This window comes from Testudinibacter aquarius, from assembly GCF_004342725.1.
GTDB classification, from domain to species: Bacteria; Pseudomonadota; Gammaproteobacteria; order Enterobacterales; family Pasteurellaceae; genus Chelonobacter; species Chelonobacter aquarius.
In genome coordinates this window covers 171,144-286,137 of sequence record NZ_SMCP01000002.1, presented here as the reverse complement: position 1 = coordinate 286,137, position 114,994 = coordinate 171,144, and the positions used below count along the sequence as shown (strand labels likewise).

Annotated in this window: 111 protein-coding genes and 1 pseudogene (2 of these 112 only partly in view); 60 read left to right on the top strand and 52 right to left on the bottom strand. The window is 46.6% G+C overall.

From position 1 onward, the window contains the following. Positions 1-1,286, top strand: partial view of a UxaA family hydrolase gene (locus EDC16_RS03120; RefSeq protein ID WP_132965304.1) — the 3' portion only. It extends 202 nt beyond the left edge of the window; 1,286 of the gene's 1,488 nt are visible here — the last part of the coding sequence; its start codon lies beyond the left edge, outside the window; its stop codon occupies positions 1,284-1,286. Between the two features lie 81 nt (positions 1,287-1,367). Here the strand turns inward: EDC16_RS03120 and EDC16_RS03115 are convergent, their stop codons facing one another. The 6 genes and pseudogenes from EDC16_RS03115 to EDC16_RS03090 form a co-directional block, all read right to left on the bottom strand. After that, the gene (locus tag EDC16_RS03115; RefSeq protein WP_132965302.1) at positions 1,368-2,231 is read right to left on the bottom strand and encodes a DMT family transporter; all 864 of its coding nucleotides are present in this window, start codon (positions 2,229-2,231) and stop codon (positions 1,368-1,370) included. Positions 2,232-2,276: 45 nt separating this feature from the next. Next, the gene (uxuA, locus tag EDC16_RS03110) at positions 2,277-3,461 is read right to left on the bottom strand and encodes a mannonate dehydratase (RefSeq protein ID WP_132965300.1); all 1,185 of its coding nucleotides are present in this window, start codon (positions 3,459-3,461) and stop codon (positions 2,277-2,279) included. A gap of 20 nt (positions 3,462-3,481) precedes the next feature. Continuing rightward, the gene (locus EDC16_RS03105) at positions 3,482-4,231 is read right to left on the bottom strand and encodes an FCD domain-containing protein (RefSeq protein WP_416069065.1); all 750 of its coding nucleotides are present in this window, start codon (positions 4,229-4,231) and stop codon (positions 3,482-3,484) included. Between the two features lie 11 nt (positions 4,232-4,242). After that, complete coding sequence (locus EDC16_RS03100; RefSeq protein ID WP_132965296.1) at positions 4,243-6,621, bottom strand: glycoside hydrolase family 31 protein; 2,379 nt, start codon at positions 6,619-6,621, stop codon at positions 4,243-4,245. A 17-nt stretch (positions 6,622-6,638) separates the two neighbouring features. Further along, positions 6,639-7,939, bottom strand: a pseudogene (locus EDC16_RS03095) (TRAP transporter large permease). Between the two features lie 25 nt (positions 7,940-7,964). Continuing rightward, positions 7,965-8,441: a TRAP transporter small permease gene (locus EDC16_RS03090; protein WP_132965294.1), complete on the bottom strand. Its 477-nt coding sequence runs from the start codon at positions 8,439-8,441 to the stop codon at positions 7,965-7,967. A 247-nt stretch (positions 8,442-8,688) separates the two neighbouring features. Between EDC16_RS03090 and EDC16_RS03085 the strand changes: the two genes are divergently transcribed. The 6 genes from EDC16_RS03085 (at position 8,689) to EDC16_RS03060 (ending at position 15,666) form a co-directional block, all read left to right on the top strand. Then, positions 8,689-9,684 (top strand): TRAP transporter substrate-binding protein, encoded by a 996-nt coding sequence (locus EDC16_RS03085; RefSeq protein WP_132965292.1) that lies wholly within the window; start codon positions 8,689-8,691, stop codon positions 9,682-9,684. A 77-nt stretch (positions 9,685-9,761) separates the two neighbouring features. Continuing rightward, positions 9,762-11,210, top strand: a complete 1,449-nt coding sequence (locus EDC16_RS03080) for a mannitol dehydrogenase family protein (RefSeq protein WP_132965290.1) — start codon at positions 9,762-9,764, stop codon at positions 11,208-11,210. A gap of 14 nt (positions 11,211-11,224) precedes the next feature. After that, positions 11,225-12,628, top strand: coding sequence for a glucuronate isomerase (gene uxaC / locus EDC16_RS03075; RefSeq protein WP_132965288.1), 1,404 nt, complete (start codon positions 11,225-11,227; stop codon positions 12,626-12,628). 9 nt (positions 12,629-12,637) lie between these two features. Continuing rightward, positions 12,638-13,564: a 2-dehydro-3-deoxygluconokinase gene (gene kdgK, locus EDC16_RS03070; RefSeq protein ID WP_132965286.1), complete on the top strand. Its 927-nt coding sequence runs from the start codon at positions 12,638-12,640 to the stop codon at positions 13,562-13,564. A gap of 102 nt (positions 13,565-13,666) precedes the next feature. Continuing rightward, on the top strand, positions 13,667-14,620 hold the full coding sequence (locus EDC16_RS03065) for a hypothetical protein (RefSeq protein ID WP_132965284.1): 954 nt from the start codon (positions 13,667-13,669) through the stop codon (positions 14,618-14,620). Between the two features lie 26 nt (positions 14,621-14,646). Continuing rightward, positions 14,647-15,666 (top strand): glycerophosphodiester phosphodiesterase family protein, encoded by a 1,020-nt coding sequence (locus tag EDC16_RS03060; RefSeq protein ID WP_132965282.1) that lies wholly within the window; start codon positions 14,647-14,649, stop codon positions 15,664-15,666. 52 nt (positions 15,667-15,718) lie between these two features. On the opposite strand, the gene ppx is transcribed toward EDC16_RS03060, so the two are convergent. From ppx to EDC16_RS03035, 5 genes are all read right to left on the bottom strand, one after another. Further along, entirely contained in the window at positions 15,719-17,242 is a 1,524-nt protein-coding gene (gene ppx / locus EDC16_RS03055; RefSeq protein ID WP_132965280.1) for an exopolyphosphatase, read from the bottom strand. A gap of 5 nt (positions 17,243-17,247) precedes the next feature. Continuing rightward, a complete protein-coding gene (gene ppk1 / locus EDC16_RS03050; protein WP_132965278.1) occupies positions 17,248-19,338 on the bottom strand; it encodes a polyphosphate kinase 1 in 2,091 nt (696 codons plus the stop codon). 235 nt (positions 19,339-19,573) lie between these two features. Beyond that, positions 19,574-23,533, bottom strand: coding sequence for an autotransporter assembly complex protein TamB (gene tamB, locus EDC16_RS03045; RefSeq protein WP_132965276.1), 3,960 nt, complete (start codon positions 23,531-23,533; stop codon positions 19,574-19,576). Continuing rightward, positions 23,533-25,239, bottom strand: a complete 1,707-nt coding sequence (tamA, locus tag EDC16_RS03040; protein WP_232517211.1) for an autotransporter assembly complex protein TamA — start codon at positions 25,237-25,239, stop codon at positions 23,533-23,535. The genes tamB and tamA overlap by 1 nt, the downstream gene beginning before the upstream one ends. Positions 25,240-25,327: 88 nt before the next feature. Continuing rightward, on the bottom strand, positions 25,328-26,524 hold the full coding sequence (locus tag EDC16_RS03035; RefSeq protein ID WP_132965274.1) for an AAA family ATPase: 1,197 nt from the start codon (positions 26,522-26,524) through the stop codon (positions 25,328-25,330). Between the two features lie 386 nt (positions 26,525-26,910). Here EDC16_RS03035 and EDC16_RS03030 point away from each other — a divergent pair, with 386 nt between their 5' ends. The 4 genes from EDC16_RS03030 (at position 26,911) to EDC16_RS03015 (ending at position 31,164) form a co-directional block, all read left to right on the top strand. Continuing rightward, complete coding sequence (locus tag EDC16_RS03030; RefSeq protein ID WP_132965272.1) at positions 26,911-28,221, top strand: extracellular solute-binding protein; 1,311 nt, start codon at positions 26,911-26,913, stop codon at positions 28,219-28,221. Between the two features lie 76 nt (positions 28,222-28,297). After that, positions 28,298-29,173, top strand: coding sequence for an ABC transporter permease subunit (locus EDC16_RS03025; protein WP_132965271.1), 876 nt, complete (start codon positions 28,298-28,300; stop codon positions 29,171-29,173). Between the two features lie 20 nt (positions 29,174-29,193). Continuing rightward, positions 29,194-30,057, top strand: coding sequence for an ABC transporter permease subunit (locus EDC16_RS03020; protein ID WP_139608062.1), 864 nt, complete (start codon positions 29,194-29,196; stop codon positions 30,055-30,057). 12 nt (positions 30,058-30,069) lie between these two features. Continuing rightward, entirely contained in the window at positions 30,070-31,164 is a 1,095-nt protein-coding gene (locus EDC16_RS03015) for an ABC transporter ATP-binding protein (protein ID WP_132965266.1), read from the top strand. A gap of 384 nt (positions 31,165-31,548) precedes the next feature. On the opposite strand, the gene EDC16_RS03010 is transcribed toward EDC16_RS03015, so the two are convergent. Together EDC16_RS03010 and ilvY are read right to left on the bottom strand one after the other, a co-directional pair. After that, complete coding sequence (locus EDC16_RS03010) at positions 31,549-33,051, bottom strand: helicase HerA-like domain-containing protein (protein WP_132965264.1); 1,503 nt, start codon at positions 33,049-33,051, stop codon at positions 31,549-31,551. Positions 33,052-33,159: 108 nt separating this feature from the next. Beyond that, positions 33,160-34,059, bottom strand: a complete 900-nt coding sequence (ilvY, locus tag EDC16_RS03005) for an HTH-type transcriptional activator IlvY (protein ID WP_132965262.1) — start codon at positions 34,057-34,059, stop codon at positions 33,160-33,162. A 265-nt stretch (positions 34,060-34,324) separates the two neighbouring features. Between ilvY and ilvC the strand changes: the two genes are divergently transcribed. Beyond that, entirely contained in the window at positions 34,325-35,803 is a 1,479-nt protein-coding gene (ilvC, locus tag EDC16_RS03000; RefSeq protein ID WP_132965260.1) for a ketol-acid reductoisomerase, read from the top strand. Between the two features lie 103 nt (positions 35,804-35,906). On the opposite strand, the gene EDC16_RS02995 is transcribed toward ilvC, so the two are convergent. The 3 genes from EDC16_RS02995 to EDC16_RS02985 all read right to left on the bottom strand — a co-directional run bounded on the left by EDC16_RS02995 (position 35,907) and on the right by EDC16_RS02985 (position 37,313). Beyond that, positions 35,907-36,368 carry a hypothetical protein gene (locus tag EDC16_RS02995; protein ID WP_132965258.1) on the bottom strand — a complete coding sequence of 154 codons (462 nt, stop codon included), beginning with the start codon at positions 36,366-36,368 and terminating at the stop codon, positions 35,907-35,909. Positions 36,369-36,370: 2 nt separating this feature from the next. Beyond that, entirely contained in the window at positions 36,371-36,823 is a 453-nt protein-coding gene (locus EDC16_RS02990; RefSeq protein WP_132965256.1) for a hypothetical protein, read from the bottom strand. 259 nt (positions 36,824-37,082) lie between these two features. Beyond that, a complete protein-coding gene (locus EDC16_RS02985) occupies positions 37,083-37,313 on the bottom strand; it encodes a hypothetical protein (protein WP_132965254.1) in 231 nt (76 codons plus the stop codon). A 146-nt stretch (positions 37,314-37,459) separates the two neighbouring features. On the opposite strand from EDC16_RS02985, the gene EDC16_RS02980 reads away from it, so the two are divergent. Next, positions 37,460-37,801, top strand: a complete 342-nt coding sequence (locus tag EDC16_RS02980; RefSeq protein ID WP_132965252.1) for a helix-turn-helix domain-containing protein — start codon at positions 37,460-37,462, stop codon at positions 37,799-37,801. A 79-nt stretch (positions 37,802-37,880) separates the two neighbouring features. On the opposite strand, the gene mutS is transcribed toward EDC16_RS02980, so the two are convergent. Next, on the bottom strand, positions 37,881-40,484 hold the full coding sequence (gene mutS, locus EDC16_RS02975) for a DNA mismatch repair protein MutS (protein ID WP_132965250.1): 2,604 nt from the start codon (positions 40,482-40,484) through the stop codon (positions 37,881-37,883). 278 nt (positions 40,485-40,762) lie between these two features. Between mutS and recA the strand changes: the two genes are divergently transcribed. The 4 genes from recA (at position 40,763) to EDC16_RS02955 (ending at position 44,807) form a co-directional block, all read left to right on the top strand. After that, positions 40,763-41,815 (top strand): recombinase RecA, encoded by a 1,053-nt coding sequence (gene recA, locus EDC16_RS02970; protein WP_132965248.1) that lies wholly within the window; start codon positions 40,763-40,765, stop codon positions 41,813-41,815. A gap of 266 nt (positions 41,816-42,081) precedes the next feature. Beyond that, positions 42,082-42,873: a DeoR/GlpR family transcriptional regulator gene (locus EDC16_RS02965; protein ID WP_132965246.1), complete on the top strand. Its 792-nt coding sequence runs from the start codon at positions 42,082-42,084 to the stop codon at positions 42,871-42,873. Positions 42,874-42,875: 2 nt separating this feature from the next. Continuing rightward, positions 42,876-43,550 carry a DNA-3-methyladenine glycosylase I gene (locus EDC16_RS02960; protein WP_132965244.1) on the top strand — a complete coding sequence of 225 codons (675 nt, stop codon included), beginning with the start codon at positions 42,876-42,878 and terminating at the stop codon, positions 43,548-43,550. A 15-nt stretch (positions 43,551-43,565) separates the two neighbouring features. After that, complete coding sequence (locus EDC16_RS02955; protein ID WP_132965243.1) at positions 43,566-44,807, top strand: chloride channel protein; 1,242 nt, start codon at positions 43,566-43,568, stop codon at positions 44,805-44,807. 46 nt (positions 44,808-44,853) lie between these two features. Here EDC16_RS02955 and ytfE read toward each other — a convergent pair whose 3' ends face one another. Further along, positions 44,854-45,525: an iron-sulfur cluster repair protein YtfE gene (ytfE, locus tag EDC16_RS02950; RefSeq protein WP_132965241.1), complete on the bottom strand. Its 672-nt coding sequence runs from the start codon at positions 45,523-45,525 to the stop codon at positions 44,854-44,856. 184 nt (positions 45,526-45,709) lie between these two features. Beyond that, a complete protein-coding gene (locus tag EDC16_RS02945; RefSeq protein ID WP_132965239.1) occupies positions 45,710-46,459 on the bottom strand; it encodes an SDR family oxidoreductase in 750 nt (249 codons plus the stop codon). 182 nt (positions 46,460-46,641) lie between these two features. On the opposite strand from EDC16_RS02945, the gene asd reads away from it, so the two are divergent. Both asd and EDC16_RS02935 read left to right on the top strand, forming a co-directional pair. Next, on the top strand, positions 46,642-47,751 hold the full coding sequence (asd, locus tag EDC16_RS02940; protein WP_132965237.1) for an aspartate-semialdehyde dehydrogenase: 1,110 nt from the start codon (positions 46,642-46,644) through the stop codon (positions 47,749-47,751). A gap of 161 nt (positions 47,752-47,912) precedes the next feature. Next, positions 47,913-48,857, top strand: a complete 945-nt coding sequence (locus EDC16_RS02935) for an alpha/beta fold hydrolase (protein ID WP_132965235.1) — start codon at positions 47,913-47,915, stop codon at positions 48,855-48,857. 16 nt (positions 48,858-48,873) lie between these two features. Here the strand turns inward: EDC16_RS02935 and EDC16_RS02930 are convergent, their stop codons facing one another. Further along, positions 48,874-49,491, bottom strand: a complete 618-nt coding sequence (locus EDC16_RS02930; RefSeq protein WP_132965234.1) for a LysE family translocator — start codon at positions 49,489-49,491, stop codon at positions 48,874-48,876. Positions 49,492-49,633: 142 nt separating this feature from the next. Here EDC16_RS02930 and EDC16_RS02925 point away from each other — a divergent pair, with 142 nt between their 5' ends. Next, on the top strand, positions 49,634-50,476 hold the full coding sequence (locus EDC16_RS02925) for a LysR substrate-binding domain-containing protein (protein WP_132965231.1): 843 nt from the start codon (positions 49,634-49,636) through the stop codon (positions 50,474-50,476). Positions 50,477-50,741: 265 nt separating this feature from the next. Here EDC16_RS02925 and EDC16_RS02920 read toward each other — a convergent pair whose 3' ends face one another. From EDC16_RS02920 to yidA, 5 genes are all read right to left on the bottom strand, one after another. Then, positions 50,742-51,641, bottom strand: a complete 900-nt coding sequence (locus EDC16_RS02920; RefSeq protein WP_132965229.1) for an SAM hydrolase/SAM-dependent halogenase family protein — start codon at positions 51,639-51,641, stop codon at positions 50,742-50,744. Between the two features lie 123 nt (positions 51,642-51,764). Then, positions 51,765-52,913: a glycerate kinase gene (locus tag EDC16_RS02915; RefSeq protein ID WP_132965227.1), complete on the bottom strand. Its 1,149-nt coding sequence runs from the start codon at positions 52,911-52,913 to the stop codon at positions 51,765-51,767. A gap of 13 nt (positions 52,914-52,926) precedes the next feature. Next, positions 52,927-54,189, bottom strand: a complete 1,263-nt coding sequence (locus EDC16_RS02910) for a GntP family permease (RefSeq protein ID WP_132965226.1) — start codon at positions 54,187-54,189, stop codon at positions 52,927-52,929. Between the two features lie 123 nt (positions 54,190-54,312). Beyond that, positions 54,313-55,413 carry a sugar diacid recognition domain-containing protein gene (locus EDC16_RS02905; RefSeq protein WP_132965457.1) on the bottom strand — a complete coding sequence of 367 codons (1,101 nt, stop codon included), beginning with the start codon at positions 55,411-55,413 and terminating at the stop codon, positions 54,313-54,315. A gap of 19 nt (positions 55,414-55,432) precedes the next feature. Continuing rightward, a complete protein-coding gene (gene yidA, locus EDC16_RS02900) occupies positions 55,433-56,245 on the bottom strand; it encodes a sugar-phosphatase (RefSeq protein WP_132965225.1) in 813 nt (270 codons plus the stop codon). A 204-nt stretch (positions 56,246-56,449) separates the two neighbouring features. Here yidA and EDC16_RS02895 point away from each other — a divergent pair, with 204 nt between their 5' ends. Beyond that, positions 56,450-58,405 (top strand): bifunctional 2',3'-cyclic-nucleotide 2'-phosphodiesterase/3'-nucleotidase, encoded by a 1,956-nt coding sequence (locus tag EDC16_RS02895; protein ID WP_132965223.1) that lies wholly within the window; start codon positions 56,450-56,452, stop codon positions 58,403-58,405. 75 nt (positions 58,406-58,480) lie between these two features. Here the strand turns inward: EDC16_RS02895 and brnQ are convergent, their stop codons facing one another. The 3 genes from brnQ to EDC16_RS02880 all read right to left on the bottom strand — a co-directional run bounded on the left by brnQ (position 58,481) and on the right by EDC16_RS02880 (position 61,878). After that, positions 58,481-59,776 (bottom strand): branched-chain amino acid transport system II carrier protein, encoded by a 1,296-nt coding sequence (gene brnQ / locus EDC16_RS02890; RefSeq protein ID WP_132965221.1) that lies wholly within the window; start codon positions 59,774-59,776, stop codon positions 58,481-58,483. A 200-nt stretch (positions 59,777-59,976) separates the two neighbouring features. Further along, positions 59,977-61,497 (bottom strand): multicopper oxidase family protein, encoded by a 1,521-nt coding sequence (locus EDC16_RS02885; RefSeq protein WP_232517209.1) that lies wholly within the window; start codon positions 61,495-61,497, stop codon positions 59,977-59,979. A gap of 12 nt (positions 61,498-61,509) precedes the next feature. Beyond that, positions 61,510-61,878: a DUF411 domain-containing protein gene (locus tag EDC16_RS02880; protein ID WP_232517210.1), complete on the bottom strand. Its 369-nt coding sequence runs from the start codon at positions 61,876-61,878 to the stop codon at positions 61,510-61,512. A gap of 333 nt (positions 61,879-62,211) precedes the next feature. Between EDC16_RS02880 and EDC16_RS02875 the strand changes: the two genes are divergently transcribed. Continuing rightward, complete coding sequence (locus EDC16_RS02875; RefSeq protein ID WP_132965217.1) at positions 62,212-63,258, top strand: extracellular solute-binding protein; 1,047 nt, start codon at positions 62,212-62,214, stop codon at positions 63,256-63,258. Positions 63,259-63,367: 109 nt separating this feature from the next. Then, on the top strand, positions 63,368-64,126 hold the full coding sequence (gene miaE, locus EDC16_RS02870; protein ID WP_132965215.1) for a tRNA isopentenyl-2-thiomethyl-A-37 hydroxylase MiaE: 759 nt from the start codon (positions 63,368-63,370) through the stop codon (positions 64,124-64,126). Between the two features lie 42 nt (positions 64,127-64,168). Here miaE and EDC16_RS02865 read toward each other — a convergent pair whose 3' ends face one another. Further along, positions 64,169-65,782, bottom strand: a complete 1,614-nt coding sequence (locus EDC16_RS02865; RefSeq protein ID WP_132965213.1) for a DNA recombination protein RmuC — start codon at positions 65,780-65,782, stop codon at positions 64,169-64,171. 88 nt (positions 65,783-65,870) lie between these two features. Between EDC16_RS02865 and EDC16_RS02860 the strand changes: the two genes are divergently transcribed. From EDC16_RS02860 to EDC16_RS02850, 3 genes are read left to right on the top strand one after another with little or no spacing between them, the layout of a single operon-like run. After that, the gene (locus EDC16_RS02860) at positions 65,871-66,482 is read left to right on the top strand and encodes a Maf family protein (RefSeq protein WP_416069068.1); all 612 of its coding nucleotides are present in this window, start codon (positions 65,871-65,873) and stop codon (positions 66,480-66,482) included. Then, the gene (locus tag EDC16_RS02855; protein WP_416069066.1) at positions 66,479-67,483 is read left to right on the top strand and encodes an aminodeoxychorismate synthase component I; all 1,005 of its coding nucleotides are present in this window, start codon (positions 66,479-66,481) and stop codon (positions 67,481-67,483) included. The genes EDC16_RS02860 and EDC16_RS02855 overlap by 4 nt, the downstream gene beginning before the upstream one ends. Further along, on the top strand, positions 67,483-68,049 hold the full coding sequence (locus EDC16_RS02850; RefSeq protein ID WP_132965209.1) for an aminotransferase class IV family protein: 567 nt from the start codon (positions 67,483-67,485) through the stop codon (positions 68,047-68,049). The genes EDC16_RS02855 and EDC16_RS02850 overlap by 1 nt, the downstream gene beginning before the upstream one ends. 159 nt (positions 68,050-68,208) lie before the next feature. On the opposite strand, the gene EDC16_RS02845 is transcribed toward EDC16_RS02850, so the two are convergent. From EDC16_RS02845 to EDC16_RS02835, 3 genes are all read right to left on the bottom strand, one after another. Beyond that, complete coding sequence (locus EDC16_RS02845; RefSeq protein WP_132965207.1) at positions 68,209-69,621, bottom strand: DASS family sodium-coupled anion symporter; 1,413 nt, start codon at positions 69,619-69,621, stop codon at positions 68,209-68,211. A 264-nt stretch (positions 69,622-69,885) separates the two neighbouring features. Continuing rightward, on the bottom strand, positions 69,886-70,401 hold the full coding sequence (gene rraA, locus EDC16_RS02840; protein WP_132965205.1) for a ribonuclease E activity regulator RraA: 516 nt from the start codon (positions 70,399-70,401) through the stop codon (positions 69,886-69,888). Between the two features lie 68 nt (positions 70,402-70,469). After that, positions 70,470-71,390, bottom strand: a complete 921-nt coding sequence (locus tag EDC16_RS02835) for a 1,4-dihydroxy-2-naphthoate polyprenyltransferase (RefSeq protein WP_132965203.1) — start codon at positions 71,388-71,390, stop codon at positions 70,470-70,472. A gap of 194 nt (positions 71,391-71,584) precedes the next feature. Between EDC16_RS02835 and tsaA the strand changes: the two genes are divergently transcribed. Then, the gene (gene tsaA, locus EDC16_RS02830; RefSeq protein WP_132965201.1) at positions 71,585-72,334 is read left to right on the top strand and encodes a tRNA (N6-threonylcarbamoyladenosine(37)-N6)-methyltransferase TrmO; all 750 of its coding nucleotides are present in this window, start codon (positions 71,585-71,587) and stop codon (positions 72,332-72,334) included. 60 nt (positions 72,335-72,394) lie between these two features. Here the strand turns inward: tsaA and EDC16_RS02825 are convergent, their stop codons facing one another. The 6 genes from EDC16_RS02825 to coaBC form a co-directional block, all read right to left on the bottom strand. Continuing rightward, on the bottom strand, positions 72,395-73,156 hold the full coding sequence (locus tag EDC16_RS02825; protein ID WP_132965199.1) for a class I SAM-dependent methyltransferase: 762 nt from the start codon (positions 73,154-73,156) through the stop codon (positions 72,395-72,397). 176 nt (positions 73,157-73,332) lie between these two features. Further along, positions 73,333-73,977: a cAMP-activated global transcriptional regulator CRP gene (gene crp, locus EDC16_RS02820; RefSeq protein ID WP_132965196.1), complete on the bottom strand. Its 645-nt coding sequence runs from the start codon at positions 73,975-73,977 to the stop codon at positions 73,333-73,335. 44 nt (positions 73,978-74,021) lie between these two features. Next, entirely contained in the window at positions 74,022-74,246 is a 225-nt protein-coding gene (locus EDC16_RS02815) for a YheU family protein (protein WP_132965194.1), read from the bottom strand. Between the two features lie 7 nt (positions 74,247-74,253). Beyond that, complete coding sequence (gene slmA / locus EDC16_RS02810) at positions 74,254-74,871, bottom strand: nucleoid occlusion factor SlmA (protein WP_132965192.1); 618 nt, start codon at positions 74,869-74,871, stop codon at positions 74,254-74,256. Positions 74,872-74,877: 6 nt separating this feature from the next. Further along, entirely contained in the window at positions 74,878-75,333 is a 456-nt protein-coding gene (gene dut / locus EDC16_RS02805) for a dUTP diphosphatase (RefSeq protein WP_132965190.1), read from the bottom strand. 29 nt (positions 75,334-75,362) lie between these two features. Beyond that, the gene (coaBC, locus tag EDC16_RS02800) at positions 75,363-76,580 is read right to left on the bottom strand and encodes a bifunctional phosphopantothenoylcysteine decarboxylase/phosphopantothenate--cysteine ligase CoaBC (protein WP_132965188.1); all 1,218 of its coding nucleotides are present in this window, start codon (positions 76,578-76,580) and stop codon (positions 75,363-75,365) included. Between the two features lie 192 nt (positions 76,581-76,772). On the opposite strand from coaBC, the gene radC reads away from it, so the two are divergent. The 8 genes from radC (at position 76,773) to EDC16_RS02760 (ending at position 81,475) form a co-directional block, all read left to right on the top strand. Further along, on the top strand, positions 76,773-77,468 hold the full coding sequence (gene radC / locus EDC16_RS02795; protein ID WP_198362726.1) for a RadC family protein: 696 nt from the start codon (positions 76,773-76,775) through the stop codon (positions 77,466-77,468). 215 nt (positions 77,469-77,683) lie between these two features. Next, positions 77,684-77,920: a 50S ribosomal protein L28 gene (gene rpmB, locus EDC16_RS02790; RefSeq protein WP_034615498.1), complete on the top strand. Its 237-nt coding sequence runs from the start codon at positions 77,684-77,686 to the stop codon at positions 77,918-77,920. 11 nt (positions 77,921-77,931) lie between these two features. Beyond that, on the top strand, positions 77,932-78,102 hold the full coding sequence (gene rpmG / locus EDC16_RS02785; protein WP_132965186.1) for a 50S ribosomal protein L33: 171 nt from the start codon (positions 77,932-77,934) through the stop codon (positions 78,100-78,102). A gap of 121 nt (positions 78,103-78,223) precedes the next feature. Then, on the top strand, positions 78,224-78,475 hold the full coding sequence (locus EDC16_RS02780; protein WP_132965184.1) for an FAD assembly factor SdhE: 252 nt from the start codon (positions 78,224-78,226) through the stop codon (positions 78,473-78,475). Positions 78,476-78,603: 128 nt separating this feature from the next. After that, entirely contained in the window at positions 78,604-79,185 is a 582-nt protein-coding gene (gene rpoE, locus EDC16_RS02775) for an RNA polymerase sigma factor RpoE (protein ID WP_132965182.1), read from the top strand. 68 nt (positions 79,186-79,253) lie between these two features. Further along, entirely contained in the window at positions 79,254-79,841 is a 588-nt protein-coding gene (locus tag EDC16_RS02770) for a sigma-E factor negative regulatory protein (RefSeq protein ID WP_132965180.1), read from the top strand. Positions 79,842-79,991: 150 nt separating this feature from the next. Continuing rightward, positions 79,992-81,008, top strand: coding sequence for a MucB/RseB C-terminal domain-containing protein (locus EDC16_RS02765; RefSeq protein ID WP_132965178.1), 1,017 nt, complete (start codon positions 79,992-79,994; stop codon positions 81,006-81,008). 2 nt (positions 81,009-81,010) lie between these two features. Beyond that, complete coding sequence (locus tag EDC16_RS02760; RefSeq protein ID WP_132965176.1) at positions 81,011-81,475, top strand: SoxR reducing system RseC family protein; 465 nt, start codon at positions 81,011-81,013, stop codon at positions 81,473-81,475. On the opposite strand, the gene greB is transcribed toward EDC16_RS02760, so the two are convergent. Then, positions 81,472-81,951 (bottom strand): transcription elongation factor GreB, encoded by a 480-nt coding sequence (greB, locus tag EDC16_RS02755; RefSeq protein WP_132965174.1) that lies wholly within the window; start codon positions 81,949-81,951, stop codon positions 81,472-81,474. The genes EDC16_RS02760 and greB overlap by 4 nt on opposite strands. Before the next feature lie 99 nt (positions 81,952-82,050). Then, on the bottom strand, positions 82,051-82,743 hold the full coding sequence (gene aqpZ, locus EDC16_RS02750) for an aquaporin Z (RefSeq protein WP_132965173.1): 693 nt from the start codon (positions 82,741-82,743) through the stop codon (positions 82,051-82,053). 299 nt (positions 82,744-83,042) lie between these two features. Between aqpZ and EDC16_RS02745 the strand changes: the two genes are divergently transcribed. After that, complete coding sequence (locus EDC16_RS02745) at positions 83,043-83,864, top strand: carbon-nitrogen hydrolase family protein (RefSeq protein ID WP_132965171.1); 822 nt, start codon at positions 83,043-83,045, stop codon at positions 83,862-83,864. Between the two features lie 177 nt (positions 83,865-84,041). On the opposite strand, the gene EDC16_RS12655 is transcribed toward EDC16_RS02745, so the two are convergent. Beyond that, positions 84,042-84,212: a hypothetical protein gene (locus tag EDC16_RS12655; RefSeq protein ID WP_157330441.1), complete on the bottom strand. Its 171-nt coding sequence runs from the start codon at positions 84,210-84,212 to the stop codon at positions 84,042-84,044. A gap of 339 nt (positions 84,213-84,551) precedes the next feature. Here EDC16_RS12655 and ftsB point away from each other — a divergent pair, with 339 nt between their 5' ends. The 10 genes from ftsB (at position 84,552) to EDC16_RS02695 (ending at position 91,741) form a co-directional block, all read left to right on the top strand. After that, positions 84,552-84,836 carry a cell division protein FtsB gene (ftsB, locus tag EDC16_RS02740; RefSeq protein WP_132965169.1) on the top strand — a complete coding sequence of 95 codons (285 nt, stop codon included), beginning with the start codon at positions 84,552-84,554 and terminating at the stop codon, positions 84,834-84,836. Further along, positions 84,836-85,534, top strand: coding sequence for a 2-C-methyl-D-erythritol 4-phosphate cytidylyltransferase (gene ispD / locus EDC16_RS02735; RefSeq protein ID WP_132965167.1), 699 nt, complete (start codon positions 84,836-84,838; stop codon positions 85,532-85,534). The genes ftsB and ispD overlap by 1 nt, the downstream gene beginning before the upstream one ends. Continuing rightward, on the top strand, positions 85,531-86,010 hold the full coding sequence (ispF, locus tag EDC16_RS02730) for a 2-C-methyl-D-erythritol 2,4-cyclodiphosphate synthase (protein WP_132965165.1): 480 nt from the start codon (positions 85,531-85,533) through the stop codon (positions 86,008-86,010). The genes ispD and ispF overlap by 4 nt, the downstream gene beginning before the upstream one ends. Next, on the top strand, positions 86,010-87,041 hold the full coding sequence (gene truD / locus EDC16_RS02725; RefSeq protein ID WP_132965163.1) for a tRNA pseudouridine(13) synthase TruD: 1,032 nt from the start codon (positions 86,010-86,012) through the stop codon (positions 87,039-87,041). The genes ispF and truD overlap by 1 nt, the downstream gene beginning before the upstream one ends. 14 nt (positions 87,042-87,055) lie before the next feature. Next, positions 87,056-87,796, top strand: a complete 741-nt coding sequence (gene surE / locus EDC16_RS02720; RefSeq protein WP_132965161.1) for a 5'/3'-nucleotidase SurE — start codon at positions 87,056-87,058, stop codon at positions 87,794-87,796. Between the two features lies 1 nt (position 87,797). Continuing rightward, positions 87,798-88,424 carry a protein-L-isoaspartate(D-aspartate) O-methyltransferase gene (locus EDC16_RS02715; protein WP_132965159.1) on the top strand — a complete coding sequence of 209 codons (627 nt, stop codon included), beginning with the start codon at positions 87,798-87,800 and terminating at the stop codon, positions 88,422-88,424. Beyond that, entirely contained in the window at positions 88,421-88,996 is a 576-nt protein-coding gene (locus EDC16_RS02710; protein WP_132965157.1) for a YqaA family protein, read from the top strand. Before EDC16_RS02715 ends, EDC16_RS02710 begins: the two co-directional genes overlap by 4 nt. A 14-nt stretch (positions 88,997-89,010) precedes the next feature. Continuing rightward, on the top strand, positions 89,011-90,261 hold the full coding sequence (gene nlpD / locus EDC16_RS02705; RefSeq protein WP_132965155.1) for a murein hydrolase activator NlpD: 1,251 nt from the start codon (positions 89,011-89,013) through the stop codon (positions 90,259-90,261). Positions 90,262-90,521: 260 nt separating this feature from the next. Continuing rightward, positions 90,522-91,169: a bifunctional 4-hydroxy-2-oxoglutarate aldolase/2-dehydro-3-deoxy-phosphogluconate aldolase gene (locus EDC16_RS02700; RefSeq protein WP_132965153.1), complete on the top strand. Its 648-nt coding sequence runs from the start codon at positions 90,522-90,524 to the stop codon at positions 91,167-91,169. A gap of 356 nt (positions 91,170-91,525) precedes the next feature. Then, positions 91,526-91,741: an HP1242/YdcH family protein gene (locus EDC16_RS02695; protein ID WP_132965151.1), complete on the top strand. Its 216-nt coding sequence runs from the start codon at positions 91,526-91,528 to the stop codon at positions 91,739-91,741. A 74-nt stretch (positions 91,742-91,815) separates the two neighbouring features. Here the strand turns inward: EDC16_RS02695 and udp are convergent, their stop codons facing one another. Together udp and asnC are read right to left on the bottom strand one after the other, a co-directional pair. Beyond that, the gene (gene udp, locus EDC16_RS02690) at positions 91,816-92,571 is read right to left on the bottom strand and encodes a uridine phosphorylase (RefSeq protein ID WP_132965149.1); all 756 of its coding nucleotides are present in this window, start codon (positions 92,569-92,571) and stop codon (positions 91,816-91,818) included. 79 nt (positions 92,572-92,650) lie between these two features. Further along, a complete protein-coding gene (gene asnC, locus EDC16_RS02685) occupies positions 92,651-93,112 on the bottom strand; it encodes a transcriptional regulator AsnC (RefSeq protein WP_132965147.1) in 462 nt (153 codons plus the stop codon). 181 nt (positions 93,113-93,293) lie between these two features. On the opposite strand from asnC, the gene asnA reads away from it, so the two are divergent. From asnA to EDC16_RS02655, 6 genes are all read left to right on the top strand, one after another. Beyond that, a complete protein-coding gene (gene asnA, locus EDC16_RS02680) occupies positions 93,294-94,286 on the top strand; it encodes an aspartate--ammonia ligase (protein WP_132965145.1) in 993 nt (330 codons plus the stop codon). Between the two features lie 134 nt (positions 94,287-94,420). After that, positions 94,421-94,759, top strand: a complete 339-nt coding sequence (locus tag EDC16_RS02675) for a P-II family nitrogen regulator (protein ID WP_132965143.1) — start codon at positions 94,421-94,423, stop codon at positions 94,757-94,759. A 62-nt stretch (positions 94,760-94,821) separates the two neighbouring features. After that, positions 94,822-96,126 carry an ammonium transporter gene (locus EDC16_RS02670; RefSeq protein ID WP_132965141.1) on the top strand — a complete coding sequence of 435 codons (1,305 nt, stop codon included), beginning with the start codon at positions 94,822-94,824 and terminating at the stop codon, positions 96,124-96,126. Between the two features lie 158 nt (positions 96,127-96,284). Continuing rightward, positions 96,285-97,655 carry a bifunctional UDP-N-acetylglucosamine diphosphorylase/glucosamine-1-phosphate N-acetyltransferase GlmU gene (glmU, locus tag EDC16_RS02665; protein WP_132965139.1) on the top strand — a complete coding sequence of 457 codons (1,371 nt, stop codon included), beginning with the start codon at positions 96,285-96,287 and terminating at the stop codon, positions 97,653-97,655. Positions 97,656-97,876: 221 nt separating this feature from the next. Further along, positions 97,877-99,013, top strand: coding sequence for a YjhT family mutarotase (locus EDC16_RS02660; protein ID WP_132965137.1), 1,137 nt, complete (start codon positions 97,877-97,879; stop codon positions 99,011-99,013). A 167-nt stretch (positions 99,014-99,180) separates the two neighbouring features. Beyond that, a complete protein-coding gene (locus EDC16_RS02655) occupies positions 99,181-99,690 on the top strand; it encodes a cytochrome b (protein WP_157330470.1) in 510 nt (169 codons plus the stop codon). 84 nt (positions 99,691-99,774) lie between these two features. Here the strand turns inward: EDC16_RS02655 and glpQ are convergent, their stop codons facing one another. The 4 genes from glpQ to nfuA form a co-directional block, all read right to left on the bottom strand. Further along, complete coding sequence (glpQ, locus tag EDC16_RS02650; RefSeq protein ID WP_132965133.1) at positions 99,775-100,869, bottom strand: glycerophosphodiester phosphodiesterase; 1,095 nt, start codon at positions 100,867-100,869, stop codon at positions 99,775-99,777. Between the two features lie 96 nt (positions 100,870-100,965). Next, positions 100,966-102,423, bottom strand: coding sequence for a glycerol-3-phosphate transporter (gene glpT, locus EDC16_RS02645; RefSeq protein WP_132965131.1), 1,458 nt, complete (start codon positions 102,421-102,423; stop codon positions 100,966-100,968). A 225-nt stretch (positions 102,424-102,648) separates the two neighbouring features. Next, on the bottom strand, positions 102,649-104,967 hold the full coding sequence (locus EDC16_RS02640) for a Tex family protein (RefSeq protein ID WP_132965129.1): 2,319 nt from the start codon (positions 104,965-104,967) through the stop codon (positions 102,649-102,651). Between the two features lie 246 nt (positions 104,968-105,213). Then, positions 105,214-105,795: a Fe-S biogenesis protein NfuA gene (nfuA, locus tag EDC16_RS02635; protein ID WP_132965127.1), complete on the bottom strand. Its 582-nt coding sequence runs from the start codon at positions 105,793-105,795 to the stop codon at positions 105,214-105,216. A 205-nt stretch (positions 105,796-106,000) separates the two neighbouring features. On the opposite strand from nfuA, the gene EDC16_RS02630 reads away from it, so the two are divergent. After that, complete coding sequence (locus tag EDC16_RS02630; RefSeq protein ID WP_132965125.1) at positions 106,001-106,360, top strand: RidA family protein; 360 nt, start codon at positions 106,001-106,003, stop codon at positions 106,358-106,360. Here the strand turns inward: EDC16_RS02630 and vapC are convergent, their stop codons facing one another. The 3 genes from vapC to EDC16_RS02615 form a co-directional block, all read right to left on the bottom strand. Next, on the bottom strand, positions 106,361-106,762 hold the full coding sequence (vapC, locus tag EDC16_RS02625; protein ID WP_132965124.1) for a type II toxin-antitoxin system VapC family toxin: 402 nt from the start codon (positions 106,760-106,762) through the stop codon (positions 106,361-106,363). After that, a complete protein-coding gene (locus tag EDC16_RS02620) occupies positions 106,746-106,955 on the bottom strand; it encodes a type II toxin-antitoxin system VapB family antitoxin (RefSeq protein WP_132965122.1) in 210 nt (69 codons plus the stop codon). Before EDC16_RS02620 ends, vapC begins: the two co-directional genes overlap by 17 nt. A 78-nt stretch (positions 106,956-107,033) precedes the next feature. Beyond that, positions 107,034-107,756 carry a phosphoribosyltransferase family protein gene (locus tag EDC16_RS02615; RefSeq protein WP_132965449.1) on the bottom strand — a complete coding sequence of 241 codons (723 nt, stop codon included), beginning with the start codon at positions 107,754-107,756 and terminating at the stop codon, positions 107,034-107,036. Between the two features lie 136 nt (positions 107,757-107,892). Between EDC16_RS02615 and EDC16_RS02610 the strand changes: the two genes are divergently transcribed. From EDC16_RS02610 to EDC16_RS02590, 5 genes are all read left to right on the top strand, one after another. Beyond that, a complete protein-coding gene (locus EDC16_RS02610; RefSeq protein ID WP_132965120.1) occupies positions 107,893-108,699 on the top strand; it encodes a Cof-type HAD-IIB family hydrolase in 807 nt (268 codons plus the stop codon). Between the two features lie 125 nt (positions 108,700-108,824). Beyond that, entirely contained in the window at positions 108,825-109,772 is a 948-nt protein-coding gene (gene coaA / locus EDC16_RS02605; RefSeq protein ID WP_132965117.1) for a type I pantothenate kinase, read from the top strand. Positions 109,773-109,847: 75 nt separating this feature from the next. After that, positions 109,848-110,048 (top strand): ATP-binding cassette domain-containing protein, encoded by a 201-nt coding sequence (locus tag EDC16_RS02600; RefSeq protein ID WP_132965116.1) that lies wholly within the window; start codon positions 109,848-109,850, stop codon positions 110,046-110,048. Continuing rightward, positions 109,993-110,478 carry an ATP-binding cassette domain-containing protein gene (locus tag EDC16_RS02595; RefSeq protein WP_132965114.1) on the top strand — a complete coding sequence of 162 codons (486 nt, stop codon included), beginning with the start codon at positions 109,993-109,995 and terminating at the stop codon, positions 110,476-110,478. The genes EDC16_RS02600 and EDC16_RS02595 overlap by 56 nt, the downstream gene beginning before the upstream one ends. 3 nt (positions 110,479-110,481) lie before the next feature. Next, a complete protein-coding gene (locus EDC16_RS02590) occupies positions 110,482-111,258 on the top strand; it encodes an ABC transporter permease (protein WP_132965112.1) in 777 nt (258 codons plus the stop codon). On the opposite strand, the gene EDC16_RS02585 is transcribed toward EDC16_RS02590, so the two are convergent. Next, entirely contained in the window at positions 111,248-112,285 is a 1,038-nt protein-coding gene (locus EDC16_RS02585; protein WP_132965110.1) for a nickel/cobalt transporter, read from the bottom strand. The genes EDC16_RS02590 and EDC16_RS02585 overlap by 11 nt on opposite strands. Continuing rightward, entirely contained in the window at positions 112,276-112,908 is a 633-nt protein-coding gene (locus EDC16_RS02580) for a DUF1007 family protein (RefSeq protein ID WP_132965108.1), read from the bottom strand. Before EDC16_RS02580 ends, EDC16_RS02585 begins: the two co-directional genes overlap by 10 nt. 121 nt (positions 112,909-113,029) lie before the next feature. Between EDC16_RS02580 and EDC16_RS02575 the strand changes: the two genes are divergently transcribed. Together EDC16_RS02575 and EDC16_RS02570 are read left to right on the top strand one after the other, a co-directional pair. Beyond that, entirely contained in the window at positions 113,030-114,499 is a 1,470-nt protein-coding gene (locus EDC16_RS02575; protein ID WP_132965106.1) for a glycoside hydrolase family 1 protein, read from the top strand. Between the two features lie 230 nt (positions 114,500-114,729). Next, positions 114,730-114,994 carry the 5' portion of a TRAP transporter substrate-binding protein gene (locus EDC16_RS02570; RefSeq protein WP_132965104.1) on the top strand. The gene runs 737 nt beyond the window's last position, so 265 of the gene's 1,002 nt are visible here — the first part of the coding sequence; the start codon lies at positions 114,730-114,732; its stop codon lies beyond the right edge, outside the window.

Sequence of the window (114,994 nt, the reverse complement as noted above, 5' to 3'; positions counted from 1 at the left end):
AACCGATAGAGCTTGGTGAGCATGTGCATGTGCATAATACCAAAACCAATTTAAGCGACATCAACGACTATCAGTATCAGCCGGTGGCAACCGCACTTGACAGACAAATAGCAGACAAAGAGGTGCAACTGTATCGGCGTACAAATGGCGAAGTCGGCATTCGTAACGAATTGTGGATCGTGCCGACAGTCGGCTGTGTGGTCGGCATTGCGCGTCAAATCCAAAAGCAATTTTTACAAAACCACCCGGAATTGGCGATTGACGGCGTGTATACTTTCAATCATAGCTACGGTTGTTCGCAATTGGGCGATGATCATGAAAACACCAAAATTATTTTGCAGGATATGGTTAAGCACCCGAATGCCGGCGGCGTTTTGGTGATTGGTTTGGGCTGCGAAAATAACCAAGTCGATGTATTTCAACAAACGCTGGGTAATTATGATCCGCAGCGGGTGAAATTTATGGTATCACAGAAAGTGGGGGATGAAGTTGAAGCCGGCGTCGCCTTGCTCGAACAATTGTATCAGCAAATGGTGCTAGACAAACGGCAAGTGGGCAAGTTGAGTGAAGTGAAGTTTGGGCTGGAATGCGGTGGTTCCGACGGTTTTTCCGGCATTACCGCCAACCCGATGCTTGGACTGTTCTCGGATTATCTGACCTCGCACGGCGGCACGACGGTGTTGACCGAAGTACCGGAAATGTTTGGCGCAGAACGCATTCTAATGAGCCACTGTCGAGATGAGCAGACTTTTACTAAAACTGTGGCGATGGTCAATGATTTCAAACAGTATTTTATCCGGCATCAGCAACCGATTTATGAAAATCCGTCGCCGGGCAACAAAGAGGGCGGCATCACCACATTGGAAGATAAGTCCCTTGGTTGCACCCAAAAAGCCGGACATAGCCAAGTGGTTGATGTGCTGAAATATGGTGAGCGTTTAAAAATCTCCGGTTTGAACCTACTGAGCGCGCCCGGCAATGATGCCGTAGCAACCAGTGCATTAGCAGCAGCAGGTTGCCATATCGTGTTGTTTACCACCGGACGCGGAACGCCCTACGGTGGCTTTGTGCCGACACTGAAAATCGCCACCAACAGCGAATTGGCGCAACGTAAAAAACACTGGATAGATTTTAACGCAGGGCAATTATTGGAGGAGGTATCCATGACGCAAATGTTGCAAAATTTCATTGATCTGCTGGTCAATACCGTAAACGGACAACCGACAAAAAATGAGATTAATGATTTCCGCGAACTGGCGATTTTCAAAAGTGGTGTGACTTTATAGCTAGCGAATCTGGGAATTTGATAAGGTTATCCATGTGCCTCATTGCTGTACATGGATAAGAAATTGTATCAACAGACCCTATTATTTTCTGACAATATTCAAACGATAGCTTAGCAAAGCACACAGAATCAATAGACAGCCGAGTAACTTCAGCATCGTTATCGGCTCGTTCATTATCCAAACGCTTAAGATTAACGTCCAAACCGGCTCCAGCACCATAATAATTGCGGCGGTGGTAATATTGCAGTGCTTCTGCCCGAGCGTTTGCACAAAATAACGCAAGTTGCTGGCAATCAGTATACTGGCAAGAAACCACAACCAGGTTTGGCTTGAAATATTGGTCTGCCAAACTTCAAAAGTGAGTGAATAGCCACCGCATAAAATACCTACCATACTGAATTGAATCACTATTAGCGCTACTGAAGGAATATTTTTGGCATACTGGTGGTTCAGCACAAAATAGAGCGCTGCGGACAAGGAGCTGAGCAAAAACAGGATGCTGCCGCTTGAAAAACGCAGTTCGCCATAGCGTCCAATGGCAAGTAAGTACAAACCAACTAGGGCAATCGGCATCGAAAGCCAGAATACCGGCAAAGGGCGGTACTTGAAAATCAACCAAGAGATTAACGGGGCAATCAACATTGACAAACTGACCAGAAAAGCGCCCTCCCCTAAGTCATCACTGTAGGTTATGCCTTGAACCCATAGAAATAGATTGAGGGCTAATGCTATCCCGACCGCACTTGCATTCAGAATTTGTGTTTTAGTCAGATGACATAACGATCGGTAGCCGAAAGGCAAAAAAATTAATGCGGCCAATAAAAAACGCAGTCCCATAAAGCCGACGGAAGGCATTTCTGCAATCGCATTTTTAGATAAAAACCACCCCGATGCACCGATTAGGGTGACAATAAAAATGAGAATCTGTCCAAAATACTGCTGCATGACGATAGCCAATAATAAAGGGGGATAATGTCCCCCGTTTTCATCTTATTGATTAAAATAAACTTTCCTCAACGCCAATTCCAGTCCGCGAAATTCCGCCAAACCTTTCAGACGGCCGATAGCCGAATAACCCGGATTGGTTTTTTTGCGCAGATCGTCCAGCATCTGATGGCCGTGATCGGGGCGCATTGGAATCAAGCGCTGATTACCCGTGGCTTTGCGTTTGTATTCTTCGCTTAGTAAGGCCTTGACCACATTAAACATATCGACATCGCCCTCTAAATGTGCCGCTTCGTGGAAAGTCAGCGGATTTTCCTCGCGGCAAGTGGAGCGCAGGTGGGCGAAATAAATCCGATCGGCAAACTGCTCGGTCATTTGCACCAAATCGTTATCCGACCGTACCCCATAAGAACCGGTGCACATGGTAAAACCATTCGCCGCCAACGGTTGAGTTGCGACAAACCATTGCATATCTTCAATCGTCGAAACAATCCGTGGCAAACCTAAAATTGGGCGTGGTGGATCATCCGGGTGAATCGCCATTTTGATCCCGACTTCTTCCGCCACTGGAATAATTTCTTGCAAAAAGAATGCCAAATGCTGACGGAACTGCTCCTTGCTGATGCCTTGATAGCGATCCAATTGTTGCTGGAACTCGGCAAGGGTATAACCCTCTTCTGCACCCGGTAAGCCAGCGATGATATTATTGGTCAGTTGCTGAACATCTTGTGCGCTCATTTTATCAAAATAGGTTTTTGCCGCTTGCTGTTCGGCGGTGCTGTAAGTTTCGCTTGCACCCGGGCGTTTTAAAATATACAACTCAAAAGCGGCAAACGCATCTTGATCAAAGCGCAACGCTTTTGAACCGTCCGGCAATTGGTATGCCAAATCGGTGCGAGTCCAATCCAACACCGGCATAAAATTATAACAAACGGTATCAATACCGCACTTTGCCAAATTGCGCAGGGTTTGCTGATAGTTTTCAATCCATTGCAGATATTGCCCGGTTTGGGTTTTAATCTCCTCATGCACCGGCACGCTTTCGACAACCGACCAAACCAAGCCGGCTTGTTCGATTTCATGTTTGCGTTTCTCAATTTCCTCAATACTCCACACTTGCCCGTTCGGGATATGATGCAGTGCGGTCACAATCCCCGTCGCCCCTGCCTGGCGGATATCCGCCAATGACACCGGATCTTTCGGTCCGTACCAACGCCATGTTTGTTCCATTTTTTTGCTCCTATGAAAAATTAAATTCCGACGATAACCGGATTAACGCTAAATAAGTAACCATCAAAATTAGGGTCTTCTACATCTGATAATTCGAAAAGTTTTTGTTTCACATTTTCTAAATGTTGCCACATCGCCTTTCTTGCTAAAGCAGGATCTTTACGCTGAATAGCCGTAATGATATTTTCATGATCTTGTAACCATAAATAACGGTAACTTTGATTAGGAATATGGGCATGCAGCCCTTTCCACATTTCACTATCTGTTCGGTATTTCCAAAGATCTTTTTGCATTCTAACTAACACTTCATTTTGTGTTATTTCTGCAATGGTTGAATGAAAATCCTCATCAGCAACATAGTCTTCTTCACCAAGCTGTAAGCTTTTTCGCTCTTGGTTTAAGATTGATTTCAGTTTATCGATATCTTTTTTGGTGGCTTGAATAGCGGCAAATTCTGCGATGCTACTTTCTAATAGCTGCCGTGCCTGTAATAGTTCAAAAGGACCGATATCAGAAAAAATAGCCTCTTTTTCGTCATTTGCAGCAAGCGGAAGTGCGGTTACATAAACCCCGGATCCTTTTTTGATGTCAATAAGATTTTCTAGTTCAAGCATAATCAGTGCTTCCCTGATTACCGTTCGACTGACCCCGAACTCTTCGGCAAAATCACGTTCGGTTGGCAATCTATCGCCAATGTTATATATACCATCGGCAAGTCGTTCTTTTAATAAAAGTCCTATTTTTTTATAGGAGCGAAGTTCATTTTCCATTATTTATACCTTTAACTGGATTTGATATCGGAAATATTGATTTTATTTCCTGGTATCCCATTGATAATTAACTCTCTTTTTTCTCCGAATGGTAATGTTAAGGTTATTTCATTATATTCTGGAATAAAATTACCACTCTTATTAATAGTTAATTCTATAGTATTGTCCGTACATTGCATATTTAGGTTTAGACTAAAATAGTTATCTTTTAAATAATCAAAACTCACACCGTCATCGTCAAACAAGGTGACTGTCGTATGTCCCTTATCTAACAATGGCATAATTAATAATTCGCGTTGATTATCATGTAGCGTATTTTTTAGTTGGGTTTTAGATAGTGGCAAAATACTACCAGCTTTGATAAACAGCGGGATTTTTTCTAGCGGCGTTGCCACGGTAACGGTTTGCTTTCCGGCAAACCATTTGTGGGTATAAAAATCATACCAACCGTGTTGATTATCTGGCAAATAGACTTCGCGGGTTGTTTGCCCCGGCTCGACTACGGAGGCAACTAACAAATCCTGCCCTAAAAGATAATCGTCATTTTCTTTAAAAGTGTTGCTATCCCATTCATGATCTAAAAAAGTCGGGCGCAACATCGGTTCATGTTCGTGGTACGCTTTCCACAGTAAATTGTACAGGTATGGCATCAGACGGTAGCGTAGCTTAATGGCTTCACGGATAATTGGCGTGACTTCAGGGTACATCCATGGTTCATTGACGGTTTTGTCATCATTCCACGAGTGAATGGTAAAGCGTGGGTGCATCACACCGTTTTGTACCCAACGTACAAATAATTCTGGATCCGGTTTATTGCCGGAAAATCCGCCGACATCATGCCCTAAGTTATACAGCCCGGACAGACTCATGCCCAAGCCCATTTTGATATTGTAGCGTAGTGTATTCCAGTTGGTTCGGTTATCGCCTGACCAGGTTTGAACATAGCGGTTCATTCCCGGCGAACCGGAACGGGAAATAAGATACGGGCGGAGATGAGGGGCATATTCCAGTTGCGCCTCATAAGACGCTTTCATCATTAATAGCGGCTGTAGTGGACGAATGAGTTTAATCGGCAAACCATTGCCGAAATAATGGCATTTCGCATTATTATCCCAAACCTCGAATTCGTTATTATCATTCCAGGTGGAATCAATGCCATATTCTAAAAGTTGTTGTTTAACATTAGTTTTCCACCAGTCAATCGTATTGGGATTGGTGAAGTCGAGATGAGAGCCTTCGTCATCCCAAAAAACGGAAATTTCCGGTTTATTGGATTCAGAATCTTGGATAAATAAACCGGCTTGAGCAACTTCATGATATTTAGGGTGATCGTGTAACAGGCAAGGTTTAATATTGGCTGCGAGTTTCATCCCGGCACGATGAAAATAAGCACTCATTTCTTTTGGCTGCGGGACTTTGTCATAATTCCAGTTAAAGACATAACGCTTATTACCGATCGATGTATAACCGGACGATAATTGGAAAGAATCACACGGAATCGCGTGTTGCTCGCATAGATCGACAAATTTTTTCAGTTGTTCCTGAGCATCCGGAGCGTCGGTATAGTGCATGGTTGATCCGCTGTAACCCAGACTCCATTTCGGTCCGAAAATGGTTCCGCCGGTCAGTGCGGTATATTTTTTGGTGACATCAAGGATTTTCGGACCCAGAATCATATAATAATCCAGATCGCCGTCTTCAGCTTGATAGCTACGGTAATAAGTATGGTAGTTATCAATTTCACTGCCTAACCGGAACCAACAAGAAGCCAGATTATCGTAATACAGTCCATAACTCACGTTATCAGTATGCGTAATATAGAACGGAATATGCTTATACAGTGGATCGGTTGTTTCTGCATTATAGCCCATTGCATCAAGATTACGCATTTCAAAACGGCGGCCGTGGCGATTTAAATTTCCCGCTTTTTCTCCCAAGCCATAATACTGATCGGCAACATCACGTTGTAGAAAATGCGAAATTTGTGCATTGGAAATACCGAATAAATAGGCTCCGGTTTTACGATCGGCAACAAATGTCGTCCAAGTGCCGTTATTGTTGTATTGCCACTCTAACCAGAGCGGTTGGTGAACAATCACACGCAGTTGTTCGCTGGCAATAATAATTTGGTTATCTTCTTCGCTAACGGAATATGCCGGCAGGGAGAAATTCGCCAATGACCAGCGATCACGCCCTTGCCAAGCAATATCGGCTTGATTAGGGGTAATTGCCCAAGTTTGCGGTACGCGGAAATGGTTATCTTGACTAAAGGCAACCCTAAAAATATCTTGTTCAAGCACAAAAATATGCAGTTTCCAACTATAATCACACTGTATATCAATACGATTATTTTCTTGATGAATGAATTCCCAATTTTTTAATGTTTTCATGTTGATATCCTGTTTAATCAATAGCCTAAGAAAAAGCGTGGTAGTGCTAAACTTAATTCCGGAACGAATGTCACTAGCATCAACGCAATAACTAATACCGCATAAAAAGGTAATAACGGCTTGATAACTTTATCAATTTTTATACCACCCACTGAGCAACCGATAAACAAGGCACTACCGACTGGTGGGGTGCAGATGCCGATTGATAGGTTAAATGCCATTAAAATACCGAAATGCACAGGATCCATACCTAATTCAGTAACAATTGGGAAGAAAATCGGGGTAAAAATTAACAGTGCCGGGGTCATGTCCATAAATACGCCGACAATCAATAAAATCACATTGATAATTAACAGAATAACAATTGGATTTTCGGATACCGTTAATAAGGCGTCACTGATAGTGTAAGGAATATCGGCATTCGCCATTGCCCATGACATCCCCATGGAAGTGCCGATTAATAACAGCACGATCGAGGTGGTGACAACAGAGTCTAAAATGATTTGTGGTAGCTGTTTGATGGAGACTTCCCGATAAAAGACCACTGCCAGAATTAAGGTATAAACTACCGCAAACGCCGAGGCTTCGGTCGCAGTGAAAATACCTTTCACGATCCCGCCCATGATTACCACGATTAAGCCAAGACTTGGCAAAGCATCTAATGTTTTTTTGATGGCTTCCGATTTCGTTGGTTTAGGCGATACTGGGTAGTTCCTTTTTTTTGCAATAAATCCAATCACCAGCATGATGGATAATCCCATCAGTATGCCGGGAATATAACCGGCCAAGAATAGGGCACCGATAGACGTGCCGCCGGAGATGAGGGAATAAACGATAAAGGTGTTACTCGGTGGAATTAGCAATCCTGTAGGCGATGATGTGATATTGACGGCAGCGGAAAATGCCGGATCATATCCTTCTTTTTTCTGTAACGGCGCCATGGTTCCGCCTACCGCTGCTGCTGATGCCACCGCAGAGCCAGAGATAGACCCAAACATCATATTCGCTAGCACGTTAACGTGAGCTAGGGACCGGGTAAACGGCCTCCGATAACTTTGGCAAATTCAATCAATCTGAGCGCAATTCCGCCACGATTCATAATATTACCAGCCAAAATGAAGAATGGAATTGCTAGTAATGAAAAGCTATCCAATCCCGATGCCATTTTTTGTGATATAACGGTAATTGCTGCATCAAACGGAATCGACAGCATTATAGTGATTAAAGAGGAAAGACCGATAGCAAATGAGATCGGTACACCGAGAAAGAGGAAAAAGAAGAATGTTGAACAAAGTACGATAACGGTTGACCATTCCATATTATTTACCTTTTGTTAACTAGGCTTAATGAGTTAATTCTTTAGAAATATCTCTTAGAAGATAAATCAGCATAAAAGCACCGCTAAGCGGAATGGCGAAGTAAACCCATCCCATTTGAATCCCTAAAACCGGGGATATTTGTCCGGCACTCATCGTATCCAAGACCAACTTTCCGCCGCCGTAACACATGATCAGAATGATGAAAAACAGGCTGATGATATTAATCAGCAGATTTAGAAAATTCTGTTTTTTAGGTGATGATTCTAATTTTGTCAGCAGGAGATCGATTGCAAGATGCTTTTTTTGTCCTAAGGCGTAAGCGGCACCGATTAGTCCCACCCAAATAAATAAAAAACGGGCTATCTCATCTGTATAGGTGCTCGGTTGGTTGAGAACATAGCGGGAGAAAACTTGCCACACAACGCAAATAACCAAAAAAACGCTGAGTGTGACACATAAAGCGGATAACGCTTTATCTATGGTTGAGATGAATTTGGCCATGATATCCCTTAATCATTAAAGTAGAGTTGATGTCTATATTGGCATGCCAAAATATACATCAAACTAAATGTTGAGCAATTATTAATTGTTTGTTTTGTGATCTGGTTCACCAATATGATTATATTGGTTTGATCTCTAGCAAATACCTTGTAAGATTCCAGCCACCACGACCAAAGGGATAAATATTGGGATTGTGGGTAAATCCATCTAACTACACTTTAAGCAGTAACCAAATGGAGACTCTTTTATGTTTATCAAAAAAACGCTTCTTTCATGTGCTTTAACGACGCTTTTATCGGCAGGGATTGCTTTCAGCGCATCTGCGAAAACAACATTGAAATTAAGTCACAACAACGACAAAACTCATCCGGTGCATATCTCGATGCAATATATGGCGGATGAAGTAAAAAAACTAACCGATGGCGAAGTGATTATCCGTATTTACCCTAATAGCCAACTTGGCACACAACGGGAGTCAATGGAATTATTGCAAGCCGGCTCTTTGGACATGGCAAAATCGAACGCCAGTGAATTAGAGACGTTTGAAGCCTCATACGGTGCTTATAACCTGCCGTATTTATTCCGTAATGTCGATCACTACTACCGTGTTTTAGTCGATCAAGAAGTCGGGCAAAAAATTTTGGCCTCTTCCCAAGGCAAAGGCTTTATTGGCTTAACCTATTATGATGGTGGAGCACGCAGCTTCTATGCCAATAAACCGATTCGTTCCCCTGCCGATTTAGTCGGGATGAAAATCCGTGTTCAGCCAAGTCCAAGTGCGGTTGAGATGATTAAATTGATGGGCGCTTCGCCGACACCGCTGGCTTATGGCGAGTTATATACCGCTTTACAACAAAAAGTCGTCGATGGCGCCGAAAACAATCCTACGGCACTAACGTTGGCGCGTCACGGAGAAGTGGCGAAATATTACAGTCAAGACGAACATACCATGATTCCTGATGTGCTGGTTATTGGTGAAAAAGCCTGGTCGAAATTGACGCCGGAACAGCAAGTGGCACTGAAAAAAGCGGCTGATGATTCAATGATATACCACAAAGATCTGTGGGTCAAAATGATTGCAGAAAACGTACAAGAAGCAAAGGATAAAATGGGCGTGGAATTTATTGAAGTTGAAAAACAACCATTTATTGACGCTGTAAAAAGTATGCACGATAAAGCGTTAGCCGATCCGACTATTGGCGAATATATTAAAAAAATTGATGCACTCACTCCGGCGAACTAATTAAGCGGGAACAGCAATAAAGAGGATACTGACAGAGGTATCCTCTTTTGATTAAGCAATGAGAGAAAGGAGATACCATGGATACTATTCAACGAACCACCTATGATAAAAACAAACTCATCCCAAAAATCCTCCACCTCGGTTTCGGTGCTTTTCATCGTGCCCATCAGGCGCTTTTTGCCGATCAGCTGGCGCGGATTTCCGATAGTGATTGGGGCTATGCCGAAGTAAATCTTATCGGCGGTGAAGAGCTGATTGAGTTGCTGAAAAAGCAGGATTTGCAATATTGTGTACTGGAAAAGGGCAACGGCAGCAATACGGCGAAAATCATTAATTCAGTTTGCGAAGCGTTGCATGCGAAGGTTGAGGGTGTGGATGCTGTGTTGGAAAAAATGGCAGAACCGCAGATTGCGATTGTATCTTTAACCGTTACCGAAAAAGGCTATTGTACTGATCTGGCGACCGGAAAATTAGATCAAAATAATCCGTTGATTTTAAAAGATTTAGCCAATCCTCAGCAGCCGACGTCGGCTATCGGTTATATTGTCGAGGCGCTCAGACGGCGTAAAGTGCGCAACCTTGCCCCTTTCACCGTGATGTCCTGCGACAATGTGATGGAAAACGGGCATATTGCTAAAAGTGCGGTATTAGGATTGGCATACCAAATTGATCCGGAGCTGGCACAATGGATTGAGCAAAATGTTACTTTCCCATGCACCATGGTGGATCGGATTGTGCCAGCTGCTACGGACGAAACGTTGCAGGAAATCGCCGATATTTTAGGCTATTACGATCCCTGTGCAATTGCTTGCGAAGAGTTTAAACAGTGGGTGATCGAAGATAATTTCGTTGCCGGTCGTCCGCGGTGGGAGTTGGTCGGTGCCGAATTGGTCAAAGATGTTCGTCCGTTTGAACAGATGAAATTGCGCATGTTGAACGGCAGTCACTCTTTCTTGGCTTATCTTGGGTATTTGGGCGGCTATCAGCATATTTCCGACACCATGCAAGATCCACATTACCGCCAAGCGGCATTAAAACTGATGTTAAATGAACAAGCGCCTACGCTATCGATGCCGGACGGAATCGATTTGCCTCGCTATGCCGATTTGCTGATTGAGCGTTTCACCAATCCGAGTTTGAAGCACCGCACTTGGCAAATTGCAATGGACGGCAGTCAAAAACTGCCGCCGCGTATGCTGGAATCGGTGCATTATCACCTGTCAAATCAACATAATTTCTCATTATTGACCTTAGGCATTGCCGCTTGGATGCGTTATGTCAGCGGCGTTGATGAGCAGCAACAGCCGATTGAAGTAAAAGATCCGCTCAGTGAAAAATTCGATGCGATTTATCAAAAGTGCGGTTTGCATGTGCGAGTGGTGGAAGAATTACTGGCCATCGACAGCATTTTTCCATCATCGCTACGTGATAATGCCTATTTTGTCAGCGAAGTAAAACGTGCTTATCAAACGTTATTAGATCTTGGTGCAAAACAAGCTGTTAGTCGCTACTTACAACTTAATTAATCGGAGACAATAAGATGAAACCCTTTATGTGCGAAGACTTTTTGCTCTCGAGTGAAACTGCGCGCCGCTTGTATCACGACTATGCGGCGCAACAGCCAATTTTTGACTATCACTGCCATCTAAATCCAAAAGAGATCGCTGAAAATCGGCAGTTCCAAGATTTAAGCGAAATTTGGCTGGCGGGCGATCACTATAAATGGCGCGCTTTGCGAACAGCCGGTGTGGAAGAGCGTTTGATCACCGGTAATGCTACCAATTATGAAAAATATCAGGCTTGGGCAAGAACGGTACCATTGTGCATCGGTAATCCGATTTATCATTGGACACATCTGGAGCTGCGCCGTCCGTTTGGTATCACAAATACTCTGTTCAATCCGCAAAATGCCGAGCGAATCTGGCGGCAATGTAATGAAATGCTGCAAGACAGCCGTTTTAGCGCCCGTGGCATTATGCAACAAATGAATGTCAAGCTGGTCGGTACCACCGATGATCCGATCGACAGTTTGCAATATCATCAGGCGATTGCCGCTAATCCGATGTTCGATATCGATGTGGTGCCGAGTTTCCGCCCAGATAAAGCGTTCAAAATCGAGCTACCGCACTTTAACGGCTATTTAGCCGAACTGGGTGCGGTCAGTGATATTGAGATTGTCACCTTCGCCGATTTGCAACAGGCGCTGTTGAGCCGTCTGGATCACTTTGATCGGCACGGCTGCAAATCCGCCGACCACGGCATTGAAATTTTGCGTTTTGCGCCGATTCCAGCAGAAAAAGAGTTGGATCGGATTTTACAGTTGCGCAGAAATAATCAGCCACTAAGCGAGTTGCAAATTGCGCAATTCAGCACGGCGGTTTTAGTCTGGCTGGGGCAGCAATATCAACAACGCCAATGGGTGATGCAGCTGCATATCGGCGCACTGCGTAACAATAACAGCCGGATGTTTAAGCTGTTGGGTGCCGATGCCGGTTTTGATTCGATTGCCGACCGCACTTTTGCCGAACCGCTGTCACGCTTGCTCAACTGCATGGATCAAAGCGAAAACTTGCCGAAAACCATTATTTACTGCCTCAATCCGCGTGATAACGAAATGATTGCCAGTATGATTGGCAATTTCCAAGGCGGTGGTGTCGGCGGCAAAATTCAGTTCGGTTCCGGTTGGTGGTTTAACGATCAAAAAGACGGCATGGAGCGCCAGCTACAACAGCTCTCGCAACTCGGTTTATTAAGCCAGTTTGTCGGTATGCTGACTGACTCCCGTAGTTTTCTATCTTATACCCGACATGAGTATTTCCGCCGTATTTTGTGCGAAATGTTAGGACAATGGGTCGAAAAAGGCGAAGCGCCGAACGATTTGGATCTGCTGGGCAATATGGTCAGCAATATCTGTTTCCATAATGCGAAAAACTATTTTAAATAAGGGAGCTACATGAAAAAGATTGCCGTTATCGGCGAGTGCATGATTGAGCTTTTGTTGAAAGAAAATGATCCGAAATTGGCATTCGGCGGCGATACGCTCAATACCGCGGTTTATCTGTCGCGTCTGCTCGATCACCGTCACTTTTCGGTTAGTTATGTGACCGCACTGGGGCAAGATCCGTTCAGTCAGCAGATGTTGGCGCAATGGCAGCAAGAAAAGATTGAGACCGATTTAGTGCAGCAACGTGCCGACAAGCTGCCTGGACTGTATTCGATTGTGACCGATCAGCAGGGCGAACGCAGCTTTTATTACTGGCGCAATGATTCCGCCGCACGTTATTGGCTGCAAGGGGAGCAAAGCGACGTGGTTTTAAGCCGTTTGCAGGCGTTTGATTATTGTTATCTGAGCGGTATTAGCGTGGCGATTTTGGACGGCGCCAGTTTGGAAAAACTCTACGCCCTGCTGCGGCAAATCAAAGCTAATGGCGGCAAGGTAATTTTCGATAATAATTACCGCCCGCGTCTTTGGCAAGATGGCGATGCAGCGCGGCAGGTGTATCAAAAAATCCTTGCTTTCACCGACATTGCCTTTTTAACGCTGGAGGATGAAACCGCACTTTGGCAACAAAGTGCGGTTGAGGCGGTGATTGCACGCACACAAGGCCACGGCGTGGCGGAAATCGTGATTAAACGCGGTGCGGAAAGCTGTATTGTTGCAACAGGGGCAAAGCGTTTTGAGATTGCGGCGAATAAGATTGCTGCTGAAAAGGTGATTGACACTACCGCCGCGGGTGACTCGTTCAGCGCCGGTTATTTGGCGGCGCGTTTGTACGGTGCTGAGGTGGAAAGTGCGGTTCGGCAAGGGCATCGGCTGGCGGGGACGGTGATTCAACACCGCGGTGCGATTATTCCGTTGGCGGAGATGCCACTGAAATAATCATAATATTGTGCGGTTCTGCCATTTTACTGTCATATAGTAACCTTGTAATCAATTTGGATTCATCGGGTTTATTTACAATAATATAAAGTAGGAGTAGCAATGAAAAAATTAATGAGTTTATCATTGGCGTTATTGGCAACTTCTGCCATGGTGTTAGCCAACCCACCAGCTGATAATTTGATTTATGATTATGAGCAGCATCAAACGCTTAAGTCCGGCACAATCGATTATTTTATCCAATCCAAAAATGGCGCCGGAGCCAAAAACAATGCGGTGTGTGAAGATGGTTTGTTTTTCAGCGATCACTATCTGGCCGTCTTTGACGGTGCAACCGATAAATCTGGCAAAAAATATGACGGTAAAAAAGGCGGGCGGGTCGCTCGCGATATTATCCAAGCGGTTTTCCAAGAATTACCGCCTAACACCCCGAAAGAAGAGGTGTTAACCCGTATCAATCAAAAATACCAAGAATTCTATGCCGCCAACAGCGATATGGATTTTGAGAAAAATCCATTGTTCCGCCCAACGGCAACCTTGATTTGGTACAACTTTGACAGTAACGAATTGGTGGCGATTGGTGATTCTAAAGCACGGATTGACGGAGTGCCGTATAACGACGGCGAGAAGTTGGTGGACACCCTCAATAGCGCTTTACGAGTTAAAGTGATTGAGGCGTTGAAATTAAGTGATGAGCAAATCGCTGAAAAAGATTTAGGTCGTGACTACATCATGCCGCTGCTACAACGCCAATCGGAATTTCAAAATAACCCTGATGCACCGGAAGCCTTCCAATTTTGGGCGATTGACGGTTTTAATATTCCGCCTGAGCAGCTTCGGGTGTGGCAATTTGATAAAAAACCGCGTGTGATCGAATTAGTGTCGGACGGCTATGAAGAGTATCCTGCAAATGCCGTGATTGCCGATTATGAAACCGCACTTGAAAGCGCCTTAAAAAATGATCCGATGCGAGTGAAAAATCCATCAACCAAAGGGATCAGCAAAGGCAATTACAGCTTTGATGACCGTGCAGTATTGATTTATCGCGCAAGATAATTGGAATACAACAGGAGATAACTACCATGAAATACACAATAGGAGCATTGGTACTTTTCTTATCCTTGACCGCACTTTCCGCCACAGCTATGGCCCCTACGCACGTTGATGCAATATTGGAACGCTTAAACAACGCCAATGATCACCGAGATCATGTGATGGTGGTGGCGCACCGTGGCTTGTGGAATAAAAACGGGCAAACGATTTATCCCGAAGCCTCGATTTCTTCGGTCAGAAAAGCGATCGAGCTGGAGATTGAAGTGGTCGAGCAGGATATCCGCAAATCGAAAGACGGCGTTTTCTTTGTGCTGCATGATGACGAGTTGGAACGAACTACCACTTGCAGTGGATCGGCAAAAGAGAAAACGATGCAAGAACTGAAACAGTGCAAATTGAAAATCGTCAATCAAGGGCAAGAAACCGCCACTGACGAGCAGATTCCGACCTTGGAGGAACTGTATGTCGAAATCAAAGGGCATATTTTGTTGAATTTGGATAACAAAATCAGCTATGAAGAGTTTCCGGCAATGTTTGAACTGGCGAAAAAACACGGTGTAGAAAAACAGATTCTGGCGTCGGTGAACCAAAATACGCCGGAACAGCGCGAAAGTGCGAAAAAAATCAATGCGGATTTGGCGCAATACGGCGTCAATTTAATGCCAAATATTTATGATAACAACGTCGATTTCACACTATATAAAACTATTTTGGCAGAATATCAACCGAAATTGGTGCAACTGCGCAATGCACATAAAATTGACGGCCCGTTAACCCAAGACGGCGGTATTTTCTTCAGTCCGGAAAGTTTGGAATTGGCTAAAAAATACAACACCCATTACTGGATTAATACGCTGTATGATCCGGGCACAACCCCAGGCTTGAGATCCGGTGGACGCGGTGACGAAATGGCGTTCTATGCTAAATTACCGTCGGAAGTCTATGGCTTCTGGGCGAAAAAAGGCGTAACCATGTTCCAAACTGACGAACCTGAATTCTTGTTGCAGTGGCTGAGCGAAAACGGTTATCGAAAACCGTATAACAATTAATTATTTTAGAGCCAGCATTAACAGGCTCTAAAATATGTTTGCTATGATAAAATCACTTAAACTCCAACTGGGTATTCAAACTGCTGAGAAATGTTTTTTCGTCACTGAGTTCGCTTTGGGTCAGGGGGTTGCGGTCTAGGTAGCCATTTTCGAACTCTAATTCCCACTGTACTAAATCACTGCTGACATCTAGCGTGAATTTATCGGTGAGTTCGGTGGCGCGGCGGGAGCGGTTGATGATCAGGGCAAGGCGCAGCAAGATGATCAAAGCTAATATGTCCTGAACTTCATAACGGTTGTCTTGTGGCGTCAGGTCACTCAGTTTAAACGATTTGATTTGAAAACGGGTGAGGGTAGCCAGCAGGCGTTGTTGGCTGCGGTCGAAACCGGGTAGTTCGCTGTTTTGCAAAATGTAGGCCGAATGTTTTTGTACACCGCTATGGTTGATGGCAATGCCGACTTCGTGCAGTAAGGCGGCGGACAGTAAGATATTTTGCATATCGGCGACCAAATCCGGATTACGCCAACGTGCGTATTTTTGCCCGAGCAGCACGGCAGTGTCAGCGACCCGCAGTGCTTGATCTTGATCGACATTGAAATGCTCCATCAGGCTGTTGACGGTGCGTTCACGAATGTCGTCCACTTGAAAACTGCTTTCTAAGCCGTACATCACCCCCTCGCGCAAGGCACCATCGGAATAGCGCATTTGTTCGATGCGGTAGTTTTCGAATACCGCACTTAGGATTGCTAAGCCGGGCACAAATACGCTGATGCGATCCTCGGTTAGCCCCGCAATTTTGAGTTTATCGAAGCTGTCGAATTTGAGTACCCGTTCGATAAGCTGTTGCAGATTTTCAGCGGTGATAACCCCGTCGTTATTGAAGTTTTCTGCAATAATCTGACTGACGGTTTTGATGGTGCCGGAAGAACCCAGCACAGATTGCCAGCCCAAATGGCGATATTCCCAAGACAGATCTTCAATTTTGGACAGTGCAGCCTGTTTGGCTTGGTTGAAGTTTTTATTGCTGATTTTTCCATCAGCAAAATAGGTCTTACCGAAGCTGACACAGCCCATGTGGCGGCTTTCGGCGATCAGCGGATTAAAGCCCTCGCCGATAATCATTTCAGTCGAGCCGCCGCCAATATCCACCACCAGTTTACGTCCGTTCTCCGGTTGGGTGTGCGACACGCCGGAGTAGATCAATTTAGCTTCTTCGGTGCCGGAGATAATCCGAATCGGGAACGGAAAAACTTGTGCTGCTGCTGTCAAAAACTCCTCGTTGTTGACGGCACGACGCAGCGTATATGTGCCGACTGCTCTGACATTTTCCGTCGGGAAGCCTTGCAACCTTTCGGCAAACAGTGCCAGACAAGCCACCCCGCGTTCAATCGCTTCACGGCTGAGTTGCTGCTTGTCGTCTAGCCCTTGCGCCAGTTGTACTCGTTGCTTTAAGCGGGATAAAACTTGGATCGATCCGTTGACGATGCGCACAATAATCATGTGAAAACTGTTGGAGCCTAAATCAATGGCGGCAAACTCTTTTGTATTTGATTCGGTGGTGGTTTGTTGGTTCATAAGGCTTACTCTTTGATTTTTTTGTTAGATTGGTTCAGTAAATAATCATGGATAGCCAATTGCGAGCGGCAAGGTGGTTGATCGTTACGAACGTATTTGTTTTTTTCTTCCGCATCAATAATACGCGCTTTTATATTATCTGATAACTGAAGATTTAAAATATCGATCACACATTGTTTGGCATCGATGTCCAGCAACGGTGCGCCGACTTCAATGCGGCGATCTAAATTTCGGGTCATCCAGTCGGCGGAGGAGATATACACGTCCGGATCGCCGTCGTTTTCAAAATAATAGACTCGTGGATGTTCCAAGAAACGATCAATGATGCTGATGATCTGGATATTTTCACTTAGTCCGCTGACCCCGGCACGCAACGAGCACATACCGCGTAAAATCATGCGAATTTTTACTCCGGCTTGGCTGGCAGTATATAATAAATCTACAATTTCTTGATCAACCAAATTATTGATTTTTAGAATAATACCGCTCTTTTTTCCGGCTTGAGCATGTTTGATTTCACGATTGATCAACGCAGACAGACGATTTCTGACGTTGATTGGGGAGACCAGTAAATGGCTGAATTTGGTCGGGCTGAATGGCATTTCGATAAAACGGAAGACTCGTTTTACCTCTTCGCTGATCTTGCTGTTTTTGGTTAGCAGAGCAAAGTCGGTATAAATCCGCGCGGTGCTTTCATGAAAGTTGCCGGTGCCGATATGGGCATAATCGACCAGTTGCTCATTTTCACGTCGGGTAATCAAAAATAACTTAGAATGGATTTTAAAACCCGGTGAAGAGAACACTACTTTGATATTGTTGTCGGTCAAGCGTTTTGCCCAGTTGATATTGGCTTCTTCATCAAAACGGGCTTGCAATTCAATAATCACCGTCACTTGTTTGCCGTTGTTGGCAGCGTTCATCAAGGCTTCAATCACGCGCGATTTTTTCGCCACTCGATACAGATTAATCTTAATTGCGGTAACTTTCGGATCAAATGAAGCTTGACGCAACAGCTCACAAATGGTGTCAAAACTGTGGTATGGGTAGTATAGTAAAATATCTTTTTTGCTGATAGCTTCTAAAATCGTGGGCGTATGTTTCAATTGCGGATGCGCAATCACCGACAGCGGTGCATTCACCAACTCTTTATTGCCCAAATCCGGAAATTGCAGCAGGTGTTTAAAACTCAAATAACGGCCGCCAGCCTCCACTGAATCCAAGCTACTGATATTTAAGCGCCGTTTCAGCATTTTCAGCAAGGCTTTCGGCATGGATTTTTCATACAGAAAACGCACAGGCTGTGCAGTCACTCGCTGTTTCAAGCTGGAGGACATCAACTCCAACAGACTATATTCCACTTCAGTGATCAAATCATATTCCGCATCACGGGTCATTTTGATTGAATAGGCACTGATTTCGTCGTAATTAAAAATTTCAGTATCAAAAATATCTTCCAGACAGAAACGCAGCACGTTATCCAACAACACAATCCCTTGATGGCGCTTATACCGCTCTTTCGGCAACACAATAAAGCGTGGAATCGGATCGGAGGGAATGGGCAAAATTGCCAGAGTCTGAATTTTCTTATTTTTCTTTAACTCAATGATTAAGTTGGAGTTATGGGCGCTGAGCGAAGTTAATAAATCGATGTCTTCATTCAGAATAATCGGGAAAATATAGGGTTTTATCTCTTGTTTAAAATAGGTTTTCAGCCAGTTTTGATGATAGGGGGAGAGCTGGGTTTCGTTAATCAAAAAGATTTTATGTTTCGCCAAGCGTAACATTAGCCGACTGTAAATTTCATTAAACTGCTTGTTTAGGGTTTCGGTGCGCTGCTGAATCACCGCCAACTGGCTGCGAATCTGTTTGGCGGGCTGCGATTCCTGCCCACGGATAATCAGCAATTTGTGTTTGAGATTGGCGAACCGCACTTGATAGAATTCGTCCAGATTAGAGGCAAAAATGCCCAGAAAGCGAATCCGTTCCAATAACGGATTGCTTTCATCATAGGCCTCTTGCAGCACTCGCTCATTAAATGCCAACCAGCTCAGCTCCTTCGAGGTGTAGCTGCTTTCATCGATTGCCAGTGATAACATCAGGTTTTTCTCCTTTTGACTATTTTTATAATACAGCGTGTTAGCACGCTCAGACTGCTGACAAAGGTTAAAATACACGATTAATATTGTAAAAGCCCGAACCGCACCTTGTATTTTTCCTTTATTAATTAAGTGCTTATACCGCACTTCGCAAACGGGCGGATGCAATCCGCCCCTACTTTGCCTCATCAAATATCTTTGTCAATAATCTGCAGTGTGTTAGCACGCTTTAGTTTTAAAATTCGAATTGGTACAGCAAATCAAATGCTTGGTTCACCCCTGAAACCGATTGTAAATAGAGTTGTGGTAATATCTTATAACGTAAAGTCAGCTCTGCCAATGGCTGAAACAGGCCGACACCATATTTTACTTGCAAGCGTGGGGTTATATTACCGCTGACCACCACTTGCGAACTGTCGCCGATGCCGGCGGTATCTAAGGATAAATCGCTGATGCCAAAGGCTTCACCGATGCCACCGACCAGTTTTCCACTTTTGGCAAGCCCTAAGCCCAACATGGCGGCGCCAATCGAGGCGCTGGACGCCGAATCGCCGCTACTGCTTAAGCCACGCCCGGTCAAGAGATATGACAATGCTTCGTCTTGCGACATGCCCGGTTCGGAGAACACGACCACATCCGGCTGTTCGGCGATGCCGGTCACTTTGATCCCCGCAACGACTTTGCTGTTTTCCATCGCTTCCGGGTTACGAATGGCTTCGATATTGAGGAACGGTTGTGACGCTAAGCCGGAAAAGCTGATTTGCCCGCGTCGAATCAGTAAATCTTGTCCGAACGAGGCGTAACGCCCATTTTGAATATTCACTTGTCCGTATAGTCCTAGCGTTTTCTCTTGGCGCACGGATAACGTCCCGTTCAGATTGGCTCTCAAGCCGTAGGCGTCCAGCAAGACATCATTGCCGATATTCAGCATAATATTGGAAGAGATCAACATGCCATTTTGTTGCTGAAGGGTTGAGGTTTGCAGCGCTTGACGGATCGTTGCTCGATTTTTGCTATCGACAATCACCAAATCACTGCTGTTGCCGACCGCACTTTCCGGCAGTTCCTCAATTTCAATTCGCGCCCAAGGTACATCAACATTACCAGTCAGGCTTAAGAGCTGCGGTGTGACTTTGGCTTCCACATTCGGGCTGACATCAATTTTGGCAATTCCGGGTAAATCGAGCCGGAAGCGATTGCCTTGTGCCGCAATTTGCGCTTGCCATTGCTCCAGTGAACGCCAAGAGGCAGAGCCGTTCAAATTTAATTGGCTATCCGGCGTTTTTATGATGCCATTGAGGGTTGAATTGGTGCCATTAAACGTCAGGCTAAGCTGTCCGTCGCTGATAGCAAATGGCATGGAATACATTTTGGCGCGCAGCGAATCGAGCTCAAAACGACCATTGAGCAACGGCGTCTGTAAATTGCCACCCAACTTCAAGTTACTGTTAATATTGCCGCTAATCGACTCGCCTTTGGCTAACAATTGGCTGAGCAAGTTTAAATTGAAACGCTGTAATTGGATGTCGCCAGACAACTGACGGCTTGCCGCCAGATCGCCAATCGTCAAATTGGTTACCAATTTTCCTTGTCGATTGATGTCGGTTTGTGCCTTTAAGGTCAGGTTATTGTCCTGAATTTGGCTGTTGATTTTCAAATTATGTAGCGCAATTTGGAAAGTGCGGTAGTCGATTCGCTGTTTAAAGCCCAGTTCGTTGCTGTCGAGTGCCAGTGCCAATTGAAACGGTTTGTCGCTGTACCAAGCGACACTGCCCTTGCCGTTGACAATGCCGGATGCTTGACTGTTCTGTTCTAAAAAACTGTTGACCATTGCCAGATTAATCTGTTTCAGCTCAAATGGAATATCGCCCTGAATGCCCGCCTTGAACGGCTGTGGAAAGCAGAGTTGCGCTTGTTGGTTGACCCAGCAGTGTGCAGAAATATCGGCTTCGGTTTTTGCAGCATTAAAACTGAGTTGCACGTTTTGGTTATTGCGCCAGTCACCGACCGGTGAATTGAGGCGGATCTGACTTAAGGTGCCTTGCCAAAGCGCTTTGGCACGATCAAAGCTGCCGTAAATATTCAACGTGCCGGACACCGGATCACCGCCGGTGCGCAGGTTCAGCTTATGATTTTTTTCGTTGCCTTCGGCAATCAATTTGGTCTGTTGCAGCTTGATGTCGCCATATTGAAATGAGTTCAAATTGAGGTACAGCGCGCCGGCAATCATTTCGTCCATATCAATTTTGCCTTTGACACTCAAATTGCGCAGCTGGAAGTCCTGATAATCAATATTTTTGCTGACCAGATCAATGTCCGCAGACGGTTTCTGCACACTGCCCTGAAGGTTGATGCGGCCGTTTAACGAAGCCGATAATTGTGGTAACAGTCCAGCCAGATTGGGCGCATCAATATCCGCTTGCAGGTTAGATTGTTGGTCAACATGACCGTTCAGCAGAATGGTGTTGTTGCCATAGACTAACTTCAGTTGATCCGCATTCAGCAACTGCTCGTTAGTGCTTTGCAGCTTACCACTCAATTGTAACGGTTGATTATTCAAGCGTCCGTCAATCGCCACCTCGCTCAACTCAACTTGCCACTGCTCGCCGTTGACCGCCCCTTGTGTTTGCAGCCCGCCGTTCAATAGCGCCTTCCATTCCGGCAGATAATTGCGGGTGTCGATGCCGTCCAGTTTGACCGCACTTTGCCACTCGACACCGTTACGCCATGCCAGTTTACCCTGCAAATCCAGCTTGCCTTGCAACGCTTCGAGCAACAGTTGCTGAATCTCCAGATCGGCAATCGTACCCTGTGCATTCAACTGTAGATTGGCTGGTGGAATATCCTGCCCGTCAGCTTGTGAGGATAGTGCAATTTGGTATTGCGCCAAATCGCCGTGCAGCTGTAAATCCAGATTTTGTAACCGCACTTGTGGTGGTGTGTCCGCTGTTTGTTCAGCCGCCGTAAACGGATAGCGGAACAGCGGGCTGGTCAGATGGATTTGAAACGGGTTGTTGGCTTGATTCAGTTGAAATTGCCCATCGAGTTGTAGATCAGCGGCGCCTTGGGTTTCAAGCTGTAATACAGCGGTTTGTTTTAATGCGCCGTCTAAGCGCAGCTTAACCGCACTTTGTGGTAGCAACAACACTTCGTTTTGCAGCAATGGATAAATATCTGCGTCAATTTGGACATTCAGCGGAAAATCCTGTGCCAAAGTGATCGAACCTTGCCCATTGAGGTCGAGCAGATCGCTGTTGATTTTCAGTTGTTGCAGTTGCACTTGCTCACCGCTGGCATCTGCCAACAGATCGACCGTTGGAATGGCGATGTTTAATCCGTTTTCACGCTGCTCTAGATAGTGCCAATCTCGACCATGCAGCCCCAACAGATGAATATCAAACGGCAGAATCACTTGTTGTAATTTGCCCAACAAGGGGTTGGCAAGTTGCTGTTGCAGCGCTTGCCAGTCAATCGGTGCTGTGCTGCCTTCGGCTTGAGTGATTTCAGGTGTTGCTTGTTGCGTTTTGTCTCCTGACATCGTGACCAGCAACTGTTGAATTTCGGTCGGTTGAATGGTCAACCCTTGCTGATTATTTAACGAAAGTGCGGTTTGAAAGCGGTTTAAGACCACGTGCATGTTGTCAACTTGGGTGTTGACCTCAGTCAGGCTGACATTGTTCACTTCAATCTCAAGCGGCAATGTGATACGCCGCATTTCGCCAGAAGCGGACTGGTTTTCGTCGGATGGCGGCAAAAGTGCGGTATCCACCCCCACATTGACCTGGTGCAGGCTGACGTCATCAAGGCACAAACGGCGTTGCCACAGACAAGAAAATTGCAATTGTGCACGTGCTTGCGCCACCGAAACTGAGATGCCTTGACTGTGATATTCCAGATTGTGCAGCAGCAAGCCGTCGCTTAAATTGCCGCTGACTTGTTCGATTTTCAGTTCGTCCAACCAGTTGTCTGCCAGTTTTAACAAGCCACGTTGACCGTAACCGCTGCTCAATAAGGCAATTAATCCCAGCACTAACAGCAACAATAAGCTAAGGGTGGCGCACAGCCACTTGCGCCAACCGCACTTTTTGCGTTTAGTCGGCGCAGTGCTGGCTTCGGCGTGATCGGGGGTTGTTTTTTCTATTGCCTGATCAGCTTGCTGTTCGGGCTGTGGTATCTGATGATTTTTTGTGTTCATTACAACTCTGTTCCTAAACCGATGTAAAATTGGATATTTTTGCTGTTGTCTTTATCACGAATCGGGGTGGCAATATCAAATTTGACCGCACCGATCGGCGATGCCCAACGTACACCGACGCCGGCACCGGAGCGCAATTCGGCGCTGGAAAAATTATCCGCCGCCAATCCGGTATCATAAAATACCGCTGCCCACCAGTCGGAGTAGACTTGATATTGATATTCAAAATTGGCGATCGCCATGCGTGAAGCACCAACCAACTTGCCTGCGTCATCTTTCGGTGACACTTTTTTATAGCCGTAACCACGAATGCTGCGATCGCCACCGGCAAAATAGCGTAATGCGGGTGGAATGCGTTCCAACTCATTGGTATTCAGATAGCCGATTTCAAACCGGGTCAGGAAGCGGTGGTTGGTGTGATAGGTGCGAATCCAGGCGGAGGAGGCGCGAACGCTGAAAAAGTCCACATCTGAGCCCCACATTTTGCGCCCGATATTAAACGTCAGATTCTGTGCATCGCCCCATGTCGGGAACATGCCGCCACGCAACCGAGTGCGGTTGAAACCGACGGTTGGGTACAATAACAGGGTTTTGTGCGAAATATCCGCTTGGGTGAAGTCGTCATAACGAGCCCGCAAACCGGCGAAATATTGCCAGCCACTGCTGTGATTCCAATAGCGCAGACCCGCGAGCGTAATGGTGCTGGATTCGGTGTCATTGTTGTTTTCCCGTTCCATCCCGCCGGAAAACTCGTAATAATAATTCATCGGGTTGGATAGCAATGGAATGCGATAAGTGGCTTCAACCGTTTGTTGTGGTGCCGACAGATACAAGTTGCTGCGGAAGCTGTGACCACGGCTGTTGATCCAAGGTTTGCTCCAGCCGATTTGTAAACGTGGGCCGACATCGGTGGAGTAGCCGATCCCCAATTCAATGCTGTTTTTCTTTTTCGGGCGCAGCAGCACGCCTAAATCAACCTGCTTGGCAGCCGCATCCAAGTGCGGTTCCAACAATACCGAACTAAACCAATTGCTGGCGGTGTAGTTGGCGGTCAAGGTGGAAAGATCATTAATCAGATAAGGCTCACCACGTTCAATCGACAACATGTTACGCAGATAATCTTCACGAATTTGCGAATGGGAAAAATGGATATCGCCGTAGCGGTAGCGTTCACCACTGTTGAACACGATATGCCACACCGCTTTGTGTTCGTCGGGGCTGACGAGTAACTGCGACAACACAAAATCCGCATCAAAATAGCCCCGTTTGGCGGCTAAATTTTGCAGGCCGGATTTGTAGGCGTCATAGCTACCTTGATTCAGCACCGAGCCCACGGCGGGCAAGGTTTGATTCAGTTTGATAAATTCCGGATCCTGTGCGGCATCGCCTAAAATTTGGATTTCCGGTTGTGCATTTTTCACCGGTTTTGCCAAGGTAACGTTGGCAAACAGCAGATCTTTTGCCGGCGCCGGGCGTGGTTGCAGTTGAAACTCAATCTGATTATTGAAATAGCCCAATGCCCGCAACGCATTTTCAATGGTTTGTCGCACTAAATACTGGTAACGCTCTGAACCGTCGGCTTCATCATTACTCAATCGCGATAGATAAACTCGGACATTCTTGCTCAATTCCGGGTTGTCGATGCCTTGCACCCGTAGTAAAACGGTTTGCCCTTGAGCCAGCGCTTTCAGAGGAAGTGTTGGCAGTAATACAGCACAACCGAGCAGTAGCAAACGGGTGATCTTTCCCGTGAATAACAAACGTTGAAATAATTTCACAGCAACTCCAAATTGGTTATATTGTTCTTTGAATAAAATGGTGTTGTACAAAAGTTCGTCTTAAAAAATCGTCAAACAATGGGACAGTAAAATGTAACTCGCCATAAGTCGGACTATAAATCATTCCTTTGTTGATAATACCTTGCCTTACATTACTCAATGCAGAATTTTTTTTGCCGAGAATAGCCGCAATTTCAGGTGTTTTATAAGGACCATTGCCTAATGATGCCATCGCAATCACATAATCTCGTTCAGCATTCGTTAACCGATCCAAACGGACACTAAAAAAACCGTGGTCTAAATGATCAAAAACCTGTTGCGATGCATTAATAACATCAGTTTTTGAGATTGTTGAACCGCTAATGGCATGATCCCAAACTTGTGAACCCCACTCTTGCAGGAAATAAGGATAGCCTTTTGTTTTTTGATAAATCAAAGCTAATGCTTTATCGGAAATGGATTCACCCAAATGTTCAATCGGATTTTTGATCGCTTTAGCGGCTTCGGCTTCGGTTAATGCACCGATAGAAGGGTAACTAAACAGTCGTTCAGCATAAGATTTTGCATCGCCAGACATTGCGGCAACTTGTGGTAGTCCGGCACCAAAGAATAAAATCGGTAGATTTTTTTGATTACATTTGTGTAGTGCAACAATAAACGCCGCTAAATCAGTTTTGTTCAGGTATTGCACTTCATCAATCAGAATAGTCCACGGTTTTTTGCCTTCTTTTGCCAACTCTCCAAGGATGACAAAAAGTTCAGAAAGATCGGATTCCAGTTTGCCGCTATCGGCACTACCTAGTTCTGGTTCGATTTCAATAGAGATCCCGCTAATTTCAAAATTAAAATTCGATAAAAATGATTTAAGCACGGAAAAGCCACGCATGGCTTTGTCTTTAATTGCTTCAATTCGGGATAACTTCTTCAGAACTTGCTGGATTTCAGATTGAAGCACTTCAATTAAATTAATATTTTCATTGGCTTCAATAAAGCTGGTAATGTGCTGGTTTTGTTGTGCAATATCATCTAAATGGTTAAGTAATACCGTTTTCCCTACACCACGCAATCCCAGTAGCATTTGCGATCGGCTTTGATTGCCCAGACTTGCCCGTTTGATACTGACGGTTGCCGTTTCAATAATGACTTCACGTCCCGCAAGTTCTGGCGGTGATGTGCCTGCGCCAGGAACAAAAGGATTTTTGATTGCATCCATAGAATAATCCTGCCTTAAATATTTTAAGGTATGTATTTTAGCTTAATTAATGACCCACGCCATAGTAGCAAAGTATTTAAAGATATTCATTAATATGTATCGATATGCCTGAAGATTTATTGTGATCGGTGAGACATTATCACAAGATATTTTAATATATTTATTAATATGCATTGATATGTATTGATATGTGTTTTTTTCATCTGGTGTTTATCAAAAGATATGTTGCTAGATGTGATGATATGTAACTTTGCCTTAAATTATGCAGATGGTATGCGGTTAGCCAAATTTTGACAGTCATAAAAATGTAACAATTCTTTGTTAGAGTAACCTCGCTCAATGTTGAGTCAACGTTATTTCGCATACCATTCATAAAAGGATTGTTTATGTTAAAAAAATCAATTTTGCTTACCGCACTTGCCAGCGCAACCGTCTCTTTTTCTGCCAGTGCCGCAACCAATGCCACGACTGTCACTTGGTGGCATGCCATGGGCGGACAGCTTGGGGAGACGGTCAATAAGATGGCAGCAGGCTACAATGCTTCACAAAACCAGTGCAAAATCGATCCGATTTATAAAGGCAGCTACGAAGAACTGTTAACCGCTGGCATCGCCGCATTCCGAGCTAAACAAGCACCGAATATCATTCAAGTTTATGATGCTGGTTCAGCGACAATCATCAATGCTAAAGGGGCTTTGATTCCGGTGGCTGATCTGTTTGCTGAAAGCGGCATTGAATTTGATAAAAACGATTATCTGCCGGGCGTGCGCAATTTCTATGCCGACAGTCAGGGCAAAATGATTGGTATGCCGTTCAACTCTTCGGCAGCAATTTTGTATTACAACAAAGCCGCATTGGAAAAAGCCGGGGTACAGCCGCCAAAAACCTGGGAAGCGTTTGAAGCGATTGCCGAGAAGTTAAAACAAGCCGGTTATACCGCACTTTCACAATCCCATTCGCCGTGGATTTTGTTCGAAAGTTTCCATTCGCGTAACAATCTGCCCTTAGCGGATCTGAATAACGGTTTCGACGGTCCGGCAACCAAATTGAATTACAACAGTCCTGAAATGAAAATGCAGTTAAGCAAATTCAAAGAGTGGAAAGACAAAGGCTACTATGGCTACTACGGCGAAGGCTGGGGCGATAACCAAACACCGTTTGAGAAAGGTGAAGTCGCGATGTGGCTAGGCTCCAGCGGCTCTTTCGGCGGAATCAAATCACAAGCGGATTTTGAATTTGGCACGACCTATCTGCCGTATTGGGATTCAATCACCAAAGGTCAGGAATATCACACCTTTATCGGCGGTGCGGCGCTGTTTGCGTTTGCAGGCAAAGCCAAGGCGCAAAATGCTTGTACTACCGATTTCTTTAAATTCCTGAGCTTGCCGCAAACACAGGCGGACTGGCATAAAGAGACCGGTTATGTGCCAATTACCACTGCCGCTTATGAAAAAGTGAAAGCGGAAGGCTATTATCAGCAGGAACCGGCGGCAGAAACCGGTATTTTGCAGTTGAATCTGCCGAGCGGCGAGTGGACCAAAGGCTACCGTTTGGGCTTCTATCCACAAATTCGTGAAGTGATTCGTAGCGAAGTGACCAAAGTGTTCACCGGCACAACCACGGTTGATCAGGCGTTGAGTGTAATAGAAAAAGACGGTAATCAGTTGTTGTCTCGTTTTGCGCAGACGGTGAAATAAGTCGAAGTGCGGTTTTTAGCCTGAGGTAGCGTTGATCAATAAGCTATCTCAGTTTTTCTTATTTTTGGACCAGAATATGAATAAAAGAACCTTTAAACATTCTGCTTTACCCTATTTTTTTATTGCGCCGCAATTACTGATTATCGCCGTATTTTTCGTCTGGCCGGCGTTGCAATCGGTCAATATGAGTTTTTATTTGCAAGATCCGTTCGGATTCAGTTCGACTTTTGTCGGTTTACAAAATTACATTGACGTGCTGAAAAATCCCAATTATTTCAAATCATTCCGCTTTACCTTGCTGTTTTCGGCGTTAGTCACCTTTTTCTCACTAGCGCTTGCTTTGCTGCTGGCGGTGAAAGCCGACCAAGTGATTCGCGCCAAAAACAGTTATAACACCCTGATTATCTGGCCCTATGCGATTGCGCCTGCGGTGGCGGGCTTGCTGGCGGTTTTTCTGTTTGATTCCCATGTCGGGCCACTGTACCAATTGTTTAACCAGATGTGGCATTTTGATCATAAACTGGATTCGTTTGATGCGACGTTGGCATTGGTGCTGGTATCCGTCTGGAAACAGGTGAGCGTCAACTTTGTGTATTTTATTGCCGGTTTACAGGGCATACCGCACTCGGTGAAGGAAGCCGCGGCAATTGATTGTAAAAGTCGTACTAAGCGCTTTTGGACGATCACTTTTCCATTGCTGGCACCGACCACGTTTTTCTTACTGGTGATCAACATTACTTACGCCTTTTTTGAAACCTTTGGCATCATCGACACCTTGACTCGCGGTCGTCCAAGCGGTGAAACCTCAACCTTGGTGTATAAAATCTATCAGGATGGCTTTCTTGGTGCAGATTTAGGCGGCAGTTCGGCACAATCGGTGCTGTTGATGGTATTTGTGATGTTGCTAACGGTAGTGCAATTCCGTTTTTTAGAAAAGAAAATTCACTATTAATCAGGGGTTGAGGAATAATGATGAAAACAAAATTTTTTGATCATCTGATTTTAATCAGTGGGGTGATCTTTTTGATGCTGCCGGTGTGGTTGGCGCTGACGTCGTCCACCCACAGCGCTGAATATTTGGCACGCAACGGAATACAATTTTGGTTCGGTGACGAATTTATCAGCACTTATCGTGATCTGCTGTTCGGTTCCTCCAGTGTCTTTTTAAATGATAGCTCGCTGCAAATCGAAGGTGCCAGCGGTTTGGTGATGCTGAAAAACTCGCTGATTCTGGGCTTGGGTTTTGCGATCGGCAAAATTATCATTTCAATGTTGGCAGCGTATGCGATTGTCTATTTCCGCTTCCCGCTGGGAACATTCCTGTTCTGGATTATCTTCAGTTCGTTGCTGTTGCCGCTGGAAGTGCGGATCATTCCGTCCTACGAAATCGTAGCACAATTGGGCATGGTCAACAGTTACACCGGCTTGATTTTACCGCTGATTGCTTCGGCAACGGCAACATTTTTTTTCCGCCAGTTTTTTCTGTCGATTCCGGACGAGTTGATCGAAGCCGCGAAAATGGATAATGCCGGACCTTGGCGCTTTTTCATCGATATTTTATTGCCGTTATCGAAAGCGATGATTGCTGCGATTTTCATCATCATGTTCGTGGTCGGTTGGAATCAGTATCTATGGCCGATTTTAATGACTACCGATGATAGTTTCAAAACCTTGCTGTTGGGAATTAAAGACATTATCAATGTGTTGGATGATGGCAAAATTCCGGCATATAACCGTGCTTTTGCGTTGGCAGTATTGTCAATTGCACCGCCGGTATTGGTAGTGGTGCTGTTCCAAAAATGGTTTATCAAAGGTTTGGTTGATTCCGATAAGTAAAGAGAGAAAACGATGTCCGCATTAGAAATCAGAAATGTCAGCAAAATTTATCCTAACGGCAAGGTGGCAACACAACGTGCCGATATCAGTATCGAAACCGGCGAGTTTGTGGTATTTGTCGGACCGTCCGGTTGTGGCAAATCTACGCTGCTGCGCATGATCGCCGGTTTGGAGTCGGTTACTTCAGGCGATATTTTGTTGGCAGACGAACGAATTAATGATTTAGAACCGGCAGATCGCAACATTGCGATGGTATTTCAAAACTACGCCTTGTATCCGCATATGACGGTGTTTAACAATCTGGCGTATGGCTTGATTAACCGTAAATATCCAAAAGCGGAAATTCAAAAACGCGTGGAAGCCACTGCAAAAATGTTGCAGTTGAGCGAATATTTGCATAGCAAACCAAAAGAGCTCTCCGGCGGTCAGCGGCAGCGGGTGGCAATGGGACGGGCGATTGTGCGTGAACCGAAACTGTTTTTGTTTGATGAACCGTTGTCTAATTTGGATGCTAAACTGCGTAACACCATGCGGTTGGAAATCAAAGCGCTACAGCGACGTTTGAAAACGACTGCGGTGTATGTCACTCACGATCAGGTGGAAGCGATGACCATGGCGGACAAAATCGTGATTCTCAATCGTGGTACAGTCGAGCAAATCGGCACACCGCAAGCGATCTATCACCGTCCGCAAAATTTGTTTGTGGCAACATTTATGGGCTCACCGGCGATGAATATTTTAGATGCCAGTGTGCAGCAAAATATGTTGCGGCTGCCAAGCGGACACTATTTTAAACCGACATTTGCATTGTCTGAAACTTGGCAGGGAAGAGCGGTCAAAATCGGAATCCGTTCGGAAAAAATCCAATTGTCACGCCAGCCGCCGACGGTGGAAAATCCGTTTTTGCTGGCGGTCAAGGTGGTTGAAGATTTGGGAGCACAACGGGTGATTCACGGCAGTTTAGGTTCGCAACCACTATTGGCAGTGACTGAAATGAGTAATATTACCACCGACGAAACCTTGTATTTCAGCGTTGCCAGCAGCGACATCTACCTGTTTGATGCCGAAAGCGGACAGGCAATTTATCACGATAATATCAATACTTAAGGTGGGGAAGATGATACAGCTAATTACCCGCCTCTATTCTGAATTGCCGCCGGTGTCTGACCACGAACCGATTTTAGCTGATTGGGTTTATCTGAAATAACCTGCCCACAGCACGGAGCGATGCTGGCACAAGTTTGTAACTTGCCTTGCCCTTCGCCCCTTGTGGGAGAAGGACAGATTTTAGCTTCGTTCAGAAGCAAAAATCAGGATGAGGGGGCAGGATGTAGTGCTGTGATCCTATATTTCACCCTCATCCGCCCTTCAGGCACCTTCTCCCATCAAGGGAGAAGGGAATAATGTGCTGGCAATTGAGTTGGTGAAAACGCTGGAACGTAGTTGTTAGAACTCCTTCTCCCATCAAGGGAGAAGGATTAAAGCGATTGCTTATTTCTTCAACGCCCCCAAAATACCACGCACAATTTGGCGGGATATTTGGTTGCGGATATTGCGGCCGACGCTTTTGCTGACGCTGCTGACCAACTGTTCGGTGACCGTCAGTTGCTCGCCACGTTTTTTGGTACCGAAGATCATGCGGCTGAGGCTGCCGAACAGGCTGCTGTCTTCCTGTTGCGCCTGCTCCGCTTGTTTCTGCGCCACCGCTTCCAGATTCTGCTGCTCGGCATTCAGCACTTCAAATGCCGATTCGTTATCGACCTCGTCGCGGTAGAACGGATACAATTCGTCATCCTTCACCCAGGCAGCACGTTGTTCGGCACTGATCGGTTTTAACTGGCTTTTCGGCGGATAAATATAGGCGATTTCCACCGGGGTCGGCATGCCTTTTTCATCGAGGAATGAGACCAGCGCCTCGCCAACACCCAGTGCGGTAATCGCCTCCACCACATTGACATCAGGATTGGTGCGAAAAGTTTCGGCGGCGGATTTAACCGCTTTTTGATCGCGCGGGGTAAAAGCACGCAGCGCATGTTGAATTCGGTTGCCCAATTGCCCCAGTACGCTGTCCGGCAAGTCGAGCGGATTTTGCGTGACAAAATACACCCCGACGCCTTTGGAACGGATCAAGCGCACCACTTGCTCGATTTTCTCAACAAGTGCGGTTGGCGCACCGTCAAACAGCAAATGCGCTTCGTCAAAAAACATCACAAATGTTGGTTTATCCGGATCGCCAACCTCCGGCAGATTTTCAAACAGTTCCGACATCAGCCACAGCAAAAAGGCGCCGTACATGCGGCTGGAGTTGATCAGTTTTTCAGAATTGAGAATATTGATCACTCCTTTGCCGTCACGGGTTTGCAGCCAGTCGTCCAAATTCAACGCCGGTTCGCCGAACAGCTTGGTTGCGCCCTCGTTTTCCAGTGTCAACAGCGAACGCTGAATCGCTCCGACACTGGCGGCGGACACATTGCCATATTCCACCCGATACGCAGCGGCGTTGTCAGCCACGTGTTTTAACATCGCACGCAAATCTTTCAAATCAATCAGCAGCAAGCCTTTGTCGTCTGCTACACGGAACACCAGATTCAGCAAGCCCTCTTGCGTGGCGTTCAGGTTTAACAGACGGGAGAGCAACAACGGTCCCATTTCGGAAATCGTAGTGCGCAGCGGAATGCCACTCTCGCCGAATACGTCCCAAAATGAGACCGGATAACCGCTCAAATAGCTTTCGCCGCCCAAGCCGAACTGCTCGATGCGTTCCGCCACTTTGCCTTGCAGTTCGCCGGCTTGCACCAGCCCTGAGATATCGCCTTTGACATCGACCAGAAACACCGGCACACCGTCGTCACTGAAGGCTTCCGCCAGTTTGCGCAGACTGATGGTTTTGCCGGTGCCGGTTGCCCCGGCAATCAAGCCGTGACGGTTGGCCATTTTGGCGGTTAAAGACAGGGTTTTGCCTTGTTTGGTTTGCGCTAATGCGTATTGGGTCATAGCAGTATCCTTTTGAAATGTTATCTGGTCCGATAAGTGCAGAGATGATAACGGATTTATACAATTGACGGAAGTTTAAACCGCACTTTAATACTGCTTCAACACAGTTTATTTTAGGGATGGGCTGGCATCGGTCAAAACCGACCAAAATGCGGCAATCAACGGCTGCTGCAAGCGTTTTTTCTGTACGCAAACCCCCAGTTCAAAGGCACTGGCGGACAGAGGCAGATCCAGATAAGAAACCTGTCCGTTCATCGGGCTGTTTTTAATCACGATGTCCGGCAGCAGCGCCACGCCACAACCCAGTGCTACCATCGGCACAATGCCCTCATGCCCGCTGACCGACGCATAAATTTTCGGCTGTTTGAATTTCATCTGCTTGAACCACAGATCGATACGCTCACGTACAGGCCCGGCGACCGGTAAAATAAACGGGATCTGTTCCCAATCAATCGGTTGTTGCTGCAATAAGCGGGTTGAAGGGCAAGCGACCCGCGGTGCAATCAATGACAGTTGGATATAATCGATAAAATGAAAGTCGATATTGTCAGGTAATTTCAGCGGTTTGCCGACCAATGCCAAATCGGCCTGTTGTGACCGCACTTGCTCCAGCGCATTGGCGGGGTCGCCGGTGGTTAGTTTGATTTCCACTTTCGGGTATTGGCGGCGAAAGGCTTCCAGAATCGGCGGTAGATGGCTGTAAGCTGCCGTGACCGAACAAAACAGTTTCAACTCACCGCTCAGCTCTTGCTGAACCGGTTGTAACTGAATTTTGATTTGCTGCCAGCGCTGCCACGCCGGTAGCGCAAACTGTAAAAACTGCTCACCGGCTTCGGTCAGGCTGACTTGGCGGTTATCGCGTAAAAACAGCGGTTGTTTCAGCTCTGCTTCCATTTTTTGAATCTGGCGTGAAAGCGTGGACGGGCTCATATGATTTTGTAGTGCCGTTTGGTTGAAATTGCGTTTTTCCACCAAATCCAGAAACAGTTTTATCTCTTGAAAGTTCATCGTGACCGCACTTTTATAAGGAGTTATTTGTGAAATATGATATAAGTACATAATCAATATAAAAAAATGCAAATTGCGTTTCGGGCGGATATGCAATCCGCCCTTACTTTGCTTTATCAACGATCGTTATGCACCTTCTTTATTGCAAAAAATGCAACTATAGATTGTAATAATATCAATTTTCGCAATCAGGATTTTAGACTATACTGACCGCACTTGTCCATTGGGGACAACCTGTTATTTACCCTTAAACTGAGGAAAAACCATGTCTAACTATTTTAATACCCTGAATCTGCGTCAACAGCTGGATCAATTGGGGCGCTGCCGTTTTATGGCACGCGAAGAGTTTGCTGATGAAGCCAACTATTTGAAAGGCAAAAAAATTGTGATTATCGGCTGTGGTGCGCAAGGCTTGAACCAAGGTTTGAATATGCGTGATTCCGGTTTGGATGTCAGCTATGCCTTGCGTCAGCAAGCGATTGATGAAAAACGTGCTTCGTTTACCCGCGCCAGCGAAAACGGTTTTAAAGTCGGCACTTATGAAGATCTGATCCCAACTGCGGATTTAGTGATCAACCTGACGCCGGACAAACAACACTCCGCGGTGGTGCAAGCAGTGATGCCGTTGATGAAACAAGGTGCGGCATTGGGCTACTCACACGGCTTGAATATAGTCGAAGTGGGCGAACAAATCCGCAAAGACATCACAGTAGTGATGGTGGCGCCGAAATGTCCGGGCACTGAAGTGCGTGAAGAGTATAAGCGCGGTTTCGGCGTGCCGACGCTGATCGCCGTTCACCCGGAAAACGATCCGCAAAACGAAGGCTGGGCAATTGCCAAAGCTTGGGCAGCGGCGACCGGGGGTCACCGTGCCGGCTGTTTGACCTCCTCTTTCGTGGCAGAAGTGAAATCTGACTTAATGGGCGAACAAACTATTCTGTGCGGTATGCTGCAAGCCGGTTCTCTGATTTGTTACGATAAATTGGTGGCTGAAGGCAAAGATCCGGCATATGCTGCCAAATTGATTCAATTCGGTTGGGAAACCATCACGGAATCGCTGAAACAGGGCGGGATCACGTTGATGATGGATCGTCTGTCCAATAGCGCCAAAATCCGTGCTTACGAACTGTCCGAGCAAATTAAAGGCTTGTTGCAAACCCTGTTTGAAAAACACATGGACGATATTATCAGCGGCACATTCTCGCGCGTGATGATGGAGGACTGGGCAAATAATGACGTGAATTTGCTGACATGGCGTGAGCAAACCGGGCAAACTGCCTTTGAAAAAGCACCGAAATATGAGGGTAAAATCAGCGAACAAGAGTACTACGACAATGGCGTGGTGATGGTAGCAATGGTTAAAGCCGGCGTAGAATTGGCGTTTGATACCATGGTTGCGAGCGGAATTTTGCAAGAGTCCGCCTATTATGAATCGCTGCATGAATTGCCGTTAATCGCCAATACCATCGCGCGTAAACGCCTGTATGAAATGAATGTGGTGATTTCCGACACCGCCGAATACGGCAACTACCTGTTCTCTTTTGCTGCCGACCCGATTCTGCGTGAAAAACTGGTACCGACGTTGGTGCGCGGTGACTTGGGTGAAAAAGTGGTTTCCGATGAAATCGACAATATCCGCCTGCGTGATGTCAACGAAGCCATCCGCAACCACCCAATCGAAAAAGTCGGTAAAGTGCTGCGTGACTATATGAAAGATATGAAAAAAATCGCTGTAGCCAGCTAAGCTGACCGCACTTTGCGAATCTAGAATCCCTTTGGTATCAGCATAAACCAGAGGGATTTTTTTATTGCCCAAACATCACCAGACCCTATTATACCTAAAAAATTCATTGAGCATCTTTATAAAATGCGATAGCAATCATTGGTATTAAGGCAAAAAAATAAAATGAAAAAACAGCTAACGAAGGCAGTACATAAAAATAATAACTCGTGATAAATTTACCTGCGATTATGATCAAGCCAATATGTATATATAAAATGGTTTTATATACCTTAAACCAAACGTTTTTATCAATAGCATTATACCGTCGGCTTATATGTGAATGTAATATTGGTGTTAAAGTAAACAGAATAAAAATACAAGGTAATGTTAGCAATGTTCCTTTCTCGGTTGATATTTTAAGATTAACTGCAACCCAATAAGCCAACTCATCAAACAACCACATGGAAACCAACCAACTTGTTACTAAAATCGGCAGCCATAATACAAGAAAAATCAAATAATGCTTTTGGCTAATTTTTCCTTCAAACTCAAATAGAAATGACCAAGTTTGTTTGAATTTATTCATTATTAATCCTTGTATTTATTATTAAAATTAGAGCAGGTTTCATGTGTAAGAAAAAAATCATGTAGATGCTCATTATTAGTGTCATATGTCACAACGATGAAATTAATTCCGTTTTCCAATGTATTTTTAATACCCATATGTTTACAATATATAGATTGTTGTTGAAATTCGATCATTATCTGACGGATTTCTTTTTTAGACGAGACTTCTATATTTTTTGTACTATCATAGATATGCGATAATATAACCGAGTCGGCTTGATACAATGGTATTGCCTTATCTAAATACAGAAAACCAGCTTTCTTATTATTCATATTTATCGAGTTAATACTGGATACAACTTCATCAATAAGTGCCTTGTTTGCATAAGTAAGTGAAGATGTTGCAATGATAGCCAAAGTAATGACTATTTTTGAGAATTGAGATAATATCCATATATGTTTAATTCTACTCATTGTAATTCCCTGTCTTAATTAAAAATATTCTGTATAAATTGCAATGGAATTTTGTTAATTTTTTTCTTTTTTGAGAATGAATAGTTTATATTCTGAAGATATGTCTGTTCCATATTCAGCAGTCATCATCTCAACTCGATCAATTTCCCAACCTTTTTATAAGTTTTCGGATAAGTCGTTTTCAAATTTTTTACTGGTATCTTCATCTTTTGATATAGAAAATGGTTGATTGCATCGGATAAATTTATAGTCATACATATTACTCTCTCCATTTTCCAGCCATAGGATCTACTTCAATAGTGAGAGGGCAAAATCCGTCATGAACAATGGTAAATCTATATCCTCCAAGTGTTTTATAAGTGCAACGATGTGCATATAAATTTATATCTGTGGCAGGTGTATCCGATTCGTTATAAGCCGCTTGCCAGTTATCTGCAAACACCATCCCCGAAGTTCCAAACGCTATTGCGGCAACAAGTAATTTTTTCATAAACAAGCTCCTATAAAGGCATAAACAAGCAATTAAGTTTACATAAAGGAATATTTTTCGCTGATATTATCTCTTTATAGCCCTTTATGCAAGCATAAAAATGGCAAAAAATATGCAGTAATAGAATATTTATGTGTGTAAGAGCTATGGCAAAATTTCCACCAACAACCATCGACTACCTAATCGGTCAACGAATCCAGCAAAAGCGTAAAGAAAAAGGCTATACCGCAGAATTGCTTTCAGAACTTGTGGATATTTCTCAACCGCAACTTTCCCGTTACGAACGTGGCACAAACAAAATCAATGTGGCTCATTTAGTTAAAATCGCCAATTTTTTGGAAACACCAATTAGCTATTTTTTTACGGATTGTATGCTGGATAAAGCGTGGAATAACGACAAGCGGGATCGTTATTGGCAAGAATTGAGCAATGCACAAAAAGATATCTTCGTAGCGTTTTTAGATGCGGTACGGCAGATTAAGGCATAGTAGACAAAATGCAAAATGCAAAATGCGGTTCGGGCGGATATATAATCCGCCACTACTTTTACTATCAAAATCGATTATTTTAACCTTTCACCAACGTTTTCAATTGATACAAATAAGTCAGTGCTTGCTTCGGGCTGAGATCGTCGGGATCAAGCTGTTGCAGCATTTGCCACACCGCACTTTTGCCCTCGTCTTCTTCAACTAACGGTAGCTCCGCCTGCATTTGGCTCAGTTCACGCAACTGCTGTAGCTTGTGATCGCCACTTTGTTGCGACAATCGTTCCAGTTGGTTGAGCTTCTGCTTTGCCAGCTTCAACACAGTTTTTGGCACGCCCGCCAATGCCGCCACCGCCAAGCCGTAACTTTTGCTGGCGGCACCGTCTTGTACTGCGTGCATAAATGCAATGCTGTCGTTGTGTTCCAATGCATCCAGATGCACGTTGAATACGCCTTCGAATTGTTGCGGCAATACGGTCAGTTCAAAATAGTGGGTGGCAAACAAAGTCAGCGAACGCAATTTTTTCGCCAACCATTCAGCGCACGCCCACGCCAACGCCAAGCCGTCGTAAGTCGAGGTGCCGCGTCCGATTTCGTCGATCAGCACTAAGCTTTTTTCTCCGGCTTGATGCAGAATATTCGCCATTTCGGTCATTTCCACCATAAACGTAGAACGCCCTGAGGCAAGGTCGTCCGATGCACCGATGCGGGTGAAAATCCGATCAATCGGGCCGATGACCGCACTTTGCGCCGGCACGAAACTGCCGATATACGCCATCAACACGATCAATGCTGTTTGTCGCATATAAGTGCTTTTTCCGCCCATATTCGGACCGGTTACTACCAAAAGATGGCGTTCAGCGTTGAGTTGCAACGGATTGGCAATGAATGGATCACTCATCACCTGCTCGACCACCGGATGACGACCGTTTTCAATCGCGATGCCGATCTGCTCGGAAAATTGCGGACAACTGTAGTTCAAGCTTTGCGCCCGTTCCGCCAAATTGGCAAACACGTCCAATTGTGCCAGCGTTAATGCCGCCAGTTGCAGATCGCCCAAGTGCGGTAGCAGCCGTTCAAACAGCTCGTCGTACAACTGTTTTTCCAACGCCAGCGCAGCGCCTTTGGCTTTCAGTACCTTGTCTTCATAGGTTTTCAGTTCGGGGATAATATAGCGTTCGGCATTTTTCAGGGTTTGACGGCGCACATAATGAATCGGCGCGCGCTCCGCCTGTCCGCGACTGATCTGAATATAGTAGCCGTGCACCGCATTAAAGCCGATTTTCAGGGTGTCAATTCCGGTGGCTTCACGCTCGCGTGCTTCCAGTTCGTCTAAGAATCGGGTGGCGCCGGCAGACAACTCGCGCCATTCATCCAATTCAGCATGATAGCCCGGCGCAATCACACCGCCGTCGCGAATCAACAATGGCGGCATTTCAACCAATGCCTGTTGTAACAGCTCACATAATTCAGCAAAATCGTCGATTAAGCGACAAAGTGCGGTTAGTTGTGGCGAATTGTGCGCATTGAGTTGATTTTTGATCAGCGGAATTTGCTCAAGTGCGGTGCGTAAACGAGTGAGATCGCGCGGTCGTGCCGAACGCAACGCCACCCGCGCCAAAATCCGTTCCATATCGCCCACTTGGCGCAATAGTGGCTGCAAATCAGCAATTAAGTCGTGCTGTAAAATAGCTGCAATCGCTTGCTGCCGTTTTTGCAGCTGCGCAATATCGCAAATCGGCTGATGAATCCAACGCTTCAACAAACGGCTGCCCATCGGGGTGACACAGTGATCCAGCACCCATGCCAAAGTATATTCGCTACTGCCCGACAGATTTTGCGTCAGCTCTAAATTGCGTCGGGTCGCAGCATCCAAAATAATAAAATCACTATTTTGTACCAAACTGATCGCAGTGATATGCGGCAGGGCGGTACGTTGGGTCTCTTTGGCATAATGCAGCAGGCAACCGGCGGCACACAGCCCCAAACTGGCTTTTTCCACGCCAAAAGCTTTCAGATCTTGGGTGCCGAATTGGCGGTTCAACAGTTGAAGTGCGGTATTCAACTCAAATTCCCAAATCGGACGCCGCCGCAAACCGCGGCGCCCCTCCAACAGTCTCATTTCGCTGAACTCTTCATCATATAACAGCTCGGCAATCGATAGCCGTTGCAGCTCCGCTTGTAAACTGGCTCGGTTGTCGTGTTCACTGATTTGAAAACACCCCGAAGTCATGTCTAATGTTGCCAAGGCAAACCGCACTTTATGTTGATACACCGCTGCAATCAGATTATCTTGCCGTTCTGGCAATAGGGCTTCGTCACTGACGGTTCCCGGCGTGACTATCCGCACTACCTGCCGCTCGACGGGTCCTTTGCTGGTCGCCGGATCGCCGATCTGTTCACAAATCGCCACCGATTCGCCTAAGCGGACCAACTTCGCCAAATAGCCTTCCACCGCATGATATGGCACACCCGCCATTGGAATCGGCTGCCCGGCGGAACTACCACGTTTAGTCAGGGAAATATCCAGCAACTGTGCCGCTTTTTTGGCATCGTCATAAAACAATTCATAAAAATCCCCCATCCGGTAAAACAGCAAAATATCCGGATTTTCGGCTTTCAGACGCAGATATTGCTGCATCATTGGGGTGTGGGTAGAAAAACTGTTGTCTAATGACTCTTTCATCGGGGTGCCTTGTCTGTCACGGTGCTATTTGGAATAGTGGTTGCAACGCTGTATAGCGCAATCAAAGAAATATAAAGGGAAAAATAATACTGAATCAGCAATATATTATCAATTGTTTCTCGGTAAAAGTGCGGTTTGTCGAGCAGCAATCGAGTAAATTTTGGAATAAGGATCGAATTCTATTTAAAAAGATCAAAATTTCACTTGATACTGTATAACCATACAGTATAATAAGCAGCAATTCTGATCAGAAAACTTGTTTAAATAGAGGATTTGCTATGGATGATAACAAACAAAAAGCACTGGCTGCCGCATTAGGGCAAATTGAGAAGCAGTTCGGCAAAGGCTCGATTATGCGTCTTGGCGATACGCAAACGCTGGATATTGAGTCAATTTCGACCGGTTCGCTGGGTTTGGATGTGGCGTTGGGTATCGGTGGTTTGCCGATGGGGCGGATCGTTGAGATTTTCGGGCCTGAATCGTCCGGTAAAACCACCTTAACCCTGTCGGTGATTGCCCAAGCGCAAAAAGCCGGTAAAACCTGTGCCTTTATCGATGCCGAACACGCGTTGGATCCGATTTATGCCAGCAAACTGGGTGTTGATGTGAAAGAGTTGTTGGTGTCGCAACCGGACAACGGCGAACAGGCGTTGGAAATTTGTGATGCCTTGGTACGTTCCGGGGCAGTGGAAGTGATTATTGTCGATTCTGTTGCCGCCTTAACCCCGAAAGCCGAGATTGAAGGTGACATGGGCGACTCGCATATGGGCTTGCAGGCGCGTTTGATGTCGCAGGCGTTGCGTAAACTGACCGGACATATCAAAACTGCGAACTGTTTAGTAGTGTTTATCAACCAAATCCGCATGAAAATCGGGGTGATGTTCGGTAATCCGGAAACCACTACCGGCGGTAATGCACTGAAATTCTATGCGTCAGTACGTTTGGATATTCGTCGTACCGGCGCAGTGAAAGACGGTGAAGAAGTGGTTGGTAGCGAAACCCGAGTAAAAGTGGTGAAAAACAAAGTGGCGGCACCGTTCCGTCAAGCTGAATTCCAAATTATGTATGGCGAAGGCATTTCGAAAAACGGTGAATTGATTGAACTGGGTGTTAAACATAAACTGGTGGAAAAATCCGGTGCGTGGTATGCCTACAACGGTGGCAAAATCGGGCAAGGTCGAGCCAATGCGATGAAGTGGCTAGCTGAGCATCCGCAGGAGTGTGCCGAGCTGGAAGAGAAATTGCGAGCTGAATTGTTAGCACACCCGGAACAAGGTTTAACTGCCGATGTTGAGGCTGCTGAAGAAGACAATTTTGAAGGTGAAGTATAATCCAATGTTGGATTTCTGATATTGTCGAATCGTATATTAAACCGTATATATCAAACCGTATATATAAAACCATAGTTGACGTGCGCTCAGATAGGGAGAGAAATAGCCTGCTGATCGCACTTTGCCCTTCTCTGCTGTTGTCGGCAAGTATTGTTCTCAATTACAAGAATTTTTTCTTTTATGATTCTCCAAAAAGTCAAACTTTCAGGTATATTAAGCACCAGCATGATACGAGTGACGTTAGACAATTGACTTAAGGGGGGAAGATGAAACAATCGATACGCCATCAACAAATTGTTGAATTGGTGACACAGCGTGGTTATATCAGCACCGAAGATTTGGTGGCGGTTTTTAATGTGACTTCACAGACGATTCGGCGTGATCTCAACGAACTGGCAGAACAAAATTTAATTCGCCGTCATCACGGTGGTGCCGCCTCTCCCTCCAACAGTGAAAACAGCGATTACGCTGAACGAAAAAGCTTCTTCTCCAAAGAAAAACAAGCGATTGCCCAACAAGTTGCCGGATTGATAAAAAATGGTTCTTCACTGTTTATTGATATTGGCACCACCCCGGAAGCGGTAGCTTATGCGCTGTTAGAACATCAGAACTTGCGCATTGTGACCAATAATCTGAATGCGGCACATATTTTGATGAGAAAAGCGGATTTTGAGATTACGATTGCCGGTGGCAATTTGCGTTCCGATGGCGGGATTATTGGGGAAGCGACCGTTGATTTTATTTCGCAATTCCGTTTGGATTACTGCATCTTGGGGATCAGTGCTATTGATGAAGATGGCGCATTGTTGGATTATGATTTTCATGAAGTGCAGGTAAAACGTGCATTAATGCAAAGCTCGCGCAAAATTCTATTGGTGGCTGATCACTCCAAATTTAGCCGCAAAGCGATTGTACGCTTAGCTGCCATTAGTGAAGTTGATATTTTATTGACTGATGCCCTGCCGCCGGAAAACATCGCGCAATTGCTGCAGCAGCACAATATTAAACTGGAACTGTGTTCGGCGTTAGCTGAAAATCCCGTGCAAAATGTGGAGTAAGCATGATTGTGGAAGCTTTTGATGATATTTACCAACGTGCTTGTCGACAAAAAGGCGGCGAAGTGCGGTTGCAACAGCTGCTTTGTCCGGTGCAATCTTCGCAGGCATTATTGGCAGTACCGGATCATCGTTGGTTGGCGGAATTTACGCGTAAGATTTTTCAGTCGGGTTTTGTTTGGCGGATTGTCGATCAAAAATGGCAGCATTTTGAACGGCTTTTCTGGGGCTTTGATATCGAAAAACTGCTGATGATGCCCGATGAACTCTGGGAAAAGAAAGCGCAAGATCCGAGTATTATCCGCAATTGGTCAAAAGTGGCAACGATTAAGCATAATGCACAAATGATCTATCAAGCCAATTTGGATGGTGGTTTTTCGCGATTAATTGCTGAATGGGATCCACAAAATATTACCGCACTTTGGCGCTATTTGAAGAAAAACGGGCAACGCTTGGGCGGCAATACCGGTGCTTATGCGCTAAGAGCGGTCGGCAAAGACACTTTCTTGCTGACCCACGATGTGGAAGCCTATTTACGCAACCATCAATTAATTGAAGGCGGCATCCAAACCCAGCGTTCGTTTGAAGCGGCACAGCAAATTTTCTCGCAGTGGCAGCAGCAAAGCGGTCTTTCTCTCAGCCATATTAGCCAGATTGTGGCTTTCAGTATGGGGGATTGACGGAGGAGAGTGACTATGCAAATCCGCTTTCGATTTTTTATTTCTTTGTTAATCATTGGAGTGGTTGCCGGTCTGGTCGGCTTTGCGTTGACCGAATTAATGCATTTTGTACAGCATCATGCTTTCGATTATTCATTACACGGGGAAAGCCTGCCGTTTCGTTTGGGCGTGGAACAGGCAGCGCCGAGCCGCCGTTGGTGGGTGCTGCTGCTGTGCGGCGTGTTGGTTGGTTTTGGTTGGTATACGATTCAGCGCTACGGTGCAAAATTAGTCGGGTTTAAAGCGGCAATGGCTGCTCCGCAAGCAGGGATGCCATTTTTCACTACGGTTTCTCATGCGTTGCTACAAATTGTGACCGTTGGTTTGGGGGCGCCATTGGGACGTGAAACCGCGCCACGCGAGATGAGTGCTGCTTTTGCCTCATTATGGATTCGAAAAATAAAATTAAACGATGACGATGCGGCATTGCTGATTGCCTGTGCTGCCGGAGCAGGTTTGGCGGCAGTGTATAACGTTCCACTGGCAGCAACGATTTTTATTTTGGAAACTTTGGTGGTGGCGATTAATGCCAGGGTGGTGTTTGCTGCTTTGCTGACGTCAGTGACTGCGACGATGGTGGTGCGCTATACCTTGGGTGATTTGGTGCAGTATCATTTGTTGAATCCAGAGATTAACCAGCCGCTGCTCTGGTTTGCGTTATTATTCGGTTTGCTTATCACCCCGTTAGTCAAACTGTTCCGTTATACCACCGCACTTGTACCGTTTTTGCCACGTACTGATAAACGGATAGTGCCATTGGCGATGTTGCTATTCAGCCTGATCGGCGCAGTTGCCATTTTTTTCCCCGATGTGTTGGGCAACGGCAAAGCCGGCAATCAATTGGTGTTTGCTGGCTTGCTAAACTGGCATGAGGGATTGGTGTTATTGCTGATGAAATGGTTGGTGGTGCTGTTGGCATTGGCGGCAGGGGCTTACGGCGGCTTGATCACCCCATCGATGATGTTGGGCAGTATCTTGGCATTTTCGTTAGCATTTGGTTGGAATGCCTTTTTACCATCGATTTCAATCGAAAGCGCAGCGTTAATTGGCGCAACCGCATTTCTGGCGATCTCGCTGAAAATGCCCTTGACTGCAATTGTGTTTGCTTTGGAACTGACCCGTAGCTCAGCGGCAATGTTGCTGCCGTTGGCGCTGGCAGTGGCGAGTGCTTGGATGGTGGAAAAATGGTTGTTTGATAAAACCAAGACCGCACTTTAATGGTTTGAAAACGTTTAAAGTGCGGTTGGAGACTAGGGTCTGTTGATTAGGCTTGGCTCAGCACGCGTGGAAACAAAATATTGTTTTCCAAATGGATATGTAACATTAAATCATCGATAAATTCATTAATGCCGGTGTAAAGCGCACGCCAAGTGTTGCAGGCATCCCGTGGCGGTGTCAGGTTATCGGTCAAGGATTTCAACACCTCGACTTGCTGACCGGCATCATCGTGTTCATGCTCCATCACTTGAATCGGCATCTGCGCCATGGCATATTGACCGGCATTGATCATCGGGAATAAAATTTGCTCTTCTTTCTGCATATGTTGGCTTAAATCGGAATGTATCTCTTTTAGCACCGCCGAAACGCCCATCGGGCAGTCTGCACGATCGCCGTGCACATTTTCTACTTTTTCGGCTAAGAAAATCAATTCCGGCAATTGCTCGCGATGGCGCTGGTGAAAGCGTGCGATGATGTGGTTGATAATTTCGGCATAAGAGGCTTGCAGCCAATTTTTTGCTTCGTTCGGCTCTTGTCGTTGCTCCAAGGCTGCCAAGCGTTGCTCAATTTCAGCTAAATTTAAATTTTTTACTTTTGCTGCAAAACTAAGGGTATTGGCGCCGCCACAGCAGAAATCCAGATCGTACTCACGAAATAGTTTGGTGGCGCCCGGAATGGCAATCGCTAATTCGCTTAATTTTTTTTCTTGAAATGACATAGTATCCTCTCGGTATTCGTTAGATAGTAGGTGGTATAAAAGTTGAGTTAAATAGTAAGGTATTTTAATTTTAAAAGCTGTATTTTTAATTCATCTTTTGATCTAAATCAAAAAGAATACCTGATATGAGGTAGGCTAACCGCACTTTCGCCTTGATATTGTCAAAAGTGCGGTGAGTGGTCGGTTATACTTTTTTCTTAACCGTTAAACCAGCAGGCGCTTGCGCGACCGGCATAATTTCTATCCGGTTGATGTTGACGTGTGCCGGGCGTTCGGCGATCCAAACAATGGTTTCGGCAATGTCTTCAGCGCTCAGATAATCCACATTCGAATACAACGCTGCGGCTTTGGTATCATCGCCATGAAAACGCACTTTGGAAAACTCAGTGCCGCCACACAGACCCGGTTCGACATTGCTGACCCGTACTGCGGTGCCGACTAAATCGGCGCGCAAGTTGAGGCTGAATTGCTTCACGAAGGCTTTGGTGGCACCGTAAACATTGCCGCCCGGATAGGGATAGTCGCCGGCGATCGAGCCTAAATTGATGATATGTCCGCGATTGCGCGCGACCATGCCGGGTAAAACCGCATGAGTGATGCTGACCAAGCCGCTGATATTGGTGGCGATCATCTGTTTCCAATCAGCTAGATTGCTGTTTTGTGCGGCGTCGATACCTAGCGCTAATCCGGCGTTATTGACCAGCAGATCAATCTGTTGCCATTCTGGCGGCAGGCTTTGTAAGGCGCTTGATGTCGCCTGTTCATCGCTGATATCAAATGCCAACGCAAAACAATTCGCACCCAGCTCCTGTTGCAAGGCGTGTAACCGTTGCTGGCGGCGGGCGGTGATGATCACACGGTGTCCACGCTGAATCAATAAGCGTGCGGTGGCGGCACCAAATCCGGCACTGGCGCCGGTGATAAGTACTAACATAAGAAATCTCCTTTTTAGGGGCTGTTGATGTTTGTTTATTGCCAATATAACAAAAAGCACAGACGGCGGTAAAAATTTTTGCTAAAAGAGTTGCTTTTATTCAGGTGATGTTGTAATTAATTAGTACACAAAATTTAATAACACAACATTCATAACAACATCAAAATAATTAAGGAAGCAATATGCAAAACGTGGGTTTTATCGGTTGGCGCGGAATGGTGGGTTCGGTCTTAATGGATCGCATGCAGCAGGAACAGGACTTCGCCTATATTAATCCGGTGTTTTTCACCACCTCGCAAGCCGGGCAACCAGCACCGAGTTTTGGTGGCAAAAACAGTGGCGTATTAAAAGATGCGTTTAATATCGACGACTTAAAGGCGTTGGACATTATCGTCACCTGCCAAGGCGGCGATTATACCAACGAAGTCTATCCGAAACTGCGTGCTGCCGGTTGGGATGGCTATTGGATTGATGCAGCTTCGAGCCTGCGGATGGAAAAAGATGCGATTATCGTGTTAGATCCGGTTAATCAACATGTGATCCGCGACGGTTTGGCGAAAGGCGTGAAAACCTATGTCGGCGGTAACTGCACCGTCAGTCTGATGTTGATGGCGTTGGGTGGCTTGTTTGAGCGTGATTTGGTGGAGTGGGTTTCGGTTGCTACTTACCAAGCGGCAAGCGGTGCCGGCGCTAAAAATATGCGTGAACTCCTGGTGCAAATGGGCGAATTGCGCGATGTGGTGCAAACCGATTTGGCGAATCCGGCCTCTTCTATTTTGGAGATTGAAAGAGCGGTCACCGACAAAATGCGTGGCGATTTGCCGATTGAAAATTTTGGTGCACCATTGGCTGGCAGCCTGATTCCGTGGATCGATAAATTGCTCGACAGCGGTCAAACCAAAGAAGAGTGGAAAGGCTTTGCCGAAACCAATAAAATTTTAGGTCTGTCCGATAGCCCGATTCCAATCGACGGCTTGTGTGTGCGTATCGGTGCGTTGCGTTGCCACAGCCAAGCATTCACCATCAAAATGAAACAAGATTTGCCGTTGGCAGAGATCGAACAGATTCTGGCATCGCATAACGAATGGGTGAAAGTGATCCCGAACGACAAAGAGAGTACCTTGCGTGAATTGACACCGACCAAAGTCACCGGCACCTTAAGTGTACCGGTCGGGCGTTTGCGCAAATTAAATATGGGGCCTGAATATCTGGCAGCATTTACCGTCGGCGACCAATTATTGTGGGGCGCTGCGGAACCATTACGCCGGATTTTACGTCTGCTAGTGGCATAAAAGACAAGCGACTTCGATTAGAAGAGTAGCGGCGGATTATATATCCGCCCGATCCGCACTTAGTACGTCTTCATTATAAATTAAATGCTTATATAAACGGGAGGATATTCAATCCTCCCCTACTCTGCCTCATTAATATCTTGCCGATTACAGGTCATTACATGGAACGAGAACCGCACTTTGGGCAGTTTGCGCTGAGAACATTAAAACCGTTTGCCGAACAATTTCCGTTGCAATACCTCGACGGGCAGCGTGGCTGCAAAATCGCCTATCGTTTTTTTGAACACCCAGCGCAGGATTTGGGGGCGCGCAAACTGATGTTGCTGGTCAGTGGTCGAGCAGAAAATGTCTTGAAATGGACGGAAATCGCCTACGATTTTTATCAGCAAGGCTTTGATGTGTTGGCGTTTGATCACCGTGGGCAGGGCTATTCACAGCGGCTGCTACGCGATCCGGAAAAAGGTCATATTGACCGTTTCGATTACTATCTTGATGATCTCGATGCGGTGCTGCACAGCGTCAATCAGCGCTATGCCTACCAACAACAGGTGATGTTGGCGCATTCAATGGGTGGTTTGATTGCTACCTTATATTTAGCCAAATATCCGCATCAATTTGACAAGCTGATCCTGAATGCTCCGCTGTTTGCCTTACCGCTGAAAAATCCGTGGCTGGATCCGATTTTGGTCAGCCTGATGATGCTGTTGGGGCAAGGGCAGCGCTATGTCTTCGGGCACACTGCCTATAAACCGATCAATCCGGAACATAATGATTTGAGTTGCTGCAAAACCCGCATGAAATGGCATAATCGTATCAATCGACGCTTTTCGGAACTGCATCTGGGCGGACCGACTTTTCGCTGGGCACACCTCTTTTTACTGCAGTTTAATAAACTGCCGCGTGCGATTGGTAAAATCCAGCTTCCGGTTCTGCTGCTGCAAGCAGAAAAAGAGGTGGTCGTTTCCAATCGGCAAATTGAAGACTACGCTAAATTATTCCATAATTTACGCCACGAAACAATCCATAATGCCAAACATGAAATTTTGTTTGAACGTGATCCGATTCGGACATTGGCGATGGAAAAAATCAGGTGTTTTTTAGGATAAAATCGTACGGTATCGGTTAACTGCTTACCGATGAAATCAGCAACATCAGCCCTAGCCCACATAAAATCAGCCCAATGATACGATTGACGATACGTTGTTGTTGTAACAAGCGCTGGCGAATCTGTGGCGTGGATAACATGATTGCGACAGCAGCGAACCACAGCAAATGCGCCAGTGACATAAAAGCACCGTAGCCGATTTGTATCAAAATCGGTGTGTCGGGATTCACGATTTGCGTAAAAGTGCTGAGCACAAACAGCGTGGTTTTCGGGTTGAGCGCATTGGTGACAAACCCGTTTTTAAACGCCTGATTATCGCTTAAAACCGCACTTTCTCCGTTCAACTCAAAGGCAACGGGACGATGGCGAAAAGTTGCAATGCCAATATAAATCAAATACATCGCACCGAACGTTTTGACCAGATTGAACAGAACCGGCGATTGTGACAGCAAGGCGCTGACGCCCAACAGCGTGTAGCCGACATGCACCCAAACTGCAGCGGCAATGCCGACGGCAGTCAGAATCCCCGCTCGTTTGCCATACAGATAGCTGTTGCGGGTGGTCATGGCAAAATCGCCACCGGGACTGATCACTGCCAAAATTGTGATAGTAGCGACTGCTAATAATTCTGTCATATTGCTTTTCTCGGTATTTTTTATTAATAAAAACAGTTGAAATAAACGCCTGTTTTTTATATCGTGCCATCGTATTATTAGCTTATTTTGTCCTGTTTTCAGATAAAATAAAATCGAAATTTTGTCATAAGAGTGTGAGATTTTGGAACAGATTAAAGCACTGCCGCTAAATGCCGTCAAATTTTTCTATTTCGTTGCTGAATCCGGCAGCTTAAGTGCTGCCGCCGAGCAGCTGCACGTTACCCATGGCGCAGTCAGTAAACAATTGAAAATCTTGGAGCGTCATCTCGGCGTGCCACTGTTTTTAAAACAGGGACGCAATCTGGTGTTGTCAAACAGCGGTACGATTTTATATCAATGTTGCCGTGAATCGTTTGCCGGATTGGAAAGTGCGGTTCAGCGCATGCAACACCGGCGCCGACAGGAGTTGGTGATTTCGTGCGAGCCGACGCTGGCGATGAAATGGTTGATCCCCAGAATCAGCCGATTTCAGCAACAATATGATTTTAATCCGGTGATTTTGGCTGCTGGTGGCGCGGTGGATTTCCAGCGGCAGGGCATTGATGTGGCAATTCGGCGTAATGACTTTCGTTGGTCACCGCAACTTTACGCCGAAAAAATCAGCGAGGAGCAAATCGGTTTGGTGCAGCGTCCGCACTTAACCCAATTGAAAAAACTGCACACCCATACCCGAGCACAGGCGTGGCAAAACTGGTTGCAGGTCAGTGGGTTGGAGAATTGCCGCTATCAGGGCGATATTTATTTTGAGCACTTTTATCTTTCGATTCAAGCAGCGATTGCCGGCATGGGCGCGGCGATTGCTTCGCGCTTTATGGTGCATGATGAAATCGAACAAGGGATTTTACAGGCGCCGCACGGTTTTATTGCCGACGGTTCGGCGTACTATCTGCTGTCGCAAACGGCGTTTGCAACCTGCCGCAATAAAACCGCATTTTTACACTGGCTGAAAAAAGAGATGGTTTAGGCAAGATCAAAGTGCGGTTGCGAACCGCACTTCAGATTATTGCCAAAGATATTTGATTAGGCTGGGTAGGGGCGGATTATATATCCGCCCGTTTGCGAAGTGTGGTATAAGCGCTTAATCAATAAAGGAAAAATGCAAGGTGCGGTTCGGGCCGATATATAATCGGCCCCTACTTTTACAATATTAATCGTGTATTTTAAACTTTGTCAGCAGTCTAAAGTGCGGTAAGTGCGGTTGTAAACCGCACTTTAACATTGAATAGCAATCAGTTACCGCATTTTTTCACGGCAACATGCCAATCTGCGCCGGATTTCACCTGATTTTTCTCAGAAAAATTCTCCATATTCAGCGCGAAAGAGACATTCAGCAGGCTGTTTAAATATAACAGCGGTTCACCGTCTTTGACATCGCCGAAGCTGCTGACATACGGCATTTTGCCACTGTAGCGCAGTTGTTCGCCCTGTTTGATCTGAACACAGGCGATATCGCCCTTTTGAATGCCGGACTGTTCTAATAACTGATCGCTGATATTGGTCCAAATATTGCCGTATTGAATATCCAAAATCGGAATATTGCCCTTTAATTCGCCGTTTTCCAGCGTGGCTTTTTGGTACGGAATTTCAAAGACTTTCTTCTCTAGCTCCGGCCCGACCTGCTCAAAACTGATTTTCCCTGCTGCCAAGCGTGCACCGGTGTAGGCGTACACATCACGACCATGAAAGGTGTAGGATTTTTCAGAGCCGGAAAGACGGTTGGTTTTTTCATCAATTTCGCGCACGCTGTCAATGCCAAGCGATTCGGCGACGAGGGTCAGTGTGCCGTTATCCGGTGTCACAAAATAGTGGCCGCTTTGGGTTTTCAGCACCACCGATTTGCGATCGGTGCCGACACCGGGATCGACCACACTGACAAACACCGTGCCTTTTTGCCAATAAGGTGCGGTTTGATACAGTCGATAGGCGGCTTGCCAAATGTCGTAAGGCGGAATTTCGTGGGTTAAATTGAAGATTTTCAGATTGTTGTCAACCCCGAAGGCGACCCCTTGCATTGCAGAAACTGCGCCATCTTGTAGACTGAAATCGGTTTGCAGCAACAGTGCATTGTCTGCCAAGGCAACGTTGCCGACAGAAAGTCCTAATATCAAGGTTAAAAGTGGTTTTTTCATCAGATAAATTCCTCCGCTGGTTGATTGTCGCTGTCAACATAACACAGGGCGGAAAAGTGAGGCAATAGCCAACCGCACTTTTGCCAATCTAGGCTGATTTTTGGGCAAAGCACGGTCTGGGATTTAGCGGTTTAAACCATCGCGATTTAAACAATACAACCGAGCAATATTGTGTGCGGTCGAAACCAAATTTTTGTGTCCGTCTGCCAGTGTGTTCGCTAGGCTGCCGAGTTGGCTGATAATCGGGAACACCGCATCAATGCCATGCTGGTAAACGGCATCATAGTCATCGCGCAAGCAGCCGCAAATTGCGATTACCGGCTTGTTAAACTGCTTGGCGGTTTTGGCCACGCCAATCGGGGTTTTGCCGTGCACCGTTTGCCCGTCAATCCGCCCTTCACCGGTGATCACTAAATCAGCATCTTGCAGTTGTTGCGCTAGCTTGGCGGCTTCAATCACGATTTGTACCCCTGGTTTTAACTGTACATTCGGCAGTAACTGCAAGCCACCGCCCATGCCGCCTGCTGCTCCGGCACCGGCAAGCTCAGCGATTTCCAGCCCCAGTTGCTGTTTTGCTAGCTTGGCAAAATGTGCCAAAGCCTGATCTAATTGTTGCACCATTGCCGCCGTTGCGCCCTTTTGCGGGCCGAAAGTGGCGGATGCGCCCTGTTCGCCACAAAGTGGATTATCCACATCGCAAGCCACTTCGATCGTCACTTGCTGCAAACGCGAATCCAGTTTGTCCAATTGAATGCGGGTTAATTCCGCTAATGCCGCGCCGCCAAATGCTAATTCTTGCCCGTAAGCATCTTGAAAACGAGCTCCCAGTGCTTGCAACATACCGACGCCGCCGTCATTGGTAGCACTGCCGCCGATACCGAGAATGATTTTTTCAACCTTGTGATCCAACGCCGCTTTAATTAACTCTCCGGTGCCATAACTGGTGGTCAGCAACGGATTACGTTGGCTCGGCGGCACTAAATGTAAACCTGATGCCGCCGCCATTTCAATCACTGCTGTTTTGCCATCGCCGGACAGCCCGAAAAAAGCCGCTGTTTGATTGCCCAACGGTGCAGTCACGTCCAAATGCAGCAAGCGTCCGCCGGTGGCGTCAATCAACGATTGCACCGTGCCCTCGCCGCCGTCCGCCATCGGTACTTTGAGGTATGTTGCGTGCGGAAACACTTTTTTAAAACCGGTTTCAATCGCATCTGCCGCCTCAAGTGCGGTTAAGCTCTCTTTAAACGAATCGGGGGCAATGACAATTTTCATGATAAATCCTCACTTAAAATAAATTGAATACACCAAAAATAAGGGTTGAAACCAGTGCTAAGGTCAGCCCGACGAAGGTTTCGTATGGAATCAGTTTTAAACGCTCTCTGATATTCATGTTAACACTGCCGCCAGTGGCATGGAAGAAAGAGCCGTGCGGCATATGATCAAATACCGTTGCGCCGGCGTGAATCATGGCAGCGCCTGCCAAACCGCTGATGCCCAATTCGAGCAGAGTGCTGCTGAACACATTCGCAGCAACCACTGTTCCGGCGGTAGTCGATGCCGTTGCCAGCGACATCAGCGCCCCTGAAATCGGTGCCAGCAGATACGACGGCAAACCGGAGGCGGTTAAGCCTTCGATCAGTACGTCTTTTAAGGCTGAATTGGCGATAATGCCGGCTAAGGTGCCGGTACCGAGCAACATAATCGCCACTGGCGCCATTTTGGCTAAACCGCTGATTGCATAGTGATTGATATCATGCCGTTTGCCCATCAGCAAAGCGCCGATCAAGCCGCCGAGCGGCAGGGCGATTAATGGATCAACTGCAATATCTGCCAGCGGACGCAGCGCCAATAAGATAATTGCCACCAGCGGTGCGGAAATGGCGGCGGCAAAGTGCGGTAAGCAGTTGTCGTCGACGATAGCCACTTCCTCGCTGCTAACTTTGCTGCCTTTTGCAATTAATTTTTTGGCAAGAAAATAGGTGATCAGCAAACCGAACAACGCCGGAATAATCCCTGCTGCCATGAGCGAGGTCAACGGAATGTCGAATGCTTCTGCTGCTGCAATGGTATTTGGGTTGGGCGACATAATATTTCCGGCTTTGCCGCCGCCGACCATCGCAAGTAAAATAGCGGGTTTGGATAAGTTGCCACGTTTTGCCAATGCCAAGGCGATAGGAGAAACCGTAATAACTGCTACATCGACAAACACGCCGACGCTGGTCAACAGCCAAGTTGCCAGAATCAATGCCAGCAACGCTCGGGTTTCTCCCAGTTTTTTGACAATGGTTTCGGCAATGCTGCTTGCCGCACCGGATTCAATCAGCACGCCGGCTAAGACACCTGCGGCCAAAATGCGCATAACGGCGGTGGTAATGCCCTGTGCGCCGCCGATCATCAGGGCAATGGTTTCGCTTAAACCGGCTCCGCCGACTAATCCCCCGGTCAATGCGCCGACAATCATGCCGTATGCCGGCGGAACTTTCTTTAAAATCAAGCCGATGGCAATCACTAATGCCACGACCGCACCCCAAGCTGAAACACTCACCATATTTTTTCTCCCACGCCTAACCGTTAAGTGCGGTCATTATGCACATAACAGTTAATTAAAATCGTTGTGTAAAAAGCCAAAAATAAGGCGTAAGAAAAGAGTATTTTTGTTATATTGCACAAATCATGTTTTCAAAAGCGTGGCTAAATAGAGAATGAATTTTTCATCTATCTTATTGAAAGATAACTGGGTTAATTGTTCAATTTTGCTTAAACGGTAACGCAGGGTATTGCTGTGGATAAACAGTTTTTTCGCACTGCGAGCCGGATCACAATTTGATAAAAAATAGGTTTGCAAGGTTTTATACAACACCCGTTTTTCATCGGTGGCATATAGCGGCTGCAAAACGCGGCTGATTTCCACCAATTGCCAGTCGGACAACCCGTCCAGCAGTGCCGGTAACTTATATTCCTGATAGCGGTAAGTCTGTTTTTTGGGGGCGATACGGCACCCGTAATTCAAGGTGGAAAGTGCGGTTCGATAGGAAACGGCAATGCCGTCCAAGCCGCTCATCGGGCAGCCAAAGGCAACTTTTAACTGCTGAGGATTGATGCTAGAAGGCAACAGTTGCGCCGACAAGACGTGCGTGCCACACGCCGCAGATTCAGCGCTTTGCAGTATCACGATTTCATCAAGGGCGCTGACCGCAAGGTGAAGATCCAAACGGGAAAGCTCCAGATAACCGACCAATTCGCGCAACGATTCCATGCTGCTTTTCAGTAGTTTAATGATAACAACAACGTATGGGCGGTTGGCATCGAGGGCGAACAGTGCGGCCTGCTTCACAGCTTGTGCATCGGCCTTGCCCTGAATCAGTTGCAGCAAAAACTCCTCTTTATAACGCCGTTGCCAGCGTTCTTGCTCCAGCAACACGTTTTGTTCGACGATTAATTCCGCTGTCATTTTCACCAGTTCGGCATAACGCCGCACTTCATCCGGCACGCCGGAGATGCCGACTACGCCGAAGGTGTGCCCCAGATAGTGAATCGGTAGGTTAATCCCCGGCTGGGCTTCGTAATTCCACTGTTTTGCCAATAGCGCATCAATCTCAATCGTACGTTTTTCGCGCAATGCCAGCACTGCGCCCGTATGCCGTTGCTGTAAGCGGCTTGGATCGCCGGAGGCAATGATGATGCCGTTTTCGTCCATCACATTGACCGATTTGGCAATGATTTTCATTGTGCGATTGACGATTTGTTGGGCGATGGTTTTGTCCAGTTTCATCGGCTGTTTGACCACATTTTTATGCCAATACGAACTTTTCAATCACCTCGGCGACGCCGGAACTGTTGTTGTCGGCGGCGATGTAGTCGGCGATGGCTTTTATGTCTTCAGTGGCATTGCCCATTGCTACGCCCAAACCGGCATATTGCAGCATATGCAGATCGTTACCGGCGTCGCCGCAGCAGATGATTTGTTCGGGGTTGATATTCAAATGCTGAGCCAGCGCCGCCACACCGGCACCTTTATTGGCTTGCGGGTGAATAAATTCCAGAAAGAACGGTGCGCTGCGCACCACGGTGTAACGTTGGCAAAGTGCGGTCGGCACAGCGGCAGCAAACGGGTCAAGCAGTTCAGGGGGATCGATAATCATGGTTTTGATGATCGGCTCGTGATCGTCCAGCAGTGAAAAATCCAGTAAGCTGAAATCAATGCCGTTGGAATCGGCTTCGTGCTGGGTGTAGTGGTTGGCTTTTGGGGTGATCAACCCACGAGTAGGTGAAAACGCATGCACGTTTAAGCCAACGCGATCGGCATGCTGTGCCACGAATTTGGCGTCCTTGCCTTGCAACATTTTGCTATTGATCACATAACCGTCATGGGCTCGTTCGACAATCGCACCGTTGAAACACAACACATAATCATCATTGCCGGTCATGCCGAGCTGCTGCATATATTGTTGCATGCCGATATAGGGGCGACCGGAGGCCAAAATCACATATACGCCTTGTTGGCGTGCCGCCAAAATAGCGGTTTTATTGCGTTCGCTGATCTTTTTTTCGTTATTGAGCAGAGTGCCGTCCATATCGAGGGCAATGAGTTTATAGGTTTGCATAGCGTTTCCTTATCTTAATTATTTACAGCATAACATTGCCGTTCTGTTCGGGAAAAGGGAATTTTGTGAGCAAGATCGCAAAGTTGTATTCTGATTTCACACAAGCACGGCTTTTTCTGTCATTAACTTTTCAAGCTTTGGCAATTAACATAGAATGAGGAGCGTTATTTCAAAACATATTGATATTTAAAAAGAGGATGTTTTATGTCTTTTAAACCTGCTTTACTGACAACGTTAATCACTGCTGCACTTGCGATACCGAACTTGGCTTCAGCCGCCAATGTAGATTTGCGTATTATCGAAACCACTGATTTGCACGCGAATATGCTGGATTATGATTACTATAAAGATGCTCCATCAGATAAATTGGGCTTGGCACGCACGGCGGATTTAATCGTCAAAGCCCGTGAACAGGTGAAAAACAGCGTGTTGGTCGATAACGGTGATGTGATTCAAGGCAGCCCGATGGGCGATTACATTGCGAGCAAAGGCTTAGCCGCCGGCGAGGTTCACCCGGTTTATAAAGCGATGAATTTGCTGAATTATGATGCAGCGACTGTCGGTAACCATGAATTTAACTATGGCTTAGCGTTTATGGACAAGGCATTGGCGGGCGCCAATTTTCCTTATGTCAGTGCCAATGTAATTGACCTTGCCACCGGCAAGCCGTATTTCACGCCATATTTAATCAAAGATTACCAATTGGTTGATGATAAAGGCGAAAAACAGACAATTAAAATAGGTTATATCGGCTTTGTGCCACCACAAATTCTGACTTGGGACAAAAAACATTTAGACGGCAAATTGGAAGTGAGAGACATCACTGAAACCGCACGCGAGCTGGTGCCGCAGATGAAAGCCGAGGGAGCGGATGTGGTGATTGCTTTAATGCACTCCGGTTTATCAAAAGAGGCATATCAACCGTTGGCAGAAAATGCCGTATCCTATATTTCACAAATTGACGGCATTGATGCCATTGCGTTCGGGCATGCGCACGGTTTGTTCCCAAGTAAATCGTTTGCCGATGTGGCGAATGTGGATTTGGAAAAAGGCACGATCAATGGTGTGCCGGCAGTGATGCCGGGCTATTGGGGCAGCCATTTGGGCATTATCGATCTGAACTTGAACAACGACAGTGGCAAGTGGCTGGTCACGGGAGCGCGTGCGGAAGCCCGCCCGATTTTTGATAATGAAAGTAAAAGTGCGGTAGCAACAGCACATCCGGAGATTGTGAAGGTGCTGAAAGATGATCATGACAGCACTCGTGAGTATGTCAACCAGCCGATTGGTAAAGCTGCTGATAAAATGTACAGCTTCTTAGCCTTGGTGCAAGATGATCCGACGATTCAAATTGTGAATCTGGCGCAACAGGATTATGTGAAAAACTTTATCAAAGGCAATCCGGAGCTGGAAAACCTGCCGGTGCTTTCTGCGGCAGCGCCGTTTAAAACCGGGGGACGTAAAAATGATCCGACCAGCTACACCGAGGTCGAAGCCGGACAGCTCAGTTTCCGCAATGCAGCGGATTTGTATCTGTATCCGAACACCTTAGTCGCGGTGAAAGTCAATGGGGCGCAAGTGAAAGAGTGGTTAGAGTGCTCTGCCGGTCAATTTAAGCAAATTGACCCGAGTAAAACCGAAGCACAGCATCTGATCAATTGGGATGATTTCCGCACCTATAATTTTGATGTGATTGACGGCGTGGATTATCAAGTGGATGTGACCCAAGCAGCACGTTATGATGGTGACTGTAAATTGGTGAATCCGCAAGCAGAACGGATTGTCGAGCTGAAATTTAACGGTAAACCGATTGATCCAAAACAAGAGTTTTTGATTGCTACCAATAACTATCGTGCCTTTGGTAACAAGTTCCCGGGCACCGACGGCAGTCAACTGGCGTTTGCTGCGCCGGATGAAAACCGTACGATTTTAGCCGACTATATTCGCCGGGTCAGCCAAGAGCAGGGCGAGGTGAAACCGCAAGCGGATAACAACTGGCGCTTTAAAGCGATTCCACAAGCGAACTTGAAGATTGTGTTTGAAACCTCACCATCGGAAAAAGCCGCGGAGTTTATTCAACAACATGCGCAATATCCGATGAAGAAAATCGGGCAAGACGAAGTGGGCTTTGCTTTATATCAAGTCGATTTAAGCAAGTAGTGCTAAACAGGCCGCTTTAAATAATTAAGTAAACAGCAAAGATAACCCTCGATAAATTATCGAGGGTTAATTTTTTTAGCTGATTTTTTTCCCAATCGCAATACTCACTAACAGCGCCATAACAGCCGGCACCACCCAGCTTAAGCCAAGCGGGTAAAATGGCACATACGCCAGCAGCTCGTTGGCAAAGTGCGGTAATACGCCGATATTATTCAGACTATCGCACAGGCTAAACAGTGATACGGTGCCGATGGTGAGTTGGTAGCTGAATTTTATTGAAGGTAGTTTATGGCGCAGCAGCTGTAGTGCGACCAGCATAATGGCTATCGGGTAGATCAGTAATAATGCAGGAATGGTCACTCTGAGCAAGGTGTCCAAACCAGCTTCAGAAATGATGATAGTCGCAGCGGTAAAGACGATAACAAAAAACTTATAGGTAAGCCGAGGGTGGAATTTGGAGAAGTAATCGGCACAGGCACTTGTGACACCCACTAAGGTGGTCAAATTTGCCAGCATGACAATGCCACTCATCATCAATACTCCCGTGTTGCCAAACAGTGCCTTGACATAACCGGCAAAAATTTGCCCACCGTTGGTTGCCTCGACAGCGACGCTGTGGCTGGTGGCGCCGAGGTAAAACAGGCAGATGTACAACGTACTGAGCAGCAGCACAGAAATTGCTCCGGCACTTAAGGTGTATTGCAGTATGGTTTTTTTATCCGATACCTGTTTGACTGCCAGCGCTCTGGCGACAATGCCGCCGAAAGCCATTGCAGACAGCACATCCATCGTTTGATAGCCACCCACTAGCCCGGTTGCGACGGCGGAATTTTCAGCATAAGCGTGAGAAGGTAAGACAATCGTGGAAAGTGGATTAGAAATCACCGCAAAGCCGACTACTATCAACAAGACCAGCAACATTGGTGCCATAAATTTACCAATACTGGAGATCATAGTGCTGCGTCCCAACATAAAAAACATTCCAATGAGGTTGAAGGCTAAGGCAAACAGAATATGTTGATACTCGCCATTGAACAGATTCAAAGGCTGCCATGCCATTTCATAGGCGACATTGGTCACCCGTGGCATCGCAAAAGTGGAGCCGATCACTAAGTAGAGGATTGACCAAAATGTTACACCGACCCATTTCGGAAGGTCAAGCGAAAGGGCTTCACCTCGCCCTTTTAGTGTAACGACCACCAAGGTGATAAATGGCATACAGACGCCGGTTAATACAAAGCCAAACGCTGCCCATAACCAGTTTGTACCGGCATGATAACCTTCCATTGGTGGAAAAATAATATTGCCTGCGCCTAAAAATAGCGAAAAAATCATCATGCCTAAAATAAGAATATCTTTACGAGATAGCATAATCTATAACCCTTAATATCAATAATCGGTGGATTATACGTTATTCTTGTGATTTTTCAGCCGATAAATGTATCAATTAGGCATGAGAAGGTGATTTTATTACGATATGGTTGAGTTTTACTAGGTAAAATACACTGGTTAAAAAAGCAGAAAGTCGAGCGTACTTTCTGCTTTTTCTCAAAGCGCCGATGACAAAATCGTTATTTCACCTGTAGCATTGCCATCATACCGAGGGTTTCGTGTTCTAAAATATGGCAATGGAACATTTTTAAGCCTTTCTCGGTTTGGACAAAGCGAATCAGCGCTTTTTCCATCGGTTTTAAATTCAGGATATCGCGTTTGGCACGATAGGGCTCTTGCCGGGTTTCGCCGTTCAACGTGCGGTTGATCAGTTCGAACTGTGTGCCGTGAATATGGAACGGATGATCCATATGTGAAGAATTAAACAGCAGCCACTCTTCGGTTTCACCTTGTTTACCTTCAAAATCAATACGCTTCATGTCAAAAACTTGATCGTTGACCAAAAACATATTTTGCAACATGCCGGCGGTATCACCGTTCATGCCTGACGCCATTCTTTCCCTGAAGACCACCGTGCGTTTTACTGCAACCGGCGGCAGTGCGGCAAAGGTGCGTAGCCGCTGTGGTAATGCGACATCAGTTTGTGTTAGCTCAACCTTGGCAAGGGTTAAGGTGGTTGGTGCTTCACGTACCATCATTTTACGACGGTCATAGTAACGGCTGATTAATGTCGCGGTTCCATTTTGGCTGATCCGAGGAATCACTTCCAGCCGTTGTCCCGGCACTAAAAACAACTCGTCGCCGGCGCTCAACGGCTCTTCCAGCAGACCGCCGTCGGTGCCGACCACAATCCACTCGACATTCGGCAAATGCAAACGGAAATAACGGGCACTGGTGGCGTTCCAAATACGCAGCCGCTGGTTGCCGTTCAAGCTGATTTGTGGCGTGAGTTGGGCGTTAATCAGCACAAACTCGCCCTCGCGACCGTTAATCCAGTCTGAAAGAGTGTTAGGCGGAATGCGTCCATCTTGATCCAAGCGTAGATCAGAAATCAGCCAATGCTGTTCTTGCAAATGGGCGAACGGATCGGTTTTGCTTTTGATGATCAAACTACCTGCCAGCCCCATATAAACCTGCTCGGCGACCAAACCGTGCGGGTGTGGGTGATACCAGTAAGTTCCGGCACTATTTTCAGCAATTTTAAACTCATACAACCGTGTTTGTCCGGGCAGAACCTCATCCTGCGGATTGCCGTCTTGTGCTTCCGGCACGGCTAGTCCGTGCCAATGGATCGTCGTCGGTTGTGACAAGCTGTTTTTAAAGCGAATACGTACTGTATCGCCTTCGTTGACCACAATTTGCGGGCCGGGCAGCTGCCCGTTATACGCCCAGACTTCGGTCTTTTTGCCGCCTGCCAGTTCCATCTCGACCACCTTGGCTTCCAGATCGGCTTCAAAAACCGCACTTTGATCACTTTGGTTTGCCAATTGCACCAGTGGAGAGAGTGGCTGTCCACTCGGCATGGCTGATGGTGGCATCAATGGCAGATCCGCAGCTTGTATCGCACCGATGCCGCCCATATTTGGTGACATCATCTCACCATGGTGCATATGTGGGGTAGCCGCCACCCAGCCATAGTGGGTGGCTAAACCGAGCGCAATGCTGTAGCGCAAAAAATCACGACGTTTGATACTGTTCATAAACTCTCCTCATCAGTAGCTGTTATAAATGACACTACTGCCGTCTTTGAGCAGCAACAGCACATGGTAACGATCTTTTTGTCCGCCATATAGCGGATTGTCCATGCCCGGAGAGCCGATCGGCATGCCCGGCACGGCTAATCCGACAGCATCCGGTTTTTCTGCCAGCAAGCGTTTGATGTCTTCTGCCGGCACATGGCCTTCAATCACATAATCGCCGATTTGCGCGGTATGGCAGGAGGAGTATTGCATATCAATGCCTAATTTTTCGCGTACGCCGATGCGCAGCGATTCGATTACCTCAATCTCAAAGCCGTTGGCTTGCAGATAGTCTACCCATTCGACACAACAGCCGCAGTAAGGATCTTTCCAAACAGTCATTTTTAGGTTTTCCGCTATCACCGGTGTGCTAACGAGCAAACAAAAAAGACTCAAGCTATAGAGCAAATGTGTTTTCAACCTTGAATACATTGGGTTTCTCCTCGTAAAATATCAATGCGCATATTATGCCATGAAGCGTTACAGACAAATATTGATATAACCCCAACAATCGCAAAAGAAGTATAAAAATAGCATGAATTTAGCCGATATCACTATCGGGTGAAAATCGGTTAGATAAATCAGGCTGCTCTTGCTATACTCTGCGCAGTTAATTGACTAACCGCACTTTTTATAGTTGCAGCCTTGCAATGAAGGCTTTGGAGGACTTGAAAATTGAAAAAACTATTGGCTTGCCGCATACTTAAATCCGCTCTGATCGCTACACTCGCCCTTTTCAGCACTTCGCTGTTTGCCCAAAAACTCTATGTGTATAACTGGACCGAATATATTCCGTCCAAATTGCTGGCGGATTTCACCAAAGAGACCGGCATTGAGGTGATTTATTCGACCTTTGAAAGCAATGAAGAGATGTATTCTAAAATGAAGCTGATGAAAAGCAGCGGCTACGATTTGGTGTTTCCGTCCAGTTATTATATCGGCAAAATGGCGCAGGAAAATATGTTGCAGCCGCTGGACAAAAGCAAATTACGCAATTTGAACAACATCAGCCAAGCGTTATTGGACAAACCGTTTGATCCGCAAAACCACTATTCCCTGCCGTATGTTTACGGCTTGACCGGCATCGGCTTGAATGCCGCCGAAATTGAGCCAAGTGCGGTCACCAGTTGGCGGGATTTGTGGCGTCCGGAATATAAAGGCAAAGTGTTGCTGACCGCAGATTCACGCGAAGTTTTTCATATTGCCTTGCTATTATTGGGCTTCTCGCCAAACACCACTGACGAAGCCGAAATTGAACAGGCATACCAATTACTGAAAACATTGATTCCGAATGTGGTTGCGTTTAATTCCGATTCGCCGGAAGTGCCGTATTTACAAGGTGAAGTGGATATCGGCATGATCTGGAACGGTTCCGCTTTTCGCGCCCACCACGAAAATTCAGATATTCGTTTTGTTTACCCCAAAGAGGGCGCCATTTTCTGGATGGATAACTATGCCATCCCGAAAGGCGCTAAAAATCCTGATGCTGCCTACCAATTTATCGACTTTATGCTGCGCCCGCAAAGCGCCAAAGTGGTGATTGAAAGCATGGGCTTCTCAATGCCGAATAACGGGGTCAAAGCATTGCTGAGCGAAGCCGATGCTAACGACCCGACCTTGTTTCCATCGGCGGCCGAAATCGAAAACGGCGTGTTGCAAGCCGATGTGGGCGAAGCGATTGATATTTATGAAAAATATTGGAATTTGCTGAAAGCCCATTAATGTAATATAGGGGCAGATTGTCTCTGCCCTAATCAACGCAAGAGCGGCTGTAAATCGCCCTTACTGCTGAAATACAGCCGAAAAAGACAGAATAAAAAGTGAACTGATTATGTACCAACACCTATTAGCCCCGATTCAGCAATTTCTGCAATGTGAAACCCCCGACGCATGGATTGAGGAAGCCAAAAAGCCGAAAAATCTCAGCATAATTCTGCAAGATCACATGCTATGCGAGCTGAAAGCCGCACAATCGGCGATGTTTTTATTACGCAAATATGCTGCTGACAGCGAAAGCAATCAAAATCTATTGCTATGGATGAAGCCTTACGAAGACTTTGCTTACCGTAAAATCGGCGATCTCAACAGTTTAAAAGGCAAAAGTCAGATCACCAAGAAAATCGAACCACGCAGCGATCAGCCGTATGCGGCAGAGATCATTGATAAAATGGTGCTGTTGATCAAAGAAGAGTTGCACCATTTTTATCAGGTGTTGGAAATTATCGAACAACGTGGTATTGAGCTGGAAAACATCAGCGCCGGGCGTTATGCCAAAGGTTTGATGCGTGAGGTGATTAATCACGAACCGCATACGCTGGTGGACAAACTGATTATCGGCGCATTTATTGAGGCCCGCTCTTGCGAACGCTTCGCCAAACTTGCGCCCTATTTAGATGCGCAATTAGAGAAATTTTATGTTTCTCTGTTGCGTTCGGAAGCACGCCATTACGAAGATTACCTGACCCTCGCCCAGCAGATCGCCGCACAAGACATTAGCGCACGGGTGGCACATTTTGCCCGGGTGGAAGCGGAACTGATTAGCACGCCTGACGATGAATTTAAGTTTCACTCGGGCGTACCAAGCGCATAACAACCACGCAAGTGCGGTTTGACCGCACTTGCTGTCATCGCCTTACTCGCCGGTTATTTGCTCATCAAGCAAAATAACTAAGCGGTCGGTTTCAATATTGCTTTGCAGCGTTTCCACTTCCGGCAAGGTTTTGGTCACTTTTGCCGACAGGGTTTTGAACCGTTCCACTTTGCCGTATAAGCCCTGATTGCCGACCAGTGCGGTAACGGTATTATTGTAGTGGTTATTGGCGGCAGTGAGCGAGCCGCCCAGTTTTTGCAGCCGTTCTGCCAGCAGACTGACTTGGTTATACAGCTCGCCGGCGCGTTCGCTGATTTCACGCGCTTCACTGTTGCCACGTTCAATCCGCCATAAATTCGCCACCGTGCGCAAAATCGGCATTAAGGTGGTGTGCGACACTAAAATCACGTTTTTATTATAGGCATCGTTAAACAACGTGCGGTCGAGTTTCATTGCCTCGATATACGCCGGCTCAATCGGGATAAACATCAACACAAAATTGGGGCTGCGCATGCCGATCAGGTTGCTGTAATCTTTGTTAGACAACTCATTGATGTGATTGCGGATCGCTTTAACATGCTCACTCAGGTAATGCTGTTGCTGCTCCTCTTCTTCGCTGCCGACCGCTCTTTCATAGTCCACCAACGAGACTTTGCTATCAATAATCAGATGTTTGTCGTCAGGCAGTTTGACGATAAAATCCGGTTGTTTGCGCTTGCCGTCACTGTCTTGAAATGAGGCTTGGGTAGCGTAGTGATCACCTGCAACCAAACCGGCCAGTTGCAGGCTGCGTTCCAGTTGCATTTCGCCCCAATTACCGGCGGTTTTTTTGCTGCCTTTCAACGCCGAAGTCAGGTTATTTGCCTCTTGCGACATCGACAGACCAATCTCCAGCACTTTTTTGATCTCCCCCTCAAGTGCGGTATTGCCTTTGATTGCTTCAGAATGCACCTCATTAACCCGTTTTTGAAAACTTTCAATCTGCTCGCGGAACGGCTTCAACAGGCTGTCGATCGAATGTTGGTTGCTTTGGCGAAACGCTTGGCTTTTCTCTTCTAGAATTCGGTTTGCTAGGTTTTGAAACTCAACCGAGAGTTGTTGTTTGCTCTGCTCAAAATTATGCTGTTGCTCGGCAAAATTTTTCTCTTTTTCTGATAGCGTGGTTTTCAGCTCGGTCAACTGTTGTGCCAATTCACTTAATTGTTGGCGTTGTTGTTGTAAACTCTGTTCTTTTTGTTCGACCGCACTTTGGCTGTGCAGCAGCTGCTGTTGCAGGCTCTGTGCTTGTGCCGAAGCACTGCCGTAGCGCTCTTTCAGTTCGGTGATATTGCGGTTAATACTCTCGTTGCGTTGTTGTAATTGATCAAACTCTTGTTGCAAATAACTGATTTTTTCGTCGCGTTCCTCCAAGCGTTGTTGCAACCCTTCGCTGCGGGTTTGCGCTTGAATCATGCGCTGTTGCAGGGTTTCACGCAACTGTTGCACGCTGTCATATTTTTCCAACAATTGATTGAAATCATCAATATTTTTATTCAGATCCTGTTGCAGCTCTTGGCTGTCACGTTTGTACCGTACGGCGATAAAAAACAGCAGTAGGCAAAGTGCGGTCAGCACCGCACAGATCAATAACCATTGGTTTTGGTTTAATTCTGTCATCTGGTCAGTTCCCTCTTTTCTTTGCAGCGATTATAAAGCAAAATATCAGACTTAGCGAAATTGTACCTCTACCTTAAACGGCTATTATATTATGCAAAACACCCTTTATTTAGCGTCGGGCAGTCCGCGCCGTTGGCAATTGCTGCAAGAATTGGGGCTGAATTTAATCAAAGTCAGTGCTGAAATTGATGAAACGCCGTTCGCGGATGAACCAGCGCAATGTTATGTGTTGCGCATGGCGCAGCAGAAAAATCAGCGGGCGTTGCAAGTGTTGGGCAAAACGCCGGAATTTCCACTGTTGACCGCAGATACCACCGTGGCATTGCAGCAGCAGATTATCGGCAAGCCCGAATCAGAGCAAGATGCCGCCGCGATTTTAAAACGGCTTTCCGGCAGCACTCACCAAGTGTTAACGGCGGTTTGTGTGCACTGGCAGGGGCAAACTCACAGCGTGCTGCAAACCAGTGAGGTGACCTTTTCCCAATTAACTGACGAGCAAATTTGGGCGTATATCGCAACCGGTGAGCCGATGGACAAAGCCGGTGCGTTTGCGATTCAGGGTTTCGGCAGTCTGTTTGTACGCCATATCAGCGGCAGTTTCAGCGGAATAATGGGTTTGCCGATTTATGAAACTGGCGAGTTGTTGATCAATAAGTGCGGTTTGACAAACCCACTGCTCGCTGCGCAACACGCCCGATGATGCCAAGACAACACGCTACTCAGACCGCTATTGCGCAAGCCAACCATTTTGGACAAACTCGGCAGCCGTTTCTGTTTTTGATCGATTTTGAGCAGCGCAATCCGTTGGTATTGCCGTTGCGTGAAGCGGCAGCGCAGGGCATTTATTATGACATTAAAGGCGCAACCAATCGTGATTGGCAGTTGGGCAAGCCGAACGAGCCGTTGCAGATGACCCGCCACCCAATCTCTTTCGAGCGCTATCGACAAGGATTTGAGCTCGTGCAGCAGGAACTACAGGCAGGCAATACTTATCTGCTGAATTTAACCTATCCGACCACACTTGATTGCAATTATAGTCTGCGACAAATTTTTCAGTTTAGCCAAGCGCCATTTAAAGTGCTGTGGGACGATCAGTTTGTCTGTTTTTCGCCGGAATCTTTTGTCACCACTGCCGAAAATAAAATCTATTCATATCCGATGAAAGGCACGATTGATGCGGCGCTGGACAATGCCGAACAGCGTTTACTGGCCTCGGAAAAAGAGCAGTGGGAGCACAATACGATCGTCGATTTGATTCGTAATGATCTGTCGATGGTAGCAACGCAAATTGAAGTCAGCCGATTTCGTTATGTTGAGCGGCTGCAAACCGAACGTGGTACCATTTTACAAACCAGCTCGGAAATTTGTGGACAGCTGGCAGCGGATTGGCAACATCAGATTGGCGATCTGTTGTTTAAGTTGCTGCCGGCTGGTTCGATCAGCGGTGCACCGAAAGAGAAAACGCTCGACATTATCCGCCAAGCCGAATTGGACCAACGTGGTTACTACAGCGGCATTTTCGGCATTTTTGATGGCGAAAATCTGCAAAGTGCGGTCTTGATCCGCTATTTGCAGAAACAAGGTGAGCAGCTGCTGTTTCGTAGCGGCGGCGGCATCACTGCACAAAGCGGTTTGCAAGACGAATATCAGGAGATGCTGCAAAAAGTGTATATTCCAATCGTCTGGGATAAGGTAGATTAATGTTGCCGCTAATGGAAACCATTGCCGTCGAAAACGGTCAGTTGCAGAATGTGGCGTATCACCAGCAGCGCTACCAACAGGCATTGCATGAATATTATGCCGATACGGATGTACAAGCATGTGATTTATCCGCAATCATTGTGCCACCGGAATTTCAGCACGGGGTGGTGCGTTGTCGGGTGGATTATAACGCCATGCAGCAGCAAGTGCGGTTTTTCCCTTATCAACGCCGCACGATTCGCCGTTTTCAGCCGGTGATTTGCGATACGATCGACTACCACCTGAAATACAGTGACCGCACTTTACTGGATCAACTTTATGCTCAGCGCGGCAATTGCGATGAAATTTTGATTATCAAACACGGCAAACTGACGGATTGTTCGATCGGCAATTTGGTGTTATTACAAAACGGCGTGTGGTACACCCCGGATACGCCACTGTTGGCAGGAACCCAACGGGCGAAACTGTTGGCAGAAAATAAAATTCAATTGCGCTCGATTACCATCGACACGCTAGCGGATTATGACGAAGTGCGGGTGATTAACGCCCTGAATCCATTGGTTTAATTTGTGATTGCATACAGAAATTGTTGCCGGCAAAGATCAGCAGCCCCTATAACAGTCCGAGCAGATTGTCTCGGTCTTGTATTCATTTTTAAATGGGCAGATGCAATCTGCCCTACATTGACTTATGGAATATCTTTGTCGATTTGTTGCTTATCGCAACTAGAACCAGAACAGATAGGCAATGGTTGCGATGATAAAGGTGGAAAGAATATTCAACCAGAATCCGCCACGTACCATTTCGCTCTGTTTCACCTCACCGGTACCGAATACAATCGCATTTGGCGGAGTGGCAACCGGTAGCATAAAGGCACAAGAAGCCCCTAAACCGATAATTAACGATAAGCCCAGTGGCGGCATGCCTAAAGCTTCGGCAATAGAAATAAAGATCGGTACCAATAATGCCGCACTGGCAGTGTTTGAGGTGAATTCGGTCAAGAAGATGATAAACGCGGCAACCACTAAGCCGATGATATAGAAATGCCCACCTTCAATAATGTTCACGACTTGATCTGCCAATACTTTGCTGGCACCGGAATCACGCAGCACCGCACTTAGGGTCAAACCACCGCCGAATAGCATTAATACGCCCCAATCGGTATTTTTCTGAATATCGTCCCAAGCAGCGACACGGGTGACGCAGATCACCACGGCGGCAACCAGAGCCACCACGCTGTCGAAACTGGCGATATTTTTCTCTAGACCAAACAGGGCAGAGAGGAGTGGATTCAGATGTCCGCTGAACACCCAGCACAGCGCAATCACCACAAAGATACCCAAGGTGACGTACTGTTTTTTGTTCAATGCGTTTTCTTCAAAATTCTTTTCGAAGGCAGCGTTTAAATTAGGTTTAAAAACAATGTAGAGTGTGCCGATCATAATTGGCATCAGCAGCAGCATAGTCGGGAAACCGTATGCCATCCATTGCCCAAAGGTAATATTCAACTGTGAAGCCACAATGGCGTTTGGCGGACTGCCGACCACAGTACCCATGCCGCCGATACTGGCGCTGTAAGCGATGCCGAGTAACACGAAAACATAGGTATTGTGTTCGCGGTTTTTATCCATTTTGCTCAAAATTCCCATCGCTAACGGCAGCATCATTGCAGCGGTGGCGGTGTTGCTCATCCACATCGACAAAAATGCGGTGGTGGTGAACAGGTAGATCACGGCCAAAAATAGTTTGCCTTTTGCTAGATTCATGATTTTATTGGCGATAATTTTATCTAAACCTTGAATATGTAATGCGGTAGCCAAGGCAAAGCCGCCGAAGAACAGGAAAATCGTTGGATTGGCAAACGAAGCCAAAGCGGAAGTGGTGGAAACCAATCCGAGAGCAATCGCCATAATCGGTACCAAAAGTGCGGTCACGGTCACATGCAGTGCTTCTGTCAGCCATAAAATCCCAACAAAGACCAATAGCGCTAAGCCTTTATTTGCATTCGGTTCGAACGGCAACACATTCAGTAGGATAAAAAATAGTACAATATCAGCTAAAAATATGATGCTGGCACGTCTTACGGTATGTTCTTCAATCTCGCTTTGCAATGGCTCGGGTTTGTTGATGTCACTCATAATGTTTTCCTTATCGGCAGATACTCAGCACAATTCCAGGCTGCGGCCTAATCGTCTTATTGGTTATCAGGTTTGAATATAGCAGAATGTGGCGATTTTATTAACCATATGAAATAAGCAATTGCCAGAAATGTGAACTGGCACAAAGAAAAGGGTTAACACACTGGTTAGGTGGTGCTTAGCGGTTGAGAGGATGAATCGTGTGAGGGATAAAAGCCCCTGTCACCGGTGGTAATCAGAGGCTGATCAACGTGTTAGTCTTCATTAGTCTTCAAAAGCGGGGGTTGTGGTTTCCACATTGAGTTCCAACGGCTCCGGCGATAAGATAATACCGGTTAAGTCGGCATACACATAATCTTCCGGTAGGAACGAGACGCCACCGAAATTGATCGGCACATCGGTTTCGCCTAGGGTTTTATCATCGGCAGACACCGGAATCGGTGCCAAGGCATGAATGCCAAGGTCTAGATTTTCCAAAATATCCAGCTGACGAACCGCACCATAAACGATAATGCCTTCCCAATCGTTGTCCGCTGCCAGCTGCGCCAAGTCTGCATCGATCAAGGCGCGACGGACCGAGCCACCGCCATCAATCAACAACACCCGTCCCAGACCATCTTCTTCTAAGACTTCTTCAATCAACCCGTTGCTTTCAAAGCATTTTACGGTGGTGACTTTGCCACAGAAACTGGTTTTTCCACCAAAGCTGGAAAAAATCGGCTCTACCACGTCAATTTGATCTTGATAAATGTCACATAATTCTGAGGTGTCAATACGCATAGCCCTATCCTTAATCGATAATAAATCATCAGCACATCAGTCGCTAGTATAAACAGGAAACATAAAAATTACCAATTAAACCCGCTTGACAGCAGTAATCCGGCGCTAAATAGCAGGTTAACCGACAGCGCCAGCAGTGACATTTGCGCTAACATCGGACGAAGTTGTTGCGGCTGCTCGGCATGAAATACCGTCCAAGCGTGTTTGATCAGCAGCGGAAAGGTTAAGATTGGCAACGCACCGAACCAGTGCGGAAAATAGAGCAGAGCAAACGCCAAATATAGTCCCATGGCGCAGGCAAGCAGCCAGCAGTGGTAAATTTTAGCGGGCTTATCACCCAGCCGCACCGCAAGGGTATTTTTGCCGACTTTGCGATCCTGTTCGATGTCGCGCAGATTGTTGATATTCAACACGGCGGTCGCCAGCAAACCACAAGCGGTGGCGACCATCAACACCGGAAAGTCGAGGCGGTGAATTTGCAGATAATAACTGCCGCCCACACCGAGCCAACCAAAAAAGATTAACACCGAAATATCACCCAGACCTAAATAACCATAGGGTTTGCGCCCGATGGTGTAGGTGATTGATGCCAGCACCGCCACCACACCCAACACTGCAAAGGCGATCAAATCCTGCCAACTTTCGGTGGCGAGCAGAATCAGCGCTGAACCGCAACATAAGGTGGCTAGAATAACTAAAATCAGTCCGATTTTAAGTTGCTTAGGGCTGATCACCCCATGTTGAATACCGCGCAATGGTCCGATGCGCTCGGCCGTGTCGGAGCCTTTGAGGTGATCGCCGTAATCATTGGCGAAATTGGAGACGATCTGCAATAAAAGTGCGGTCAAAATCGACAGTAACAGAATCGGCAAACTGAAACTACCATTCCATTTTGCCAACGCCGAGCCGCTGACAATCGATGCCAACGCCAGTGGCAAGGTTTTTGGTCGGGCGGTTTCCAGCCACATTTTTAAAGAGGTTTTGTCCATCGTTACCATTTTAGGGTCTGCTGATGTTTGTCTATAGTTTGAGCTATAGACGCTAATAAAAAATAAAAGTGCGGTTATCCACCACACTCAATTTCACCATTTATAATCGTTTGAGTGGTATTATATGCCAAAATTTCCCCCGTGTTTTGATTTGGACGGGTATTTTCATGTTTTTTTAAGAGGAAAAATCCAGAATGGCTGCGGATTTGGTATTTTCTGCATTACAACTGCAACCGGTGGCAGTGGCACGTACGCCGTATAACGAAAAGTTTGCCGTGCCACGTCAGCCGGATTTAGTGTTGGACGGTAGTGGTATCATCGAGCTGTTACCGCCCTATAATCAGCCCGAAACGGTGCGAGGTTTAGAACAGTTCAGCCATTTGTGGCTGATTTTTCAGTTTGACCGGATTGCTACCGATAAATGGCAGCCTACTGTGCGCCCGCCACGCCTAGGCGGCAATCGGCGGGTTGGTGTGTTCGCCTCGCGCGCCACCCATCGTCCGAATCCAATCGGCTTATCCAAAGTGCGATTGGACGCCATCCAAATAGATCAGGGCAAAGTGCGGTTACAGGTCGGCAGCATCGACTTAGTCAACGGCACACCGATTCTGGATATCAAGCCCTATCTTGCTTACGCCGATAGCGAACCGAATGCCGTCAGTGGTTTTGCCCAAACCAAACCAAGCAGCGAGATCCAAGTGCGGTTTGCCCCCGATGTGGAGGCGTTTATACAGCAACAATACGATTACCCGAACCTACAACGTTTTATCCGCCAACTGATTGAACAAGATCCACGCCCGGCTTATCAGCAACAAAGTGGCGATCGCAACTACAGTGAGCGGATTTACGGCATCAGCATCTGGCAATTCAACGTCCGTTTCCGTTTTGTAGCAAACAACAGCGCCGAAGTGGTTGCAATTGAAGTGGAAAACCGCACTTTTTAGTTGAAAGTGCGGTTAGAAAAAGGCGATTAGAAAAGTGCGGTCGCGAGTTATTTGGATTAGTTATTCGGCTTTATAGCTGCATACCGCAATAAAATTCAGCCGCTGTTGTGGGTCATTGAACAGCTTAAACATCTTCTTAAAGGTTGGAAAATTTTGCGGTTTTAGGGCATTACGTACAATGTTGAATGTGCCGCCGATGCCTTCATCATAAATCATGCCGATTGGCGACAATAGCGTCATACGGTCATGAATCGATTCACAACGGGAAAAACCGCACTCCAGAAACAGCTTTTGCCAGTTTGCTTGGCTCAGCGGTGTGACGGTTATATTAATCGCATGACGCAGCGCTTGGATGATTTCAGGGTCGTCATCACGGGTCAGCATTACATCATGGGTCAGCAATACGCCACCCGGTTTCAGCACGCGAAAATATTCACTGACGGCTTTGCGCTTCGCTTCCAGCGGTAACATGGTCAGCATCGCTTCGTTGATCACCACATCAAAACAGTTGTCGTCAAACGGTAATTTGGTGGCATTGGCACGCTGGAGGTGGATTTTATCTTGCAAGCCGTGCCGTTGAATATTGGCTTCGGCTTTGCTTAATGCTTGTTCGTCCAAGTCCACAGCGGTGATTTGGCAACCGTATTGCTTTGCCAAACCGATCGCGGTGGTCGCCATATTGCACGCCACTTCCAGCACTTGGCTGTCAGAATTGAAGTTACCGTGTTCAATCAGCCATTCGGTGGCACGTCGCCCGCCCGGACGCAAGCGGGTTTTGCCTAAGCGTGCCAAAAAATTGTGTCCGACTTCCTCTTTTTTCATATTCACACCTTCACACCTTTTATTCTTCTGGACTCAGATTAAAGATATATTTTAAATAAGTATTATCATAAAGAAGTACAGCGTGTTTGACAAATGAAAATTGTTATTATCTTTAAACAATAAAAAAGCCCCGCAGAGCACGCCCTGCAAGGCTTCTAACATGATAAAGTGCGGTCTTAGCGGGTGCCGTACACCACAATGGTTTTACCGTGTGCCGAGATCAGGTTTTGATCTTCCAGCATTTTAAGAATTCGACCGACGGTTTCGCGCGAGCAGCCGACGATTTGTCCGATTTCCTGACGAGTAATCTTGATTTGCATGCCATCAGGGTGTGTCATGGCTTCCGGCATTCTGGCTAAATTTAGCAGCGTTTGTGCAATGCGTCCGGTCACATCCAAAAACGCCAGATTGCTGACTTGTTTGGAAGTGTGTTGCAAGCGTCTTGCCAGCTGAGTCGAAAGGTACATTAGCACTTCAGGATTGATTTGAATCAGTTGGCGGAATTTTTTATAGGAAATCTCTGCCACCTCACAAGTGGTTTTGGCTCGCACCCAAGCAGTGCGTTCGCTTTCTTGTTCAAACAGCCCGATTTCGCCGACAAAATCCCCTTGATTCAGATATGAAAGAATCATCTCTTTGCCGTCTTCATCTTTAATCGATACCGAAACTGTGCCTTTGATTAAATAGTATAACGTTTCGGCCTTTTCACCGGCGTGAATCAAGGTGCTTTTCGACGGATATTTATGGATATGGCAATGAGAAAGAAACCACTCTAATGTTGGATCTGAAGATGTTGGTTTTGTTGCAAATTGATCTTGCATAAATGCCTCTTTTAACGATGTTGCTGTATTCTAAACGATACGGCTTATTGTGCTTGTAAAAATAATTTTTTATCTTTTATATCAATCGATTGGTGTAGCTCTGACCACACTAATACGGCATTGCCTGCTTCCAGTTGGCGACGTAGCTGTGCCTTTTTTTGTGCCAGTGTCAGCTCGATTGCACCGTAATCAGTTCCCTCACGCAGCACAAAAGATTCCAAGATATTGTCGAGGGTTTCTGCTGCTAATGCTTGCCATGGAATGATCATAGTAACGCTATTTTAACAAGGACGCAAATAACGGCCATTGTTGTGCAAATTCACTGTGGTTGCTGCGACGGAAATTGGTGCGTACATAGCGTAAAAATTGCCCTTCGCAAAAGGTCACCAGATGAGCTGCGATCACTTTTTCATCAATTTCAAATGCTTTACCGTTGCGTAAGCGCTGCATCTGTAAAATATTGTTGAATTGCAATTCCAGACCGTCAAAAAATTTGACGACCCGCACTTTGAGCGCCGGATCTTCAAACATTAACGCATGTCCGCTCAGCACTCGGGTCATGCCCGGATTCTTACGTGCAAAATCCAGAATCATTTGCATAATATTATGAATGCGAGTCACGGTATCGGTATCGTTTTTTATCGACTGCTTGATGCGGTGCAGCAGATTCTCTTCAATCAGATCGATCAACGCTTCGAACATCTTGGTTTTGCTCGGGTAATAGCGATAAAGTGCGGCTTCGGACACGCCGATCTCTTGCGCTAAACGGGCGGTGGTGATGCGCTCCATGCCTTTGTCGGAATGCAGCATATGCGCCAGTACGGTCAGCACCTGTTTACGCCGCTCTTTAATTGAGCGTTTTGCCGACGGGCTGTTGTTTACAGAACTACTCATTGCGGTTTATTGTTTACCAGAATGCCCGAAACCGCCGCTGCCGCGTTCGGTCTGGTCGAATTCGGTGACAACGTTAAATTCAGCCTGCACCACCGGCACAAACACCAGTTGTGCAATGCGATCCCCTACCTCTACCGTGAAAGGTGTATTGCCACGATTCCACAATGACACCATTAACGGCCCTTGATAATCGGAGTCGATCAGACCGACCAAATTGCCCAATACAATACCATTTTTATGTCCCAAGCCGGAACGAGGCAGGATAACTGCTGCCAAATTGGGGTCGGCAACGTAAATTGATAAACCGGTCGGGATCAGTTGAGTTTCACCCGGTTGTAAAGTGATCTGTTCAGTCAGCAAGGCGCGTAGATCCAAACCGGCAGATCCGGGCGTGGCATAACTTGGTAGCGGAAATTCGCTGCCGATGCGTGAATCCAAAATTTTAATGTCGATTTTTTTCATTTTTATATTCTCGTTTTTATGTTGTTATTTTAGCTTTGGCTAGCACGATATTGCTGTACGATCAATGCCGCCAGTTTTTGGCTCAAGCTATATTTATCACTGAGTGGCAGCTGCTGTTGCCCGCCTTTCCACAGCACGGTTAAGGCATTGTGTTCACTGTTGAAACCCTGTCCTTGCAGTGCAACATCGTTGGCACAGATCATGTCCAGATTTTTGCGTTGCAGTTTTTGCGCCGCATAATCCAGCACCGCTTGTGTTTCGGCAGCGAAGCCGACCACAAACGGGCGCTGTGCTGATAGTGCTGCGACCGCAGCGATGATATCCGGATTTTTGACTAAGGTTAACACCAGTTGCTCACTGTCATCGGTTTTTTTCAGTTTTTGCTCGGCAACGGTTTGCATGCGATAGTCCGCCACTGCAGCGCAGCCGATCACAATATCTTGCTGTGGCGCCAGGGATAAGGTGACATCGTGCATCTGTTGTGCCGATTCCACATCGTAGCGCCGTACATTTTGTGGCGTAGCCAAATTGACCGGACCGGCCACCAAACTGACTTGTGCGCCTTGTTCGGCAAAAGCACGCGCTAAAGCAAATCCCATTTTACCGGAACTGTGATTACTGATAAAACGCACCGGATCGATCGCTTCGCGCGTCGGACCGGCGGTGATGGTCACTTTTAGGCCTTTAAATGGCTGCTCGGTTGAAAGTGCGGTTTGAATGTGGTTGAAAATTTCATGCGGTTCAGACATACGCCCGGCACCGACATCACCACAAGCTTGCTCACCGTCATTGGGTCCAATCAGTTTCAAGCCACGTTGTTGCAACAAGGATAAATTTTGCTGCACGACGGCTTGGCGATACATCTGTTGATTCATTGCCGGTGCTAACAAAATCGGGGCTGCACTGGCAAGGCAAATCGTCGTCAACAGATCATTGGCAATGCCGACAGCAAGGCGTGCCAGCAAATCGGCAGTAGCAGGGGCAATCACGATACAGTCTGCCCATTTTGCCAATTCAATATGCCCCATTGCCAACTCGGCTTGTGGATCCAGCAGCGAATCCGCCACCGGATTAGCGGAAATTGCCTGCAAGGTCAGCGGCGTGACAAAGTGAGTTGCCGCTTCGGTCAACACCACCCGTACTTCGGCATGGCTTTTGCGTAACAAGCGGATCAGTTCTATGCTTTTATAGGCAGCAATTCCGCCGCTGATACCGACGACAATGCGTTTTCCGTTTAATTCCGACATGGCGAGGTTCTCAAGTTGTGATTTCTGTTAATCAATTTGCACTATTTTACTGGAATTTTCTCGCTTGGGCTAGGGTAGCTTGGTTACGGGTTTTACGCGCTGGATCGCAAAAATAGTTATCCACCGTTTTCTTCCGCAGCGTAGGCAAGCAAACTGCTGTTTTACTTGTCTTTTAAGAAGAGCTGGTGTGGTATGAAGAGTGAAAACAAGGGAATATCAATCGATCTCAGCTTGCATGAACTGATGCCGCGTGAAAAGTTGCTGCATTATGGTGCAGCACAATTATCTGACCAAGAGCTGCTGGCGATCTTTTTGCGTACCGGGATTAAAGGCTGCCCTGTGATGACATTGGCGGCGCAGGTGTTGGCGCATTTCGGTTCATTGCGCGAATTGCTGAATGTGGATCAGCAGCAGTTTTGTCAGATGAAAGGCCTGGGGCTGACACAATATATTCAATTGCAGGCATGCAAAGAGATGACCAGGCGTTATTTGCAGCAAGAATTACGGCGTGAGGTGGTGTTTTCCAATCCGGAAACCGTACGGCTGTATTTGCAAACTGAATTGGAAGCACGGCAGCGAGAAGTCTTTTTAGTGCTGTTTTTAGACAATCAACATCGTTTGATTAAACAAGAGGAGATGTTTCTCGGCAGTATCAACAGCGCCTATGTGCATCCGCGTGAGATTGTGAAAACCGCACTGGCCTATAATGCCGCGGCCTTGATTTTAGCACATAACCATCCGTCCGGTATTGCTGAGCCGAGCGATGCCGATCGTGCGATTACCGATCGGATCCGTTTGGCATGCGATCTGGTCGAAGTGCGGTTGCTGGATCATTTTGTTATCGGCCATGGCAGCTACCGAGCGTTCTCCGAGCTGGGTTGGTTATAAAGAGAGAAAATGATCCGGCCACAAGAAGGAAAAGATCCGCTGCTCGCTGAAAATTGGATTTAATCTGTTTTTATACTTGAGTCACTGCAAAAAAATGGTATAATCCCCCACCTTTAATATTGGCGTGGGTCGGGTTACACACCTGACGAGGTTACCGCAAGGCGGGATCCGAACCACGAAGCTCGAGCTAAATAAGTTTTATTGGAGAATTAACCATGTCTAGAGTCTGTCAAGTAACAGGCAAGCGTCCGGCAGTTGGTAACAACCGTTCGCACGCAATGAATGCGACCAAGCGTCGTTTTCTACCGAATTTACACTCTCACCGTTTTTGGGTTGAAAGTGAGAAAAGATTCGTCACTTTGCGCGTTTCTGCCAAAGGTATGCGAATTATTGATAAAAAAGGCATTGATTCAGTTTTGGCTGATCTGCGTGCCAAAGGCGAAAAATTTTAAGGATCTGAATTATGGCAAGTAAAGGTGCTCGTGAGAAAATCAAACTGGTTTCTACTGCTGAAACAGGTCATTTCTACACTACGACAAAAAACAAACGTAACATGCCTGAAAAAATGGAGATCAAAAAATATGATCCCGTTGTTCGTAAGCACGTTCTGTACAAAGAAGCAAAAATTAAATAATTTTTGTTTTTAATGAAAAAGCCCGATGTGATGTCGGGTTTTTTTATGCCTGCGGTTTAAAGAATTATGGTATGATTTGCGCCATTCGAGGCTTAAATCGCTGCAAGCATAGGAAGGAAAGATGGGGCAATACAATCAATTAAAAATCGCATGGGCTTGTCGGCGCGGCATGTTGGAGCTGGATTTTATGATTATGCCGTTTTACCAAAATCGGTTTGAGCATCTTTCTGACGCACAAAAGGCGACTTTTGTTGAATTATTGGATTACACCGATCCCGAGCTGTTTCGCTGGCTGATGAACCAACAATCCGCCCCCACTCCGGCGTTGGACGAAATGGTACGACTGATTCAAGCGCATTTAAGCAAAAATTAAGAAATAATTAAGATAATTTTTATAAAAATTGAACTTTTAAAAAATTGTGCTCTCTAATTCAGTATACCGACCTGCTGTCATTGCAATTGGATTGTTAGCGTAATATGAGGTAAGGAGATTCACTTCTGATGAGTGAACAACTAACAGATCAGGCTCTGGTAGAAAAGGCACAGCAAGGTGATAAAAAAGCATTTAATTTGTTGGTTGCACGCCACCAAAATAAAGTGGCAGGGTTGCTGACCCGCTATGTTTCGGCAAACGATATTCCGGATGTGGTGCAGGAAACTTTTATTAAAGCCTACCGCTCTTTGGAACTGTTTCGTGGCGATAGCGCATTTTATACCTGGCTTTATCGGATTGCCGTCAATACGGCAAAAAATTATCTCACGGCACAAGGGCGGCGCCCACCCAGTGAAGATATTCAGGCTGAAGATGCAGAAACTTATGATGCCGGCGACAGTTTGAGAAATATTGATACGCCGGAAAATTTGATTTTATCGTCGGAATTGAAAAAAATCGTGTTTGAAACGATTGCCGCTCTACCGGAAGAATTAAAAACCTCAATTACATTGAGGGAGTTAGAGGGATTGAGTTACGAAGAGATTGCTGAGATTATGGATTGTCCGGTCGGAACGGTACGTTCCCGCATTTTTCGGGCAAGGGAAATTATCGACAGCAAGATTTCACCTCTAATCAACAACGAACGTTAATATTGACGAAACTTAAGTTAACTGAATAGTTTACTAAAAATTGATTAAAAATAGCGGAGTAGATTAAAATGCAAAAAGAGTTGCTTTCAGCTTATCTGGATGGAGAATATCAAAATGATCATTTGCTTGATTCTCTCTGCCAAGATGAAGAACTTCAACAGGCATGGAATCACTACCATCTGGTGCGTACCGTGGTACGTCAGGAAACGACGGTGCTGCTCGGTGCCGATTTTACCGCGAAAATGGCGACGCTGATTGACGCAGAGCCGGCACCGCACTTTGCTGCCCAAGCGACAGTGGCTCAACCAACGCCAGTCGAAGTAGAAAAATTGCCGTTTATGCAAAAACTCAAAGGTTTGTTTGCGCCGCTAACTCAAGTTGCTGTGGCGGCAACTGTGTGCTTGGTTGCGGTGTTTGGCGTACAGAATTATCTACAAAATGACCATGGCGTAGCGGTTGCTGATAACCCGGTGTTGCAAACGCTGCCATTTACCAATAATATTCAGCAAGTCAGCTATAATGCTCCAAGCCAAGATGTGCCGACTCAGGCGCAGCTTGAACAGCAAAGCAAGCGGATTAATATGATGCTACAAAATTATGAATTGCAGCGCCGCAGCCATACTCAGCCCTTGAGTGCTGCCGCTAGCCGTGAGTAAGCAAACCATAATGCGATGATGATATTCACCACCTTTGGGTGGTGAATTTGTTTTATAGTGAATTAAATTGGTTCTAATGTTGCCTATGGTTCTGCTACTTTATCTTAAAACAAATTTAATCCACTCTAGTCGGTTTATGTTGAGACCTTTATGAAGTTATTTAAAACAGTATGGGTTATCTGTGCAACCCTAACCTTTTCTAGCATATTAAACGCACAACAGAATAGCCAACCGGCACTTCAGCCATTGGGCGAGCCGGTGCAAAATCCGGCATTGCCTGCGACACTGCTGGATACACTGCAACGAATGGCGCAAACATGGCGCCACGGCAATTATGAAATGGCGTTTATCCAAATCTTACCGAATCAGGTTAACAGCTACCAATATCGCCACGTTTTTGCCAATCAGCGCCATTACGCTCAATTATCCGCTTTGGACGGTGTGCAGCAGGAAGTGGTGCAACGTGATGCTATTATCAGTTATTACGGCAACGGCTATCAGCCGTTCAGTATTAAAGGTCCGTATATTTTGGACAATATTCCCAGTGTGGTCTATGCGGATTATGATAAGCTGAAAAGCTATTATGATTTTGTGGATGCCGGTAAAACCCGTATTGCTGATCGGGTTGCTCAAGTGATTCGGCTGCTGCCGAAAGATGATTTTCGTTACCAGTATGTTTTATGGCTGGATGAGCAGAGTCATCTGTTACTGCGCAGCGATATGTTGGAACGTAATGGTGAATTGTTGGAGCAATTTCGGGTGATTGCGCTGCAACAAGATGCGATTGAATTACAAACGCTGAGCAGTCGTTTGGATCAACTTAATTTACCACCGTTGATTAATGTACAAGGTGATGCACTGCCGGGTAAACAACAATGGCGTTTGGCATGGCTGCCGCCGGGATTTCAACAAATCAAGCACGAATACTATCAAACGGAAATCGGCATGTTAGAAAGCGTGATGTTTAGTGACGGGCTTTTCTCTTTCAGTTTATATATCAATCATAACATTGAAGACAAATTGGGCGAGCACTACTGGCAGCAAGCAGGCAATACGATTTACAGCGAAGTGCTGAATAACCGTGAAATCACGCTAATCGGGCAGATTCCATTGGCGACGGCAAAACGGATTGTCAAAGATCTCAGCTTTGAAAGCAGCGGACAATAACGATGTTGATTGAAACCGCAGTGGTAGCGGATTACCACAACGGCATCGCCAAAGTGCGGTGTGAGACCAAACAAGGGTGTGGCGGTTGTGCAGCCCGTGCCGGTTGTGGTGCGGCGGCACTCTCTGAGCTGAACGGCAGCAAAAATGATGGCAGTTTGTTGTTTGAAATTGCCGTTGCCGAACCGCTGCGGCAGGGCGATTTGATCGAAATTGGTTTGCAAGAAAAATCAATGATTCTCTCGGCGATGCTGCTGTATATCGTGCCGCTGACCGCACTTTTGCTTTCGACCGTGATCGGCTCGCTGTATTTAGATAACGAGCTGATTCTTGCGCTGTTTGTGTTGGCGATGACCGCACTTGCCTTTGTCGGCATCAAAAAAATCGGCGACCGTTTAAGCCGCCATGCGTTGTATCAACCGATTTTTCTACGCAGATTAAACCGCACTTTTCGTCATGAGCTGCCTTAATCCGCCTGATACCAAATTTTATTGATATACCACACCACTTCGCCGGACGGAGTATTGACCTTGATTTCATCATCAACCGCTTTGCCGATTAAAGCGCGTGCGACCGGTGAATCAATCGAAATCCAGTTTTTGTGCGGATCAAATTCATCACAGCCGACAATCCGATACTGCTTGTTGTCGCCATCGACATCTTCCAATTCCACCCACGCCCCAAAAAACACTTTGCCCTCTTGTTTCGGGTGATAATCCACGATTTGCAGCACATCCAAGCGTTTGCTTAAAAAGCGCACCCGGCGATCGATTTCACGCAAGCGGCGTTTGCCGTAGATATATTCCGCATTTTCACTGCGGTCGCCTAATGCCGCCGCTTCGGAGACCGCTTGCGTCACTTTCGGCCGCTCTTCACGCCAGAGAAATTTCAATTCTTGATCCAGCACATTCCAACCGTTGCGAGTAATGTAGTTTGATTTTGCCATGATTGAATAATAGGGTTTGTTGCTCGAAAAGCAGAGTATAACATACAAAAAAACCGCTTTCCGTTGTCAGAAAGCGGTTTATATGAGCAAAATGAATGCTTATTTGTTGCCGGATAACAATGAACGGTAAATGATACCGCCGAGTGCTGCGCCGACAATCGGTGCTAGCCAGAACAACCATAGTTGTTCAATTGCCCAACCGCCTTGGAACAAGGCAACACCGGTACTACGTGCCGGGTTAACCGAGGTATTGGTTACCGGAATGCTGATCAAGTGAATCAGGGTTAAGCCCAAGCCGATCGCAATCGGGGCAAATCCTTTCGGTGCGCGCTCATCGGTGGCGCCCATGATGATGATCAGGAAGAAGGCGGTTAGTACTACTTCGATCACCAATGCTGCGCCTAAGCTGTATTGGTTTGGCGAGTGCTCAGCGTAACCGTTGCTGGCAAAACCGCTGGCTACTGCGTCAAATTCCGCTTTACCGGTGGCAACGAAGTACAACACAGCCGCCGCTGCTGTGGCGCCCACCACTTGAGAAATAATGTATGGCAGTAATTCTTTTGCACTGAAACGGCCACCGATCATTAGTCCGACGGAAACTGCCGGGTTGAAGTGGCCACCGGAAATGTGTCCGACCGCATAGGCCATGGTCAATACGGTTAAACCGAATGCTAATGCGACACCGGCAAAACCGATACCCAATTCAGGATAAGCCGCTGCCAAAACCGCACTTCCGCAACCGCCGAAGACCAACCAGAATGTGCCAAAGAATTCAGCAAAATATTTGTTCATACTAAAATATCCTTTTGTTGATGTAAAAACGAGCGAATATTACGCTATTCAGAAGCAGACTACAAACACTATTTTGCTTCATATGATGTTTATATTTAATTCTAAAAAAAGTATTTGGCTTTTTGTTACATATAATACCGCTATGTTACTTTTTTCTTGCTATAATTTGAACATCATAAGGAGTGTTGATTTGATGAATAACTACATGAATTCGTTTAAAAATAGTGCACAAAGCTTGTGTTCGGAATAGAATCAGGCGATACTGAAATCGATAGATGTAATACAGAAGGATAGGGCATATGACGGCAGCCAATTTTAAAGTCGCTACCATTCAAATGGTTTCAACCACAGATATCAACAATAATATTGATACGATGCAGGCACTGGTACGCAAAGCCGCCAAAGCGGGGGCAAAATGGGTGGTTTTGCCGGAATATTGGGCGTTAATGGGGGCGCATGAGCAGGATAAGCTGGCGATTGCCGAAGCTTTTGGCGAGGGCAGATTACAAACATTACTATCCGAGCTGGCAAAGGCGCTGAACATCGTGCTATTTTCCGGTTCGATTGCGCTGCGCAGCAGTGAAGACAATAAAGTGTTAAATAGTATGTTGGTGTATGGTGAACAGGGCGAACTGCTTTCCCGTTACGACAAAATCCATCTGTTCAGCTACACCGGCATCGGTGAAAAATATTGCGAAGCCGACAGCATTCAAGCCGGTTATCAAGTGCCACAACTGAAGATTGGCGATATTCAGGTTGGGCAAGGGATTTGTTATGACCTGCGGTTTCCTGAATTGTTTCGCGCCCAAACCCCGTATGACGTGCTGGTGTTGCCGGCAGCGTTCACATACACCACCGGCAAGGCGCACTGGGAAGTGCTGTTGCGTGCCAGAGCCATCGAAAATCAGTGTTATGTGATTGCCTCGGCACAAGGCGGACGCCATCAAAATGGGCGTACTACATTTGGACAAAGTATGATCATCGACCCTTGGGGGGAAATTATCAGCGGTGTCGGCGAAGGCGAAGGTTTTGCGCTGGCGGCGCTTGATTTTCGGCGCTTGGCTGAAGTGCGCTCGCAACTGCCGGCGCTGGATCACCGTCAGTTATTTATCCGTTCTTAAGGCTCGACTGCAAACCGCACTTTTAGCGTTTTGTCGATAAAAGTGCGGTTTTAGCACAAATCTTTATTAATTGGCTTATTGTTAATGAATCTATACGCTTTTGTAATTATCATTATGTATGCTAATTCGGTGATAAAAAGATTTATTTCAATAGGTATATATGGATAAATAAAATTTCTAAACAAAGAGAAAAGGACTACTACTAATATAAACTCTTTTATATTTATTCTGCTTATTAATATTTTCATTATAACCGCCATGCACCCTATAATTAGAAAAATAATCTTTTGCATATTTTTCAGAGTTGAATTTATATTCCTCAACTCTGTGTTCACCTTTCTTCATCATTAAAGTTATCTTCCGATGATAAACTTGACTATAGTGCTCTTAAGTAGCAAGCTGATTATTATTGATATTAATTATCACTTCAATGATCTTGCTCACATATTTCCTCTTCCATGATTAAGGTTTTGTATATTACTTATTGTTTTATCTATTTTTTTTCTGAATTAAATCTGTGGGATACATAGCATTTAGCCTATTGGTTGTTGCGCTATCAAATGTAAACATAGTGAGTGGCAAGAGTATTGGAGCAATCCTCTTTAGCGAAATGCTGTTTAGCGTTCCACTTTTGGCGAATTTCAAGGTAAACTATCCCCATTTTTAACTCAAACAGGAAAGGCAAGTATGCGGGTATTGATCATTATCCTTGGTGGTCTGCTGCTGCTGTTTCAATACAGCTTTTGGTTCGGCAAAAACGGCTACCGTGATTATCAGGCGGTGCAGCAGGAAATTGAGCAACGATCGGCGGAAAATACCCTGTTGGCGCAGCGTAATCAATTGATTATGGCAGAAATCAAAGATTTGAAAGAGGGCGTAGCGGCAGTAGAAGAACGTGCCCGCCTGGAACACGACATGGTCAAATCCAACGAGGTTTTCTACCGTTTAATGAAAGCGGACGAATATCAATAATGGTGGCGCGTAATATTATTGCCATCGTGCCGGCGGCGGGTGTCGGCAGTCGGATGCAGCAGGATAAACCCAAGCAGTATTTATTGCTGAACGGCAAACCCATTTTGCAACACACCTTGGACGTGCTGTTGAGCTATGCGCCGATTGAAAAAGTGATTTTGTCGGTGGCGCAAGACGACCCCTACATCGGACAATTGGGCTTAGCGCAACATCCGCAAATTCAGATGGTACACGGTGGTGAAACCCGTGCGGCTTCGGTGTTTGCTGCGTTGCAAAGTGCGGTAGAAATTGGGAATGGCGAGAGTTGGGTGCTGGTGCATGATGCGGCACGCCCTTGTTTGACCCATCAAGATTTGGATAAATTGCTGCAAATCGACGATCCCAACGGGGCTATTTTAGCGTATCCGGCAACCGATACGATCAAGCGTGCCGATAGCGCACAACAGATTCAAGCCACTGAAGATCGCTCGCAATTGTGGCACGCCTTGACCCCGCAATTCTTCCCTACCGAATTACTGACAAAAGCCTATGCCCATGCGTTTGAACAGAATTTGATCCTGACGGATGAAGCCTCGGCGATGGAGCTGTCGGGCTATAAACCGCACTTGGTGTCGGGACGCTCAGATAATTTGAAAATCACCCGACCGGAGGATCTGGCCTTGGCGGAATTTTATTTACAACGGAGAAACGGCAAATGATACGCATAGGACATGGTTTTGATGTACACGCTTTCGGCGGTGCAGGGCCGATAATTATCGGCGGCGTGGCAATTCCCTATGAAAAGGGGCTGTTGGCGCATTCGGACGGCGATGTGGCACTGCACGCCTTGACCGATGCTTTGCTAGGCGCGGTGGCGTTGGGTGACATCGGCAAATTATTCCCCGACACCGATATGGCCTATCAAGGTGCTGACAGCCGTGGCTTATTGCGTGAAGCCTATCGCCAAGTGCGGTTGCAAGGCTACCGAGTGGGCAATGTGGACGTCACGATTATTGCGCAAGCGCCGAAAATGCGACCGCATATTGACGCCATGCGGGCTTGCATTGCCGAAGATTTGGGCTGTTATGTGCAACAAGTGAATGTGAAGGCAACCACCAGCGAAAAGCTGGGATTCACCGGGCGCGGCGAAGGCATTGCCTGTGAAGCGGTAGCACTGCTGCTTAAGGATAGCTGATGTCAGAACTGCAATATTTATACGGTAAACCACAACAAACCGCCCGCTTGAAAGCCGAATTCAGCGATTTTATCGTGAAAGAGGAGCTGGGCTACGCAATCAGTGGCGAAGGCGAATTTGTTGCCTTAAAGGTGCGCAAAACCAATGCCAATACTTTGTTTGTTGGTGAGAAGTTGGCGGCATTTGTCGGCATCTCCGCCAAAAACATGAGTTATGCCGGCTTGAAAGATCGCCATGCAGTCACTGAGCAGTGGTTCTGCCTGCATCTGCCGGGCAAGGCGACACCGGATTTCAGCCAGTTTGCATTGGAGGGCGTTGAGGAGGGCGTTGAAATTTTGCACGTCAGCCGCCATAATCGCAAAATCCGCATCGGCAGCTTGCAAGGCAACCGTTTTGAGATTTTATTGCGAGATTTGCAGCAAAGTGCCGATTTGATTCAGCGTTTACAACAAATTGAAAAGTGCGGTTTTCCCAACTATTTTATGGAGCAACGCTTCGGACGTGACGGGCATAATTTGACTCAGGCGCTGCGTTGGGCGCAAGGTGAAATTCAGGTTAAAGACCGTAAAAAGCGTAGCTTTTACCTCTCCGCCGCTCGCAGTGAATTGTTTAATTTAATCGTTTCACAGCGGATTGAAGATCAGTTGACGACGACGGTGTTAGACGGTGATGTGCTGCAATTGCAAGGCTCACACAGTTGGTTTGTGGCAACGGCAGCGGAATTGCCGTTGTTACAGTTGCGCTTGCAGCAACAGGATCTTGCTTTGACCGCAGCGCTAGTCGGTTCAAAGCAACTGGACAGCCAAGCCGAAGCCGCCGAACGTGAGCGAGCGGTGGTAGAGCAACACCCTGAATTGCTGGCTTTAATGCAGCAAGAGCGGTTGCAAAATGCGCGCCGCGCATTGTTGGCGCAGGCGCAAGATTTCACTTGGCAGTTTGCGGCAGACGGCTTGCGTTTATCGTTTTATCTGGACAGTGGCAGTTATGCTACGGCGCTGGTGCGTGAAGTAGCGCAGCTTGAACATGAATAACAACAAGGATAATTATGCATATTTTGTTAAGTAACGATGACGGGATCCATGCCGAGGGAATTCAAACCATGGCGGCGGCATTACGCAAATTTGCCACTGTGACCATTGTCGCACCGGATCGTAACCGCAGTGCAGCCTCGAGCTCGTTAACCTTGGTTGAGCCACTACGGCCGCTAAAATTACCAAACGGTGACTACTGCATCAACGGCACGCCGGCGGATTGTGTGCATTTGGCGCTGAACGGTTTCCTTGCCGGACGGGTTGATCTGGTGGTTTCCGGTATCAATGCCGGTGCGAATTTAGGCGATGATGTGATCTATTCCGGCACAGTCGCAGCGGCATTGGAAGGACGACACTTGGGTTTGCCGTCGATTGCGGTGTCATTAGACGGACGAATTTATTTTGAAACCGCAGCGCAGGTGGTGTGTGATTTGATTCCGAAATTGCACGACAATGTGTTGAGTTCGCGCGAAATCATCAACATCAACGTGCCGGATCTGCCGTATGCTGACTTAAAAGGTTCGAAAGTAACTAAATTGGGCTATCGTGAATCAGCCAGTGAAATGGTGAAACAGATTGATCCACGTGGCGAAAGCATTTATTGGGTGGGTGCCAGCGGTCTGCCGGAATACAGTGGTGAGGGGACAGACTTTCATGCCGTGGAGCACGGCTATGTCTCTTTGACACCGATTCAAACTGATATGACGGCGCATCAGTCATTGCAACGGCTACAACATTGGCTGGAAACGGCATAAGATGTCTAAAATCGAACAACGCCGCTTGGTGCAGCGCCTTCAGGCGCAGGGAATCAAAGATCAGGCTATTTTACAGGCGATCTATGAGATCCCACGTGCGTTTTTTGTGGAGGAGGCGTTCACTCGCCGTTGTTATGAAAATATGGCGATTCCGATTGGCGAAGGACAAACGTTATCACAACCCTACATTGTCGCCAGAATGACCGAACTGTTGGGATTGCAAGCCGAGCATCATGTGTTGGAAATCGGCACCGGCAGTGGCTATCAGACCGCACTTTTAGCAAAATTATGCCATAAAGTTTATAGCGTGGAGCGAATTAAAAAATTACAATGGCAAGCGATTCACCGCCTGAAAAAATTGGAGTTGCATAATGTGCAACTGCGCCATGCTGATGGCTGGGAGGGCTGGAAAGCCAAAGCACCGTTTGATGCGATTATGGTGACCGCTGCCGCAGAAAATATGCCGATTGAGTTGCTACAACAGCTGCGTGACGGCGGCAGAATGGTGATCCCAATCGGGGTTGGCAATCAAATATTGCAATTGATTACTCGCATCGGAGATCGGTATCGAGTGGAAAATATAGAAGATGTTAAATTTGTACCGTTGGTGGCAGGAGAGCTACAGTGAAAATTTTTGGTAAAATGTATGACAAGACCATGCAGTGGTCACGTCACCGTTTAGCGGTTTATTGGTTGTGTTTTGTCAGCTTCATTGAAGCGGTCTTTTTTCCGATTCCGCCGGATGTGATGTTGATCCCAATGGCGATGAACAAACCTAAACAGGCAATGAAATATGCACTTTACACCGCACTTGCCTCAATGTTGGGCGGATTGCTCGGCTATGCGATCGGCTATTACGCTTATGATTTTGTTCAACATTATATTATCCAATTTGGTTATCAGGCGAAAATGGAACAAGTGATAGCTTGGTTTGACCAGTGGGGTATCTTGGTATTATTCGTCGCCGGTTTCTCGCCGATTCCCTATAAAGTATTCACCATTGCCGGCGGGTTGTTGCATATGGCACTGCTGCCGTTTGCCGTGACCGCTTTTGTTTCCCGTGCGGCACGGTTTATTCTGGTCGCAAAATTGTCCGCCTGGGGCGGGCCAAAAATTGAAGCCAAGTTGCGCCGTTCTATTGAAGTGATCGGTTGGGGCGTGGTAGTCTTAGCGGTTATCGCTTATCTTATTTTACGTTAGTCAAGGATTTAAACATGAAAAATAAACTGTTCTTTTTCCCGGCAACTGCGCTGGCGTTGGCTGTTTTAGCCGGTTGTAGCAGCAGTGGCGGTGCGCCGGTACAAAGTGCGGACGGCAATCTGTCTCCGGGCATTATGCAGCCGGTTGAAGCCAGTGGTGCGAGCAATGGTAGTTGGCAGCCTGAAATTCAGCAGCAAAGTATGCCGGAAAGTATGTCGGTGCAACAAGCCATTCAACAGCCGATCGGACAAGCGCAAACCCAAACGCAACAGGTGCAGCAAAATGTACAAAGTGCGGTGCAGCAGCCGATTGGACAGGTGCAGCAGGCTACTCAAACTGTCGGCACGGCGGTGAACAGCCAAACTCGTACTAATAATGCTTCACAGGATTTCACGATCCCGCGTGACAGCGCCACTAATGCTCCAATCTATAATCAAATTGATAAAGGTTTTTATAAAGGCGACAATTACACAGTGCGTAAAGGCGATACCATGTTTTTAATCGCTTATATTTCCGGTATGGATGTGGCAGAGCTGGCGGCGAAAAACCAGATGAGCGAACCTTACAATCTGAAAGTCGGACAAGTTTTGAAAATCGGCAACGGAGCAAGTGCGGTTGCACCTAGCTCGGCGCCTGCAGGCGGTACGGTAGCGGCACAATCAGCACCAGCAACAACTCCAGCCGTTACCCAACCAGCGGTTTCTTATACACCGGGTCCGAATAATACTCAATATGGCTCTGACGGTACGATTATCGGACCGGTGAAAGCCTCAGCCGGTAATGCCGCCACTATGGCGCAGCAACAGGCACAACAAGCAGTGACGGCAACGGCAGGAACAGTAGCCACAGCAGCTGCTCGTGTGGATACGACCCCACCAAGTGCGGTTAATTCTAACATCAGTTGGCGCTGGCCGAGCAGCGGCAAAGTGATTCAAGGCTTTTCCTCTTCAGACGGCGGCAATAAAGGTATCGATATTTCCGGTTCACGTGGACAAGCAGTGAATGCCGCCGCCGCAGGGCGGGTGGTGTATGCCGGTAATGCATTGCGCGGCTACGGCAATCTGATCATCATCAAACACAATGATGATTTCCTCAGTGCCTATGCGCATAACGAAAGCATTTCAGTCAAAGACCAGCAAGAAGTCAGCGCCGGACAGCAAATTGCCAAAATGGGCAGCTCCGGTACTAATTCGGTCAAACTGCATTTTGAAATCCGTTACAAAGGCAAATCAGTCGATCCGGCTCGCTACTTACCGTCGCGTTAATGGTCACCACGTTAGGGTCTATAGCTCAAATTATAAACAAAGATCAACAGACCCTAGTACAGCTCGTTTTAGCTCAAACAACGGACAGAATTTTCTGTCCGTTTGTGTTTGTATTAAGTGATCAAGATCACAAAAAATGGCTTTAAACCGCACTTTTCATCGTGTGATATGCGACAGTGGTCCGTTTTTTTGCTATCTTTAAAAAGCTGTTTTGATATTGTGTTTTTTGATTGACGGAATTTTTAACAAGGATTTTTGCTATGAATTGGAGTTTACAACCTAGTGCGGTTTTTGCCGCTTCCCCGGTGGTGCCGGTGATGGTGATCAAACATTTAAAGGATGCGTTACCAATGGCGCAAGCACTGTCGGCAGGCGGCATTAAGGTGTTTGAGATTACCTTGCGCAGTGCGGTGGCACTAGAGGCGATTAAAATCATCAGTGAAGCGATGCCAGAGGCGCTGGTAGGCGCCGGAACAGTGATTTCGCCACAGCAATATGATGCGGCACTTGCAGCAGGGGCGAAGTTTATTATTTCGCCGGGAGCGACGCTGTCGTTATTAAAACATGCTGCGCAGGGCGAAGTGCCGTTAATGCCGGGTACTTCAACGCCATCTGAGATGATGACCGCACTTGAATTGGGCTACGATCATTTGAAATTTTTTCCGGCAGAAGCCAATGGCGGTGCTCCGGCATTGAAAGCGATTTCTGCCCCATTGCCACAGTTGAAGTTCTGCCCGACCGGCGGGATTAGCCCGAAAAATGTGGCCAATTATATGGCATTGGATTGTGTGGCGACGGTGGGTGGTTCTTGGATGATTCCGAATGAGGCAATCGCTGCTGGAAATTGGGATGAAGTGACACGCCTCACGCAAGAAGCGGTGCAGTTTGTCGGCGGCTTACGCAAATAAGCAGACTCGCTTTATAATTGACAGGATGCACCCGTGGTGTCCTGTTTTTTATTTCACTATATAGGGTCTGTTGATCTTTGTTTATAATTTGAGCTATAGACTATTTTTCGCCACTACTGCGTTAAAAGCCGTTCGTTTAGAATAACTAAACTTCACGACTTTTGCCTTGTATTGACGAAAAATAGTCTATAGCTCAAATTATAAACAAAGATCAACAGACCCTAAACAAATATCAACAAACCCTAATTAAAGTCAATTTTGTGAGCTGTCGCCGAGTTATATTTGCTATTTGGTGTTAGAGTAAAACAAAATTGATTTGCTTCCGTCTATTCCCATCATTTAACAGGAGTTTTAGTATGTTTCCAGAATATCGTGATTTGATCAGCCGTCTGAAATTAGAAGATGCCCACTTTAGCCGTTTGTTTGACAAGCACAATGAACTTGACCACAAAATTAAAGCCATTGAAACCAATATAGAATTGGGTACGGTGACTGAAGTTGAAAATCTGAAAAAAGAGAAGTTGCGCCTCAAAGATGAGTTATATCTGATTTTGAAAAACGCAGCAGCCTAGGATAGGCGCTAATATCAAAAATCCCGCACATTAGTCAATGTTGCGGGATTGGTTTATCTAAGGATGATTAAGGTTTAAGCCAGCTGTCCGGCCGCTTTCACCACCAAGGCTACCGCTGTGCCTTCAGCGGCTTTGATGGTACTTTCGTTTGGAATTTCTTGCTGGGTGCGGTTGACGATCACGGCAGAAATCATGCCCGCTCTTAAGCCTAACGCTGAGCACATGGTGAATAAGGTGGCAGATTCCATCTCAAAATTCATCACGTTCAGTTGTTGCCACTCTTTCAGCGAGTCTTTGAAACGGCGGCAGATTTTGCCACTGTAGGTATCGTAGCGCTCTTGTCCCGGATAGAATGTATCGGAAGAAGCCGTGATGCCGACATAGGTCGCTGCGCCGCTTTCTTTGGCAACTTGGTATAGCGCCGAAGTACAAGTGAAATCGGCTACTGCCGGGTATTCTAACGGTGCAAAGTGTTGGCTGGCGCCGTCTAAACGCACCGCACCGGTGGTGACTAAAATATCACCGACATTAATATGTGGCTGAATCGCACCGGTAGTGCCGATGCGCAAGAAAGTGCGCACGCCTAATTGTGCTAACTCTTCTACTGCGATTGAAACAGAAGGACCACCGATCCCTGTGGAACAGATCATAATTGGTTTACCGCCGACATAACCTAACCATGAAGTAAACTCGCGGGTAGAGACCAAAAATTTAGGTTTGTCCATCTGCTTAGCAATACGCTCGACACGAGCCGGATCACCCGGGACGATCGCAACCGTTGCCCCTTCCAAATCCGCTTTAGTTAACCCTAAATGAAATACATCTGCCATAAAAACATCTCCTTGTTATTATTATTGATTTATATAAAATTTTATATATACCGTAAAAGAGATATTTTACGCCAAACAATTAAGGATTTATATCTCTCAGAATAGGATTTTGCATAGAAATTAACGTTTCTGTGGACTGGATCTCATCTATCAGCTGAATTTTGTTCGCCAGTACCCCATGTAGCTCTTCAATAGTGTGGGTCATCACCTTGATAAAGATAGAGTAATTGCCGGTGGTGTAATAAGCCTCAACCACTTCGTCAAAAGTTTGCAGCTTTTTAATCACGGTGTCGTAGTCTTTAGCGCTTTTTAGAATAATGCCGATAAAGCAGCAAACATCATAACCCAGTTTGCGTTCGTTGATCCGCACTTTAGTCCCTTCTATCACACCCGATTGGCGCATTTTTTCTACCCGAACATGAATTGTTCCCGGACTGACCCCGAATTTTTTTGCCATTTCGGCATAGGGGGTTCGGGCATCTTTGGTCAGAACCCGCAAGATTTGTTGATCAAGAGCATCAATGTGGCTGGTATGTTGCATACGCTTCTCCGATTTTAGTTTTTTTTCAAAAAAAATATGCTTCTATTGATTAATGACCACATATTAACAAAAAAAATTAAAAAAGTATTGGAATTTTTTGTTTGTTTGTTGAATAATGCATAAAAACGACAAGCAAAACACTTTTTTTATTTAATCAACCCAGACAAACTTTAGATAAATTATGAAAAATTCCTTTATTTTGCAACAACAAGAAATCAGTTTCGTTAAAAACACCTTCACACAAATGTTAAAAGAACACTTAAAAATCGTTGAGGTGCAAGGGCCGCTACTTAGTCAAGTCGGCAATGGTATGCAGGACAATTTGTCCGGTGTAGAAAATGCGGTACAAGTGAATATTCGCGAAATTCATGGGGTGCGGTTTGAGGTGGTGCACTCCTTGGCAAAATGGAAACGCCATACCTTGGGACGCTTTGATTTCCAGCCGAATGAAGGATTGTTTGTACACATGATTGCGTTGCGCCCCGATGAAGACAGCCTTGATCAAACCCACTCGGTATTTGTTGATCAATGGGACTGGGAGAAAGTGATTCCGGCAGGCAGTCGCAATTTGGACTTTTTAAAACAAACGGTGCGTTCGATTTACACTGCCATCAAAGAAACCGAGCAAATGGTGGAAGTGCAGTTTGGGATTAAAGGCTCGCTGCCGTCGGAGATCACCTTTATCCACACCGAAGATCTGGTGCGTCGTTATCCGAATATGAGTGGCAAAGAACGCGAAAGTGCGGTCTGCAAAGAGTTTGGCGCAGTATTTTTAATCGGGATCGGCGGCAAGCTGTCTGACGGCAAACCGCACGATGGACGTGCGCCGGATTATGATGATTGGACCACGCCAAGCGAAGGCGAATATAAAGGCTTGAACGGTGATATTCTGGTATGGAACCCGGTGCTGCAATCGGCATTTGAGTTGTCTTCAATGGGGATTCGGGTTGATGAAACCGCACTTCGGCATCAGTTGGCGTTGACTAATAACGAAGAACGCGCTGAATTTCCTTGGCATCAGGATTTATTGAATGGCAGATTGCCGCAATCGATCGGTGGTGGTATCGGACAGTCGCGCATGGCGATGTTGTTGCTGCATAAAGAACATATCGGACAAGTGCAGTCCAGTGTGTGGCCAAAACGGATTACCGATCAGTACGAAAATATTTTGTAAGCCATTTTTAGCAGTACTTTTTTTATTTTTATTTTTTGATATTTACTCGGAAAGCAACCTTTTTTATGTCGTCAGACAAATTAGGTTTGCTCCTCATTTTAAGTTTTATTGTATGACTTTCTAAGGAGAAACTTATGAAACAAATCACTGCCATTGTGCAACCCTTCCGTTTAGATGAGATCCGTGAAGCCCTGTCCGACATCGGCATCCAAGGCATAACCGTCACTGAAGTCAAAGGCTTCGGGCGGCAAAAAGGACACACCGAGCTGTATCGTGGTGCCGAATATGCGGTCGATTTCCTACCTAAAATTTCACTGGATATTGTGTTGAGTGATGACCTGGCTGATCAAGCGGTCGAGGTCATCTGCCAAACGGCGCGCACCGGAAAAATCGGTGACGGCAAAATCTTTGTAAAACCGGTGGATAAAGTGATTCGCATCCGCACCGGTGAAACCGATGAAAATGCCATTTAACGATTGTTTAATTTTTATTTTTACTTCATTTTAAACTCGGAAACAACTGTATAGGTGAAAATATGAAAAAATCACTTGTTATCGGCGGCATGACCGCCCTGCTACCTGCTGCAGGCTTTGCCTCAGAAACGACGGACTGGATCCGCCCGATGTCGGACATCAGCGCAGGCGATACTGCTTGGGTGATGGTCTCGGCGATTTTGGTACTCTTTATGACATTGCCCGGCTTAGCACTGTTTTATGCCGGCATGGTACGGAAGAAAAATGTGTTGGCGACCATGGTGCAAAGTATTGCCGTTGCTTGTTTAATCTCGTTATTATGGATGAGCTTCGGTTACAGCTTAGCCTTCACCTCCAATAACGGCTTTATCGGCGGGACGGAGCGCTTTTTCCTGAGCGGTATGAATGTCTTCACCGACAGTCAACAACTGACGATTTTCCCAGGTGCTGCCACTATTCCGGAACCGGTGTTTATGCTTTTTCAAATGGCGTTTGCCGTGATCGCCGCCGCCATTATTACCGGCGCTTTTGCCGAACGAATCAAGTTTTCCGGCATGTTATTGTTCAGCGCTTTATGGTCACTGTTGATTTATGTGCCGACAGCACACTGGGTTTGGGGGCCGGACGGCTGGTTGGCGGCTGACGGTGTGTTGGATTATGCCGGCGGCACGGTTATCCATATCAATGCCGGTATTGCTGGCTTGGTCGGTGCAGTGATTATCGGTAAACGTATTGGATATGGCAAAGAAGCGATGCCGCCGCACAACTTGGTGTTGACGCTGGTGGGCATGGCGATGTTATGGGTCGGCTGGTTCGGCTTCAACGCTGGCTCCGCATTAGCAGCGGATGGTCGTGCCGGGATGGCAATGGCAACCACGCAAATTGCAACAGCGGCGGCAGCAGTGGCTTGGATGTTGACCGAACGCTTGCTGGGGCATAAACCGTCAGCATTGGGCTTAGCTTCCGGTGCAGTAGCAGGCTTGGTAGCGATCACCCCGGCGGCGGGTTTTGTCAGCGTGCAAAGTGCGGTTTTCATCGGTTTGATTTCCGGTGTGGTCTGTTTTTGGGGCGCAACCAAACTCAAATATTGGTTAGGCTATGACGATTCGTTGGACGCCTTTGGGATTCACGGCATCGGTGGTATCGTTGGGGCAGTATTGACCGGTGTGTTTGTTTCGACCGACATCAGTGGTGGTGGCGCCAGTCTATGGGTGCAAATTAAAAGTATCTTGATTACGGTGGCTTACAGCGGCGTCGGCAGCGTGATCCTGTTCTTTCTCGTCAGCAAAATCACCGGTTTGCGCGTGGAAAAAGACGAAGAACGCCAAGGATTGGATGTGGTGTTGCATGGCGAGCGGGTTGAATAAGACCAGCACTGAGTGATTGAATAGCGTCATTTAACCGCACACCTTAGCCGCACTTTGCTGCCGAATTGCTCGGCAATAAAGTGCGGTTATTTGCATTTATCAGTCGATAAATTTAAGGTAAAATCTGTGCCATCTGATTTAAACGAGAGAAATCGAAAATGAGCGAACAAAAATTAAGTGTGGTGATTTTAGCTGCCGGAAAAGGCACCCGAATGTATTCAGAACTGCCGAAGGTGCTGCATAATGTTGCGGGCAAACCGATGGTCAAGCATGTGATCGACACCGTAAAAGCGTTAGGCGCCAACAATATTCACCTGATTTATGGTCATGGCGGCGAGCTGATGCAGCAGCGGTTGCAAGCAGAGCCGGTTAATTGGGTGTTGCAGGCGGAGCAATTGGGAACCGGTCATGCGATGCAGCAGGCCGCACCGCACTTTGCCGATGATGAAGACATTCTGATGCTGTACGGCGACGGCCCGTTGATTACACAGGCGACGTTGGAAAAGCTGATTGCGGCTAAACCACAACATGGCATTTCGCTGTTGACGGTGCAACTGGACGACCCGACCGGCTATGGACGGATTATCCGCAAGGACGGCAATGTGGTGGCGATTGTGGAACAAAAAGATGCCAATTCTGAGCAGCTTAAGATTCAAGAAGTCAACACCGGCGTGATGGTCGCCAGTGGTGCCAGCTTCAAAAACTGGCTGTCACGCTTGAATAACAACAATGCCCAAGGCGAATATTACATCACCGATGTGATTGCATTGGCGAATCAAGATGGCTGTCAAGTCTGTGCTGTACCGGCGGCGGATAGAATGGAAGTCGAGGGTGCCAACAACCGTCTGCAACTGGCGCAATTGGAACGCTATTATCAGCAGCAACAGGCCAAACGGCTATTACTGGCGGGCGTGATGTTAATTGATCCAGAACGTTTTGACTTGCGTGGCGAACTGCTGCACGGCAAAGATGTGGAAATTGATGTCAATGTGATTATCGAAGGCAAAGTAGAGCTGGGTGATCGCGTGCGGATCGGTGCCGGCTGCGTATTGAAAAACTGCCGGATTGCAGCAGATGTGGAAGTGAAACCCTATTCGGTGATCGACGATGCAGTGATTGGCGAAAGTGCGGTGATCGGGCCGTTCTCACGGCTGCGTCCGGGCGCCGAGCTGGCAGCGGAAACCCATGTCGGCAACTTTGTCGAAATTAAAAAATCACACGTCGGCAAAGGTTCAAAAGTGAACCATTTGACCTACGTCGGCGATGCGGAAATCGGCAGCAACTGCAATATTGGTGCGGGGGTGATCACCTGCAACTACGACGGTGTGAATAAATTCAAAACCATTATCGGGGATAATGTGTTTGTTGGTTCCGACAGCCAGTTGATAGCACCGGTTAAGATTGCCGACGGGGCAACCATCGGCGCCGGCGCAACGATTACTAAAGATGTTGCCGACAACGAGTTGGTGATTAGCCGTGTGCCACAGCGCCATATTGCCAACTGGCAGCGCCCGACCAAGAAAAAATAACTCGCCTTTTCCCCTGCCGTGAAAGCTGCAAACCGCACTTTTACGGCATAAAATATCCCCACGTTTGTGGCAAAAGTGTGATCTTCCTTGAAATTCCGCTAATAAAATTGAATTTAATATTGCTTTTATAAATGGAGTAAATATATCATCCTGATATAAGGAATGATAATTACCTTTCAATATTGGTCGAATTATCGCCAAGTCCTAACCTAAGCGAGAGTATGAAAGCGATAAAAACCGTGTTATCCCGTCTTATATTCGGTCTATGTCTGACAACGGCGGTTGCTGTGTCAGCAGCGTACCCGAATTTGCCACAGCCGATTAAACAAGGCGGTGGTGCGTTGATTGGCGATATGCTGTATGTCGGTTTGGGTACTGCGGGTGACAAATTTTATCGGTTGCCGCTGCAAGCAGCAGAGAGCAAGGCAAAGTGGCAACCGATTGCTGATTTCCCGGGTGGCGATCGAATACAGCCAATTGTTGTGGTGCTGGATCAACAGTTGTATGTTTTTGGTGGATTGCACACCAATCAACAGGGCGTTCGCCAGTTTATTAACGATGTACACCGTTATGATCCGCAGCAAGATCGTTGGGTCAAGCTCAATGCAGAGGCACCGCGAGGTTTGGCTGGCGGTGGTGCGGTAACTCATAACGGAAAAATTTATCTGCTCGGCGGAGCTAATTTATCCTTGTTAAACGGCTATTTACAAGATTATGCCGCAGCAGAAGATGTCACGCAGCAACAGCTGGTGGATCAGGTGTTTTTCCAAAAACGACCACAAGACTATTTTTTTACCAACGAATTACTAAGTTATACCCCGCACAACAACCAATGGCACAATGAAGGTAAAATCCCTTTTGAACCGAGAGTCGGGGCTGCTGTGTTAGGGCAAGGTGAAACACTGTTAGTGGTCAGTGGTGAGATTAAACCCGGCTTGACAAGCGCCACCACTGCACAGGGGCGACTTTCAGCGCAAGGGGTAAGTTGGAAAGCGCTACCGAATTTGCCGGCATTACGAGGCAAATCGCAAGAAGGCATTGCGTGGGCAGGTGGCGGTTACAGCCACGGCTACTATTTGATTGCAGGTGGTACAAATTTTGCGGGGGCACAAGCTCAATTTGCTGCCGGAGAGCTGTTTGCTCACCAGAATCTAGCAAAAGTCCGACAAAAAGAGATTTATGCGCTAAAAAACGGACGCTGGAAAATGGTCGGGGAACTTGCCAATCCGGTCAGCGGTGCGGTCAGTGTTTCTTACCACAATCAGGTATTGTTGATTGGCGGTGAGAATGACAGTGGCGAAGTGCTGAGTACGATCCAAGTATTGGAATACGACGGCAGTAAATTAATGATTGAATAACAAACTTCCTCTATTGAGTTTGTCCTCTTTCCCCTTACCTAAGGTTAAGGGGATTTTTTTGTCATTTTTTTATCAATACATAAAAGAATCAGCACGTCCTAATTTGTAGCTAATTTTGCTGCATATAATGTTGGCTAAGTTCAATAATGATGAGTAAGGATATGATAATGACCACTCGTTACCCTAACGCAATGATTTACAGCCATTGGCTCACGGTTGTATTGGTGCTGATCGCCTACCTCAGCAGCGGCCATCCGACCCGTGACGGCTTGATCGGGGAACTGCATGTGTTCAGTGGGCTGCTGGTGGCTAGTATGCTTATAGTGCGCTTGCCTCTCCGGTTCTTCTACCGCCGCCACATTCCACAACAGCCAGCGTTAGCCGATTGGCAAGAAAAAGCAGCAAAAAGCGTGCAAACCGCACTTTATCTATGCATGGCATTGATTCCGCTGAGCGGCTGGTTGGCACTGGCTAACAAAACACAGCAGTTCAGTGCATTTGGCGTGGCTATCCCCTTAAATAACAATGGTAGTCTGCTACATTTTGTTGGGGAACTCCATCCATTTCTCGGCAATTTATTTCTGATATTAGCAGGATTGCATGCGGCAGCAGCGTTGCTGCACCATTTCTATTTCAAAGATGGGGTATTAAAAAGTATGTCACCGCACAGGAAATAGTGCTTAAATTAATAATCGTTTTGCGCAGCAACAAAAAGTGCGGTCAGCTTTTCAGCCTGACCGCACTTTAGGTATCAATCGTGGTTATTGCTTATCTTTACCCAAGAATTTCACCGCCATATCCGGGAAGTCGGTGAAGACACCGGTGGCGCCGGATTTATTTAATAACGCATCGAACATTTGGTCGATATTGCTGAAAAACGGTGGCAGAGCGTCGTTGCGCACCGTGTACGGATGCAGTTCCAGTTTGTTAGCGGCAATATCCGCGACCATGTCGGTGTATTGAATGTTGCCCGCAGTGGATTTTTTGTCGTCAATCAACATATACCAACCCGGTCCGACCCCGTCGGCATATTTGGCAACTTCAGCCATTGCACCTGGTTTGAACATCCAGTCGTAGTCGTAGTTGACCCATTTGCCATCGGCGCCTTTCTCTTCGGTTTCATGCCAGTCGCTGTAAGCCACCAATTGAACTAATTTGATGTCCATGCCCAGTTTTGGCAGTAATTCGGTTTTAATGCGTTTGAGTTCGTTGAAATCGAAGGTTTGCAGATAAACTGCGGAATCTTTCGTGGTATAACCGTATTTTTTCAAGACTCTCAGCGTTTCCAACGCAATGTCTTTGCCTTCCTGGTGGTGCAGCCAAGGGGCTTTGATTTCAGGATAAATCCCGATTTTTTTGCCGCTGGACTTTTCCAAGCCTTGGATAAATTCGATTTCATCTTCAAAGGTGTGAATGGTGAAATGCGATTTCCACATTGGGAAACGCCCCGGATAGACCTGCACTTGTTTGCCGTTTTCGAGTTTAAAGTTTTCAGTCATTTCCAGCGTTTGAATTTCTTTCAATGTGAAATCCGCCACATAGTAACGTCCGTCTTTGCGCGCACGTTTCGGGAATTTTTTCGCCACATCGGTTAAGCCGTCCAGAAAGTGATCGTGGATCACCACTAAGCGATTGTCTTTGGTCATTGCCAAATCTTGCTCTAAATAATCGGCTTTCTGTCCGAATGCCAAGGCTTTGGATTCCAGCGTGTGTTCCGGCAAATAACCGCTGGCGCCACGGTGGGCGATCACCAATTTTTCTTGATTGCTCAGGTTGCTAGTGTGCTGACTACTGCCGACACAGGCAGCAAGTGCGGTTGACGCAGCCAATACGATGGCTAAGGTTTTTAATTTCATGGCATTTTCCTTATTTTTATTAGGCTTTGTTGATGTTGCCGAATTTAGGTAAAAAGAAAGACGAAACAATGTTCGTCTTTCTACTATCAGGTTGCATTATTTGATCAAGCGATCTTCTTCTGCAATTCTGGCTTTATGTTTGGCTTCTTCCACCATGGTGATCAACATCAGCACACAAGCCAGTGCTGAACCACCGATCATGATATAGAAACCACCGTTCCAGCCGTAGGTGTCTGCTGCCCAGCCGATTACCGCACTTGCCGCTACCGTACCGCCCAAATAACCGAATAAGCCGGTGAAGCCTGCTGCCGTTCCGGCCGCTTTTTTCGGCGCTAACTCTAAGGCGTGCAAGCCGATTAACATTACCGGACCGTAAATCAAGAAACCGATGATGGTCATCATGATAAAGTCAGTCAATTGATACGGGTTTTGATACCACGGCAGCGTTGCATAATGCGCCAGCTCCGCTTCAGGTGTCGCCGGGTTCATCCAGAATACCACCACGGCGATGGTGACCATCACCATAAATATAAAGCCGGTCAGACCGCGTCTGCCTTTGAACACTTTATCCGACATCCAACCACACAACAGCGTGCCCGGGATTGCAGCAAATTCATAGATGGCATAGGCAGAGGCGGTGGCTTTGATATCGAAGTGTTTGACCTCGCCCAAATAGACCGGAGACCATTTCAAAATACCGTAACGGATCAAATAAACGAACACGTTAGCGATGGCGATGTACCACAACAAGCGGTTTTTCAACACATAGGTGACGAAAATATCACGGGTATTCAGTTCATGTTCGTAGGTTTTTTCGTTGTAATCTTCCGGATAGTCGTTTTTATACTCTTCAATCGGCGGCAAACCGCAGGATTGCGGAGTATCTTTCAGGGCAAAATAGATGATAACCGAGGCGATCATTGCCGCAATACCCGGATAATACAGTGCTTCTTGCCAAACGTGACCGAAGGTGACTTTGGTGACTTCCGGGTGGTTTGAGGCATAAATCACGCTGGCTAAACCGACCAATACCGCCGGCATCATGCCACCGAGATTGTGCGCCGTGTTCCAGATCGATACGATAGTGCCGCGCTCTTTTTTCGACCACCAGTGCACCATGCTACGCCCACTTGGCGGCCAGCCCATGCCTTGGAACCAACCGTTGATAAATAGCAGTACGAACATGATTAAAATGCCGGATGTCGCCCAAGGCACCAAGCCCATCAGGGTCATACACATTCCGGAAAGTGCTAAGCCGAACGGCATAAACATTTTCGGGTTGGAGCGGTCGGAAATCGCTGCCATAAAGAATTTAGACAGTCCGTACGCTAAACCCGGCGCAATCCCGATAATCCCCAGTTGTGTTTTGGTATATAACCCGGCTTCGATCAAGCCCTTTTGTGCTAAATCGAAATTACTGCGGGTAAAATAGTATGCTGCATAACCAAAGAAAATGCCCATAAACACCTGCCAACGCAGCCGAGTATAAGTTGGGTCGATTTTCTCTTGAGGTAATAACGGCTTATGTGCCGCCGGTTTAAAAAAACCAATCATAGAACACCTCTTCTTATTTTATAAGAATTATTATTGAATTAATCATATAGGGATACATGATAAAATATGTATCTTCTCGCACATTGTAACAGCTTCATTCGGACTTTGAATTTTCGATTATGAAAATTGAGAGGGAAATCACATTCCTTTTGGAAATGGGCGAATATTTGCTCCATAATAGTCAAAAAACCGCCCGTTTTTGGGCGCGGACGGTTTTTGATGCGGCTATTTTTTCCAGTTTTTTAACGCATCGGCAAAGGCATTATTGCCGAGCGGCGCATGACGGCGGCTATGGTTTTTTGGATTTGCAGCGGAGCTGACCGCACTTTTGTGCTGTTCACTGCCACGGCTTGAGCTGTTTTTATCCTGCGGTTGTTCGTCTAAACGGCAGCTTAAGGCGATGCGTTTGCGGGCGATGTCCACGTCCATCACTTTGACTTTTACCACATCGCCGGTTTTCACCACTTCATGCGGATCTTGCACGAATTTATCCGATAATGATGAGATATGCACCAAACCGTCCTGATGAACGCCAATATCGACAAAAGCGCCGAAATTGGTGACGTTGGTGACTGTACCTTCTAAAATCATACCGACGGTGAGATCGGTGATCGCTTCTACGCCATCCATAAAGGTAGCGGTTTTGAATTCACCGCGTGGATCACGTCCCGGCTTTTCCAATTCACTCAAAATATCGCGTACGGTCGGCAAACCGAAACGCTCGTCGGTAAATTGTGCCGGATTCAGTGCGCTGACCGCACTTGAATTGCCGATTAGATCCTGAATGGTGTGGGCAGTAGCTTGTAAGATTTTCTCCACCACCGGATAGGCTTCCGGGTGCACGCTAGAGGCATCTAACGGGTTTTTACCGTTGCTGATCCGCATAAATCCGGCGCACTGTTCAAAGGCTTTCGGCCCTAAACGGCTGACTTTTTTCAGTTGCTCACGGCTGTCGAAACGCCCGTTCTCATCACGGTAATTGACAATATTTTGTGCCAGGGTGGCGCTCATGCCGGCAACTCGTGCCAACAATGGTGCCGAGGCGGTGTTCAGATCGACGCCGACGGCATTCACACAATCCTCAACCACCGCATCCAGTTTGCGTGCCAGTTGGCTTTGATTGACATCATGCTGATACTGTCCCACGCCGATCGCCTTCGGGTCAATCTTCACCAGCTCAGCCAATGGATCTTGCAAGCGACGGGCAATCGAAACAGCGCCACGCAACGAAACGTCTAGCTGTGGAAACTCTTGCGCCGCCAATTCCGAAGCGGAATAGACTGAGGCACCGGCTTCGCTGACCACCACTTTTTGTGCTTGCCAATCATGTGATTTTGCCAAAACCTCAGCCACAAAACGTTCGGTTTCGCGCGATGCCGTACCGTTGCCGATGGCAATTAAGCCGACGTTGTATTTTTTCCCCAGCTGGTAAATACTCACCATCGCTTTTTCTATTTGTCCGGTGTGTGGGTAAATAGTCTCAGTTGCGAGTAATTTTCCGGTGTTATCCACCACCGCCACTTTCACACCAGTACGCAAACCGGGATCCAGCCCCATGGTGTTTTTCGCACCGGCCGGTGCTGCCATCAAAAGTGCGGTCAGGTTGCGGGCAAACACCTCAATCGCTTCGCTTTCTGCTTGTTCACGCAACGCCGCCATCAGCTCGGTTTCCAAATGCAGCGAAATCTTAATCCGCCAAGTCCAGCTGATCACCTGCTGGCGCCAGCTGTCCGCCGCTTGTTGGTTGAAATTCACGCCCAAATGTTGGCGGATGATCTCTTCACAATAACTTTGGCGCACGCTGTCGTCTTGATCAGGATCAGCATTCAAACTCAGTTGCAAAACGCCTTCGTTACGCCCGCGCAGCATCGCCAATGCTCGGTGTGACGGCACTTTGGCGAGGTGTTCTTGGTGGGCAAAGTAATCTTGAAATTTATCCCCTTCGCTCTCTTTACCTTCAATCACTTTCGCCGCTAATACTGCATTTTTCTGCAAATAGGCACGCACTTTAGCCAATAATTCCGCATCTTCAGCAAAACGCTCCATCAAAATATAGCGTGCGCCGTCCAGTGCGGCTTTGACATCAGCCACGCCTTTTTCTGCATTAATAAATTGCTCAGCGGCTTGCTCAGGCGCTTGTTGCGGATCTTGCCACAGGCTGTCGGCCAGCGGTTCCAAGCCGGCTTCAATCGCAATTTGCCCTTTGGTACGGCGTTTGGGTTTATATGGCAGATAGAGATCTTCCAGTTCGGTTTTGCTTTGGCAGCTGTCGATTTTGGCTTGCAGCTCAGCGCTGAGCTTCCCCTGATCGGCAATCGACTTTAGAATGGTTTGGCGGCGCTCGTCCAGTTCACGCAGGTATAATAAACGGGTTTCAAAATGGCGCAATTGGGTGTCGTCCAAGCCGTCGGTCACTTCTTTACGGTAGCGGGCGATAAACGGAATCGTGTTGCCTTCGTCCACCAGACCGATGGCGGCAAGGATTTGTTTCGGCTGCACATTCAGTTCTTGTGCAATGGTTTGGCTGATGATTTGGTTTAGCATAATGAAATCTCTTGAGTAACAATGCAAAAGAGCGGTTTAATTAAACCGCTCAGTGTATTGACAAAGATATTTGATGAGGCAAAGTAGGAGCGGATTATATATCCGCCCGAACCGCACTTTGCATTTTTCCGTTATTGATTAAATGCTTATACCACACTTCGCAAGCGGACGGATATACAATCCGCCCTGTATCTACTTTGTTGTATAAACTACCTTTGCCAGTCATTTGAGCGTAGTAGCGATAATCTAATAATACGAGTGTTCACCGTGTTGGTGTTCGGTGATATCACGCACGCCGTGCAATTCGCCGGCAAATTGTTGCAACAGTTGTTTTTCAACCCCGTCTTTCAGGGTGACATCCACCATCGAACAGCCGTTGCAGCCGCCGCCGAATTGCAGTACTGCATAACCGTCATCGGTCAGCTCGATTAGGGTAATTCGTCCGCCGTGGTTTGCCAGTTGCGGATTGATTTGGGTTTGAATCACATAATCCACCCGTTCGATTAATGGCGCATCGTCCGCCACTTTTTTCATTTTGGCGTTCGGGGCTTTCAAGGTCAGCTGTGAACCCATATCGTCGGTGACGAAATCCAGTTCCGCTGCTTCCAAAAACGGATAGCTGACTTCATCGACGAAGGCAGAAAACAAGTCGTATTTCAGTTCGGTATCACTCGCTTCGACCGCATTTGGTGGGCAATAGGACACGCCACACTCGGCATTTGGGGTGCCGGGATTGACCACGAAAATACGAATATTAGTGCCTTCTTCTTGTTGATCAAGCAGTTTGCGGAAATGCGCCTGTGCGCTATCGGAAATTTGAATATACATATTTCACCTTGATTTTATAAGGATAATATCCGACTTATCTTGTCGGAATACAGTTGGCAAAATAATACGCTTTAATCCGATCTTTTTCCAGTTTTTCCGTTTTTTGTCAGCGGCAACTTTGTTTGTGTTCGCTGCACCGTGTTTTTCGGGTTTCCTTAAGAACTTGTGTTAAGATAAGTTCCCATTTTTATCAGGAGCAAATTTCATGGCAATCCAATATTTCGGGCAAACCCCGCGTTTTTCAGAGGCCACTGTCGCCAACGGCTTTGTTTTTCTCGCCGGTATGGTGCCGGAAAACAGTGCTGCCGATATTTATCAACAAACCCGTGATGTGTTGACGCAAATCGACAGCTGGCTTGCCAAGTGCGGTTCGGACAAAAATCACCTGCTGGAAGCGACCATTTTCCTGCGCGATATGGCGGATTACGACGGCATGAACCGCGCTTGGGACGAATGGGTCAATCCGCAGCACAGCCCGGCACGTGCTTGTGTTGAGGCAAAATTGGCAAAAGCCGACTGGAAAGTGGAAATTAAAGTGTCGGCGTTGCAGGCTAACCGCCCTTAGCTATTCGGCTTGGTATGCAGCTTGTAATCCTAAATGGGAAACAAAAGGCAGAAAATCGCGATCTCGAAACAGCAGCGGAATATGTTGACGGATGCAAAAGCCGGCGATCATCACATCATTACTTTTGCGAATGGTAATGCCTTGCTGACGCAAAGTGCGGTAATCCTGAGCATAACGCTGTGCGTTTTCAATGCCCAAAATTTCGAAACAGTGTAAAGCGGCAAGTGCGGTTTTGGCTTGGTAATACTCTTTCTCAAGCCGAAAGCCTTGCAGAATTTCCATTAAAATGACATCGGTCAATGCTACTTGTCCGTTTTGCAGCACATCGTCCAACTGATCAGTTTGCGGATTGATCACCCCATTGAAATAATCAATCCATACGCTGCTATCCGCGATAATCATCGTCTATACTCCGCATTTCAGTCAGATCACCTTCCCAGTGCAATGCACCGCGTAACTCACGGATTTTTTGTTGCCGTTTTTGTTGCACCAACAACTGTAAACCGGCTTCCACCGCTTCACGCTTACTGCGTAACCCCGATAGCAACAAGGCTTCATTCATTAAATGATCGTTAATCACAATATTGGTACGCATATTTCCCTCCATTGATTTTGTTGTGCGGGTTTTGATGTGTATGCTTTGTTTAAATTATACACATAAATTATGATTGCGCTAGGTGCGGCACAAACACCACACCTGAATTTGTGTGATACCGCACTTTTGTAACAGTCGGCAGAGTTCCGCCATGGTTGCGCCGGTGGTGATCACATCATCGACAATCGCCACCGAGCGGTAATGGATTTCACTGATTTTCGGATTTATTGCAAAGGCTTTTTTCAGATTATTGCGCCGCTGTTTACTGTCTAATCCACGTTGCGGCGGCGTGTGGCGTAACCGTTGTAATAAGCGGTTATCACTCGGAATGTTTAGCCAATGGGAAAGCTGTTGTGCCAGCAATCCTGCTTGATTATAACCCCGCTGCCATTGGCGCAGTGGGTGCAACGGCACTGGCAGCAACACCTCTGGCAGGGGTAAGCCGTGTGCTCGTTGTGCCTGTTTGACCGCCAGCAGCAACAAGCGTGCTAAAGTGCGGTCGAGTTGAAACTGGCGCTGAAATTTAAAGGCGTGAATCAAATCCGACAATGGTGGCTGAAAATGGCTGATGGTGACCAGTTGCTGCCATGGCGGTGGATCGGTCAGACATTTGCCACAATGCAGCGTATCAAATACCAATTCCTCGCCACAGCTGCCGCAATAGGCAAAGCGTTTGATCTCCCGGTTGCAATTGCTGCAAATGCCGTGTGCTGCAATCATCAGCCGCTTTTGGCAGCAAACACAACCGGCGTCTAGCCACGCTTCGATTGATGTCCTAAGTGACGCTTTAAACTGCTGCATAATTTCCTTGATGTTGTTGAGCCCAAACCAGAATAAGCCAACCGCAGTTTGAATTGGAAAATCGGTGATATTTTTCCGATCCGGATCGAAAAAATCCTTTATACTGAGGTTACCTTTTACTTGTTTGGACCTTGACATGCTAGACCCGAAAAATATCAAAATCGTCTTTTTCGACATCGATGAAACCTTATATATTAAGCATCAACAGCATTTACCACCGTCGGTTCACACCGCACTTAGCCGCTTAAAGCAAAACGGCATTATTCCGGCGATCGCCACCGGACGTTCGCTGTGTTCATTTCCAAAGGAGATTGATGAACTGCGACAAACCTTGCCGATTGAGCTGTTTGTGACAATCAATGGACAATATAATTGCTACCAACAACAGCCGGTAGCCACATTTCCGCTGGCAACCGCCGATATTGAACGTTTAGTCACCTTCTTTGCCCACCATAATATTGACTATGCTTTTGTGTCGGAGGAGCATGTGGCCGTCAACCAAGTGACGGAACGTTTGGATCAAGCAATTCGACCGATAACCGACCGTTACATTATTGATAAAGACTATTTCCGTCACCATGCGGTCTATCAAATGTTGATTTTTTATGATGAGAGCCACGATCAAATGATTGCCGATTCCGGTATTTTAGGCGATAAATTCCGAGTGGTGCGCTGGCATGATTTTTCTGTCGATCTGTTGGCTGCCGATGGTTCGAAGGCACGTGGTATTCATGCGGTATTGCAGCATTTTAAGCTGAAACCGGAAAATGCGGTGGCGTTTGGCGACGGGTTGAATGACCTTGAAATGCTGAGTGAAGTCGGCTTTGGCGTGGCGATGGGCAATGGACATCCGGAGCTGAAAGCGGTTGCCAATTATGTCACTGACGATATTGCTGATGACGGGCTGTATAACGGGCTGCAAACGTTGGGCTTGATTCACTGATGGTGGCAAAATTGCCGAAGAGACGTGATTATTTCCGATTTGATGATTGCTTCTGGCGGTTAATCGGTGCAATATATCGCCCATTGTCAATTGACTGCCATTAGAGTCGGAGAAAGAAGCAGAGCATGGGATCGCAACAGAAAAAATTTACGCCGTTTTTGGAATTTGACCGCCAGCAATGGGCGGCTTTGCGTAAATCGGTACCGCTGACGTTAACGCAACAGGATTTGGAGCCGTTGTTGGGCTTTAATGAAGAGTTGTCGCTGGAAGAGGTCAGCACCATCTATTTGCCGCTCACTCGTTTGGTCAACTATTACATTGAAGAGAATCTGCGTCGCCAAACGGTGCTGCAACGCTTTTTGGAAATTGAAACCCCAAAAGTGCCCTATATTATCAGCATCGCCGGCAGTGTCGCCGTTGGCAAAAGCACCTCGGCCCGGATTTTGCAGTCGTTGTTGAGTAATTGGCCGAAAAAGCGCAAAGTGGATCTGATCACCACCGATGGTTTTCTCTATCCGCTGGCAAAGCTGCAGCAGGACAATCTGCTGCATAAAAAGGGTTTTCCGGTCTCGTATGACACCCAACGTTTAATCCGTTTTATTTCCGATATTAAATCGGGCAAGAGCGGTGTGAAAGCGCCGATTTATTCCCATTTAAGCTACGATATTGTGCCGGATCAGTACAATGTGATTGACCAACCGGATATTTTGATTCTGGAAGGCTTGAACGTATTGCAAACCAGTGCCAATCACAGCACTCATCCCGATCGTCTGTTTGTGTCGGATTTTGTTGATTTCTCGATTTTTGTCGACGCCAAAGAAGCGCTGCTGAAAGAGTGGTACACCAAGCGTTTTCTGACGTTCCGCCAAGGGGCGTTCAGCGACCCGAACGCCTATTTCCACCACTATTCCCGCTTGTCCGAACAGGAAGCGATAACTACCGCCCACCATATTTGGGACACGATCAACGGTTTGAATTTAAAGCAAAATATTCTGCCGAGCAGTGAACGGGCTAACTTAATTCTGGTGAAAAGCGGCAACCATGAAATTGAACGAGTTAAGCTGCGCAAATAGCTGTGGCGGTTTACTTTCTGATCAACGGCTCCTATACTGACGCTATTTAATCTCTTGCGAATGTAACAATACCGAATGACTCCGATTATTACGTTGCAACAGCTTACCTTTCAAGCGCAGCAGCTACTGCACTATCCCGATGTGCAGATTGCGGCCAAGCAAGTGACTTTTTTGCAAGGTGCCAGCGGCAGTGGCAAAAGCACCTTACTGCGCCTGATTAATGCCACTGAATCTCCTACTAGTGGTCAAATTTTATATCAAGCAAAAAAACATTAACCAGTGGGATACCCTGGAATTGCGGCGGCAGGTGCTACTGCTCAACCAACGCTTATTTCTGTTTCCGCAAACGATTCAACAAAACTTCCAACATTTTTATGATTATTTAGACAAACCGCTGCCGGATAATACCCAAATGAGTGATTTTTTGCATTTATGCCATGCGAATTTTGGCTTAGACACGCAGTGTAGCGTGCTGTCCGGTGGCGAGCAGCAGCGGGTGTTTTTAGCCATTGCGCTGAGTTTGCAACCGACAGTATTGATGTTGGACGAGCCGACCTCCGCACTGGATAACCAGTTAGCAGATGCGGTATTAAGTGCGGTGTTAAGCTATTGCCGCCAGCAGCAAATTACGGTGCTGGCGATCAGCCACGATCAACAATTGGTGCAACGGCATGCAGATGCCATCGTGGCAATTAGCAAGGAGTAGCCCATGAATGATGTCAATATGAACCTATTGAATTTCAGCCTGGTTTACCTGTTGCTGCTGATTGTGCTGTATGTGATGAAAAAAAGCCGGATTCAACAATCTAAACTGCTATTGATCGCCAGTATTCGTATGACAGTACAGCTGATTATTGCCGGTTGGGTGCTGACCTATATTTTCGGTCACCCTAGCCCGATTTTCACCATTTTGTATGTGGCGGCGATGGTGGTTTTTGCGATTCATCGGGTGCTGTCGAAAAATCCGACACTGAATCACCGCTTTAAAATCATAGTCGCGCTGTCGATGACGTTTTCCGGGCTGAGCATCATCGCGTTTTTTGTGGTGGTGGTGACCAACCAACAACTGTTTAATCCGCAATATGTGATTCCGCTCGGTGGCATGATTATGGGTAATGCGATGACCGCACTTAACTTGGGGCTGAAAACCTTTCGTGAAAGTCTGGCAGCGGAACGGGACAAAATCACGGTGTTGCTGAATTTCGGCGCCGCACCGTCGAAAATTTTGCTGCCCTATGTCAATCAAGCGCTGGAAACCGCACTTTTGCCGACCCTGAATTCGATGTTGGGCATGGGCATTATCGCCTTACCGGGCATGATGACCGGGCAGATTTTGTCCGGCACTTTGCCCAGCACCGCAGTGCTGTATCAAATCGCCATTATGATCGCCATTTGTACTACGGTGAGTTTAGCGCTGTACGGCGCACTGTATTTCGGCCACCGCACTTTATATAATCAACGCAATCAATTGAATTTTAACGGCTGAAAATCGCCGCTCCGCCGCTGATCGGCAAAGTGGAACCATGCAACAGTGCCGTGCCTAGCGTGATCAAAATCAGCCCGAACAGCATTTTTACCAGCAGCGGAAAATAGGCGGAAACACGGGCAGAAAAATAGCCTTGGCCGAGTTTCAGCATACGATCACGGGTGTATAACACCAGCAGCCCGAACAGGGTCAATGCCGTTCCGGTGCCGAGCGCCATCGCCATTGTTGCCACCACGCCCCAACGATAGAGATCCAACATATAAGCCAAAAACAGCACAAAAATAGCACCACTGCACGGACGAATACCAATGCTGAGCACCACCATCGACTGTGATTTCCAATCGAGATCTGGCTTGATTTGTGTTGAATCGACCAGGTGTTGATGGCCGCAGCCGCACTGATTTAGCGCTGATTTATTCGGCACAGAAAGTGCGTTCAGCGGCGAACTCAAGCCTGGCTTGATTTGCAAATTGACATCCATTGGTCGGATTTGTGTAATTATACCGATTGCGGTTTGAGGCTTGGTTTGGCGCCGTGTGCGATAAATTTGTCGACCGTTTTTGATCAGCCAATAACTGCCTAAGGCAATGATCAGCAAAAAACTCACCCGCTCCAACCACAGTTGAGTCAAGCGAAAATAGCCGGCTGACAGGGTTAAAACCACCACAATCAGCGAGATAATCGCCACTGCCACCACACCCTGCAACAGCGAAGCCAGCAGGGTCAGACGGATACTGGTTTTCAGTCGAATCGGGTTTGTGGCAAGGTAGCCGCTTAAAATAAATTTGCCGTGTCCCGGGCCGACAGCGTGCAGAAATCCGTAAGCAAAACTGATGACAACCAGCCAGCTGCCTGCCTCCTGTGGTTGCTGATTGAGCTGTTTTAGTGTGCTGGAAATTGATTGGTTAAATTCTCGCTGCCATTCGACGGTTTTGGCCAACAAATGTGGATAGAGACTGAGCAAGATCGCCAGCAGCATAACGAACAGCAGCAAGGGCAAATAAACCGCTTTGAATTTTACTGACATGAAAGCACCACCTGCTGTGCAAAGAGTGCACCGAGTGTCATGTCGTCATCTTTTTGGCTTTTGTCTAAGGAGGCAGCGTAATCCTTGATTTTTTGATCGACGTTAGGCGTTTGCAGCGTCACTTGGCATTGCGGATAATCCGCAATCGTACGGGCCGGTGCTTGCGGGTAGGTCATCGCCACATAATAACTGGGATCATAACTGGACAGCGTACCATGAAAATTGTGGATTGGCTGCGCTTGGCTGAGGTAAAAATTAAAGCTAAACAGTATATGATTGCCGATCACATTCAGTTGGTATTGATCCGGCTTGCTGGTATATTTTAACGGCTGCTGCCGCTGATCGTAAAAATAGCTGAAATAGTGCTGATTGACGATATTTTGCATAATGCTGTCACTGATTTGCCGCTTGGTTTCCGCCGGATTTTTGCTAATCTGAATGTCGTAGATCAACTCCGACGAAGCGGCCTCATCAAACAACCACGCCATGCGCAAGCCGATGAGCTGTTGATCTTTAATCAAAAACTGGGTTTGCATATCAATAAAGGCATGGGGATGTGCCCAGCCTGAATGAAACGAAAAAAGTCCGATACAAAGTAGTATCAGCGACCGCACTTGGCGCATAGTCTTTCCTCTGGTTGATATTGTGCAGGTTTAGCCTGCTTATTTTAGAAACATTTTAACAGCTTGTCTGCTTTCATGTTAAATTAAAGCCAATGTAGTAGCACTTTACGAGGAGGAAAATATGAGCAACTTAAAGCCATTTCCCAAAGGTTTTTTATGGGGCGGCGCAACTGCCGCTAACCAGATCGAGGGCGGCTTTGATGCCGACGGCAAAGGCTTATCCAGTGCCGATATGGTGGCGTATGTGCCAAAAGCCGAACGTGGCGCACACAGCGCCTCAATCGAGATCAGCTCACAAGAATTAGCCGATATTTTAAGCGGGAAAAAACAAGCCCGTTTCCCGAAACGCGAAGGGATTGATTTTTACCACCGCTATAAAGAGGACATTGCGCTGTTTGCCGAAATGGGCTTCAAAATGTTGCGGATTTCGATTCATTGGGCTCGGATTTTCCCCAACGGCTACGATGAACAGCCGAACGAAGCCGGTTTAGCATATTACGAAGAGATGTTTAAAGAAATGCACAAACACGGCATTGAGCCGATGGTCACCCTGTGCCATTACGAAACGCCGTTGGGCTTAACTGAAAAATATAACGGTTGGCTCGGGCGTGAAGTGGTCGGGCATTTCCTGCGTTATGCTGAAACCGTGTTCACCCGCTATAAAGACTTGGTGAAATATTGGCTGACCTTTAACGAAATCAATATGATCACCATGCACAGCCCGTTTACCGGCGGCGGAGTGGTGATTGATCGCGTGCCGCAAGCCGAACAGGAAAATGCCAAATATCAGGCGCTGCACCACCAATTTATTGCCAGCAGCTTGGCGACCAAAGCGCTGCACGAAATTATTCCGGGTGGACAAATGGGCTGTATGCTGGCGCGTTTGCCGCACTACGCTTATACCGCCGACCCACAAGATCAACGCTTGGCGCAATGGCTCAACCAACAAAACCTGTATTTCACCGATGTGCATGCGCGCGGCGAATACCCGAAATATATGCTGCGCCATTGGGCAGAAAACAACGTCAAAATCCAGAAAGAACTGAGCGATGATGCGATTTTAAAACAATATCCGGTCGATTTTATCTCATTCAGCTACTATGTTTCGCTCACCGCCACCACCCACGACAACGCGGAACGGGTCGGCGGTAATCTGATGGGCGGGGTGAAAAATCCGTATCTGCAAGCGTCCGATTGGGGCTGGCAAATCGATCCGATCGGCTTGCGAATCACCCTAAACGATATGTATGACCGTTATCAAATCCCACTGTTTATCGTAGAAAACGGCTTGGGCGCATACGATAACGTGGAAGCCGACGGCAACATTCACGACGATTACCGCATTGCCTACCATCGCGCCCACATTCAACAAATGCAGGAAGCGATCAACGACGGCGTGGATTTGCGCGGTTATTTAAGCTGGGGGCCGATTGATTTAGTCAGCATGTCCACCTCGGAAATGTCAAAACGCTACGGCTTTATCTACGTTGACATCGACGACGACGGCAACGGCACAAAAGCCCGTTCACGCAAAGACTCGTTCTTCTGGTACAAAAAAGTCATCGCCAGCAACGGGGCGGATCTGAGCTAAACGCGCCATAAGCAATACCGCACTTTACTTGTTATAACAGCAAAGTGCGGTTCGCTAAATTGTTGCTGTTATTTTTATTCCCTACCGCTCTTAATTCGCCATTTTTAAAAATAGTTTGAGATACATCACAAATTCATTATCAAAAACGTTACATCGTTCATAAAGTACTCTATTTTATTTTTATGGAATCAGTTCCATAAAGTCAATCTATTTTATCAACGAGGTTATTTATGAAAAAAATATTAATGTTGTTAATGTCCTTAGCCATTGTAGGTTGCGGGGAAGCAGATAATTCAAGTGTCGGTGTTGATAAACCTCTTAAATTGGTGGCGGCTCACAATCAAACCAATATAACCAGCCCGTATCAAACTGGAATGTTAAAACTGAAAGAGTCTGCTGAACAATCTGCAAAATTTGATATTGAAGTTCATGCAGGCACTATCGGTACCAATGAAAACGAGTTGGTTGAAAAATTGGTATTGGGCGGTGCTGATA

What these genes read in the sequence shown, in the direction of transcription:
- tsaA (WP_132965201.1), top strand. Translation starts at nt 71,585, where the DNA reads ATGGCTGCGGATTTGGTATTTTCTGCATTACAACTGCAACCGGTGGCA.
- EDC16_RS02620 (WP_132965122.1), bottom strand. Translation starts at nt 106,955, where the DNA reads ATGCGTACCAATATTGTGATTAACGATCATTTAATGAATGAAGCCTTG.
- coaA (WP_132965117.1), top strand. Translation starts at nt 108,825, where the DNA reads ATGGGATCGCAACAGAAAAAATTTACGCCGTTTTTGGAATTTGACCGC.
- EDC16_RS12655 (WP_157330441.1), bottom strand. Translation starts at nt 84,212, where the DNA reads ATGATGAAGAAAGGTGAACACAGAGTTGAGGAATATAAATTCAACTCT.
- EDC16_RS03030 (WP_132965272.1), top strand. Translation starts at nt 26,911, where the DNA reads ATGTTAAAAAAATCAATTTTGCTTACCGCACTTGCCAGCGCAACCGTC.
- tamB (WP_132965276.1), bottom strand. Translation starts at nt 23,533, where the DNA reads ATGAACACAAAAAATCATCAGATACCACAGCCCGAACAGCAAGCTGAT.
- EDC16_RS03100 (WP_132965296.1), bottom strand. Translation starts at nt 6,621, where the DNA reads ATGAAAACATTAAAAAATTGGGAATTCATTCATCAAGAAAATAATCGT.
- EDC16_RS03015 (WP_132965266.1), top strand. Translation starts at nt 30,070, where the DNA reads ATGTCCGCATTAGAAATCAGAAATGTCAGCAAAATTTATCCTAACGGC.
- rpmB (WP_034615498.1), top strand. Translation starts at nt 77,684, where the DNA reads ATGTCTAGAGTCTGTCAAGTAACAGGCAAGCGTCCGGCAGTTGGTAAC.
- EDC16_RS02695 (WP_132965151.1), top strand. Translation starts at nt 91,526, where the DNA reads ATGTTTCCAGAATATCGTGATTTGATCAGCCGTCTGAAATTAGAAGAT.
- kdgK (WP_132965286.1), top strand. Translation starts at nt 12,638, where the DNA reads ATGAAAAAGATTGCCGTTATCGGCGAGTGCATGATTGAGCTTTTGTTG.
- glpQ (WP_132965133.1), bottom strand. Translation starts at nt 100,869, where the DNA reads ATGAAATTAAAAACCTTAGCCATCGTATTGGCTGCGTCAACCGCACTT.
- EDC16_RS02910 (WP_132965226.1), bottom strand. Translation starts at nt 54,189, where the DNA reads ATGGTGAGTGTTTCAGCTTGGGGTGCGGTCGTGGCATTAGTGATTGCC.
- EDC16_RS03090 (WP_132965294.1), bottom strand. Translation starts at nt 8,441, where the DNA reads ATGGCCAAATTCATCTCAACCATAGATAAAGCGTTATCCGCTTTATGT.
- EDC16_RS02615 (WP_132965449.1), bottom strand. Translation starts at nt 107,756, where the DNA reads ATGCAGCAGTTTAAAGCGTCACTTAGGACATCAATCGAAGCGTGGCTA.
- EDC16_RS02885 (WP_232517209.1), bottom strand. Translation starts at nt 61,497, where the DNA reads ATGAACAGTATCAAACGTCGTGATTTTTTGCGCTACAGCATTGCGCTC.
- EDC16_RS03080 (WP_132965290.1), top strand. Translation starts at nt 9,762, where the DNA reads ATGGATACTATTCAACGAACCACCTATGATAAAAACAAACTCATCCCA.
- aqpZ (WP_132965173.1), bottom strand. Translation starts at nt 82,743, where the DNA reads ATGAACAAATATTTTGCTGAATTCTTTGGCACATTCTGGTTGGTCTTC.
- EDC16_RS03065 (WP_132965284.1), top strand. Translation starts at nt 13,667, where the DNA reads ATGAAAAAATTAATGAGTTTATCATTGGCGTTATTGGCAACTTCTGCC.
- EDC16_RS02780 (WP_132965184.1), top strand. Translation starts at nt 78,224, where the DNA reads ATGGGGCAATACAATCAATTAAAAATCGCATGGGCTTGTCGGCGCGGC.
- miaE (WP_132965215.1), top strand. Translation starts at nt 63,368, where the DNA reads ATGTACCAACACCTATTAGCCCCGATTCAGCAATTTCTGCAATGTGAA.
- EDC16_RS03060 (WP_132965282.1), top strand. Translation starts at nt 14,647, where the DNA reads ATGAAATACACAATAGGAGCATTGGTACTTTTCTTATCCTTGACCGCA.
- EDC16_RS02590 (WP_132965112.1), top strand. Translation starts at nt 110,482, where the DNA reads ATGAATGATGTCAATATGAACCTATTGAATTTCAGCCTGGTTTACCTG.
- EDC16_RS02760 (WP_132965176.1), top strand. Translation starts at nt 81,011, where the DNA reads ATGTTGATTGAAACCGCAGTGGTAGCGGATTACCACAACGGCATCGCC.
- EDC16_RS03025 (WP_132965271.1), top strand. Translation starts at nt 28,298, where the DNA reads ATGAATAAAAGAACCTTTAAACATTCTGCTTTACCCTATTTTTTTATT.
- EDC16_RS02630 (WP_132965125.1), top strand. Translation starts at nt 106,001, where the DNA reads ATGGCAATCCAATATTTCGGGCAAACCCCGCGTTTTTCAGAGGCCACT.
- EDC16_RS02945 (WP_132965239.1), bottom strand. Translation starts at nt 46,459, where the DNA reads ATGTTAGTACTTATCACCGGCGCCAGTGCCGGATTTGGTGCCGCCACC.
- EDC16_RS02640 (WP_132965129.1), bottom strand. Translation starts at nt 104,967, where the DNA reads ATGCTAAACCAAATCATCAGCCAAACCATTGCACAAGAACTGAATGTG.
- nlpD (WP_132965155.1), top strand. Translation starts at nt 89,011, where the DNA reads ATGAAAAATAAACTGTTCTTTTTCCCGGCAACTGCGCTGGCGTTGGCT.
- EDC16_RS02610 (WP_132965120.1), top strand. Translation starts at nt 107,893, where the DNA reads ATGCTAGACCCGAAAAATATCAAAATCGTCTTTTTCGACATCGATGAA.
- ispF (WP_132965165.1), top strand. Translation starts at nt 85,531, where the DNA reads ATGATACGCATAGGACATGGTTTTGATGTACACGCTTTCGGCGGTGCA.
- EDC16_RS02835 (WP_132965203.1), bottom strand. Translation starts at nt 71,390, where the DNA reads ATGGACAAAACCTCTTTAAAAATGTGGCTGGAAACCGCCCGACCAAAA.
- EDC16_RS02965 (WP_132965246.1), top strand. Translation starts at nt 42,082, where the DNA reads ATGAAACAATCGATACGCCATCAACAAATTGTTGAATTGGTGACACAG.
- EDC16_RS02670 (WP_132965141.1), top strand. Translation starts at nt 94,822, where the DNA reads ATGAAAAAATCACTTGTTATCGGCGGCATGACCGCCCTGCTACCTGCT.
- EDC16_RS02855 (WP_416069066.1), top strand. Translation starts at nt 66,479, where the DNA reads ATGATGCCAAGACAACACGCTACTCAGACCGCTATTGCGCAAGCCAAC.
- EDC16_RS02600 (WP_132965116.1), top strand. Translation starts at nt 109,848, where the DNA reads ATGACTCCGATTATTACGTTGCAACAGCTTACCTTTCAAGCGCAGCAG.
- EDC16_RS02675 (WP_132965143.1), top strand. Translation starts at nt 94,421, where the DNA reads ATGAAACAAATCACTGCCATTGTGCAACCCTTCCGTTTAGATGAGATC.
- brnQ (WP_132965221.1), bottom strand. Translation starts at nt 59,776, where the DNA reads ATGCTATCTCGTAAAGATATTCTTATTTTAGGCATGATGATTTTTTCG.
- EDC16_RS02580 (WP_132965108.1), bottom strand. Translation starts at nt 112,908, where the DNA reads ATGCGCCAAGTGCGGTCGCTGATACTACTTTGTATCGGACTTTTTTCG.
- crp (WP_132965196.1), bottom strand. Translation starts at nt 73,977, where the DNA reads ATGCAAGATCAATTTGCAACAAAACCAACATCTTCAGATCCAACATTA.
- EDC16_RS02700 (WP_132965153.1), top strand. Translation starts at nt 90,522, where the DNA reads ATGAATTGGAGTTTACAACCTAGTGCGGTTTTTGCCGCTTCCCCGGTG.
- nfuA (WP_132965127.1), bottom strand. Translation starts at nt 105,795, where the DNA reads ATGTATATTCAAATTTCCGATAGCGCACAGGCGCATTTCCGCAAACTG.
- ilvY (WP_132965262.1), bottom strand. Translation starts at nt 34,059, where the DNA reads ATGAACTTTCAAGAGATAAAACTGTTTCTGGATTTGGTGGAAAAACGC.
- vapC (WP_132965124.1), bottom strand. Translation starts at nt 106,762, where the DNA reads ATGATTATCGCGGATAGCAGCGTATGGATTGATTATTTCAATGGGGTG.
- EDC16_RS02955 (WP_132965243.1), top strand. Translation starts at nt 43,566, where the DNA reads ATGCAAATCCGCTTTCGATTTTTTATTTCTTTGTTAATCATTGGAGTG.
- EDC16_RS02575 (WP_132965106.1), top strand. Translation starts at nt 113,030, where the DNA reads ATGAGCAACTTAAAGCCATTTCCCAAAGGTTTTTTATGGGGCGGCGCA.
- EDC16_RS02765 (WP_132965178.1), top strand. Translation starts at nt 79,992, where the DNA reads ATGAAGTTATTTAAAACAGTATGGGTTATCTGTGCAACCCTAACCTTT.
- EDC16_RS02960 (WP_132965244.1), top strand. Translation starts at nt 42,876, where the DNA reads ATGATTGTGGAAGCTTTTGATGATATTTACCAACGTGCTTGTCGACAA.
- EDC16_RS02825 (WP_132965199.1), bottom strand. Translation starts at nt 73,156, where the DNA reads ATGAAAAAAGAGGAAGTCGGACACAATTTTTTGGCACGCTTAGGCAAA.
- EDC16_RS03105 (WP_416069065.1), bottom strand. Translation starts at nt 4,231, where the DNA reads ATGGAAAATGAACTTCGCTCCTATAAAAAAATAGGACTTTTATTAAAA.
- EDC16_RS02915 (WP_132965227.1), bottom strand. Translation starts at nt 52,913, where the DNA reads ATGAAAATTGTCATTGCCCCCGATTCGTTTAAAGAGAGCTTAACCGCA.
- EDC16_RS02660 (WP_132965137.1), top strand. Translation starts at nt 97,877, where the DNA reads ATGAAAGCGATAAAAACCGTGTTATCCCGTCTTATATTCGGTCTATGT.
- EDC16_RS03010 (WP_132965264.1), bottom strand. Translation starts at nt 33,051, where the DNA reads ATGACCCAATACGCATTAGCGCAAACCAAACAAGGCAAAACCCTGTCT.
- rpmG (WP_132965186.1), top strand. Translation starts at nt 77,932, where the DNA reads ATGGCAAGTAAAGGTGCTCGTGAGAAAATCAAACTGGTTTCTACTGCT.
- glmU (WP_132965139.1), top strand. Translation starts at nt 96,285, where the DNA reads ATGAGCGAACAAAAATTAAGTGTGGTGATTTTAGCTGCCGGAAAAGGC.
- ppk1 (WP_132965278.1), bottom strand. Translation starts at nt 19,338, where the DNA reads ATGTTATCACTGGCAATCGATGAAAGCAGCTACACCTCGAAGGAGCTG.
- EDC16_RS02770 (WP_132965180.1), top strand. Translation starts at nt 79,254, where the DNA reads ATGCAAAAAGAGTTGCTTTCAGCTTATCTGGATGGAGAATATCAAAAT.
- EDC16_RS02815 (WP_132965194.1), bottom strand. Translation starts at nt 74,246, where the DNA reads ATGATCATTCCATGGCAAGCATTAGCAGCAGAAACCCTCGACAATATC.
- recA (WP_132965248.1), top strand. Translation starts at nt 40,763, where the DNA reads ATGGATGATAACAAACAAAAAGCACTGGCTGCCGCATTAGGGCAAATT.
- EDC16_RS02595 (WP_132965114.1), top strand. Translation starts at nt 109,993, where the DNA reads ATGCCACTGAATCTCCTACTAGTGGTCAAATTTTATATCAAGCAAAAA.
- EDC16_RS02585 (WP_132965110.1), bottom strand. Translation starts at nt 112,285, where the DNA reads ATGTCAGTAAAATTCAAAGCGGTTTATTTGCCCTTGCTGCTGTTCGTT.
- radC (WP_198362726.1), top strand. Translation starts at nt 76,773, where the DNA reads ATGAAGAGTGAAAACAAGGGAATATCAATCGATCTCAGCTTGCATGAA.
- EDC16_RS02895 (WP_132965223.1), top strand. Translation starts at nt 56,450, where the DNA reads ATGTCTTTTAAACCTGCTTTACTGACAACGTTAATCACTGCTGCACTT.
- EDC16_RS02655 (WP_157330470.1), top strand. Translation starts at nt 99,181, where the DNA reads ATGACCACTCGTTACCCTAACGCAATGATTTACAGCCATTGGCTCACG.
- EDC16_RS02935 (WP_132965235.1), top strand. Translation starts at nt 47,913, where the DNA reads ATGGAACGAGAACCGCACTTTGGGCAGTTTGCGCTGAGAACATTAAAA.
- ytfE (WP_132965241.1), bottom strand. Translation starts at nt 45,525, where the DNA reads ATGTCATTTCAAGAAAAAAAATTAAGCGAATTAGCGATTGCCATTCCG.
- ppx (WP_132965280.1), bottom strand. Translation starts at nt 17,242, where the DNA reads ATGAACCAACAAACCACCACCGAATCAAATACAAAAGAGTTTGCCGCC.
- EDC16_RS03115 (WP_132965302.1), bottom strand. Translation starts at nt 2,231, where the DNA reads ATGCAGCAGTATTTTGGACAGATTCTCATTTTTATTGTCACCCTAATC.
- EDC16_RS03020 (WP_139608062.1), top strand. Translation starts at nt 29,194, where the DNA reads ATGAAAACAAAATTTTTTGATCATCTGATTTTAATCAGTGGGGTGATC.
- EDC16_RS02990 (WP_132965256.1), bottom strand. Translation starts at nt 36,823, where the DNA reads ATGAGTAGAATTAAACATATATGGATATTATCTCAATTCTCAAAAATA.
- EDC16_RS02930 (WP_132965234.1), bottom strand. Translation starts at nt 49,491, where the DNA reads ATGACAGAATTATTAGCAGTCGCTACTATCACAATTTTGGCAGTGATC.
- rpoE (WP_132965182.1), top strand. Translation starts at nt 78,604, where the DNA reads ATGAGTGAACAACTAACAGATCAGGCTCTGGTAGAAAAGGCACAGCAA.
- EDC16_RS02865 (WP_132965213.1), bottom strand. Translation starts at nt 65,782, where the DNA reads ATGACAGAATTAAACCAAAACCAATGGTTATTGATCTGTGCGGTGCTG.
- yidA (WP_132965225.1), bottom strand. Translation starts at nt 56,245, where the DNA reads ATGCAAACCTATAAACTCATTGCCCTCGATATGGACGGCACTCTGCTC.
- rraA (WP_132965205.1), bottom strand. Translation starts at nt 70,401, where the DNA reads ATGCGTATTGACACCTCAGAATTATGTGACATTTATCAAGATCAAATT.
- uxaC (WP_132965288.1), top strand. Translation starts at nt 11,225, where the DNA reads ATGAAACCCTTTATGTGCGAAGACTTTTTGCTCTCGAGTGAAACTGCG.
- EDC16_RS02985 (WP_132965254.1), bottom strand. Translation starts at nt 37,313, where the DNA reads ATGAAAAAATTACTTGTTGCCGCAATAGCGTTTGGAACTTCGGGGATG.
- slmA (WP_132965192.1), bottom strand. Translation starts at nt 74,871, where the DNA reads ATGAGTAGTTCTGTAAACAACAGCCCGTCGGCAAAACGCTCAATTAAA.
- EDC16_RS03085 (WP_132965292.1), top strand. Translation starts at nt 8,689, where the DNA reads ATGTTTATCAAAAAAACGCTTCTTTCATGTGCTTTAACGACGCTTTTA.
- surE (WP_132965161.1), top strand. Translation starts at nt 87,056, where the DNA reads ATGCATATTTTGTTAAGTAACGATGACGGGATCCATGCCGAGGGAATT.
- coaBC (WP_132965188.1), bottom strand. Translation starts at nt 76,580, where the DNA reads ATGTCGGAATTAAACGGAAAACGCATTGTCGTCGGTATCAGCGGCGGA.
- EDC16_RS02920 (WP_132965229.1), bottom strand. Translation starts at nt 51,641, where the DNA reads ATGAAAAAACCACTTTTAACCTTGATATTAGGACTTTCTGTCGGCAAC.
- EDC16_RS02850 (WP_132965209.1), top strand. Translation starts at nt 67,483, where the DNA reads ATGTTGCCGCTAATGGAAACCATTGCCGTCGAAAACGGTCAGTTGCAG.
- EDC16_RS02905 (WP_132965457.1), bottom strand. Translation starts at nt 55,413, where the DNA reads ATGAAACTGGACAAAACCATCGCCCAACAAATCGTCAATCGCACAATG.
- EDC16_RS02980 (WP_132965252.1), top strand. Translation starts at nt 37,460, where the DNA reads ATGGCAAAATTTCCACCAACAACCATCGACTACCTAATCGGTCAACGA.
- ilvC (WP_132965260.1), top strand. Translation starts at nt 34,325, where the DNA reads ATGTCTAACTATTTTAATACCCTGAATCTGCGTCAACAGCTGGATCAA.
- udp (WP_132965149.1), bottom strand. Translation starts at nt 92,571, where the DNA reads ATGGCAGATGTATTTCATTTAGGGTTAACTAAAGCGGATTTGGAAGGG.
- glpT (WP_132965131.1), bottom strand. Translation starts at nt 102,423, where the DNA reads ATGATTGGTTTTTTTAAACCGGCGGCACATAAGCCGTTATTACCTCAA.
- EDC16_RS02745 (WP_132965171.1), top strand. Translation starts at nt 83,043, where the DNA reads ATGACGGCAGCCAATTTTAAAGTCGCTACCATTCAAATGGTTTCAACC.
- mutS (WP_132965250.1), bottom strand. Translation starts at nt 40,484, where the DNA reads ATGAAAGAGTCATTAGACAACAGTTTTTCTACCCACACCCCAATGATG.
- asnA (WP_132965145.1), top strand. Translation starts at nt 93,294, where the DNA reads ATGAAAAATTCCTTTATTTTGCAACAACAAGAAATCAGTTTCGTTAAA.
- EDC16_RS02880 (WP_232517210.1), bottom strand. Translation starts at nt 61,878, where the DNA reads ATGACTGTTTGGAAAGATCCTTACTGCGGCTGTTGTGTCGAATGGGTA.
- EDC16_RS02845 (WP_132965207.1), bottom strand. Translation starts at nt 69,621, where the DNA reads ATGAGTGACATCAACAAACCCGAGCCATTGCAAAGCGAGATTGAAGAA.
- uxuA (WP_132965300.1), bottom strand. Translation starts at nt 3,461, where the DNA reads ATGGAACAAACATGGCGTTGGTACGGACCGAAAGATCCGGTGTCATTG.
- asnC (WP_132965147.1), bottom strand. Translation starts at nt 93,112, where the DNA reads ATGCAACATACCAGCCACATTGATGCTCTTGATCAACAAATCTTGCGG.
- EDC16_RS02715 (WP_132965159.1), top strand. Translation starts at nt 87,798, where the DNA reads ATGTCTAAAATCGAACAACGCCGCTTGGTGCAGCGCCTTCAGGCGCAG.
- ispD (WP_132965167.1), top strand. Translation starts at nt 84,836, where the DNA reads ATGGTGGCGCGTAATATTATTGCCATCGTGCCGGCGGCGGGTGTCGGC.
- greB (WP_132965174.1), bottom strand. Translation starts at nt 81,951, where the DNA reads ATGGCAAAATCAAACTACATTACTCGCAACGGTTGGAATGTGCTGGAT.
- EDC16_RS03035 (WP_132965274.1), bottom strand. Translation starts at nt 26,524, where the DNA reads ATGGATGCAATCAAAAATCCTTTTGTTCCTGGCGCAGGCACATCACCG.
- EDC16_RS02995 (WP_132965258.1), bottom strand. Translation starts at nt 36,368, where the DNA reads ATGAATAAATTCAAACAAACTTGGTCATTTCTATTTGAGTTTGAAGGA.
- dut (WP_132965190.1), bottom strand. Translation starts at nt 75,333, where the DNA reads ATGAAAAAAATCGACATTAAAATTTTGGATTCACGCATCGGCAGCGAA.
- asd (WP_132965237.1), top strand. Translation starts at nt 46,642, where the DNA reads ATGCAAAACGTGGGTTTTATCGGTTGGCGCGGAATGGTGGGTTCGGTC.
- ftsB (WP_132965169.1), top strand. Translation starts at nt 84,552, where the DNA reads ATGCGGGTATTGATCATTATCCTTGGTGGTCTGCTGCTGCTGTTTCAA.
- truD (WP_132965163.1), top strand. Translation starts at nt 86,010, where the DNA reads ATGTCAGAACTGCAATATTTATACGGTAAACCACAACAAACCGCCCGC.